Annotated in this window: 107 protein-coding genes and 1 pseudogene (2 of these 108 only partly in view); 51 read left to right on the top strand and 57 right to left on the bottom strand. The window is 49.4% G+C overall.

Annotated elements, in window-relative coordinates:
• The 7 genes in view from Q0380_RS04550 to Q0380_RS04520 are tightly spaced (at most 1 nt apart) and all read right to left on the bottom strand, a layout consistent with a single transcriptional unit that may run on beyond the window.
• Positions 1–2,464, bottom strand: the 5' portion of a protein-coding gene (locus tag Q0380_RS04550) for an NADH-quinone oxidoreductase subunit G (protein ID WP_298960698.1). Its footprint begins 206 nt before the window's first position; the window shows 2,464 of its 2,670 coding nt (coding positions 1–2,464); it begins with the start codon at positions 2,462–2,464; its stop codon lies off the left edge, out of view.
• A gap of 1 nt (position 2,465) precedes the next feature.
• Positions 2,466–3,173 (bottom strand): hypothetical protein, encoded by a 708-nt coding sequence (locus Q0380_RS04545; protein WP_298960695.1) that lies wholly within the window; start codon positions 3,171–3,173, stop codon positions 2,466–2,468.
• A complete protein-coding gene (locus Q0380_RS04540) occupies positions 3,170–3,400 on the bottom strand; it encodes an NADH-ubiquinone oxidoreductase subunit E family protein (RefSeq protein WP_177386790.1) in 231 nt (76 codons plus the stop codon). Before Q0380_RS04540 ends, Q0380_RS04545 begins: the two co-directional genes overlap by 4 nt.
• On the bottom strand, positions 3,397–4,623 hold the full coding sequence (gene nuoD / locus Q0380_RS04535) for an NADH dehydrogenase (quinone) subunit D (protein WP_298960692.1): 1,227 nt from the start codon (positions 4,621–4,623) through the stop codon (positions 3,397–3,399). Before nuoD ends, Q0380_RS04540 begins: the two co-directional genes overlap by 4 nt.
• Positions 4,623–5,411 carry an NADH-quinone oxidoreductase subunit C gene (locus Q0380_RS04530; RefSeq protein ID WP_298960689.1) on the bottom strand — a complete coding sequence of 263 codons (789 nt, stop codon included), beginning with the start codon at positions 5,409–5,411 and terminating at the stop codon, positions 4,623–4,625. The genes nuoD and Q0380_RS04530 overlap by 1 nt, the downstream gene beginning before the upstream one ends.
• Complete coding sequence (locus Q0380_RS04525; protein ID WP_298960686.1) at positions 5,411–5,920, bottom strand: NADH-quinone oxidoreductase subunit B family protein; 510 nt, start codon at positions 5,918–5,920, stop codon at positions 5,411–5,413. Before Q0380_RS04525 ends, Q0380_RS04530 begins: the two co-directional genes overlap by 1 nt.
• Positions 5,902–6,291 (bottom strand): NAD(P)H-quinone oxidoreductase subunit 3, encoded by a 390-nt coding sequence (locus Q0380_RS04520; protein ID WP_298960683.1) that lies wholly within the window; start codon positions 6,289–6,291, stop codon positions 5,902–5,904. Before Q0380_RS04520 ends, Q0380_RS04525 begins: the two co-directional genes overlap by 19 nt.
• Positions 6,292–6,464: 173 nt before the next feature.
• Between Q0380_RS04520 and Q0380_RS04515 the strand changes: the two genes are divergently transcribed.
• The 10 genes from Q0380_RS04515 to Q0380_RS04470 all read left to right on the top strand — a co-directional run bounded on the left by Q0380_RS04515 (position 6,465) and on the right by Q0380_RS04470 (position 14,094).
• Entirely contained in the window at positions 6,465–8,027 is a 1,563-nt protein-coding gene (locus tag Q0380_RS04515) for an inorganic phosphate transporter (protein ID WP_005869776.1), read from the top strand.
• A 220-nt stretch (positions 8,028–8,247) separates the two neighbouring features.
• Positions 8,248–9,006, top strand: a complete 759-nt coding sequence (locus Q0380_RS04510) for an AzlC family ABC transporter permease (RefSeq protein WP_298960680.1) — start codon at positions 8,248–8,250, stop codon at positions 9,004–9,006.
• Positions 9,006–9,353 carry an AzlD domain-containing protein gene (locus Q0380_RS04505; RefSeq protein WP_298960678.1) on the top strand — a complete coding sequence of 116 codons (348 nt, stop codon included), beginning with the start codon at positions 9,006–9,008 and terminating at the stop codon, positions 9,351–9,353. The genes Q0380_RS04510 and Q0380_RS04505 overlap by 1 nt, the downstream gene beginning before the upstream one ends.
• Positions 9,354–9,422: 69 nt before the next feature.
• Positions 9,423–10,775 (top strand): coproporphyrinogen III oxidase family protein, encoded by a 1,353-nt coding sequence (locus Q0380_RS04500; protein WP_298960675.1) that lies wholly within the window; start codon positions 9,423–9,425, stop codon positions 10,773–10,775.
• 115 nt (positions 10,776–10,890) lie between these two features.
• The gene (locus tag Q0380_RS04495) at positions 10,891–11,244 is read left to right on the top strand and encodes a hypothetical protein (RefSeq protein ID WP_298960672.1); all 354 of its coding nucleotides are present in this window, start codon (positions 10,891–10,893) and stop codon (positions 11,242–11,244) included.
• A 91-nt stretch (positions 11,245–11,335) separates the two neighbouring features.
• Positions 11,336–11,611 carry an immunity 53 family protein gene (locus tag Q0380_RS04490; protein WP_298788668.1) on the top strand — a complete coding sequence of 92 codons (276 nt, stop codon included), beginning with the start codon at positions 11,336–11,338 and terminating at the stop codon, positions 11,609–11,611.
• 29 nt (positions 11,612–11,640) lie between these two features.
• Positions 11,641–12,177 carry a hypothetical protein gene (locus tag Q0380_RS04485; protein WP_298960668.1) on the top strand — a complete coding sequence of 179 codons (537 nt, stop codon included), beginning with the start codon at positions 11,641–11,643 and terminating at the stop codon, positions 12,175–12,177.
• A gap of 68 nt (positions 12,178–12,245) precedes the next feature.
• Positions 12,246–12,878 carry a hypothetical protein gene (locus Q0380_RS04480; RefSeq protein ID WP_298960665.1) on the top strand — a complete coding sequence of 211 codons (633 nt, stop codon included), beginning with the start codon at positions 12,246–12,248 and terminating at the stop codon, positions 12,876–12,878.
• 70 nt (positions 12,879–12,948) lie between these two features.
• Positions 12,949–13,734, top strand: coding sequence for an Imm45 family immunity protein (imm45, locus tag Q0380_RS04475; protein ID WP_298960663.1), 786 nt, complete (start codon positions 12,949–12,951; stop codon positions 13,732–13,734).
• Between the two features lie 72 nt (positions 13,735–13,806).
• Positions 13,807–14,094 (top strand): hypothetical protein, encoded by a 288-nt coding sequence (locus Q0380_RS04470; RefSeq protein ID WP_298960660.1) that lies wholly within the window; start codon positions 13,807–13,809, stop codon positions 14,092–14,094.
• Between the two features lie 437 nt (positions 14,095–14,531).
• Here the strand turns inward: Q0380_RS04470 and Q0380_RS04465 are convergent, their stop codons facing one another.
• From Q0380_RS04465 to gltX, 7 genes are all read right to left on the bottom strand, one after another.
• A complete protein-coding gene (locus Q0380_RS04465; RefSeq protein WP_298960657.1) occupies positions 14,532–15,263 on the bottom strand; it encodes a DUF4197 domain-containing protein in 732 nt (243 codons plus the stop codon).
• A 463-nt stretch (positions 15,264–15,726) separates the two neighbouring features.
• A complete protein-coding gene (gdhA, locus tag Q0380_RS04460) occupies positions 15,727–17,085 on the bottom strand; it encodes an NADP-specific glutamate dehydrogenase (RefSeq protein WP_298960654.1) in 1,359 nt (452 codons plus the stop codon).
• Positions 17,082–17,774, bottom strand: coding sequence for an MqnA/MqnD/SBP family protein (locus Q0380_RS04455; RefSeq protein ID WP_298960652.1), 693 nt, complete (start codon positions 17,772–17,774; stop codon positions 17,082–17,084). Before Q0380_RS04455 ends, gdhA begins: the two co-directional genes overlap by 4 nt.
• 79 nt (positions 17,775–17,853) lie before the next feature.
• Positions 17,854–18,225: a hypothetical protein gene (locus tag Q0380_RS04450; protein WP_298960649.1), complete on the bottom strand. Its 372-nt coding sequence runs from the start codon at positions 18,223–18,225 to the stop codon at positions 17,854–17,856.
• The gene (locus Q0380_RS04445) at positions 18,218–19,666 is read right to left on the bottom strand and encodes a nicotinate phosphoribosyltransferase (protein WP_298960646.1); all 1,449 of its coding nucleotides are present in this window, start codon (positions 19,664–19,666) and stop codon (positions 18,218–18,220) included. The genes Q0380_RS04450 and Q0380_RS04445 overlap by 8 nt, the downstream gene beginning before the upstream one ends.
• Before the next feature lie 44 nt (positions 19,667–19,710).
• Complete coding sequence (locus tag Q0380_RS04440) at positions 19,711–20,967, bottom strand: malic enzyme-like NAD(P)-binding protein (protein ID WP_298960643.1); 1,257 nt, start codon at positions 20,965–20,967, stop codon at positions 19,711–19,713.
• Position 20,968: 1 nt separating this feature from the next.
• Positions 20,969–22,348 (bottom strand): glutamate--tRNA ligase, encoded by a 1,380-nt coding sequence (gene gltX / locus Q0380_RS04435; protein WP_298960640.1) that lies wholly within the window; start codon positions 22,346–22,348, stop codon positions 20,969–20,971.
• Between the two features lie 84 nt (positions 22,349–22,432).
• Between gltX and Q0380_RS04430 the strand changes: the two genes are divergently transcribed.
• The 4 genes and pseudogenes from Q0380_RS04430 to Q0380_RS04415 all read left to right on the top strand — a co-directional run bounded on the left by Q0380_RS04430 (position 22,433) and on the right by Q0380_RS04415 (position 25,194).
• The gene (locus Q0380_RS04430) at positions 22,433–23,323 is read left to right on the top strand and encodes a peptidylprolyl isomerase (RefSeq protein WP_298960637.1); all 891 of its coding nucleotides are present in this window, start codon (positions 22,433–22,435) and stop codon (positions 23,321–23,323) included.
• 75 nt (positions 23,324–23,398) lie between these two features.
• A pseudogene (locus tag Q0380_RS04425) lies at positions 23,399–23,491 on the top strand (phospholipase A); the annotation flags it as partial.
• Positions 23,492–23,742: 251 nt separating this feature from the next.
• Positions 23,743–24,582 carry a hypothetical protein gene (locus Q0380_RS04420; RefSeq protein WP_298960634.1) on the top strand — a complete coding sequence of 280 codons (840 nt, stop codon included), beginning with the start codon at positions 23,743–23,745 and terminating at the stop codon, positions 24,580–24,582.
• 282 nt (positions 24,583–24,864) lie between these two features.
• The gene (locus tag Q0380_RS04415; RefSeq protein ID WP_298960631.1) at positions 24,865–25,194 is read left to right on the top strand and encodes a hypothetical protein; all 330 of its coding nucleotides are present in this window, start codon (positions 24,865–24,867) and stop codon (positions 25,192–25,194) included.
• A gap of 117 nt (positions 25,195–25,311) precedes the next feature.
• Here the strand turns inward: Q0380_RS04415 and Q0380_RS04410 are convergent, their stop codons facing one another.
• The 12 genes from Q0380_RS04410 to Q0380_RS04355 form a co-directional block, all read right to left on the bottom strand.
• Positions 25,312–26,826, bottom strand: a complete 1,515-nt coding sequence (locus Q0380_RS04410; RefSeq protein WP_298960628.1) for a disulfide bond formation protein B — start codon at positions 26,824–26,826, stop codon at positions 25,312–25,314.
• A 10-nt stretch (positions 26,827–26,836) separates the two neighbouring features.
• Positions 26,837–27,004, bottom strand: coding sequence for a dihydroneopterin aldolase (locus Q0380_RS04405; protein ID WP_291938471.1), 168 nt, complete (start codon positions 27,002–27,004; stop codon positions 26,837–26,839).
• A gap of 385 nt (positions 27,005–27,389) precedes the next feature.
• Positions 27,390–27,521, bottom strand: a complete 132-nt coding sequence (locus tag Q0380_RS04400) for a hypothetical protein (RefSeq protein WP_298960624.1) — start codon at positions 27,519–27,521, stop codon at positions 27,390–27,392.
• Between the two features lie 153 nt (positions 27,522–27,674).
• A complete protein-coding gene (locus tag Q0380_RS04395) occupies positions 27,675–27,896 on the bottom strand; it encodes a hypothetical protein (protein ID WP_298960622.1) in 222 nt (73 codons plus the stop codon).
• Between the two features lie 68 nt (positions 27,897–27,964).
• A complete protein-coding gene (locus Q0380_RS04390) occupies positions 27,965–28,171 on the bottom strand; it encodes a hypothetical protein (protein WP_298960619.1) in 207 nt (68 codons plus the stop codon).
• Positions 28,172–28,323: 152 nt separating this feature from the next.
• Complete coding sequence (gene carB / locus Q0380_RS04385) at positions 28,324–31,587, bottom strand: carbamoyl-phosphate synthase large subunit (RefSeq protein ID WP_298960616.1); 3,264 nt, start codon at positions 31,585–31,587, stop codon at positions 28,324–28,326.
• Positions 31,587–32,336 (bottom strand): rod shape-determining protein MreC, encoded by a 750-nt coding sequence (gene mreC / locus Q0380_RS04380; protein WP_298960612.1) that lies wholly within the window; start codon positions 32,334–32,336, stop codon positions 31,587–31,589. The genes carB and mreC overlap by 1 nt, the downstream gene beginning before the upstream one ends.
• Positions 32,329–33,363 (bottom strand): rod shape-determining protein, encoded by a 1,035-nt coding sequence (locus tag Q0380_RS04375; RefSeq protein ID WP_005869818.1) that lies wholly within the window; start codon positions 33,361–33,363, stop codon positions 32,329–32,331. The genes mreC and Q0380_RS04375 overlap by 8 nt, the downstream gene beginning before the upstream one ends.
• A 9-nt stretch (positions 33,364–33,372) precedes the next feature.
• Positions 33,373–34,611, bottom strand: coding sequence for an ATP-dependent protease ATP-binding subunit ClpX (clpX, locus tag Q0380_RS04370; RefSeq protein WP_298960609.1), 1,239 nt, complete (start codon positions 34,609–34,611; stop codon positions 33,373–33,375).
• Positions 34,611–35,399, bottom strand: coding sequence for an acyl-ACP--UDP-N-acetylglucosamine O-acyltransferase (gene lpxA, locus Q0380_RS04365; RefSeq protein ID WP_298960606.1), 789 nt, complete (start codon positions 35,397–35,399; stop codon positions 34,611–34,613). The genes clpX and lpxA overlap by 1 nt, the downstream gene beginning before the upstream one ends.
• Complete coding sequence (gene fabZ / locus Q0380_RS04360; protein WP_177386946.1) at positions 35,399–35,848, bottom strand: 3-hydroxyacyl-ACP dehydratase FabZ; 450 nt, start codon at positions 35,846–35,848, stop codon at positions 35,399–35,401. Before fabZ ends, lpxA begins: the two co-directional genes overlap by 1 nt.
• A gap of 33 nt (positions 35,849–35,881) precedes the next feature.
• The gene (locus Q0380_RS04355; RefSeq protein ID WP_298960603.1) at positions 35,882–37,015 is read right to left on the bottom strand and encodes an epoxyqueuosine reductase QueH; all 1,134 of its coding nucleotides are present in this window, start codon (positions 37,013–37,015) and stop codon (positions 35,882–35,884) included.
• A 65-nt stretch (positions 37,016–37,080) separates the two neighbouring features.
• On the opposite strand from Q0380_RS04355, the gene Q0380_RS04350 reads away from it, so the two are divergent.
• The 7 genes from Q0380_RS04350 (at position 37,081) to Q0380_RS04320 (ending at position 44,573) form a co-directional block, all read left to right on the top strand.
• Complete coding sequence (locus Q0380_RS04350; RefSeq protein ID WP_298960600.1) at positions 37,081–40,443, top strand: DUF748 domain-containing protein; 3,363 nt, start codon at positions 37,081–37,083, stop codon at positions 40,441–40,443.
• 50 nt (positions 40,444–40,493) lie between these two features.
• Positions 40,494–41,255 carry a 4-hydroxy-tetrahydrodipicolinate reductase gene (gene dapB, locus Q0380_RS04345; RefSeq protein ID WP_298960598.1) on the top strand — a complete coding sequence of 254 codons (762 nt, stop codon included), beginning with the start codon at positions 40,494–40,496 and terminating at the stop codon, positions 41,253–41,255.
• A gap of 29 nt (positions 41,256–41,284) precedes the next feature.
• Entirely contained in the window at positions 41,285–41,476 is a 192-nt protein-coding gene (locus tag Q0380_RS04340; protein ID WP_298960595.1) for a nucleotidyltransferase domain-containing protein, read from the top strand.
• 52 nt (positions 41,477–41,528) lie between these two features.
• The gene (gene purF / locus Q0380_RS04335) at positions 41,529–42,875 is read left to right on the top strand and encodes an amidophosphoribosyltransferase (protein ID WP_298960590.1); all 1,347 of its coding nucleotides are present in this window, start codon (positions 41,529–41,531) and stop codon (positions 42,873–42,875) included.
• 20 nt (positions 42,876–42,895) lie between these two features.
• Positions 42,896–43,252: a DUF488 family protein gene (locus Q0380_RS04330; RefSeq protein WP_298960587.1), complete on the top strand. Its 357-nt coding sequence runs from the start codon at positions 42,896–42,898 to the stop codon at positions 43,250–43,252.
• Between the two features lie 470 nt (positions 43,253–43,722).
• A complete protein-coding gene (locus Q0380_RS04325) occupies positions 43,723–44,148 on the top strand; it encodes a TOBE domain-containing protein (protein ID WP_298960584.1) in 426 nt (141 codons plus the stop codon).
• A 203-nt stretch (positions 44,149–44,351) separates the two neighbouring features.
• Positions 44,352–44,573 (top strand): hypothetical protein, encoded by a 222-nt coding sequence (locus Q0380_RS04320; protein ID WP_298960581.1) that lies wholly within the window; start codon positions 44,352–44,354, stop codon positions 44,571–44,573.
• Positions 44,574–44,767: 194 nt separating this feature from the next.
• Here the strand turns inward: Q0380_RS04320 and Q0380_RS04315 are convergent, their stop codons facing one another.
• Positions 44,768–45,316 (bottom strand): NAD(P)H-dependent oxidoreductase, encoded by a 549-nt coding sequence (locus tag Q0380_RS04315; RefSeq protein ID WP_298960578.1) that lies wholly within the window; start codon positions 45,314–45,316, stop codon positions 44,768–44,770.
• Between the two features lie 367 nt (positions 45,317–45,683).
• On the opposite strand from Q0380_RS04315, the gene bcp reads away from it, so the two are divergent.
• Positions 45,684–46,211, top strand: a complete 528-nt coding sequence (gene bcp / locus Q0380_RS04310) for a thioredoxin-dependent thiol peroxidase (RefSeq protein WP_298960576.1) — start codon at positions 45,684–45,686, stop codon at positions 46,209–46,211.
• A gap of 258 nt (positions 46,212–46,469) precedes the next feature.
• The gene (locus Q0380_RS04305; protein WP_298960573.1) at positions 46,470–47,042 is read left to right on the top strand and encodes an NAD(P)H-dependent oxidoreductase; all 573 of its coding nucleotides are present in this window, start codon (positions 46,470–46,472) and stop codon (positions 47,040–47,042) included.
• Positions 47,043–47,543: 501 nt separating this feature from the next.
• On the opposite strand, the gene pepT is transcribed toward Q0380_RS04305, so the two are convergent.
• The 5 genes from pepT to Q0380_RS04280 are packed head-to-tail and all read right to left on the bottom strand — an operon-like array spanning position 47,544 to position 53,428.
• Positions 47,544–48,776 carry a peptidase T gene (pepT, locus tag Q0380_RS04300; RefSeq protein ID WP_298960570.1) on the bottom strand — a complete coding sequence of 411 codons (1,233 nt, stop codon included), beginning with the start codon at positions 48,774–48,776 and terminating at the stop codon, positions 47,544–47,546.
• Positions 48,777–48,786: 10 nt separating this feature from the next.
• A complete protein-coding gene (gene dcuC, locus Q0380_RS04295) occupies positions 48,787–50,142 on the bottom strand; it encodes a C4-dicarboxylate transporter DcuC (RefSeq protein WP_298960567.1) in 1,356 nt (451 codons plus the stop codon).
• 11 nt (positions 50,143–50,153) lie between these two features.
• Positions 50,154–50,852, bottom strand: coding sequence for a dipeptidase PepE (pepE, locus tag Q0380_RS04290; RefSeq protein ID WP_298960563.1), 699 nt, complete (start codon positions 50,850–50,852; stop codon positions 50,154–50,156).
• Between the two features lie 10 nt (positions 50,853–50,862).
• Complete coding sequence (locus Q0380_RS04285) at positions 50,863–52,179, bottom strand: amidohydrolase (protein ID WP_298960560.1); 1,317 nt, start codon at positions 52,177–52,179, stop codon at positions 50,863–50,865.
• A gap of 10 nt (positions 52,180–52,189) precedes the next feature.
• Positions 52,190–53,428 (bottom strand): M20 family metallo-hydrolase, encoded by a 1,239-nt coding sequence (locus tag Q0380_RS04280; RefSeq protein ID WP_298960557.1) that lies wholly within the window; start codon positions 53,426–53,428, stop codon positions 52,190–52,192.
• 235 nt (positions 53,429–53,663) lie between these two features.
• Here Q0380_RS04280 and Q0380_RS04275 point away from each other — a divergent pair, with 235 nt between their 5' ends.
• Positions 53,664–54,677, top strand: coding sequence for a hypothetical protein (locus Q0380_RS04275; RefSeq protein WP_298960554.1), 1,014 nt, complete (start codon positions 53,664–53,666; stop codon positions 54,675–54,677).
• Positions 54,678–55,237: 560 nt separating this feature from the next.
• Here Q0380_RS04275 and Q0380_RS04270 read toward each other — a convergent pair.
• The 3 genes from Q0380_RS04270 to Q0380_RS04260 form a co-directional block, all read right to left on the bottom strand.
• Positions 55,238–56,575, bottom strand: coding sequence for an acetyl-CoA carboxylase biotin carboxylase subunit (locus tag Q0380_RS04270; protein WP_291938702.1), 1,338 nt, complete (start codon positions 56,573–56,575; stop codon positions 55,238–55,240).
• The gene (gene accB / locus Q0380_RS04265) at positions 56,572–57,030 is read right to left on the bottom strand and encodes an acetyl-CoA carboxylase biotin carboxyl carrier protein (RefSeq protein WP_298960550.1); all 459 of its coding nucleotides are present in this window, start codon (positions 57,028–57,030) and stop codon (positions 56,572–56,574) included. Before accB ends, Q0380_RS04270 begins: the two co-directional genes overlap by 4 nt.
• 421 nt (positions 57,031–57,451) lie before the next feature.
• A complete protein-coding gene (locus Q0380_RS04260; protein WP_298960817.1) occupies positions 57,452–58,450 on the bottom strand; it encodes a type II asparaginase in 999 nt (332 codons plus the stop codon).
• 174 nt (positions 58,451–58,624) lie between these two features.
• Between Q0380_RS04260 and dcd the strand changes: the two genes are divergently transcribed.
• The 4 genes from dcd to Q0380_RS04240 all read left to right on the top strand — a co-directional run bounded on the left by dcd (position 58,625) and on the right by Q0380_RS04240 (position 63,707).
• Positions 58,625–59,188, top strand: coding sequence for a dCTP deaminase (gene dcd / locus Q0380_RS04255; protein ID WP_298960548.1), 564 nt, complete (start codon positions 58,625–58,627; stop codon positions 59,186–59,188).
• Positions 59,189–59,191: 3 nt separating this feature from the next.
• The gene (gene topA / locus Q0380_RS04250) at positions 59,192–61,423 is read left to right on the top strand and encodes a type I DNA topoisomerase (RefSeq protein WP_298960545.1); all 2,232 of its coding nucleotides are present in this window, start codon (positions 59,192–59,194) and stop codon (positions 61,421–61,423) included.
• Positions 61,420–62,463: a metallophosphoesterase family protein gene (locus tag Q0380_RS04245; RefSeq protein WP_298960542.1), complete on the top strand. Its 1,044-nt coding sequence runs from the start codon at positions 61,420–61,422 to the stop codon at positions 62,461–62,463. The genes topA and Q0380_RS04245 overlap by 4 nt, the downstream gene beginning before the upstream one ends.
• Before the next feature lie 104 nt (positions 62,464–62,567).
• Positions 62,568–63,707, top strand: a complete 1,140-nt coding sequence (locus Q0380_RS04240) for a cation:proton antiporter (RefSeq protein ID WP_298960539.1) — start codon at positions 62,568–62,570, stop codon at positions 63,705–63,707.
• A 118-nt stretch (positions 63,708–63,825) separates the two neighbouring features.
• Here Q0380_RS04240 and Q0380_RS04235 read toward each other — a convergent pair whose 3' ends face one another.
• From Q0380_RS04235 to argH, 9 genes are all read right to left on the bottom strand, one after another.
• Entirely contained in the window at positions 63,826–64,275 is a 450-nt protein-coding gene (locus tag Q0380_RS04235; RefSeq protein WP_298960536.1) for a hypothetical protein, read from the bottom strand.
• A gap of 398 nt (positions 64,276–64,673) precedes the next feature.
• The gene (locus Q0380_RS04230) at positions 64,674–65,528 is read right to left on the bottom strand and encodes a universal stress protein (protein WP_298960533.1); all 855 of its coding nucleotides are present in this window, start codon (positions 65,526–65,528) and stop codon (positions 64,674–64,676) included.
• 22 nt (positions 65,529–65,550) lie between these two features.
• Positions 65,551–67,665 (bottom strand): polyribonucleotide nucleotidyltransferase, encoded by a 2,115-nt coding sequence (locus Q0380_RS04225; protein ID WP_298960530.1) that lies wholly within the window; start codon positions 67,663–67,665, stop codon positions 65,551–65,553.
• Positions 67,649–68,368, bottom strand: coding sequence for a phosphoribosyltransferase family protein (locus tag Q0380_RS04220; RefSeq protein WP_298960527.1), 720 nt, complete (start codon positions 68,366–68,368; stop codon positions 67,649–67,651). The genes Q0380_RS04225 and Q0380_RS04220 overlap by 17 nt, the downstream gene beginning before the upstream one ends.
• Positions 68,368–70,626 carry an LPS-assembly protein LptD gene (locus Q0380_RS04215; protein ID WP_298960524.1) on the bottom strand — a complete coding sequence of 753 codons (2,259 nt, stop codon included), beginning with the start codon at positions 70,624–70,626 and terminating at the stop codon, positions 68,368–68,370. The genes Q0380_RS04220 and Q0380_RS04215 overlap by 1 nt, the downstream gene beginning before the upstream one ends.
• The gene (locus Q0380_RS04210; protein WP_298960521.1) at positions 70,613–71,050 is read right to left on the bottom strand and encodes an RDD family protein; all 438 of its coding nucleotides are present in this window, start codon (positions 71,048–71,050) and stop codon (positions 70,613–70,615) included. Before Q0380_RS04210 ends, Q0380_RS04215 begins: the two co-directional genes overlap by 14 nt.
• Positions 71,047–72,303 carry a phosphoribosylamine--glycine ligase gene (purD, locus tag Q0380_RS04205; RefSeq protein WP_298960517.1) on the bottom strand — a complete coding sequence of 419 codons (1,257 nt, stop codon included), beginning with the start codon at positions 72,301–72,303 and terminating at the stop codon, positions 71,047–71,049. Before purD ends, Q0380_RS04210 begins: the two co-directional genes overlap by 4 nt.
• 243 nt (positions 72,304–72,546) lie before the next feature.
• Positions 72,547–73,179, bottom strand: a complete 633-nt coding sequence (locus tag Q0380_RS04200) for a uroporphyrinogen-III synthase (protein WP_298960512.1) — start codon at positions 73,177–73,179, stop codon at positions 72,547–72,549.
• 401 nt (positions 73,180–73,580) lie between these two features.
• Positions 73,581–74,960, bottom strand: a complete 1,380-nt coding sequence (gene argH / locus Q0380_RS04195; RefSeq protein WP_298960814.1) for an argininosuccinate lyase — start codon at positions 74,958–74,960, stop codon at positions 73,581–73,583.
• A gap of 95 nt (positions 74,961–75,055) precedes the next feature.
• On the opposite strand from argH, the gene Q0380_RS04190 reads away from it, so the two are divergent.
• Together Q0380_RS04190 and Q0380_RS04185 are read left to right on the top strand one after the other, a co-directional pair.
• Positions 75,056–75,673, top strand: coding sequence for a Type 1 glutamine amidotransferase-like domain-containing protein (locus Q0380_RS04190; RefSeq protein ID WP_298960509.1), 618 nt, complete (start codon positions 75,056–75,058; stop codon positions 75,671–75,673).
• A gap of 209 nt (positions 75,674–75,882) precedes the next feature.
• Complete coding sequence (locus Q0380_RS04185) at positions 75,883–76,455, top strand: hypothetical protein (RefSeq protein ID WP_298960505.1); 573 nt, start codon at positions 75,883–75,885, stop codon at positions 76,453–76,455.
• A gap of 73 nt (positions 76,456–76,528) precedes the next feature.
• On the opposite strand, the gene Q0380_RS04180 is transcribed toward Q0380_RS04185, so the two are convergent.
• From Q0380_RS04180 to Q0380_RS04160, 5 genes are all read right to left on the bottom strand, one after another.
• Complete coding sequence (locus Q0380_RS04180) at positions 76,529–77,881, bottom strand: CAP domain-containing protein (RefSeq protein WP_298960503.1); 1,353 nt, start codon at positions 77,879–77,881, stop codon at positions 76,529–76,531.
• A complete protein-coding gene (gene pckA, locus Q0380_RS04175) occupies positions 77,856–79,439 on the bottom strand; it encodes a phosphoenolpyruvate carboxykinase (ATP) (RefSeq protein WP_298960502.1) in 1,584 nt (527 codons plus the stop codon). Before pckA ends, Q0380_RS04180 begins: the two co-directional genes overlap by 26 nt.
• A 132-nt stretch (positions 79,440–79,571) precedes the next feature.
• Positions 79,572–81,395: a biotin/lipoyl-containing protein gene (locus tag Q0380_RS04170; RefSeq protein WP_298960500.1), complete on the bottom strand. Its 1,824-nt coding sequence runs from the start codon at positions 81,393–81,395 to the stop codon at positions 79,572–79,574.
• Between the two features lie 41 nt (positions 81,396–81,436).
• Positions 81,437–82,798, bottom strand: coding sequence for a TRAP transporter large permease subunit (locus Q0380_RS04165; RefSeq protein ID WP_005871492.1), 1,362 nt, complete (start codon positions 82,796–82,798; stop codon positions 81,437–81,439).
• Between the two features lie 93 nt (positions 82,799–82,891).
• Positions 82,892–83,461: a TRAP transporter small permease subunit gene (locus Q0380_RS04160; protein WP_298960497.1), complete on the bottom strand. Its 570-nt coding sequence runs from the start codon at positions 83,459–83,461 to the stop codon at positions 82,892–82,894.
• Positions 83,462–83,557: 96 nt separating this feature from the next.
• On the opposite strand from Q0380_RS04160, the gene Q0380_RS04155 reads away from it, so the two are divergent.
• Entirely contained in the window at positions 83,558–84,169 is a 612-nt protein-coding gene (locus tag Q0380_RS04155) for a hypothetical protein (RefSeq protein ID WP_298960494.1), read from the top strand.
• Between the two features lie 19 nt (positions 84,170–84,188).
• Here Q0380_RS04155 and Q0380_RS04150 read toward each other — a convergent pair whose 3' ends face one another.
• A complete protein-coding gene (locus Q0380_RS04150) occupies positions 84,189–84,581 on the bottom strand; it encodes a type II secretion system protein (RefSeq protein WP_297922065.1) in 393 nt (130 codons plus the stop codon).
• A 63-nt stretch (positions 84,582–84,644) separates the two neighbouring features.
• Complete coding sequence (locus Q0380_RS04145) at positions 84,645–85,418, bottom strand: 3'(2'),5'-bisphosphate nucleotidase CysQ (RefSeq protein ID WP_298960491.1); 774 nt, start codon at positions 85,416–85,418, stop codon at positions 84,645–84,647.
• Positions 85,419–85,567: 149 nt separating this feature from the next.
• On the opposite strand from Q0380_RS04145, the gene Q0380_RS04140 reads away from it, so the two are divergent.
• Positions 85,568–86,254 (top strand): SapC family protein, encoded by a 687-nt coding sequence (locus Q0380_RS04140; protein WP_298960488.1) that lies wholly within the window; start codon positions 85,568–85,570, stop codon positions 86,252–86,254.
• A gap of 610 nt (positions 86,255–86,864) precedes the next feature.
• Here the strand turns inward: Q0380_RS04140 and Q0380_RS04135 are convergent.
• The 4 genes from Q0380_RS04135 to folE form a co-directional block, all read right to left on the bottom strand.
• Positions 86,865–87,653, bottom strand: a complete 789-nt coding sequence (locus tag Q0380_RS04135) for a transporter substrate-binding domain-containing protein (protein WP_297882471.1) — start codon at positions 87,651–87,653, stop codon at positions 86,865–86,867.
• A gap of 406 nt (positions 87,654–88,059) precedes the next feature.
• On the bottom strand, positions 88,060–89,061 hold the full coding sequence (locus tag Q0380_RS04130) for an iron-sulfur cluster assembly scaffold protein (protein WP_298960485.1): 1,002 nt from the start codon (positions 89,059–89,061) through the stop codon (positions 88,060–88,062).
• Between the two features lie 3 nt (positions 89,062–89,064).
• Entirely contained in the window at positions 89,065–90,264 is a 1,200-nt protein-coding gene (locus Q0380_RS04125) for a NifS family cysteine desulfurase (RefSeq protein WP_298960482.1), read from the bottom strand.
• Between the two features lie 111 nt (positions 90,265–90,375).
• Positions 90,376–90,960, bottom strand: coding sequence for a GTP cyclohydrolase I FolE (gene folE, locus Q0380_RS04120; RefSeq protein WP_298960480.1), 585 nt, complete (start codon positions 90,958–90,960; stop codon positions 90,376–90,378).
• A 187-nt stretch (positions 90,961–91,147) separates the two neighbouring features.
• Between folE and Q0380_RS04115 the strand changes: the two genes are divergently transcribed.
• The 16 genes from Q0380_RS04115 to Q0380_RS04040 all read left to right on the top strand — a co-directional run bounded on the left by Q0380_RS04115 (position 91,148) and on the right by Q0380_RS04040 (position 110,011).
• Positions 91,148–93,298: a TonB-dependent receptor gene (locus Q0380_RS04115; protein WP_298960478.1), complete on the top strand. Its 2,151-nt coding sequence runs from the start codon at positions 91,148–91,150 to the stop codon at positions 93,296–93,298.
• 156 nt (positions 93,299–93,454) lie between these two features.
• Positions 93,455–94,768 (top strand): trigger factor, encoded by a 1,314-nt coding sequence (tig, locus tag Q0380_RS04110; protein WP_298960475.1) that lies wholly within the window; start codon positions 93,455–93,457, stop codon positions 94,766–94,768.
• Complete coding sequence (gene clpP, locus Q0380_RS04105; protein WP_295150849.1) at positions 94,769–95,353, top strand: ATP-dependent Clp endopeptidase proteolytic subunit ClpP; 585 nt, start codon at positions 94,769–94,771, stop codon at positions 95,351–95,353. It abuts the gene before it with no gap.
• Positions 95,354–95,872: a peptide deformylase gene (gene def / locus Q0380_RS04100; protein ID WP_298960472.1), complete on the top strand. Its 519-nt coding sequence runs from the start codon at positions 95,354–95,356 to the stop codon at positions 95,870–95,872. It begins immediately after the preceding gene.
• Complete coding sequence (locus tag Q0380_RS04095) at positions 95,869–97,386, top strand: YifB family Mg chelatase-like AAA ATPase (protein WP_298960470.1); 1,518 nt, start codon at positions 95,869–95,871, stop codon at positions 97,384–97,386. Before def ends, Q0380_RS04095 begins: the two co-directional genes overlap by 4 nt.
• Entirely contained in the window at positions 97,383–99,029 is a 1,647-nt protein-coding gene (locus tag Q0380_RS04090) for an NAD(P)H-hydrate dehydratase (protein ID WP_298960468.1), read from the top strand. Before Q0380_RS04095 ends, Q0380_RS04090 begins: the two co-directional genes overlap by 4 nt.
• Positions 99,020–99,598, top strand: coding sequence for a phosphoribosylglycinamide formyltransferase (gene purN, locus Q0380_RS04085; RefSeq protein WP_298960465.1), 579 nt, complete (start codon positions 99,020–99,022; stop codon positions 99,596–99,598). The genes Q0380_RS04090 and purN overlap by 10 nt, the downstream gene beginning before the upstream one ends.
• A 139-nt stretch (positions 99,599–99,737) precedes the next feature.
• The gene (locus tag Q0380_RS04080) at positions 99,738–100,769 is read left to right on the top strand and encodes a DUF3137 domain-containing protein (protein WP_298960464.1); all 1,032 of its coding nucleotides are present in this window, start codon (positions 99,738–99,740) and stop codon (positions 100,767–100,769) included.
• Positions 100,770–101,286: 517 nt separating this feature from the next.
• Entirely contained in the window at positions 101,287–101,889 is a 603-nt protein-coding gene (locus Q0380_RS04075; RefSeq protein WP_298960462.1) for a CDP-alcohol phosphatidyltransferase family protein, read from the top strand.
• A gap of 459 nt (positions 101,890–102,348) precedes the next feature.
• Complete coding sequence (locus tag Q0380_RS04070; RefSeq protein ID WP_298960460.1) at positions 102,349–102,987, top strand: lysophospholipid acyltransferase family protein; 639 nt, start codon at positions 102,349–102,351, stop codon at positions 102,985–102,987.
• The gene (locus tag Q0380_RS04065; RefSeq protein WP_298960459.1) at positions 102,968–103,330 is read left to right on the top strand and encodes a hypothetical protein; all 363 of its coding nucleotides are present in this window, start codon (positions 102,968–102,970) and stop codon (positions 103,328–103,330) included. The genes Q0380_RS04070 and Q0380_RS04065 overlap by 20 nt, the downstream gene beginning before the upstream one ends.
• Complete coding sequence (locus Q0380_RS04060) at positions 103,327–104,256, top strand: phosphatidate cytidylyltransferase (protein ID WP_298960457.1); 930 nt, start codon at positions 103,327–103,329, stop codon at positions 104,254–104,256. Before Q0380_RS04065 ends, Q0380_RS04060 begins: the two co-directional genes overlap by 4 nt.
• 89 nt (positions 104,257–104,345) lie before the next feature.
• Positions 104,346–104,816: a DUF1287 domain-containing protein gene (locus Q0380_RS04055; protein WP_298960455.1), complete on the top strand. Its 471-nt coding sequence runs from the start codon at positions 104,346–104,348 to the stop codon at positions 104,814–104,816.
• 38 nt (positions 104,817–104,854) lie between these two features.
• Complete coding sequence (locus Q0380_RS04050) at positions 104,855–106,879, top strand: bifunctional alpha/beta hydrolase/class I SAM-dependent methyltransferase (protein WP_298960453.1); 2,025 nt, start codon at positions 104,855–104,857, stop codon at positions 106,877–106,879.
• Between the two features lie 966 nt (positions 106,880–107,845).
• A complete protein-coding gene (locus tag Q0380_RS04045; protein WP_298960451.1) occupies positions 107,846–109,369 on the top strand; it encodes a phosphatase PAP2/dual specificity phosphatase family protein in 1,524 nt (507 codons plus the stop codon).
• Positions 109,370–109,660: 291 nt separating this feature from the next.
• Complete coding sequence (locus Q0380_RS04040; RefSeq protein ID WP_298960449.1) at positions 109,661–110,011, top strand: hypothetical protein; 351 nt, start codon at positions 109,661–109,663, stop codon at positions 110,009–110,011.
• Positions 110,012–110,325: 314 nt separating this feature from the next.
• On the opposite strand, the gene Q0380_RS04035 is transcribed toward Q0380_RS04040, so the two are convergent.
• Together Q0380_RS04035 and Q0380_RS04030 are read right to left on the bottom strand one after the other, a co-directional pair.
• Entirely contained in the window at positions 110,326–111,117 is a 792-nt protein-coding gene (locus Q0380_RS04035) for a UDP-N-acetylmuramate dehydrogenase (RefSeq protein WP_298960447.1), read from the bottom strand.
• A 388-nt stretch (positions 111,118–111,505) separates the two neighbouring features.
• Positions 111,506–112,402, bottom strand: coding sequence for a menaquinone biosynthesis family protein (locus tag Q0380_RS04030; protein ID WP_298960444.1), 897 nt, complete (start codon positions 112,400–112,402; stop codon positions 111,506–111,508).
• Positions 112,403–112,693: 291 nt separating this feature from the next.
• On the opposite strand from Q0380_RS04030, the gene recA reads away from it, so the two are divergent.
• The 3 genes in view from recA to Q0380_RS04015 are tightly spaced (at most 1 nt apart) and all read left to right on the top strand, a layout consistent with a single transcriptional unit that may run on beyond the window.
• The gene (gene recA / locus Q0380_RS04025) at positions 112,694–113,737 is read left to right on the top strand and encodes a recombinase RecA (RefSeq protein ID WP_177387156.1); all 1,044 of its coding nucleotides are present in this window, start codon (positions 112,694–112,696) and stop codon (positions 113,735–113,737) included.
• Entirely contained in the window at positions 113,737–114,987 is a 1,251-nt protein-coding gene (gene eno, locus Q0380_RS04020; RefSeq protein WP_298960811.1) for a phosphopyruvate hydratase, read from the top strand. The genes recA and eno overlap by 1 nt, the downstream gene beginning before the upstream one ends.
• Position 114,988: 1 nt before the next feature.
• Positions 114,989–115,343, top strand: partial view of a hypothetical protein gene (locus Q0380_RS04015; protein WP_298960441.1) — the start only. The gene runs 473 nt beyond the window's last position; the window shows 355 of its 828 coding nt (coding positions 1–355); it begins with the start codon at positions 114,989–114,991; its stop codon lies beyond the right edge, outside the window.

Genomic DNA, 115,343 nt, shown 5'->3' with positions numbered 1-115,343 from the left:
CGGCGCCGTCTGCTTTATGCGCGGCACTTGCGCGATCCGTTTTTTTCGCACGACCGGTGCCGCTTTTATCATTAGCGGCACTCGTTTTGCCCGCGCCGCTAGTTTTTTCATCATACCCCGCGCCGTCCGCTTTGTAAATTTTAACGACGTCACCTGCGCTCACGCCCAGAGCTTCGGCGATGCCGGGACTTAGATACAGAGCGCCCGCTTCGCCGAGCCCGCTGCTTGCGCCACTAAATTTATTGAATTGATGCAGCGGATTTGCCTCATAGATTAAAATTTCGCCCTCGCCCACGCTAATCGGCGCTGAAAGCGAAATTTCAAACTCCTCCTCGCTAGCGGCGAGCTCCTCGTTTCGCAGCTCATATCCGCGGTAGTTTGCGCCGCCATTGTCGTAGAAATTTTCTAAATCGTCAAATTTAATCGGCTCAAAATCCGCGCCCAAGCTTGATGTATAGCCAATCGCGTGCTCCGCGCAAACCCCAAGCGCACAGGCGATGTCGTTTAGCTCGTATCCGCCGTAATCAAGCGCCGCATTGGTGGACACCACGCGCTTGTCGTAGTTCGTAAACGTGCCCTCCTGCTGCAACAAGCTAGGCGCGTCCAGATCCGCTTCCAACACGCCGAAGCTAATATCGCCCGCTTCATTGTAGCCTAGCGTCTCGCCCGCGCTCATTTGCGCGCTAAGCTCACAGATGAGCGCGACGCCCAGGCTGTTCGTGCGCGGCGGCACCACTAGCACTTTTAGCGGCGTGTAGCGCTGCACCAAGCCCGCCAGCCGCGCGAGCATAGCGCTATTTGGCGTGCGGATAAAATCCTCGCCGATGATAAGCGAAAAACGCTCCTTTTTAGCCAAAATTTCATCTATTTTTTGCTCGTCCAGACCCAGCGCGCGGGCAAAATTTGAAATTTTACTTTCCACAGGATTCTCAGAATTCTGCGCGGAATTTTTTGCGGAATTTTCGGCACCGCTCGCACTCACAACGTTCCCAGCGCCATTTGCCTCCGCAGAATTTTCAGGATTTCGCGAACCCACGGGTTTCTCGTCTAAATTTTCCTTCGCCGCGGCGCGCGAAATTTCAAATTCCGCCGCGAGTTTCGTATCCAGCCACTCAGGTAGATCGCGCCCGAACTTTTGCAAGATCCAAAGCAGGATCTGTGCCTCCAAGCCCGCAGCGTGCGGCTGATGGATGAAATTTTTGCCAAAACTCTTAATGCCCTCGTCGCAAAACGGATGAAAATAGATCCCGCTTGCCTTATTTATCTTACAGGCGCTGTTTACCGCATAGCCCAGATTTGGCGCGTCGCTACGTAAAAACGTGCCGCAAACAACGATGAAATCGCTGTTTTTAACCGTCTGCGAATCCGCATTATAAAATTTCGCGCCGCTAAGCTTAGAAAATTCGCGCAGGAATTTTTGATACGCAAGCGCTTCGTCGTTAATCAGAGCGAGCTTAAATTTTTGCCGCAAAAGCTCTAAAATCCGCGCCTCTTCGTTGGTAATGAAGCTATTAAATTTGATATTTTTGATCTCGCCATCCTCGATGCCGCGCACGATGCGGTTAAAAACCGCATCGTTTTTGCTCGCCTGCTCGTTTGAAAAATCCCAGCCGAAGCGCGCTCCCGCATGCAGGACGCTAAAATTTATGTCGCTGCTAACGCGATAAATTTTTTCACGCGGCTCGCCTATGCCGCGGCGCTTGACCTCGTAATAAAGCAGTTCGCAGTCGCTGCTGTGCGGATTGGAAGCGGGGATTTGGCGCAACTCCCAGGCGTTTGAAACGTATTTAAACGCGCGCTCTACCAAAGCCCCCGTCGGGCAGACCGCCGCGCTCTCGCCGTAGTTTACGCAATCATCATTTTCATTTACCCGCGCGATTAGGCTTTTTTGAAGTTTGTTCCACACGGCGTAGGCGTCTTTTGGCATCGCGTCCTTTTGCTCCTTACTCGGCGCGTCTCCGCCGCGCGGAACGAGCTTAAACGCATCTACACCCAGGCGGTCTTTCGCGGCGGTGATACAGCGCTCGCAAACGATGCAAAGGCTAGGATCGTAGCTTAAATATCCCCAATCCTGCACCTCGCGCGCCGTATCGCGGATAGCGTAGCTTTGGGCATTTGTGCGCATCAGATGGGCTAAATTTTGAAGTTCGCACTCACCGCTTTGATCGCAAACCCCGCACGCCATCGGATGGTTGATGCAATAAACCTGCGTGATCGCCTCGCGCTCGGCGTCGATCTCGGGGCTGCGGCTGTAAACGACCATGCCGTCCTTGGCCTTGGCGTTGCAGCTATAGACGCGCTTGCCGTCCGCTTCGACCATACAAAGCCTGCATGCGAGCGTCGGCGTACCGCCGCTTAGATAACAAAGCGCTGGGATAAAAACGCCGCAACGACGCGCGACCTGCAAGATATACTCGCCCTCGTCGCACTCGCAAGATTTACCGTCAATCGTGATCTTTGCCATTTTAAACCTTAGAAATTTCTGCGAGTTCGAAATTATAACCGCCAAAGCCCTGCCCGCCCGAGCCCAAAAGCGCAATCGTGCCCTTTAGCTCCTCATCCAAAATAAATTCTTTTTCCAAATTTAGGTGCGGCGTTTTGATGCGGACGCGATCGCCGCCCTTGATCTTTGCGACCATGCTAAAATACCTTCCGCCGATGAGCCGCTCGTCCGCATCGTGTTTGAAAACCACGGCGCCGTCGAAATTCTCAGGTTCTTTAAGCGGGCTTAAATTTAACCGCTCTTGTGCGCCCAAGTCCGCTCGCTCGCCGCGTAAGCTTAAAATTTTAACCCCGAACTTCGCCGCTATGAGAGATAGAAAGGCTTTGATATTTTCGGCGTCGGGATGGGTTTTAATAAGCGCATCGTCGATCAAAAGCGCGTCGCAGCCGCTTTGCAGAAACTCTGCGATCTGCTCGATCTCCTCCTCGCCCACGCTGCTTTCGCCGCTTAAGTACTCTAGATCCAGATCCGCGAAATATGGCTCGTCGCAAAAACTAGCGCAGATTAGCGCCAGCACGAAGCTTTGCGCGCCGATCTCGCATTTTATCAGCTCGCCCGGAAGATGCGCATCTTGCAGCGGTGATACGCTTAAAATTTCAGCGCTCTGAAAACTGGCTGCGAGCGCGGGATTTTGAAGGCTAAGCAGCGACGCGAAATTTAAAATTTTCATCCTCTCCCCTTTTTGGCGACGACCATCCAATCGACTTGGTTATAGCGTATCGAGCTTAAAAGCGTGGAATTTAGCCCCTCCACCAGATCGGCGCTCTTTTGAACCGCGCTGAAATCGCCCATCTCAAACATAAAGATCATCGTTTCGCCGCGAGCGGAATTTTTTAAAATTTCGCCCATGCGGTTTAAAAACTTATCGCCCAGATGTCTCAAATCGTAGCGCTTCATCGATCCACCTCGCCTAAGATAATATTAGTGCTGCCGATGATCGCCGCGGCGTCGGCAAGATACTGCCCCGGTAAAATTTCCTCATAGACCGCGCAATGCCAAAAGCTCGGCGTGCGGATCTTAAGGCGGTACGGGCGGCTTTCGCCCATCGAGCGGATATAAAATCCAAGCTCGCCCTTAGGACTCTCGCTCGCTGCGTAAATTTCGCCCACGGGCGGGCGCAAACCCTGCGTAACCAGCACGAAATGCTGCATCAGCGAGTAGTTTTGCGTCATGATCTGCTCTTTGCTAGGATTTACGTAAGCGGGGTCGATCGCTAAAATTTGCGGATCGCTTAGCGGATAGTGCTTCGCGCACTGGCGCAAAATTTTAAGGCTCTCGCGCATCTCCGCCATATAGCATTTATAACGCGCGTAGCAGTCGCCCTCGCTCGCATATGGCACGTCGAAATCAAGCTCGTCGTAGATGAGATAGGGCTCTTCCTTGCGGATATCCCACGCATGCCCGCTAGCGCGCAAGCTCACTCCGCTACAGCCGCAGCTAAGGGCATCTTCGTGCGAGATCACGCCCACCCCCTCGGTTCGCATTAGCCAAATTCTATTGGTATCGAGTAGATCTTCAAGCTCTTTAATGTCGCTCGGGAATTCGTCGCAAAATTTCAACATCTCTTCTAACCAGCCGTTAGGTAGATCCAAAAACACGCCGCCGATTTTGATATTATTGTGCGTAAGGCGCGCGCCGCAGTATTTCTCTATGAGATCAAGTATGTATTCGCGCGAGCGAAAGCAGTAGAGAAACACCGTCATCGCGCCGATATCAAGCGCGTGCGTACCCAAAAACAGAAGGTGCGAGCTGATACGATTAAGCTCCAGCAAGATCGTGCGGATGATCTGCGCGCGGCGCGGCACTTCGATGCCGCAGAGCTTCTCAACCGCGGCGCAAAAGCCGTAGTTGTTCGAGCCCGATGCGACATAATCGACGCGGTCGGTTACGGGGACGAATTCCGCGTAAATCATATTTTCGGCCATCTTTTCGATGCCTCGGTGCATATAGCCCACGCCCGGGCGGGCGCGCACGATTCGCTCGCCGTCAAGCTCCAGCACTAGCTTTAGCTGGCCGTGCGCGCTTGGATGCTGCGGACCGAAATTTAAGATCATATTCGCGCCCTCGCGCTCGTACTCGATGTTTTCGAAAAACGGTCTTAGCTTGCTTGGATTTTGCATTATTTTCTCTTTGTGATGATCTTGTAAATTCCGCGTTTAGCGCGTTTTACAAAGCGCACACCGCCCTCTTCTTGATATTCTTGTAAAATTTTTTCTTGCGGCCGCGGCTCGCCGTAACCGCTCTCGTGATAGAGCCGCGCGAAGTTAAAGGTATCTTTTTCATCCACGAATGCGGAATTTCGGTTTTCTTCGCCGATGCGTTCGCGTGCGCCAACCCCAAAAATTTTATCCACCTCGTACCACTTGGCAAACTCGTCTCCTTGCAGCGGATAGGACTTCAAAAGCGGGTGTCCGAACCAATCATCAGGCATTATTAGGCGCGCTAAATTTGGATGATTTTCAATCCAAACGCCCATCATATCGTATAGCTCGCGCTCCGCCCAGTTCGCGCTTTTGTAGATGCCCGCAGCGCTTTGCAAAAAGCTCTCATTCGGCACGAAGCACTTTAGTCGCGCGCGGCGCGCCCTTTTGATATCCAAAAGCTGATAAAAAACCTCGATGCCGCCGCGAGCCTCGGTGAAATCAACGCCGCTTAGCTCGCATAAAATTTCATATCCCGCGCCCTTAAGCGCGCACAGCGCCGCTAAATTTTGCGCAGGCTCCACATAAAGCACGAGAGTGTTAAATTCCACGTACGAGTTTAAAATTTTAACGCCTTCAAGCGCGTCCAGATCGTCTTTGAAATCGCTCTCGTTTGCGCTGGATTTCGGCGTTTCCTCGGGAATGAAAAATCTGTCTTTGTAGTAATTTTTTTTACTCTGATCGCCTTTGGGATTAAATTTTCTCATCAGATCAGCCTTTTTACCTTTTGTGCGCGGCGCGGGGTTTGGGTGCGGATCTTTTTTTGCAGCACCATCATCGCAAACTGCAGCGTCTCGGGGCGCGGCGCGCATCCGGGCAGATAGATATCCACAGGCACTATGCGGTCGCAGCCCTGCACCGTAGCGTAGGTATTAAACATCCCCCCGGTATTGGCGCAGCTACCCATACTGATAACCCATTTAGGCTCTGGCATCGCGTCGTATAGGCGGCGCGTAAACTCGGCGTGCTTTTTACTAAGCGTGCCTGCGATTATCATCACATCCGATTGCTTGGCGCTTGCGCGAAATATCGTGCCGAAGCGGTCAAAGTCAAATCTGCCCGCGCCCGCCGCCATCATCTCGATCGCACAGCAAGCAAGCCCATACGTCATCGCCCACAAAGAGTTGCTCCTTCCCCACGCAATTAGCTTATCGACGGTGGTAAGAACTACTGGAAGCCCGTTTTCGCGCGCGTAGTTTATCTTATGCTCTGCCAATTTAGCGCTCCTTTTTTCCAGGCGTAGATGAAACCGACGCCTAATAATACGATGAAAAACGCCATCTCTACAAGCCCGAACACGCCTAAAATTTTAAAATTTACCGCCCACGGAAACATAAAGATAATCTCGACGTCAAAAAGTATGAAAAGCACGGCTATCAAAAAAAAGTGGGAGTTCATTCGGTTGGGCTGTTTGACGGCCTCGGGGCCGCTTTCGTAAATTTCGCCCTTTAGCCGCTCGTCGCACCTATCTGCCAAACGCGAGCCTACCAAAGAGGATAGTTTAACGATGAGCGAAAAGACGCAAAAAGCCAGGATTAGCATTACGAATATTCCGAAATACGGGCTTTGCAGCGGAATTCTAGACATTTTTCGCCTCGGTTTTAAAATTTAATGTGGATTGTAACGAAGTATTGATTTAATAAAGCTTAGCGCGCGCCACTAAATTCGCTTTTAAAATTAAAATTTATATACCTCGCCCGTGCGATTTAGTGGGGATTAAGGCGCGTGTGGTAAAATTTCGCGGATTTTAAGGGAGAGCTATGAAATCTAGCAAGATAAGTCTCATTTTCTACGGCATATTCTGCGGCGTAACAATCTATTTTCTTATCTGGGGATTCGGTTTTATAGGAAGCGGCGATAAAATGCTATTTTTGGTTTCGGTATTTTTGGGCATCTTTATGGCCTTTAATATCGGCGGAAACGACGTGGCAAATTCTTTCGGCACCAGCGTCGGAAGCGGCACCCTTAGCATAGCGCAAGCCCTTTGTATCGCGGCGGTATTTGAAGCAAGCGGCGCGGTAATCGCAGGCGGCGAAGTGACTTCGACGATCCGCAGCGGCATAATCGATCTTAGCAAAATGGATGTGCATCCGAGAGATTTTATCTATGTAATGATGAGCGCGCTTTTTGCGGCTGGCGCGTGGCTACTTTTTGCTAGCAGAAAGGGCTTGCCCGTATCCACTACTCATGCAATCATCGGCGGTATCGTAGGCTCGGGGCTTACGCTAGGCGCCCTGCTTAATACCGCAGAGACTTCCGCATTGTGGCTAGTGCAGTGGGATAAGATCGGCAAAATAGCGATCTCTTGGGTACTCTCGCCGATTTTGGGCGGAGTGATCTCCTTTGGAATTTTCTGGCTCATCAAACATTATATTTTGGATTACAACCGTTACGCTCAAATAAAGATCGACCGCATAAAGCGCGAAAAAAAATCTCTCCGCAAGCTGCATAAAAAGACCTTCGAGACCTTAGACGACATTCAAAAGATCGCCTATGCAGAGGCGCTAAATCACGATATTTACGCGATGCGCGATCCCGATTTTGATCCAAGCGAACTGGATAGCGAGTATTATAAAAAGGTGATCGAGCTTGACGCTAAAAAAGAGAAGCTCAAATCCCACAAGGCCCTAGAGTACGGGATCCCCGCCGTAGCCGGTATCGGAGCCTTCGTGATCTCGGCGATGTTGATATTTAAGGGGCTGCATAATCTAAATTTCGGGCTTACGAATTTTTACAACTACCTCATCATCGGTATGTCGACGCTGATTACCTGGCTTTTGATGTTTATTTTCGCTAAAACCCTGCGCCGCTCAAATTTAAACAAATCCGCGTTTTTGATGTTTAGCTGGCTGCAGGTGCTCACCGCTAGCGGTTTTGCCTTTTCACACGGCAGCAACGACATCGCAAACGCCGTGGGTCCGTTTGCCGCCATCATCGATACGATGGCTACGAATAGTATCAATCCCTCCACTCCCGTGCCGCAGCAGATTATGATAATGTTTGCAGTAGCCCTCATAGCGGGGCTTTGGTTCATCGGCAAAGAGGTAATCGCCACCGTAGGCACCAATCTTACCAAAATCCACCCAGCCTCCGGCTTTAGCGCCGAGCTCGCAAGCGCCGTCGTCGTAATGGCGGCATCGGTGCTGGGGCTTCCGATCTCCTCGACCCACGTGCTAATCGGCGCGATTTTAGGCATCGGCTTGGTAAATCACAGCACGAACTGGTCGCTGATGAAGCCGATCGGGCTGGCGTGGATCATCACCCTGCCCGTCTCGGCGCTACTTTCGGCGTTTGCATTCGTACTTTTGCGCCACGTATTTTAGGCTAAATTTAAAAATCCGCTCCCTGAAATTTTAAAATTTCGCAAAATTCTACGCAGGCCAAATTTTAAAATTTCACGGCGCCGAAGCGAGTAAATTTTGCAACTCCTCTTGCGGCGAATGGCAGCGCAAAACTCGCTAGCAACGGCACAGATTCGCCCGCATGCCCTGTAAAATTTAATAAAATTTTAGCTAAAATCGCGCTTTTAAATTTAGGAAAGCTATGAGTAAATTTGAAATTTTTAGATCCACCCTCGCCGTGATGATGGGCTACGTGCCGCTAGGGCTGGCGTTTGGTATCTACGGCATCAGCCAAGACCTGCCCGTATGGGCGCTCGCGCTAACCTCACTGCTGATATACGCAGGCAGCGTGGAGTTCGTGCTGATTGCCTTCATCGTAACTCACGCCTCGCTCGTAGATACCTTCGTCGTGGCGTTTTTGCTAAATTTTCGCCATTTTTTCTACACGATGTCGCTACTGGACGAGCTGCGCTTCGTACGTCATAAAATTTACGCCGTATATGCCCTTACGGATGAAACCTTTGCGCTGCTAAAAGCGCGTGCGTTTTTGCGCCCCGAGGAGCTTAGCAGCGAACAACCCGTAACGCAGCAAAGATTAAAAGAGCTTGATCTGCTCTATAATCTAACCGCGGTTTTAAATCATTCCTACTGGGTCGCGGGCGTCGTTGTAGGGGCTGTTTTGGGAGCAAGCTTGAAGCTTGATTTTAGCGGAGTAGAGTTTAGCCTGACGGCGCTTTTTGCGATGCTAACCTATGAGGTTTTTAAAGCAAATCCGCAATACAAAGTGCTATTGCTAGGATTTGCCTGCGCGTTTGCGGGGCTTTTTATCTTTCCTACAAAATACTTTTTATTCGGCACTCTGATTTTCGGCACTGCGGTTTTGCTGCTCTTTCGTAAATACTTCGAGCGACCTTCGTACGCGGGACGCAGACTGCGAAAATTCTTAAAAAGGAGCAGGTAGTGGAAATTTTGCCCTATATCTTTCTGGCCTCGCTCGCTACGATTTTGACGCGATTTTTGCCGCTGCTGCTTTTTAAGAAAAAGACCGCGAGTCCAAGCCTATCGTATCTGCAGAAAAACTCGGGCCTTTTGATAATGGTCGTTTTGACGATCTATGCGCTTAAGACGATGCTGTCTAGCTTTTCGGGCGAGCGGGCTTTCAGCGCGGACGCGCTGCAAACGGCGACGCTGCTATTTTGCCTAATTATGGCGTTTGTTGTGCATGCTAAATTTCGCAATTCGCTCGTTACGATAGCGCTTCCTACGCTAATATATATGGCGGCGATACGCTTTTTATTAAATTATTGATAAATTTATAAGTTAGTTTTCGATAAACTTCAAAAATTAGTTTTTAAGTTTAAAAAAGGTTAAAGTTTTATGAATTTTATCAGTCAAATGGTGCATAGCTTCGCTAAAAAATACGCCGCCGACACCATGCAAAAATCCCTATACAACTCCCTTAGAATCGACATCACGCAAGAGAACATCGCTAAAATTCCAAACCCCGATAAAAAATATATGCTCTACATGCACGTGCCCTTCTGCCACACGTTTTGCCCGTACTGCTCCTTTCATAAATACGCCTACGAGCGTGGTGCGTGCAAGGCGTATTTCGGCGCGCTACGCACCGAGATGCAGCGCACGAAGGACGCAGGCTACGACTTTGAGACGCTTTATGTAGGCGGTGGCACGACGCTCATCGACGAGGAGGAGCTAGCGCGCACCCTGGAGCTTGCCAAGTCGCTTTTTAGTATCAAAGAGGTCTCGTGCGAGAGCGATCCCAACCACATCGAGCCTGAGAGCTTGCTGCGATTTCGCGGGCTAATAGATCGCCTAAGCGTAGGGGTGCAGAGCTTTGATGATGATATTTTACGCAAAGCTTCACGCTACGACAAATTCGGCTCGGGCGAAATTTTGCAAGAAAAACTATCCCGAGCGGTCGGAATTTTACCGATTTTAAGCCTAGATCTGATTTTTAACTTTCCGTTTCAAACACGCGAAATTTTACTTCGCGACATCGAAGCGGCAAAGGCGGTGAAGCCCGAGCAGATCACGCTGTATCCGCTGATGAAATCCCCTTTGATGCGCGATCAAATAGCGCGGAGCCTCGGCGTTAGCAACATAGACCGCGAGGAGGAGTTTTACTCCATCATCTGCAAGGAATTTTCTAGCTGGCACCGCAGCAACGCATGGGCTTTCGCTCGCGAGAAATCAAACATCAACGACGAGTATGTAGGCACAAACCACGAATACGTGGGCATCGGAAGCGGCGCGTTTAGTTTCCTAGGCGGCAGGCTGCTCGTAAATGCGTTCAACCTCGAAGAGTACGCAAGCAGGGTGCGCAAAAACGAAAGCACCGTAATCGCCACTTGCGATTTTAGCAGATCCGAGCGCGCGAAATACCTCTTTTTGACCGAGCTTTTTAACGGCGAGATCGATATCGCTAAATTTAACGCCGTAAACGATCTAAATTTGCGTCGCGAACTGGGCAGAGAGCTTAGCCTGCTAAGGCTAGCAGGAGCCGTACGCATCGAGGGCGAGATCATCCGCACGACGGAATTTGGCGCGTATTTGTGCCTTGTTTTGATGAAGGAATTCTACACCGGCATGGACAAGGTGCGCGCGGCGTTTCGCGACGATGCCAAGATTAAGCGTGCAAAACAGCTCATCATCATGGACGAAAGCGAATCCGCGGCAGCTGGCGCAGCAAAAGGCGAGATAGCGTCGTAAATTTTGTGCCAGACCGCTACTAGCGCTTAGACGCACCCGCGACTTAAGCGCAAATACCGTCTGGCATTTAAAAACACAAACGAATTTTTGATTTCAAAATTTAGGAAGCGCCGCAATGAAACGTAGAGGAATTAAACTATTCATTTTATTTCTGTTTTTTGTCCTTGTATTTGAGCTCGTCGGCAATCTTTTTAACTTCGGTCGCTTTCCGTTTCATAAAAGCTGTGAGGCGTTTATGATGATAAACCGCCATATAACCGGTGATTCAAACGATAGGTGCATAATGCAACTTATGGAGCAGGGCAACAAAAGAGATCTTTCGCTATATTACTATAAAACTAAATTTAATCTTGAGGAGCCATTGTCCGAACTGGATGAAAAAGCTATAAAATTTTTAAATAGACCGGGGTGGAAGATAATCGACATAAAGGAAGATGGCTTGGAAAAGAAATTTCTAATAAGCGATTAAATTTAAATAGCAAAGAAGCCCTGCTTCAATTGCAATATCAAAGCCTAATAAATTTAGAATTTTAAAATTTATAAAATTAAAGGAGGAAACAATGAGTAATCTAAAACTCATACAAAACTGGTACGCTTCCAAATGCGACGGAGAATGGGAGCATGAATATGGCCTTACGCTAGAAACGGTCGATAATCCCGGTTGGTGGATTGAAATCGATGGCGAGAGCGGGAAAAAGCCGATCAAAATAAATATCGATAGAGATGACGAGGATTGGTTTTTCATCAATGCCACGGAAAACGAACTCAAAGGAAGTTGCGGAGCCGAAAATTTAGAGGAATTATTGGAGCATGTAGTAAAATGGCTTATGGATTAAAATTTAGCAAGGCAAATAAAGGAGCCTAGATGATCGAAGTCGAGATAAAAAACGAATCTTGCAAAAAGACCGAAGTTACGCTTGCAAATATCGAAATTGTTAAGGACGCCGTAAAGGAATTCGCCTATAAAAGCTTTAAGGGCAGTTATCTGTTTTTTGATATTTACGGCGAGATAGATAGGGATTTTCGCGTGCTTGGAGCAATCGGCGAAGGAGATGAAAACAATATCGGAAAAATAGATCTTAAAAAATATGAAAAAAGCTCCGTAGGCGCTACCGACATATCGCAAGATATAGAGGGCGCGAAATTCTGCACCTTTTTCAAGCTGGATCAAAGTGAAATTTTAAAGCAAATATTATATTATATAGCCTATGAAAGATTTGAAGGCGGCTATTACGCAAAGGGTAAATTTATAGGCAAAAATGGAGACGATCTTGTTTTTATCAGCATCTGCGGCGATCTAAAAAATTGCGCCGAAATAAAGAGCGTCGATTTAGATGAAATAATAAAAAGTATGCCTAAACTCTCGGAATCAAATAATTTTTATATTAGCGAGTTTATATGAGATCAACTAAACGGATCGATGAGGTAAATTTTATATCGCCAACCGATTAAATTTAAAAAGGAGATACTATGAAATTTAAAATTTTAAAACCGAATGAACTATACGGCTGGGTTTTTAACAAAGATGAAGAACTTTATAAGGCTTTAGGATTTGATTGCTGGATGGATTCGTTTATTCGCATATTAGCTCAAATTCCCGGTACCAGAAAAAAAGATATTTTGGATTACATTGAATATGAAATCTTTGATTGGTACGAATGGTTTGAACTACATTGGATTATCCAAAGCGATTATAAGCTAGCGGACGAAGATAATCCTGAAATTTCAGCCTATCCGACATACGCGGGAGAGTATTTCGGAGTAATGGGTCAGCTGTTTTTAGGGGGTATGATAGACTTCGGCATAGAGGGCGAAAATTTAAGAAAGAAATGGGCTGACTTCGATACGAATTTATCCAAGATCGATCTAGGTATGTCGCTTTATGAGAAGTGGGTCTATTTTAGAGATAATTTCTTTTTTGGGTATAAATTTTTAGAGGAGGAGAACATAACTCCCAAAGCAGAGATAACTTGGAAGAATCCCGATACCTGGAGTAGATTTAGCCACTGGATGTGTATGACTAATGCGGGCAAAGAGTATCGTGATAAAATTTTAAAGCCGAGGCTTTATGAAAAGTATAAGGATGTGAGTATAGAGGTGTAATTTAGCGATTACAAATAACGAAAAATTTATTATGAACATGTTTAATCTAGCAAGCAAAAAAGGACTTTAAATGACCATCTTACCAATATCAACCTTCGACAATGATTTACAAAGAGGCGATATTATAAAATTTAACGACGATGAGCTTATGGTCTGTGATGAGCGATGTTTCTGGACAGAAAATCCTTGCCTTTTAAATTTAAAAGATAACAGATACTTTGAACTTCCTAGCGAGATGTTATCAAGCAAAGCGGGGTTTGTCGTGGATAAGGAGCAATTAATTCGTAATTTAGCAAATTTCGGCATCAATGCGAGCCCCCGGGAGGTATTCATATGCTCTGATAATTACCTTAGTAGCGATGAACTAGAAGATTGCGACGAAACAATCCCCGGTTTCAGACTGACAAAACCTAGGGATAAATTCGGACGCAATAGACGCATAAAGAGGAGTCTAATGAAAAAATTTAGCATTCCTCTCTTGAAATTTCGCGGAAAGATCGAGGTCGGAGATATTATCGAGTGTAGAAAATCCAGCTATCCATATGAGAAAAATGTAAGCTTTATCGTAGTAAAAGCAAAAGACGATGATGGAGTAAATTTTATAAAATTGGTCGTAATTAGCGGCTACAAGGCGGGCTTATGGGTTCTGCCGTTTTTATTTAAAACAGATAAAAATATGATAGAGGCAGACTGGCTAATTAAAAATTGGAAATATATTTTTTATAGGTGCTGTGATATAAGGCACACCTATGTAAATTTGCAAAACCGAAAAGAGGTTTTAAATTTTACCGATAAGCAGTTGGAAAATTTCATAAAAATTAAGCAAAAGAGATTTAAATTTAAAAATAAGAAGTGATATAATGCCCCACAAATTGGCGTTGGCGGTATGTATGGGTAGAATACATACAAAGATAAGGAGAATAAATAAATGATAAAAAGCGGAATCATCAAAGCATTAAAATTTATAATTTGCGCTGTAGTAATTTTGTTATTATTTATAATTTATGAAAGCAATTTGTGTGCAAAGTGTGATTATACGTTTTTTGTAGAGGAGAGGCTTATGGGTAGATTATTGATAGCAATCGATACAAATGATATAAATTTAGTAAGATATATTGCTGCTGAAGGTAGAGTTTGCAAGCAAGCCAATGTCCATAATAGAGCGCTTAAAGAATTAAGAAGAATGGAATCAGAAAATAATAGAACTAATGAGTAAACCGGTTTTTGCGGAACAATAAAGAGAGATATGAAAGAAGCGAAATTTACAAGACAGCTTTCTTGTTTTATCCTTACACTCTTATCTAATATCGCCCTATTTCTCGATACTCCGCCGCTTTGTAAAATTTTAGATATAAACGCTGTCTATACGCGAACCTAAACACCGCGTGAAATTTTAAAATTTCAAATCCCTGAAGCTCTGCGAAATTTTAAATTTCGCAGACTAAACTCCGCATAAGATTATCGTATAAAGCCAACATGCCGAGCGCGCGACAAACAAACCTCTAAATTCTGCCGCGCGCCTACTTTGACTCAAGCAGCTGCTCGCGCGAGCGGGCAACTTCGTGCGCAGGCCTTAAGCTACTCAAACCGGCGGCGCAAAGCAACTAAAAGTAGCTATACGGCGAAATTTACGCCAAAGCCTCGCCGCAAGTTTTATTTAAGCACCTTGCCTAAAATCCCGGCACCTTTGCCAACGGCGCTGCCGCGAAGCGCGCTTTCTTTTTCCCTCATCACCGCAAATAGCCCGTCCAGCGTCTTTTGCGTGATGTAATCGTTCAGATCCTCGCCCTGCTTAGGCAGATACTCGCTCGCACCCAGCCCGCGCGCGATGTTTTGCACCGCTTCGTTACCCGCGATCTTGTTTTGCGCGAAGGAATTTAGCCCGTTATACGCTGTCGCGAAGCTGTTTTTGCTCATCATATCGCTTACGATCGGCCTAAAAACCGCCCGCAGCTTCGCACCTGATTTGCTCTGCAGATACTCGCTAAGCGCCGTGTCGCCGCCGCCGATGAGCTTTTTAACGTCGGCATCGCTCATAGATTTCAGATCTTGCAAAAATATCTTGCTCGCACCGCTCACCGCCTTGGTAGCGGCGTCGTTCATGCTCACGACGAGCTCACGTTCCCATTTATCGCCGCCTACCTTTCTCGCAAGCTTCGCAGCCGCCTTCAGCGAAGGAGGAAGCTCGATTTTAGCGGTCTTGCTGTGGATGTAGCCCTTGGCGAGCTCGGCTACGGCGCGGTTCGTAGCGGAAGCGAGCAGCTCTTTGTAGTTTCCGCTCTGAGTCGCACCGAGCACGTCCGCGCCCTGCTTTAGGATATCCGTTACGTCCGCATGCGCGAGCGACAGCGACGCGGCGGCGAGTAAAACCATAAATTTTTTCATATTGCAACCTTTGGATAAAATTTGCGCCATTATGCCAAAATGCGGTAAACGCTCAGCCCGTGCTCAGTTTAAATTTACGCGCTGCGCGGGCGAGCTGAGATAAAATTTTAGGCTAAATTTAAAAGCAGCTTCGAGCTAAATTTTAAACGTCAAATTTCAAAGCTAAATTTAACGGGCGGAATTTACCAGCCAAATTTAAAGATGAAATTTGGCTGGGCGGTCTTTGTCGTGCTTGCGGCTAAATTTTAAAAGCAGCGCTACGACGAGCTAAAATTTTAAAACGCTGCTCGGCGCTATTTAAATTTACGCAGCGCACAAGTTGCGCAGAATGAATTATAGCGATGAGCGGCTATATCCTCAGCGCAAACGATTGAAATTTTATCAAACCCGCCAAAAAGCTTGCCGTAAATTTAAAAATCTTAAATTTAAAAGCGAGCTGCGGCTTTCGGCACGATAAGCAGGCCTAAACCAGCCCTTGATCCAGCATCGCGTCGGCTACGCGGCGAAAGCCCGCGATATTCGAGCCCAGCACGAGATTGCCCTCCGCACCGAATTCCTTCGAGGTCTCGTAGCTGGTGCGAAATATGTGACGCATGATCTCGCGCAGCTTGCCGTCGACCTCCTCGAAGCTCCACGACGCCATCTGCGCGTTTTGCGCCATCTCAAGCCCGCTCGTAGCCACGCCGCCCGCATTCGCCGCTTTCGCAGGACCGAAAAGAAGGTCCTTTTGCGCGAGCATAAAATCGACCGCCTCGAGCGTACTGGGCATATTCGCGCCCTCGCAAACCATGCGGCATCCGTTGGCGTAAAGGGTTTGCGCATCGTCCAGATTGAGCTCGTTCTGCGTAGCGCTCGGAAATGCCGCGTCGCACGGTACGCTCCACACGCCGTTGCGGCCTGCGGGATAGGCGCTTGCGGGGGTAAATTTTGCGCCGGGACGCTCCTTGGTATATTCGCAAAGCCCTACGCGCAGCTGCTCTTTTAGCTTTTTAAGAAGCGCCACGTCTATTCCATCGGCGTCATAGATAAAGCCCGTGGAATCGCTTACGGTGACGGGCTTAGCCTGCATTTGATAGAGCTTTTCGGCGGTGTAGATCGCGACGTTGCCGGCGCCCGAGATCGTGCAAATTTTGCCGTGCAGCGAATCGCCCCTGGTAGCTAGCATCTCGTTTGCAAAATATACCGAGCCGTAGCCCGTAGCCTCGGTGCGCGCAAGACTTCCGCCCCAGCTTAACCCCTTGCCCGTAAGCGCGCCGTCGAATCTGCGGGTGAGCTTTTTATACGCGCCGTACATATAGCCGATCTCGCGACCGCCCACGCCGATGTCGCCTGCGGGTACGTCGGTATTGGAGCTGATTAGGCGGTGAAGTTCTAACATAAAAGCTTGACAAAATCTCATAATCTCGCCGTCGCTCTTGCCCTTAGGATCGAAATTTGCGCCGCCTTTTGCGCCGCCGATATTAAGGCCGGTGAGGGAATTTTTAAAAATTTGTTCAAACCCTAAAAATTTTAAAACGCCTAAATTTACGCTCGGATGAAAGCGCAGACCGCCTTTGTAAGGTCCTAAAGCGGAGTTGAACTCTATGCGGTATCCCGTATGCACGCAGGGCTCGCCGTCGTCGCTCATATAGACGACGCGAAACATCATCGTACGCTCGGGCGCTAAAATGCGCTCTAAAATTTTATTTTTCACGTATCGCTCGTCGCGCTTTAGAAGCGGTATGAGCGAGTATAAAATTTCGGTCGATGCCTGGATAAAGACCTCCTGACCGGGATTGGCGCGCTTTAAATTTAGCAGCAAGCCGTCGATGTAAGACTTCATAGTTCCTCCTTTTGAACCGGATTAAATTTTAATTTTTTGGCTTTGGCGATAAATTTTTTCAGAGCCAGCTCCTCGCGGACGCCGATTTTGTAGCTTATAAATTTTAGATAATTTAAAATTTCACGCTCTTTTATGCCCCGCGAAAAGGCGTAGCTTTGCAGAATATATCTTGGAATTTTAATGCGCGAACGCAAAAATTTCGTTGCCAGGCGCGAATAGGCTTTTTCGTTTTTCACGCAGCACAGCCGCCCGAAAACAAAGGGCAAGCCCGTGCGCTGCTGCCAAATTTCGCCCAAATCGTAAAATTTATCCTTGCCCTGCGAAAGCAGCGCCTTTAGAGCATTATCGCCGATTAGCACCTCGCCGCTAAGATCCAGCACGCGAGCTAGCATATTTGAGCTCATCGACGCGGGATCGAGCCTGGGCGCCGAGTTTTTGCGCACGAGCACGCTTAGCACCTCACGCTTTGCGACGATTCCCAGAGGCAGCCTGCGGTATTTTGCGCGGCGGCTTTCGATGCTGGAGATTACCGCGGCATCTATACGCCTATAATAAAGATCGGCGCAGAGTTTGCTCGGCACCCCTTTTTTAAATTCTATAGATTTTTTAACATAAGACGGCAGCGGAAGGGATTTTAAAAATACGTGAAAAGGGAGCAAATTTAGATAATCGATTTTGCCTAATAACATAACTTTCTCCGAATTTAGCGCAGGAAAAGAGGGCTAAATTCCGGCGCTAAATCGGAATTTAACCAAAAAATTTTAAAGTTTATTTGACCTCGGTGATCGGGATGGATTTGTATTTGCTAAACTCCACTATGCCCTCACCTTTTTTGAAGTGGATGCTCACTCCGTCTTTGTTCTCCATATAGATGCCGTCTGCGGCACGCTCGCGCTTAAGGTTGTAGCTTTTGCCGCTATCATCCTCTAGCACGGCGGTATTAAAATCGTCGTTTGAGCTAAGCGATAGCTTTTTGCCCTTGTCATCGACGAAATAGAAGGTCTTTACGTTCTCTTTAGTTATGGTTTTTTCGCTCTGTGCTTGCTTATTCATAGCGCTATCCGGGGATTGGCGGAGCTGGTTTGAGCCGCATCCTAGCAAAACTAACGCCAAAGCGGCGCACGATAGAACTTTAAACATATTTTTCCTTTAAATTGAGGTTGCACTCGTTGATGAGTGATTTTCGGATATCCCAAAGCTTTTGAGAGAGATCCACTTTGTAGCTCTGCGGATGAACGTTGCGAAGGTGCTCAAGCCAAAATTTGCTCTTTTGCTCCTTGCTAAAACGCGCGATCTCGCTTACCGTGCGGCGCACGCCTACGAATTTGCCCTCCTTGAAAACGGGACGTAATAGCTTATGCGCGCTAAAATTCGTTAAAATTTTGCGCTTGTAGGTGTAAAGCGGATGGAAAATTTCAAGCGGCGCGCTCTCGTCTATGCTCTCTCCATCAAGCGCGATCAGATCGGCAAGCGCCATACCGTTATCTTTGTCGTAGAGTCTAAAGACCTGTTTGTAGCCTGGATTATTGATCTTGCGCGGATCGTTTGAAATTTTGATCTTAGCCACGATCTCGCCATCTTTTTCGATACCGCTTAGCTTATACACGCCGCCGAGACTAGAACTGTCTCCGCCAGTAATAAGCCTCGTGCCGATCCCCCAGCTATCGATTTTGGCGTCGAAAAGCTTGAGTTGATCGATCGCGTATTCGTCTAAATCATTCGACGCGGTGATCTTTGCGTCATCAAAGCCCGCCGCATCGAGCATCTTGCGCGCCTGCTTGGTTAGATACTCCAGATCGCCCGAATCTATGCGAATCCCAAGCGGCTTATGACCGCTCGCGCGCAGCTCCTCAAAAACCTTGATCGCATTTGGCACGCCGCTTGCGAGAGTATCGTAGGTATCGACGAGCAGAAGCGCGCTGTCCGGATAAATTTTAGCGTAAGCGCGAAATGCCTCCAGCTCGCTATCAAAGCTCTGAATCCACGAGTGCGAGTGAGTGCCGATCGCGGGCACGCCGAATTTCTTTGCGGCAAGCACGTTTGACGTGGCGCTGCAGCCGCCTATAATCGCAGCCTTTGCGCCGTAGATACCCGCACTTCGCCCCTGAGCGCGGCGCAAGCCAAACTCCATCACCGAATCACCTTTGGCGCTAAAGTTTATGCGCGAGCTTTTCGTAGCGACTAGAGTTTGGAAATTTATCGTATTTAGGATCGCGGTCTCGATGAGCTGCGCCTCCATAATGTTTGCTTTGACGCGGATTAGCGGCTCGTGCGGAAATACGATCTGCCCCTCATCCATTGCGTAAATTTCGCCTCTAAATTTAAAGCCTCTTAGAAATTCTAAAAATTCGGGCTTAAATAAATTTAGACTTTTTAAATACGCGATGTCGTCATCGCTAAATTTAAGATTTTCGATATAATCCACGACCTCGCTTAGGCCGCAAAATATCGCGTAACCGCCGCCGCTTGGGTTTTTGCGATAAAAAACGTCAAAAACCGCCGTCTGATCGGGCTTTGTAAAAAAATAGCCCTGCATCATGCTAAGCTGATAAAAATCGGTAAGTAAAGCTAAATTTTGCATCTGCGTCTCTCAAATTTAATCTCGCCTCGTGCAGGAGCAAGGAATCATAGCTTTTTGGCTTCTAGGCTCTTTTTATAAGCCGCAGCGTCGAACTCTTTGACGCGAGCGACACCGTCATCTACCGCAGCTTTTGCAACCGCCGTCGAGATCACGGCAAATACGCGCGGATCGAAAGGATTTGGGATAACGTAGTCTTTGCCGAATTTCAAGCTATCTTTGCCCAGCATCTTGCGGATTTCTGCAGGAACTTCTTCGCGAGCAAGATCCGCCATCGCACGAGCGGCAGCAATTTTCATATTTTCCGTAATCTTTTTGGCTCTTACGTCAAGCGCGCCACGGAAGATATACGGAAAGCCCAAAACGTTATTGATCTGATTTGCAAAGTCGCTTCTGCCGGTGCCTACGATCGCGTCGTTTCTTACTTCCTCGACCTCGCTTGGATAAATTTCCGGTACCGGATTTGCAAGCGCAAAAATGATTGGATGCGGCGCCATAGTCTTTACCATCTCTTTGGTTAAAACGCCCGGCTTGCTAAGGCCCAAAAACATATCCGCGCCCTTCATTGCGTCCTCTAGCGTGCGATCTGCGGTGTCTAGGGCAAATTCTTTCTTTTGCTCGGTAAGATCGGTGCGGCCCTTGTGGATCACCCCTTTGGAATCGAGCATTATGATATGTTTGGCGCCTAAATTACGATACATCTTTGCGCACGCTATGCCTGCAGCGCCCGAGCCGCTGACTACGATCTTCATATCCTCGATCTTTTTGCCGCTGATGAGGGCTGCATTGATTAGCCCTGCGCCCGTAATCATCGCAGTTCCGTGCTGATCATCGTGCATGACGGGGATATCGACGGCTTTTTGCAGCTCGCGCTCTATCTCGAAGCACTCGGGAGCTTTGATATCCTCTAAATTTATACCGCCGAACGTAGACGCTATCGCTTTGCAAATTTCAATTATCTTTTTAGGATCTTTTTCGTCGATCTCGATATCGAAAGCGTCGACGCCGCCGAATTTTTTAAACAAAACTGCCTTGCCCTCCATTACGGGCTTTCCGGCGATTGCGCCGATATCTCCGAGACCCAAAACCGCCGTACCGTTAGTGATAACGGCTACGAGATTGGCCTTATTCGTGTATTTAAACGCGGCTTCGTGATCACCTTCGATCACCTTGCAAGGCTCCGCGACGCCCGGCGTGTATGCAAGCGCCAAATCCTCCGCCGTAGCGCACGGGGTTTTTACATTCGTTCCGATTTTACCGCCTATGTGGTACTTCAAAGCCGCTTCAACGTTTACTTTAGCCATTTTATAATCCTTTTTTGATTAAATTTGAAATTCTAGTTTTAACTTCGTCGCTTCCTAAAATTTCACAAATTTCAAAAATCGACGGACTTACGCTTCCTCCCGTGATCGCAACGCGCAGCGGCTGGGCAAGATCCTTTAGCTTGGCGCCGTTTGCGTCCAAAAATTTCATCGTCTCCTCCTCGCACTCCTTTGCGTTTAAATTTGCGCTTAGAGTATCCGCAAATTTTGCGAGTAAGCTTAGCGAACTTTCGGTTACAAATTTCTTATACGCCTTCTCGTCGTAGCAGCTCGGGCGGTTTAGAAGAGCCTTGATGCCCTCTGCCATCTCCACTAGCGTCTTTGCGCGCTGTTTGTACTGCTGCGCGATGAGATGTTTTTTCGCGTGCGAGCGGATATCAACGCCGAATTCCACAAGCTGCGTGGCAAGCTCATCATCGCCCGAGTTTTTAATATAATGCGCATTGAGCCACTCAAGCTTGGTTTGGTTGAAGGTACTACAGCTCTTGCTGATATGGTTAGGATCAAAGTATCGCTTCATCTCCTCCATGCTAAAAATTTCATCATCCCCGTGGCTCCAACCCAGGCGCACTAAAAAATTTAGCAGAGCCTGCGGCAGATAGCCCATGCGCTTATACTCCATCACGTCGGTAGCGCCATGGCGCTTACTTAGCTTGCTGCCGTCGGCGCCGTTGATCATCGCGACATGATAAAATTTCGGGATTTTAAAGCCTAGCGCATTATAAAGCACAATCTGCTTTGGGGTGTTGCTTAGATGATCGTCGCCGCGGATCACATCTGTGACGCCCATCAGCGCGTCGTCTATCACGACCGTAAAGTTATACGTAGGCGTGCCGTCGGAGCGCGCGATGATGAAATCGTCCAAAATATCGGCAGCGTTAAATTTTATCTCGCCCTTGATGCCGTCACTAAATTCTATCGTGCCGCTAAGCGGGGATTTGATACGAATTACGGGCTCGATCCCAGCAGGCGGCGTGCCGGTAAAGTCGCGATAGCGGTTATCGTAGCGAGGGCGCTCTTTGCGAGCTTCCTGCTGCGCGCGCAGCTCGTCCAGCTCATCCTTGCTCATATAGCATTTGTATGCCTTGCCCTCATCTAGCAGCTTTTGGACGTATTGTTTGTAAAGATCGAAGCGCGAGCTTTGATACACGATCTGCCCGTCATAGTCCAGATTGCACCACTTAAAAGCTTCCTCGATCGCCTTAGCAGCCTCCTGCGAATTGCGCTTCAGATCGGTATCCTCGATGCGCAGCAGAAATTTGCCGCCGTTTGCTCTAGCGTAAAGATAACTAAAAAGTGCCGTTCTAAGTCCGCCGATATGTAAATATCCCGTAGGACTCGGCGCAAAACGAGTTACTATCATAAAATTCCTTTGCAAAAATTACCATTTAATGTTATAATCGCGATCTTGTAATTATAAAGCAAAAAGACTAAATAAAGGTTAAAAATGATAAAGAAACTGCTTTTTTCCGCAATGATCTGTGCTATTTGTGCAAATGCCGAAGTAGTAAACGGCGTCATCGCCGTGGTAGATAATGAGCCCATCACCGGCTACGAACTAGCCAAAGTTCAGAAGCTAACGGGCTCTTCGCCGCAAGCCGCGATGGAAATTTTAATCGGGCAAAAGCTGCAACAATCCGAGATTAAACGCCGCGGCATCGCGGTAAATGACGCGGAGATCGATGCGAGGCTCAAAGCGATCGCCGATCAAAATAAGCTTAGCTTAGACCAGCTCAAAACTGCTGTGCAAAAGCAAGGTATAAACTACGATGACTTTAAAGCAAATATCCGCCGCACACTGCTTGAAGAAAAGCTCTATGGCTCGATATTCGCAGACGTACAGCACCGCACGACCCCCGAAAATGTCAAAAAATTCTACAGCCAAAATAGCTCATTATTTACAACCTTCGATAGCATCACGCTCACCCGCTACATCGCAAAATCTCAGGCTCCACTCGATAAGATCCGCGCAAATCCAAAGCTCCGCCCAAGCGACGTGTATGTGATGAAGGGAACCCTCAAGGCCAATCAAATGGACGAGGGACTAAAATACATCGTCACGAATGTCGAGCAGGGTAAATTTTCGCCGATTATCCCTACGCGCAACGGATATGAGATGTTTTACGTAAACGACAAAAAAGGGCTTCGTACGCTTGATTTCGACAGCGTGCAAGAAAAGGCAATCGAAGGCTACGTGACCTCCGAGCGCAAAAAGGCGATCACCGAGTTCAACGACAGACTTCGCTCAAACGCCAATATCCGCATTATCGAGCGTCCGCAGGCAAAATCGCAAGGCGCAAAAACCGCCCCAAAAGTTAAAGTGCAAAAAAGGCAGTAATTTTAAAATCCGATGCCTCCGTGCATTAAATTTTATAGAATTTAACGCCGATAACGCAAGAGCGGTGTTTACGGCTACGTGAAGTACTTCACAGGATACGGCGAGAGCCTCATCGACTATGACCGCCACACCGATAAAGTCGGCATCGGCTTTGCGATTTTAAAGTAAAAAGTCCTCGCACTCAGACGGCGCCGACAAGGTAAAAATCGCTACAAACGGCCAAGAGCGATAAGCCAAATTTGTCCGAACAAACAAGCGCGGCAAATTCAACGAGCGGGCAATACGTATAGCAAAGCGCGAGAGTAAATTTTAAAAATTACAAACGCGGCACGATCTATAAATTTACGTAAGGTCGCCGCCGCAACATAAGCGCAAAACTTAAGGAGATAGATGAAAAATTTATTAAGGTTTTTATCGTTTTGACCTGCGCGACTTCGCTACAAGCGGGTGGCAACTACGCGCCTAGGCAGCAAAACGACGAGCAAATCGCAACCTATGAGATATTTTTTAAATACGACCTACGCAACGGCGAAAAAGACGAAAACGGCAAAATACGCAACAGACTCTACATCATCGAGCTAGACGCGAGCGGCGCGCAGCTAAATCGCTACGTCATCGACGAGGCAGACGAGAAGTATAAGCGCAAGATCCCCGATGATCCCTCTACGAAACTAAAAATCTCGCTCGTCGTCCGCAAAAACGAGCGCTGGGTGCTACTTGAAGTGTACTCAAAAGAGCACCGAAACGCGCCTGCGTTCACGGCCGAGAGATGTCTGTGGAGCGGACTAGAAAAGGAGCTACTGGAGGATTTTGACGCGGGCGAGGCGCTAAAACTGTACCGAAAAACCAAACGCTTCGACGCAAATTTGGGCTTTTTTACCGAAAATAACATAGCCGAATACCGCAAAGACGGCAAACCGTCGTATAAGGAATTCATTAGCGTCCGAACGGGCAAAAAAGAAACGACTTTTGAAAAATACGACGACAGCGGACGCCTAAATAGCCGCACATGCCAGCTAGGCGGCGACCCGCTGCTTTTTGAGTTTTTCTACCCGAGCGGCAAGCTAAAAAGCGTGATAGACCAGCGCCTATCGCTCGGCAAGCCGCTAAACGAAGCGGTTAAAATACAAAAGGAATTTAACGAAAAGGGCGAGCTCATAAAAGAGGTAGTAACCGACGCAAAAGCGGGCGTGGCGACTACGAAATTTTACGGCGAAAACGGCGAAATCATAAAAACCGAAACAAAAAATCTCAGATAAACTAGATGCGGGAAAAGACATGTTTTTAGAGCTAGACCAAATCGCTTGCGAGCTAGACGAGATCTATTTGCCTCTGGAGCAAGAGGGCATAACGGGCATGGCATGAGACTGTCGCTACAATGCGACTCTGGCGCGTGCGTACAGGCGATAGAAAAAGCGCAAGAAACTCTCGGTGTCAAATTTCCGCCTGCGTTTTCGTGACTAGTTTGTAAATTTGACTTCGGCGAATTTGAAGTTTGCAGCGTACGCTTTGGCATCGGCGACAACTACGCGGGCGAACTCGTGCGGCTAAACGGCACCGACGAATACGGCGGCAAATGGTGGCGAGGCGAGGCGCGTCCCGCGAATTTGATAGTTTTTGCCGTGGGCTATCCGTGGATTTTTTTGCTTGATTGCGCGGACGGCGCGATTTACGCGTGGCTACTTGGAGGCAAAGAGCTTTGCGGCAGGCGCGTTGCGAGCGATTTTGAGAGATTTTTTAGAGCGCTTGCTAGTATCGATATCGCGCGACTAAGCAAAAACGCCGTGCCTTGCGCAGAAGAAATCGCCAAATTCGTCCAGGCTGACGACGATAAGGCGCTTGAGTTTTGGCGAGAAACGGCGGAAATTTGATAAATTTAACGCCTAACGCTAGGATTTTTGCGCTACAAATTTAAGCGCGGACACCGAACGGCGACGGAGCGATCCATCGTAAAAATCGCTCCGAAACGCTTAAATTTGAAACTAAATTTAATTTAGTTGATAAAGCCTATTTTTGCCCTCTTGGTAGGACAAAATATACATCGCGCCGTCTTTGAAAAAGATGCTTCTAGCGTTGCTTATCTCGCTCGGATAGGAGAGAGTTTTGACGATCTGCTCGCTCTTTGGATCGATGAGCGCGATGACGTTGTGGTTTTTGCTAAGCGCGTAGAGCAGGCCGTCGTGATAGCTCATCGACGTGATGTAGAGATCGCCTAGGCTCTTGTCCTGTTTGAGCGCGGCTTTTGGGCTAAACTCGCCCGAGAGCGTGCGATCGCTCAGCAAAATTTTAGAGATGACGAGCTTTTTCGCATCCTTGTTGTTCGGCACGGTGGCTAGGTAGCAGTACGTCCCGTCGGTAGCGATGCTTGCGACGTGGTGAAATTTCGCCCTGACCGTATCGATCCTGCTGCGTCCGAGCCCTTTGCCCTGCCCTTCAAATTTATCATTACCGCGCACGAAATCGGCGTATTGAAGCGCTTCGTCCGCGCCGCCGTTTTTCGCAAATCTCAAAAGCGTCTTATTCGAGCCCATGAGCATGTATTTATCGCCCATAAACGGGATCACGCCGATGATCGGATCGATCGTCGCCGAAAAATACGGATCGATCTCAAAATCGCTCGTAACTTTAAAATTTTCGTCCATGAAAAACACTTCCCACTTCGAGCTCGCGACGAATTCGCCGTTTATGAAATCAAGCGAGTTGATAGGCTTGGCGAAGCTTATATCGTTCTTTGAGGCGATGCTTAGATTTTCATCGACCGCCAAAGGAGCGTTGCTCGGGTTGTTGTCAAATTTCACGCCCAGCTTCTCGCTAGCGGGCGCAAAGGCATAATCCGGCGCCTCGACCTCTCTTTTGCCGCGAAATGAGATGTTTTTCCAGTGATTTTTATAGCCGCTATCGTCCCAGATGATATATTTTGGATCAAGCGTGAAGCGCACCGGATCGCCCTGTCCGTAATACGGCGGAAGGCCCGTGCTGACGAAGGCTTGAAAGAGGTTTGAAGCAATTATGAGCGTGCAGACGATGAAAGCCGCGGAGGTGAGCTTGCCGAACCTTCTGATCGTCTCACCCTCCATCTCCTCTTCAAGCGCGCTAAACTTAGGCGCGAAAAAGAATATCGCTCCGAGCATCACTACGACCGCCCAGAACACTATCTCCGCCCAAAAATAGGTATGGATACCGAAAACCGCCAATCCAAAGCCCTGATCTAAATCCCTGTGCGCGTGTATGCCGTAGTGCGCGAAGGACTGCCATAGTCCAAATCCAGCCATCAAAAGCAGCATGGCTAGGTATCTGGCCTTTAGCCCGTATCTGACGATAAAAAGAGCCGTGACGCCGATAAAGATCATACCTTCGCGCTGTCCCCAGCACAGCGTGCACGGGCTGTCCTTGAGCACGTAGCCGAAAAAGAGATTGGCTATCCCCACCGGCAAAAGGATGATCAAAAATCCCGCCAAGCACATCAATGCGTAGAAAAATTTTGCCTTTTTGATTTCGTTCATACCGCGCCCCTTATAGATTTATCGTCGTTAGCAGGGCGCCTGATTTGTGCCCTATGTATAAATACGCCATAAATAGCCACGAGACTACGACTAAACCGAAAGCGAGCTTTTCTTTTTGCGGTTTTGCTATGATAATAATCATAGCTATCAGGACCAACAAAAGCTGCAAAAATTCCATCTTTTCTCCTTGTTTTGATTTGTTTTGGAACGACAATTTTATCCAACCAAAACTTAAATTTAATCATTGTGTTTTATACGGCGCGCAGAGGCGGCGGGCAAGGCGGCGCGACGATAAATAAAGCGACGCCGGTAGTGAAGCAGATAGCGCGGTTCGCAGCGAAATTACGATAGCGGCATTAGCTAAGGGGGGGGCGGCAAGAAAGTTGGATGGCGAGCGGACGAGCGACGCGGCAGTAAAATGCAGCGCGACGACAAGAAGGACGGTGGGGCGGGCGCACAGACGGTACGATAGCGAGAATAAGCGGCGCAGCAGCAAAAGCGCGGCGACGAACGAAGCGGCGCAGCGCTATAAATTTTATCATCCGCTTAAGTTGCACTCGCATTTAGTCGCGCAAATCAAATTTTAAGCTTAAATTTCTTAATGATCCTGCTAGCTTGCTTGCGTTTTTTACGCCCGTATATCTGCCCTCGCAATATTTGCGCGTACTAAGCTTCGCATCGTTTTCGGCGTCCACGTCCGCGCCGTTTGAAAGCAAAATTCTAAAAATATTTTCGTTTTTGCAAAAGCACGCGCGCTATATCGGCGCGAAGCCCTCTGCTCGCCAAATTTACCTCTGCGCCGCAATCTAGCGCTATCGCTGCAGCATCATCCGCGGCGATAGCGAGATTTAAAAGCGTCTCGCCGCTAGCGTCTTTTGATCTGGCGAAGCGATTTCGGCGCTAAATTTGCCCCTTTTTTGAAGCTTTTCATAAACTCGCTTGGGCAGATTTTCGCAGTCCGTATCCCGTAGCTGCACCAAATAAGTGCCGAATTCAAAGCCTTCAAATTTCGGCTCATACGCGTCGTTTCGTGAAATTTGAAGAATTTTATACTCGCTTGGGCGCAGCACCTGCCCGCAGCGCTACCGGTAGGCCTCGTAGCGAAAATATATCGCCCAAATCCCCGTCACGACGCCCGTTATCTCGCACTCTTGCGGCCGTGCGCCTCGTATGAGTAGTCGGCGTCTTTAAATACGAAGCGATCCTGCGCGTTAAATTTGCTCGCGTCCCATTTGACCGTATCTTCGATCTTAAAAGGATCGCCGCGGCACTGCCGGCCGTCGTAGTAAATTTTTAAATCCGCCGATGTCTCCTTTTGCGCAAACGGACCGCACCAAGCTTGCACTCACTCAACCGCCAGCTGTAAGAGCGCAAGTAAAATTTAATCCGCAAAGGCGCTTTTTTATGCGCCAAATTTGCGCAGCCGTAAATTTAAATCTAAAAGTGGATTAAAATTTTAAAATTTCACGGCAAGGCGCTAACGGAAGCCTGCTCGCGCTACTTGCCGCTTAGATACTCCTGTAGCGTTTTAACTTCAAGCGCGGAGTCGTCCTTTATCGAGCAGATCGAGCGCGTAGCGGCGATCGCCGCCTTCATCGTCGTAAAATACGGTAGTCTAAAGCGCAGCACGCTCTGGCGGATCTTCGCGGCGTCGGTAGAGTTTGATTTGCTGTCGCTGGTGTTGATGACGAGCGAAATTTCGCCGTTTTTGAGCTTGTCCTCGATATTTGGGCGACCCTCGCTGATTTTATAGACAAACTCGCACTCCACGCCGTTTTCGCCCAGCAGCTTGTGAGTGCCGCTCGTAGCTGCGATACTAAAGCCCGCGCCCGTAAGTGCGCGTGCAAGCTCTACGGCTCGCAGTTTGTCGTGATCTGCGAGCGACAAAAATACCTTGCCGCCGCTTGGAAGCGCGTTGCTAGCGCCGATTTGAGATTTAGCAAAGCTCTTGGCGAAATTTTCGCCGATACCCATCACCTCGCCGGTGCTTTTCATCTCAGGCCCCAGGATCAGATCCGCGCCCGCAAGCTTGTTGAAAGGAAAGACGCTCTCTTTGACGCAGATATGATTTTTAATACGCGGCTTTAAAATTCCCTTCTCTTCGACCAGCACGCCGAACTCGTCGTAAAATTTCAAAGCCTCGCGCAGACCCCCTTGCCACATTACGCGGGTAGCGACCTTAGCCATCGGAATTCCCGTCGCCTTGCTCACAAACGGCACGGTGCGGCTTGCGCGCGGATTTACCTCGATAATGTAAAGCTCGTTTTCAAAAATCGCGAATTGAATATTCATAAGCCCCACGACGCCGAGATTTAGCGCGATCTCTTTGGTTTGGCGGCTTACCAGATCGATCATCTCCGCGCTTAGGCTAAGTGGCGGCAAGATACTCGCGCTATCGCCGCTGTGGATGCCCGCCTCTTCGATATGCTCCATTATCGCGCCGATATATACGTCGCGCCCGTCGCAGATCGCATCGACGTCAAGCTCTGTCGCGTCAAGCAAAAATTTATCTATCAGCACGGGCGAGTGATTGCTCACGCGCACCGCCTCGCTCATATACTGCCTAAGCTCCGCTTCGCTATGTACGCGCCGCATCGCGCGACCGCCGAGCACGTAGCTAGGGCGCACGAGCACCGGATAGCCGATAGCAGCGGCCTTTTCGATCGCTTCGGCTTCACTTATAGCGGTATCGTTTTTGGGCTGCTTAACGCCGATGCTTGCGATAAACTCGCTAAATTTTTTGCGATCCTCCGCTACGTCTATCGTGCGCGCGCTCGTGCCGATGATCTTGGCTCCCACAGTGCTTAGGCGCTTGGCGAGCTTTAGCGGCGTTTGACCGCCGAAATGCACGATCACGCCGTCTGGGTTCTCGGCCTCGATGACCGCTCTAACGTGCTCGAAATCGATCGGCTCGAAGTACAAAATATCGCTCGTATCGTAGTCGGTGCTGACGGTTTCTGGGTTGCAGTTATACATTATCGTGGTGATGCCCATATCGCGCAGAGCGTAGCTGGCGTGCACGCAGCAGTAGTCAAACTCGATGCCTTGGCCTATGCGGTTCGGACCGCCGCCGATGATGAGGACTTTTTTATTATCTTTTGAAATTTTACGGCTTGCGATGGCGGGCGTTATGTTGGTGCTGGAGTACAGATACGGAGTAAGCGCCGCAAACTCGCCTGCACAGGTATCTACTTCGTTGTATTCAAGGTCGATTCCCTGTCTGGCGCAGGCAAAATGGATGTCGTTTTGCGTAAGGCCCAGACTATCTTTTTTGTTGATTAAATTTGCGATCATCTTATCGCTAAAGCCCCAGCTCTTGGCCTGCCTCAGAAGCGCCGCGTCGTTGATGATCTCCATATCGATGCGCTCTTCAAATTTTACGATCTGCTCGATCTGGCTCAAAAACCAGCGATCGATCTTGCTAAGCTCGTAAATTTGATCCACGCTCATGCCCGCTCTAAAGCCCTGAGCGATATATAAAATTCTATCTTGCTGTGCGTTTCTAAGCCCGAAAATCAGATCTTTTTCGCTCAAATTTAGCTCTATAAGTCCGAAGTAGCTCTTCTCCAGCGAGCACAGCGCCTTTTGAATGCTCTCTTTAAAGCTTCGCCCGATCGCCATCACCTCGCCGATGCTTTTCATCGCAGTGCCCAGATAGGGGTTCGCGCCGGGGAATTTTTCAAACGCAAAGCGAGGAATTTTAGTCACGATATAATCGATCACGGGCTCGAAGCTCGCGGGCGTGCCGGTGATGTCGTTTTTGATCTCGTCCAGGCTAAAGCCCACCGCCAGCATCGTAGCGACCTTGGCGATCGGATAGCCCGTGGCTTTGGACGCGAGAGCCGAGCTACGGCTTACGCGCGGATTCATCTCGATGACAATCATCCGCCCCGTTTGCGGATTTACCGCAAACTGCACGTTACTGCCGCCCGTATCTACGCCGATCTCGCGTAAAATTTTAAAACTTGCGTCGCGCATCGCCTGATACTCTTTATCGGTAAGCGTCAGAGCGGGCGCGACCGTGATACTATCGCCCGTATGCACCCCCATAGGATCAAAATTTTCGATCGAGCAGACGATGATGCAGTTGTCCTTATGGTCTCGAATCACCTCCATTTCGAACTCTTTCCATCCAAGCAGGCTCTCTTCGATCAAAATTTCATTTATCGGGCTCACGTCTAGCCCGTTTTGCGCGACCTCTTTAAACTCGTCGATATTGTACGCTACGCCGCTGCCTGCGCCGCCTAGGGTGTAGCTAGCGCGGATAATGAGCGGAAAGCCGATCTCATTTGCAGCAGCCATCGCCTCTTCGATATTGTAGGCGTATTTAGATTTAGGCAGATCCATTCCGATCTTAATCATCGCCTCTTTAAATTTTACTCTATCCTCGCCCTTTTTGATCGCTTCAGGCTTGGCGCCTAGAAATTTCACCTCCGCTAGCTCGCCGCTTTCGTAAGCCTGCATCGCGACGTTTAGCGCGACCTGTCCGCCCATCGTAGGCAGGATCGCATCGACGCCCTCGCGCTTTATGATACGTAAAATGCTCTCTTTGGTGATCGGCTCGATATAGGTGGCGTCGGCAAAATCGGGATCGGTCATAATGGTAGCGGGGTTAGAGTTTATTAGCACTACGCGGTATCCGAGGCTCTTTAGCGTCTTAGCAGCCTGCGTGCCGCTGTAATCGAACTCGCACGCCTGACCGATTACGATCGGACCGCTGCCGATCAGCAAAATCGTCTTAATATCATCTCTTTTGGGCATCAATTTTCCTTTGTAACGACATACAAAAACGCCGGCATCTCGGAGCTCACGTAGGGCTCTACGACGGCGCTTTTGTATAGCTTCCCGTTTTGAATTTCTTTAACCTTCCCTACCGGCACGCCGGCAAAAAAAATTTCATCCTTGCCGCTGGTAAGCACCTCATCACCTACCTTGGGATCGAGCCATTGCGGGATGTATCTGACTATGAGCTCGTTATTTTCGCCGCCTGCGACGCCAGGAATTTGAGTATCTCCTATGAAAACGGAGAAGTTGCTCTTTTCGTCGCGCTGTAAGATTGCAAGCGGGCGCCCGTCTTTATTTACTAAAATCCCTGCGGTTTTACCCTCGCTGATGAGGCCGTAAATTTTGTTTGGGTTAAAATTTTCAAAATTTACGAAGAATTTGTTGTAGTCATTTAGATTCGCGTAACTCAACGCCTTTACTAGCTGGACTTTGGGCTCATAAATGGAGCTATTTTTATCGATCAAAATTTTATTTAGCTCGCCCGCGAACGTGCTAAGCAACATCGCCGATTTTTTTAGCTCGGCGTTTTCTTCTCGTAGAGCTTTGATCGTCTCTGCCTGGTTAAAATGCTCGTTCACAGCGCTTTTTACCCGATCGCTCACGCCGTAATAAATCTCTAAAATTCCTCCTGCAAATCCGATAAATTTGCCGTGGATATACGAGCCGAACGTAAGCGAAACGGCTACCAGCAAAACCGCGACGAGGAGGAGTTTGAGATTAGTCATTTGCCGCTTGTTTTAGCGATTTGATCTCTTCTAGGGCTTTTCCCGTACCGTTTGCGACGCACAGCAGTGGCTCGTCCGCGACGAAAACCGGAAGCTTTACGGTGTCGCTTAGATATTTATCTAATCCGCGAATGAGCGCACCGCCGCCCGTTAGCACGACGCCGTTTTCGACGATGTCGGCGGCGACTTCGGGTTGAATGCTCTCTAGCACAAATTTTAACGCATCGGCAATCTCTCTGATCGAGTCTTTGATTGCCTCTCTAACGTCCTCACTCGTAAGATCGACCGAGCTTAAAAGCCCGCTGATTTGGTCTTTTCCTTTGACCGTGTATGTAAGATCTTTTTGTTGCTGTACCGCCGTGCCGATCTTGATCTTGATCTCCTCGGCTGCGCGCTCCGAGATAAGCAGGCTATATTTTTCTTTGACGTAATTAACGATACTTGCGTCGATCTTATCGCCCGCGACGCGAACGGATTTGGCACTGATGATACCGCCTAAAGAGATGACGCCGATCTCGGTGGTACCGCCGCCGATATCCACGACCAGCGAACCGCGCGCTTCATTTACGGGAAGTCCCGCACCGATCGCTGCAGCCATCGGCTCTTCGATTAGATAAACCTCGCGCGCGCCCGCTATCATAGCACTTTCGCGCACGGCTTTACGCTCGACCTGAGTTAGCCCGTAAGGAACCGAGATGATGATGCGCGGGCTTACGAAAAAGCGGCGCTTGTGGGTCTTTTCGATGAAATACCTAATCATCTTCTCCGTCATATCAAAATCCGCGATAACGCCGTCCTTCATCGGGCGCACCGCTTCGATATCGCCAGGAGTGCGTCCGAGCATCTCTTTAGCCTCGGCACCCACAGCGATGATCCTTTGCTTGCCGTAGCGCTCGTTTTGTACCGCGACGACGCTCGGCTCGTTGATGATGATGCCTTTATCTTTTAGCAGCACAAGCGTGTTTGCCGTACCTAGATCGATGCCCATATCCCTAGAAAATAATCCTAGAATAGAATCAAGTAACATTTATCCCCTTTATGCAGTTAAATTTTGTTTTACAAGTATCGGCTTAGATACGCCGTCTACAACCTCTTTGGAGATGATGACATCATAGCCCTTAAGCTCGGGCAGATCGAACATAATATCGACCATGATCTCCTCGATTATGCTGCGAAGTCCGCGTGCGCCCGTTTTGCGCTTGATCGCAAGGCTCGCGACCTCTCTTAGCGCGTCGTCGTCAAATTTTAAATTTGCGCCGTCTATCGCAAAGAGCTTTTGATATTGTTTTAAGATCGCGTTTTTCGGCTCGGTTAAAATTCTAACCATAGCCTTTTCGTCGATCTCATTTAGCGTAGCCACTACATGCAAGCGCCCGATGAGCTCGGGGATTATGCCGTAATGCACCAAATCGTCAGCCTCGACCATATTTAGCAAATTTAAGCTCTCTTTCTTGCTGCGCTTGGTTTGGTTAAACCCGAGTACATTCTGCCCGATGCGGCGATTGATGATCTCGTTTAGCCCGTCGAACGCGCCGCCGCAGACAAATAAAATATTGGTCGTATCGATCTGGATGAAGTCCTGATTTGGATGCTTGCGGCCGCCCTTTGGAGGGATATTTACGACGCTTCCTTCGATGATCTTAAGAAGCGCTTGCTGTACCCCTTCACCGCTTACGTCGCGCGTGATGCTGCGGTTTTCGCTCATTCGCGCGATCTTATCGATCTCGTCTACGAATACGATACCGCGCTGCGCCTTCTCTACGTCGCCGTCGGCAGCCTGCAAAAGGCGGGTGAGGATGTTTTCTACGTCCTCGCCGACGTAGCCCGCTTCCGTTAGGCTCGTAGCGTCGCTAATGGCGATCGGCACGTCCAAAAATCGCGCCAAGGTCTGCGCCATAAGCGTCTTACCGCTGCCGGTAGGCCCGATAAGCAAGATATTTGATTTTGAAATTTCGGTATCGTCGCCCTTTGCGTCGGTCTGCCTGAAAATTCTTTTATAGTGGTTGTAAACGCCGACGCTAAAAATTTTCTTAGCGCGCTCTTGGCCGATGACGTAGCGGTTTAGAACCTCCATCAGCGCCTTTGGCTTGATAGCCTCGAAATCAATCTCTTTATTTTGATTTTGTACCGCCTCATTTTGACCTTCGCTGCCGTGGATCGCGGCGTATGCCATATCGATACAATAGCTGCAGATAGCCGCCGTACCGTCGTCGTTAGGATAGATGCGACGCCCGTCTGCGCCCGTCTCACCGCAAAAACTGCACTTATTTGCCATTAAATTTTACCTTTATCTAGCGGAATTCCGCGTTTTGTGTTGATTATAAACTCGCACATCTTGCGCACGTTTTGATCGCTCGTTTCGTTTAATAAAATCTGCGCCTGCTCCTTTAAGCCCGTGCCTTGGTTGAATAAAAATTTATACGCCCGATTTATCGTCTCGACCGTCTCTTTATCGAAGCGGCGGCGGATACCCGTTAAATTTAGCCCGCGGATATAGGCGCGGTTACCCTCGGCTAGGCAAAACGGCACCACGTCCTGACTAAGCGCGCTAGCCCCCGCGATCATGCAGCTCTCGCCGATATGAACGAACTGATGCACCGGCGTAAGCCCGCCGATGACGGCATAATCGCCCATTACGACGTGGCCTGCGAGCGTAGCGTTGTTGGCTAGGATTATGTTGCTGCCCAGCACGCAATCGTGCGCGATGTGGCAATACGCCATCATAAAGAGATTATCGCCGATGCGCGTAAATCCGTCGCCCTTATGCGAGCCAGAGCTGATCGTGCAAAACTCGTGAATCGTAGCATTTTTGCCGATGACTAACCCCGTGCGCTCGCCATCTTCAAAGCTCATATCTTGCGGAATTTCGCCCACGATCGCGTATGAAAAAATTTTAGAGCCCTCGCCGATTTGCGTATCGCCGATGATACGCGCGCCCTGTTTGATCGTGCAACCGTCGCCGATTTTCGCCTGCGCGCTTATGAAAGCATACGGCTCGATCACAACCTCGGCTCCGATCTGCGCGCCGTCCTCGATGATCGCCGTGTGGTGAACTTTAGCCATCATTTATCCATTATCATCGCTTGAAGTTCAGCCTGCGCGGCCAGTGTGGCGCCGTCGTTGATATAGGCTTCGCCCTTTAGCACCCAGATGCGTCCGCGATGTTTGATTACGCTGATGCGATATTCAAGCTTGTCGCCAGGGCGGACCGGGTTTCTAAATTTAGCGTTATCGATACTCATAAAATACACGACTTTGTCGCTTAGATCGACGCCCTCTTTCTCCATGCTCTTAAACGCCAGCACGCCGCCCGCCTGCGCCAAGCCCTCGATTATCATTACGCCCGGATAGATCGGGTGCCCCGGGAAGTGACCCTGAAAGATCTGCTCGTTGTAGGTTACGTTTTTATAGGCCTTGATACTTTCGCCTATGCTGAGCTCTTCGACGCGATCTATCAGCAAAAACGGAAAACGATGAGGTAGGATGGAGAGAATTTCGTTTATGTCTATCATTATCTGCCTTTATTTAAAAATCTTGCAATTTTATCAAATTCTTACTAAAATTTCCCTAACGTCTAAAAATATGCGCGAGAGCCCGTAAATTTGAACTTTGGCGGCTCTTATCTCGTCCGTGACGATGATCGGCGAGAGCGAGCCCGCAGCGCACAGGGCGGCGCGAGTTTTATTTTGGCGCGCGAGACTCGGCGGGTTTTTTAGCATCTCAGATACGCTTTTGAAATTTGATCTTGAAATTTCGTTAAATTTCGCCAGGCTTAAAATTTTAATCTCGCCCTTGTCGCTGCAAAAAATTTCGCACTCGCGCTCTATGCTAAGCTTCACGTTTTCGCGCGTAAAATGCGAGCCAAATAGCACAAACGAGGGCACTACACGCCCGTCAAATTTAATCCATGCACGGAGCAGGCGGTAGTTTAAAAACCGATCGCGCAGCACGCTAAATTTAACCCCTTTTCTTTCGAGCGAGCAAAGCTTTTTGTAAAATTTCAACTTCTCCTCTACCGAAGCGGGCAGGATTTGCCGATCGATAGACGACATTAGTTCGTAAATTTCGGCGCCTTGGGCTAAATTTCGCCTCAAATCCGCCGTCAGACTTCCGTCCGAATTTCGCTCAGCCCTTCGCTGATCATTCCGCTGCGCCGCAAGCGCGTAGATGCAGCCGCAGTAGTTTTGATGATACAGCGCGTCTTTTTTCGCAAGCGCAAACTGCTCGTTCGTGCCGCCGTTTTTACGAAAATCGGGCGCGATAAACTCCAGTCCGCAACGCTCGCAGATACGTTGCAGCGAGACGCAGAGTTGAGAGTACGATTTTTTGGGACTTATAAGAAGAGTCGTAGTGATTTTGCGCTCGCCTAGGCTTAGCGCGAGCTCGGCCGTTTTTTGCATGCGAAAATCAAAGCAAAACTCGCAGCGCGCGCCCTTTTCGGGCTCGTTTTCAAGCCCGCGCGCACCCTGCAGCCAGCCCTGAAAATCATACTCGCCCGGGATAAATTTAATCCCTAAATCCTCGCAAACCCGCTTCGCGTCGTGCATTCTAAGAACATATTCGCCATAGGGATGGATGTTTGGATCGTAAAAATAGCCTATTAGCGGCTCTTGCGTGAGCTCTTTTAAGCGGCGCAAAAAATAATCGCAATCGACCGAGCAGCAGATGTGGACCAGCAAATTTTAACCCTTTGCACGAAATTTTTGGATATAATTTTACGCTATCAAAATTAATGAGCGGAAAAATGAAAAATTTTTTTATAAAACACTGGCGTAAGTTTGCTTTCGGCGTAAGTGGATTTGCGCTGTTTTACGTGCTTGCGGGCTTTTTCGGCGTGCCACTTTTTATCGAAAAGGCGTTGCCTAAAATTTTAGAGGGCAGAGCAAACTTTAGCGTGCAGGATGCCAAATTTAACCCCTTTACCTACGAGCTAAATATTACGCGCCCCGAGCTTAGCACCTTTAAGCCGCTGTTTAGCGCCGATGAGATAAATTTAAAAATCGGTTTTTCGAAGCTTTTTAAAAAGACTCTCGCGGTAGAAATTTTGCATCTTAAATCGCCTAAATTCCACGTTGAGCGCGAGCAAAACGGCACTTTCAATTTCGAGCCGCTACTTTCGGAGCAAAAGAGCGAAAACAAGGATGAAAACTCCAGCTTCAATGTCACGCTGAATAATTTTAAGATCGAGCGCGGCTCTCTGGGCTACGTCGATAACTCCCTGAAAAAGCCGTTTTCGCTCATCTCGACCGAGCTAAATTATGAGATCAACGGACTAAGCTTAAAGGACGAAACGATCGGCGAGCACGATTTAAGCGCCGTTTCGCATACATACGACGCGCTAAGCTTCGATGGCGCCATCGACCTGGCGCCTCTTCGTCTACACGGCAAGGTGGATATCTCGCGGCTGAAAATCGATCCGTTTTGGCTATCATACTTCGATCCTAGCGGCGTGCGGTTTAAGAACGGCTTCCTTTCCGCTACTCTAAATTACCGATTGAGCCTCGATGAAAATATAAAATTTGCGCTTGAAAACTCAAAACTCGAGCTGCAAAGCCTAGAAATTTTGCAAGATCAAAATTTAATTTCGCTAGACTCGCTAAAAATCCCGAGCTTTGAGCTGAATACGGACGTTTCGAATGAAATTTCAGGCGCAGTAGCGATCCCGCAAGTGCTGCTTTCGGACGCAAAATACGATATGAACGAAACTAAAATTTCCACGGGCTTTGAGGGCGCGCAGGTCGCGGATTTTGCGCTGGATTTTAATAAAACGGGCGCGAACTTGCGGCTAAACTCCGCCGTAAAAAGCGTAGATCTAAACCGCTCAAGCTTTGCAAACCCGCTAATTTCGGTCGTTTCAAACGGCACTAAAATCACGGAAAATTTCTTGAAATTTAACGCCGAAGGTAACGATACGGCCCTTCATACGGGTTTTGGCGCCTTTAATATCGCGGATACGCAGATTACGCTAGCGCGCAGCGATAAAATTTCGGTCGCCGCAACCGAGCTGGGCGCGTTTAGCTACGACAAAGAGGGCGCGCAAAACGGCGCAAGTCTGAAGTTTGCTAAAATTTCAAACTCCAAAATCGCAAACAAAAACGGAATTTTTAGCGGATTTGAAAGCTTCGGCGTACAAGGGGTGAAATTTAACGTCGCGGATCTCGATCTGGGCGTGGATAAAATTTTGCTAAACGCGCCGTTTTTTAACTCGGAGGTGGGCGTTAGCGGCGCCAAAAGCATAAACGATCTGGCGATTTTAAGCGCGATCTCTAAAAATCCTGCGAGCTTCAAAAAAACGGCGAGCTCTAACGCCGTAAGCCAAGCGGATGCAAACTCTACAGCAAGCGGCGCAAATTCGGATTCTAAAAAGCCCGCCAAAAGCCCCGCTTTAAAATTTAAGATCAGCGAGGCCTCCATAACGGGCGCAAAGGCTAAGATTGGCGAGAGCTTTATCGTCAAAAACAACGTGCACGAGATCAAGGATTTCAGCGCCACACTAAGCGGGCTAAGCTCGAATTTTACCGAGCCTTTCGGCATCAAAGCAAACCTTATCGCGGGCGAGATCGCGGCTAGCGCGGACGGCAAGGCTAGCATCGCGCCGCTTAACGTGGGCGTGAGCTTCAGCCTAAATGCGCCGAACTTGAGCGTTTTTAACAGATATGCGGCGGAATTTATCGCGGGCTCCATCGCAGGCGAGCTCGCTACGCAAGGGCAGCTGAAGCTTTCAAACACATTCTCGCTCGAAGGCAAGCTATCGGGCAAAGGCTTGGCGCTAAGCTCTGGTAGGGATAAAATTTTCTCGCTTGCATCGCTGAATGTCGCGCAAATCGCGCTAAGCCCAAACTCTCTCACGCTAAACAAGATCGCTCTTGGCTCACCCGCGGCAAATATCTCGCTAAATAAAGACAGGCGTTTAAATTTAACTTCGCTAATAAAGCCCGCCGCGCAGGCAAAACAGGCCGCAAAGCCCGCCGAAGCTGAGCCTAGCAAACCCACAAAAAGCAAGGCAGGCTTTGCGTGGAGCGTAAAAAATATCTCGCTTAGCGGCGGAAGCTTAAGCTTTACCGACGAGAGTCTAGCAACGCCCTTTAAACTACGCATCAGCGATATGAAAGCAAGCATCAGCGAGATCAGCCCGAAGCGAGCGGCGGATATTAAGTTTAGCTCGCTCGTAAGCGGAAGCGGGTTAGCGAACATCACGGCGCGCGCCTATCCGCTGGATTTTAAACGCAAAAGCGACATAAACGTCGTTTTAAAGGAGATTCCGCTTGTGCCCGCATCGCCCTATACCGCCAAATATATCGGCAATGAAATCGCGGGCGGCAAGTTAAATTTAAAACTTGCCTACAAAATCGATGACGGCAAGCTAAATGCAAGCAATGATCTAAATTTAGACCGCTTCGAGCTCGGCAAAGAGGTGCAGAGCAAGGATGCGCTGAGCCTTCCGATCGGTCTAGTGGTATCGATCCTAAAGGACAGCGACGATCAGATCGATCTTAGCCTGCCTCTAAGCGGCACGCTGAGCGATCCGAAATTTAGCTACGGCGCGCTCGTTTGGGGCGCGGTCAAAAAACTGCTATCTGACATCGTGTTAAGTCCGTTTAGATTTATGGGAAAGATCGCGGGCGTAGATACGAAAAAGCTCGAAAGTATCGATTTTGAGGCGGCGAGCAGCGAAATTTTAATCAGCGAAAACTCTAAAATAGATGATTTAGCCAAGGTCGCAAAAGCCAAGCCCGAACTTAAGATCATTCTAAACTCTGCGTATAACGAAAAGCTCGATACTCACGAGTTTAAAAGGCGCTCTCTGCAAAACACTCTCACGCTGATGTCCAATAAACAAGGCCTCTCCTCGGATGAAGCCATAGCGGCGCTTAAGATCAAATACGGCATCAAATCCGGCGGCGATGAGGCGATGGAGGAGCTGATAAGCGCGCAGAAATTTACCCGTTCGCGTCTTGATGAGTTAGCCCTTGCTAGGGCGGCCGCCGTGCAAGCGGCACTCGTGCAGCGCGGCGTAAGCGCCTCTCGCATAGAGATCAAAAAACCAAGCGAAGCCGAGCTCAAACAAAACAGCTTTATCCCGCTAAGCCTCGGCGTAGAGAGGTAGTGTAAGCAAAATTTAGCTATACTAAGCGGACTAAATTTAAAGGAACGGTGATGATAAATATAGGAATTCATGGCGGAAGCGGTAGAATGGGCACGATGATCTACGAATGCCTGAAAAATTTCGATCAGGCGCGAGCAAGCGTGATCTACACGGTCGCGCCGCTTGATTATGCGCCGAGCTGCGCTGTAGTAAGCAGCTACGACGAGCTTTTTAGCGGCTGTGACGTCGTGATAGACTTCACGATCCGAGACGGCGCGATAAGCTTAATGAAATTTGCGCTTTCGCACCCAAAGCCGCTTTGCATCGGCACGACGGCTCTGGGCGAGGAGGGCAAGCGGCTACTGCGCGAATGCGGCGCGAAGATGCCCGTACTGCACGCTACGAATATGAGCCTGGGCGTCGCGGTGCTAAACAAACTCGTGGCGCTTGCCAGCAGGAGCCTGCGCGATTTTGACTGCGAAATTTTAGAGATGCACCACCGCCACAAAAAAGATGCTCCGAGCGGCACGGCGATGAGCCTCGCGGAAAGCGCCGCGAGCGCGCGCGGGTTAAGCTTAAAAGACGTGCGCGTAAGCGGTCGCGACGGGCTCATCGGCGAGCGCGGCAAGGACGAGATCGCCGTGATGTCGCTGCGCGGCGGTGACATAGTCGGGCGCCACACCGTGGGATTTTACGGCGATGGCGAGTTTATCGAACTAAATCATACGGCGACTTCGCGCGCGACCTTTGCCAGAGGCGCGATAAAGGCCGCAGTTTGGCTAGCGCCCCAAAATAGCGGGCTTTACGGTATGGACGACTGCTTAGGAATTTAGACATTTGCGGCTAAATTTAAGAGGAAAAGATGCCTACAAAAGATGAAATTTTAAATTTTTTGCGCGAGCTAAAGCCGGAGCTTGAAAGCTTTGGAATTTACAAAGTCGGGCTATTCGGCAGCTATGCCAAAGGCGGAGCAAATATCGCCGAGACGTTTAAAATTTCAGCCGATCTATTTAATAAGGCGCCGGCAAAATGCCGGACGGCGAGCCGTCAATGATAAAACAAAATATAGATAAATTTCTAAAAAATAAAATTTAAGAGGTTATAAAATGTGCGCAATCGTGGGAGTCATAAATTCCGAAGGTGCGGCTAAGACCGCGTATTACGGGCTTTTTGCCATGCAGCACCGCGGCCAGGAGGCAAGCGGTATCAGCTCGAGCTTCAACCATCATATCAAAACGATCAAAGCCACGGGGCTCGTGACGGAGGTTTTTAGCCCCACAAGTTTTGAAATTTTAAAAGGCAACATTGCGATCGGTCACAACCGCTACGGCACCGCGGGTGCAGACAGCCTAAAGGACGCGCAGCCCGTTGCGGGCAACTACGCTCTGGGAGAGATATCAATCGTTCATAACGGAAATTTGATCAATAAAGACGAAATCCGCCGCAAGCTCGTAAGCGAGGGGGCGATCTTTCAGTCCGGCATGGATACCGAAAATATCCTACACCTCATCGCCCGTAGCAAGCAGGAGCATCTAAAAGACCGCATCATCGAAGCTCTGAATCAGTGCGTGGGCGCGTATTCGCTTCTGATTTTAAGCCGCTCAAAGATGTTTGCCGTGCGCGATCGCTACGGCGTGCGTCCGCTCAGCATCGGCAGGCTAAAAGACGGCGGCTACATCGTCGCGAGCGAGACCTGCGCGTTTGATCTCGTAGGAGCCGAGTTCATCCGCGACGTAAAGCCCGGCGAGATGGTGATCTTCGAAGAGGGCAAGGACGAGTTCAGCTCGGTTCAAATTTTAAAAGCCGCGGAGGCTAGAATTTGCGCGTTTGAATACATCTACTTCGCGCGCCCCGACAGCGTCGTAGAGGGCAAAAACGTATATGAAGTCAGAAAAAAACTGGGCGCGGCGCTCGCGCGAAAATGTAAAGAGCTAAAAGCCGATTTCGTCGTGCCCGTGCCCGATAGCGGCGTACCGGCGGCGCTGGGTTTCGCACAAGAGAGCAAAATCCCCTTTGAGATGGCGATCGTGCGCAACCACTACATAGGTCGCACCTTTATCGAGCCGACGCAAGAGGTGCGAAATTTAAAGGTCAAACTCAAGCTAAATCCGATTGGCGCGGCACTGCACGGCAAGAGCGTCGCGGTGATCGACGACAGCATCGTGCGCGGCACCACGAGCAAAAAGATCGTCGAGCTTCTGCGCCATGCGGGCGCGGCGCGCGTGCATATGTGCATCGCGAGCCCCGAGCTAAAGTATCCCGAGCGCTACGGTATCGACACGCCGAGCGTGCGCGAGCTGATCGCCGCGAATATGAGCACGGATGAAATTTGCAAATTTATAGGTGCCGACAGCCTCACGTTTCTTAGCGTACCGGAGCTCGTAGAGGCGCTTGGAAGCGAGCGCAAGTACTCGCTCGTAAGCTTCGACGGCGATTATTTCATCAAAGATTAGCGAATTTAAAGGAGCAAACTATGACAAAATTTAAGATTAAGCGCGTCTATGAGCGCGCGGAGGAAGAGGATGGTTTTCGCGTACTATGCGACAAACTGTGGCCGCGCGGCGTAAAAAAAGATGCGTTGGAGCTTGATATGTGGGCAAAAGACATAACGCCTAGCACCGAAATACGTAAGCTTTTCGCGCACAAGCCTGAGAATTTCGCCCATTTTAAGGAGCTCTACCTGGCTGAGCTTGAGCAAAATCCCGCCGTGGCGGAGTTTTTAAAAGCGGTCAAAAACGAGCCAGTCGTCACGTTGCTATACGCCGCAAAGGACGAGCACTGCAACCACGCGATGATTCTGCGCGATTTTCTGCAAAGCAAGGTGCGCTGAAATTTTGCGCCCAAAGCGCGCTGCTAGCCGTATTTTAAAGCAAATGTAAAATTACTTCGCTCACCAAAATCTATTCGGAAAACCGATGTGCGAGGCATAGAATTCAGCAAACAAGGCTTAAGCGGAGCGCTCTTAAAGCCTTACCATGCGCGATTTGCGATAAATTTTATCCGGATGTACACTTCGCAGGTGCGCATAAAACAAATGCTAAATTTTGCGTCAGAGCTCTAAAAAACGCAGAATTTTATAAAAAACGAATAAAATTTCAAGGAAAATAACTCGATTTAATATGCAAATTTAGAATTTCATATATTTTTTAACGCTACTTTTCATAATGCAAGCTAGGAATTTAAAAAGTGGGCTTAATATAAATTCGCAACAAATCAAATTAATTTCTTACATGCAGCATTTTTAAATTTCATTTAAGGATTTACCGCTAACATTGCTCGTAATTTTTACAAGGAGAAACAATGGCAATCAGTGCTAGAAATCAGCTTCACGTCGTAATCAGCGACGTAAAAACAGGTGCGGTGAATTCGCTAATCACAGCTAAAACCAGAGGCGGCGACGTGCTAAAAGCAACCGTGACGGTCGACTCCGAAAAAGCCTTAGATCTAAAGGCGGGCAAAGAGGCGGTATTTTTATTCAAAGCCCCAAATGTCATCATTTCAAAGGGAGAAAACGACCTTCGTCTAAGTGCTGCGAACCAGCTAAAAGGCAAAATCACCGCCGTTAAAGAGGGCGCAATCAATGCTGAAATCGATGTGAGAACCGCAGGCGGCGAAAATTTAAGCGCGATCGTCACAAACGGCTCCGTTAAAAATTTGGCGCTAGCAGTCGGCGACGAAGTAACCGCGATCGTCAAAGCTACTCAAATAATCGTCGGCGTAAAATAACCCGGCGTTGTGCGAAGCGATGCGCACGCTTTAAACATCACAAAATCAAAGAGTGAAATTTTATAAATTTCGCTCCTTCTTCAAAAATCTCTTTTGATAAATCAAATTTCGTAGCAGCTCAAATCGCGCTATAAGCGTCTTTTCTCTCATGCGCGCAGCTACACCCCGCGCGACATCCAGCCCCAATCACACCAAGAGCGGTCTTGCCCTATTTGCCGCAGTGCGCGTTTCGCGCAAGCTTTGCATACATGCAACACGCAAGCCCACTCACGCGAGATATTTATGAAATGCAAACTCGCTCTTGCCCCGCTCGCTCGCTTATAGCAATGTGCTTTCATATTTTACGCGCTCGTGACATGCCGCCGCTTTACGCAGTAGCGACCGATCCTCGCGTAGATATCCACACCAAGAGAGAGCCGATCTAGATCATAGCGGCACACACTAACCGCGCCCGCCGATAGATAGCAGCACGGACAGATCGTCAAACCGATCGCCTTGCCCTAAACCCGAGCGTTCTTGAGCTTTTACCGATCGGCTTGTTAAAAGGCGTAGATTCCGCGGATAAAATCACTCTCGTAAAATTTCGGCTCGTAGCCGCAGATAGCGGGCACTTGCTTTGCTAAATTTGATACTCGCCGGGGCCCAACTCGCCTCGCAAAAGCTTACCAAAGCGTGCGGCTGCGGCATCTACGGCATCGTCGCCAAACTCGCCGGGCTCAAATCCGCTGCTGACAAACGGCACAACAAAGTCCATCCCGCAGTAGTTTGCTGCGATCTTAAGCGGCGTTAAAATTTCATCCAGGCTAAAGCCGATAGTACCCTGCTTAGAGTACTCGCTAAGCGGCGTACTAGCACTTAGCGCAAGCTGCAAGACCTTGCCCCTAAGCGCGCCGGAACCCACCAGCTCGTGCGAAAAGACGATGTCGATATAGGCTTTTAGCATAGGCGGCACGTTTAGCCAGTACATCGGGTACAAAAATACGATGCGATCCGCGCCGCGTAGCGCGTCTTGCTCTGTGCGAGCGTCGATGCGCGTAGTATCGGTGCCGTAAAGTCCCTCCAAATGACGCACCTCTACGCCGGCAGCCCCCTTTGCGACCTGCGATAGGGCTTTGTTTACGCGCGAGGCGGCGAAATTAGGATGCGATAAGATAACGAGTGTTTTCATATTATTTCCTTTGTTAAAATCTGCAGAATCATATCGTTAAAAAGCTAAAAGTAGAATAATGAGGTTTGCGAAAACGAAGCGTTATTTTGCTCGCGAGGAATGGGATTCGTGAGGCGCGATAGATACGAGGCGCTCTCGTACCATACTGCCTCAAGGCATGTGCAACAAAATGTTTTTACGCGTGCCGCAAAGTAAGCTCCCACGCTCGCCCTCGTCTAAAACGATCTTACTTACAATCCGTCCAATGCGCGCGCAGCTGCGGCACGGAGCAAAATTTCGTCCAAGCAAGGATAAATTTATGAAAAAAGATTAAAATTTAGCCGCAACTCGGGCTACAAGCCCGAAAATTTCAAAAAAAGGACACGATATGCAGAGAAAAACACAGATCGAAGATGAGTTCAGCGCAGAGGATCGCGAGCGCAAAATCACGCTGCAAGCGGGAGATGCGGCGCCCGAGTTTAGCTTGCAAAACGCCGACGGAGCGAGCGTCTCGCTAAAGGACTTCGCGGGCAAGAGGGTCGCGCTGTATTTTTACCCCAAGGATAACACCCCCGGCTGCACGACCGAAGCGTGCGAATTTAGCGCCGTATACGATGATTTCATCGCCGCAGACTGCGTGATCGTCGGCATCAGCCCCGACAGCGCCAAATCCCACGCGGGCTTCATCGCCAAGCAGAGCCTAAAACACATCCTGCTGAGCGATCCGCAGCACGAGGTAGCCAAGCTATACGGCGCGTGGCAGGTGCGCAAAAACTACGGGCGCGAGTATCTAGGCATCGTGCGCTCGACCTTTCTGATCGGTGCGGACGGCAAAATTTTAAAGGTCTATAAAAGCGTCAAGGCAAAGGATCACGCCGCAAAGGTGCTCGCGGATCTACTGGCTGCGGGAAAGTAAAGCGCTAGGCGGTATTTTGAAGCAGAGCTTGCACGCATTTGGGCGCTAAATTTTAATTATATGAAATTTATGCGCTGAAATTTGCTACGGAATTTCGGCGTCAAATTGAAGCGCCGAAGCTTCGGCATTAAAATTTCGCCTTAAAATTTTGCCTCAGAATTCCGACGCTAATTTGAAAATAAAATTTCAAAGCGGGGCTATATCTGCGATTTTAGCGGCAAATTTTATCGCCTCACACCAAAATTTTAAAGGAAAAATATGAAAAATTTAATCATCCTAGCTCATCCCGACATCGAAAATTCGCTCATAAACAAGCGGTTTTTGAAAGAGGCTGCCGCACAAAATTTCGCCGTGCGCGACCTAGCGCGCGAGTATCCTAACGGCGAGATAGACGGCGAGCGCGAACGCGGGATAATCAAAGCTCACGACGCGCTGGTGCTGCAATTTCCGCTGCATAATTTCTCCTCGCCCGCGATTTTAAAAAGCTGGATCGATGCGACGATGGCGTATGGGTTTGCCTACGGGCGCACGAGCGAGGGCATGCGCAGGCGCGCCGTGGCGCTGGCGGTGAGTGCGGGCATCAAGCGCGCCGACTACGCGCCTAGCGGGCGGTATCATTTCACGATGGAACAGATTTTAGCGCCGTTTGAGCTGGCATTCCGCTACTATTTTCACGCCGACTGGCGCGGATTTTTCGCGTTTTACGGCGCTGAGGAGACGCCGGGCGTAGATTACGAAAGTAGTGCTGAACAGATAGAAAAAGGCGCGGCGGAGTACGCGGAATTTTTAAGAAATTTAGGCACAAAGGGCGGCGCGGGTAAAAAATTTTAAGTTAAAAGTAAACTCGATTTTGGGGCTAAATTTTAAATTTAGGCTTTTTTGGGGCACACATTGTGCCTTTAGAATAAAGAAAGCTGCGATGAAATTTTAAACGAAGCGGTTAAATTTAGCCCGTTCCGCTTGCCGCAGGAATAAAATTTTGCCAAAGAATACAGCCTACTTCGCGGCTCATCTAAATCGTCGAAATATAAAATTTACCGCAGCCTGAAGCGACAAGCTGCAAAAATGCGCGGTCGCGCCGTCTGAAAAGAGCATTAAAGGCGCAATAATGGATGAGCCGTAAAGCAGACGCGGCAAAATTTTACAACGCGCCTTTGAGCTCGCCAAACCGCGCGCTCAGCAGAGCAAATCAAAATTTCATAGCCGCGCGGAATCCCGCTTAGCAAGATAAAATTTCACCTTGCCGGCGAAATTCCGCCGAGCAGAGTAAAATTTCGCGGCGGAATGAACGAGCTAAATTAAAATCTGCGCGCGGAGTAGAAAGCGCCCTAACTAAGCTTGCGCCGCCGCTAGCGTTATAATCCGCTTAACCACTTCGCTCGCCGCTTTTAAAGAGCCTACGGGCAGGTATTCGTAGATCGAGTGGAAATTATGCCCGCCGGTGAAGAGGTTCGGGCACGGCAGCCCCTTTGCCGAGATGACGGCGCCGTCGTAGCCGCCTCGCATAGGCTTGATCTTAGGCTCGATGTTTAGGCTTTTAAAAGCCTGCTTTGCAAACCGAATTGCCGGCACGTCGTCGTTTTTCAAAAAGTTATAGACGTTTTTATAGCGGTCGTTTAGCGAAATTTCGATCCGATCGCCCCAGATCGCGCGAAGCCCGTCCGCAGTTTTTTGCAAAAATTCCATGCGCTGCTCGTATATTTTCTCGTCAAATTCCCTCACATCGATCTTTAGTACGGTCTTTGCGCTGTTGCCGCTAAGCTCCTTGACCCAAAAATAGCCCTCCTTGCCCTCTGTGTATTCGGGTGCCTCGCCCGCGGGCAGCAGCGAGATAAACTTATGCGCCAAAAGCAAGGAATTTACGAGCTTGCCCTTGGCGTTCATCGGATGAGCGGACTGTCCTTTGAGAGTAATGGCGCAATCGCCCGCGTTCCAATTCTCGTAGATAAACTCGCCGATGCCGCAGCAATCAAGGCAGTAGCCGAAGTCCGCGCCTATCTCGCTTACATCTAGCGCCTTTGCGCCCCGCAAGCCCTGCTCCTCGTCCGGCACGAAGCAGGCGATTATCTCGCCGTGTTTGATCTGCGGATTTTGGACGAAAAATTCCAGCGCATTTACGATTGCGGCGATCGCCGCCTTATCGTCGGCGCCTAGCAAGCTGGTGCCGTCCGTTACGATGATCTCATCTGCTTTGTAACCCTGCAGCTCCTCATTTTCGCTCTCTTTAAGATAGATCCCAAGCTCTTTATTTAGGCAGATATCGCCGCCTTCGTATCTTACGATCTGCGCCTTAGTGTCGCTGCTCTGCTCGGCGCTGGTATCGAGGTGAGCAAAAAACGCTATACTCGCAGCGGGCGCGTCTAAATTTGAGGGAATTTTAGCGATCAAAATCGACTTCTCGCTGAGGCTGATATTTTTTATGCCAAGAGCTTCGAGCTCGCTTTTTATGAAGCCTGCGAGCTCGAGCTCCTTGGGGTTTGAGGGCATTATGCCAGCAGCACCCGCGACCCTATTCGTGGTAGTGTTGATCTTGGTGTAGTTTAAAAACCTCTGCACGATATCCACAAATACCCTTTTACAAAATGACAAATGCGATGACGCAGACGGAAAGAAACATCCCTAGAGCCGTTCTTTTAGCGATCTGAATAGGGCTTACCATCGCAAGTCCCGCGCAAACGATGCAAGCGCCTGCAATCGGCGATGCGCTCCTGCCTAGCGCGCCGCTTATCGCAACCGCCATACCGAGCTTATCTTGTTCAAAGCCTAACGCGTCGGCGTGCACGGTCACGGCGGTATTAAACGCCATTGCCGCCGCATCTCCCGAGCCCGTTACGACGCCCATAAAAAACGGAACGAAAGTGCCGCCGAATTTTACGTAGCCCTGCTCGCCCTTCAGCCACTCGATTACGAAATCGATCGCCCCGCACGCGCTAAGACCCGCGACGAAGACGCCTGCTGCGATGATGATACCCATGATATCGGCATACGCGCTACCCATGCCTTTGAAAAATTCTTTCGTGATCTTTTGAGGGTTGGTCATAGTAATGACAATGGTGACGATAGCGCCCAGTAGCATCGCCTCCGCAACGCCCATCTTAGTCCATTTAAGAAAGGAGATCGTGTTGAGCTTGGACGTACCGCCGATGATTAAGATCACCAAAGGCACTAGCGGCATAAGCGCGTGCAAGACGTTTAGCTTCTGAGGCTGCGCGTCTAAATTTGAACCGGCGGCGGATGCGGCGGGGCTTGCACCGTCTGCACCTGCGGAATTTTCTCTTTGCGCTAGATAATTCACTCCCTTGGTGTAGTCTTTGCAAACTATCGCCGTTATGCTAATTACGATCAAAACTACGATCAAAGCGGTAATCGCGCTAGAAAACTGCACGGCGATGACGTCCTGAACGGTGTAGGAGGGGTTGTGCGCCTTTACCATATCGGCTACAAATACGTTGTGCGCCGAGCCAGGGCTCAAAACGCCGCCGAAAGTACCCGCAAACACCGCTGCACCCGCCATCTCGGGCTTAACGCCCGCAGCCATCATCACGGGAATCAGCGTAGCGCCAACCGCAGCCGAGCAGCCCGCAGCGGAGGGGATCGCGATATTGATAAAATACGTAAGCGCTACGACGAGCGGGATCAGTAAAAATCCGATATTGCCGAGGGGCCTGGTGAGTAAATTTACGAGCGCGCGGTCGCAGCCGGTAAATTTCATCACGAAGGCAAAACCCATACTGGCGCATATCGCCTTAATAAGACCTGCTTTAGTCATATACGAAGTAAAGGCATTTAGCCCGTCCAGCGGCTTTAGACAAAGCACGCACAGCACCAAACCCACGCCGATAAGCACGGTTTTAGTATCCTTTTTCATGATTAGCAAAGCGACGACTGCGACGATACCCGCAAGCGCCAAAAATAGCCTAAACGTCTGCACGATAACTCCTTTTAAATTTTAAATTTACTTCCCACGGCGATGCGCGAGATCTCTTTTTTATACTCGAATTTCAGCACGTCCGCATGCCCCATCGCCTCGCACTCGTTTCCGTTTATCAAAAACGCGCTGCCCTCGGGCATAGCATAAACGCTGTCGTTTTGATTGACGATCAAAAACTCCTCCAGCCGCTCCTCCCTACTCTCGCCGTTGTGGTTTGAAATTTTACCGCTTATAAAGTGCGGATTGATCTGATACGGAAAGATCCCCAAAGCTACCGGCGAGGGTGGAAAGACGATCGGCATGTCGTTGGTAGTCATCATCGTCTTGCCCGCGACGTTTGCGCCGGCAGACCAGCCGAAATACGGCGTGCCGCTATCCACGGCGTCTTTGATCGCGCCTAAGAGATCAAATTTATAAAGCTCATTTAGCAGCACGAAGGTATTGCCGCCGCCGATGCAGATCGATTTGGCATTTTTAACGGCGGCTTTCATATCGGCAAATCGGTGGATCGATCTGATATTATTACTCTCCAAGCAGTCCGCGACCTTCTGCTCGTATTGATCGTTCGTGCGCCTAACACCTGCAAACGGAATGAATAAAATTTCATCCTCCCAAAGACCCCCTAAAAATTCCTTGATCCACCCCTTGCAGTGGTTCAGATAGCCGCTGTCTTTGTAACTGGAAGCGCTTAGAAGTAGTGCTCTTTTCATGCCGCTTCCCTTAAGCTTTGCCGTTTAGCTTATACGCGCAGCGAAGATACACGTCCACTCCCGCAAGCAACGAGTCCTCGTCGAAGTCGAATTTGGCGTTGTGATGTCCCGCCGCAAGCGTCGTGCCTATCATCAGATATCCGCTTTTGCCACCCGCATCTTGGACCGAGCGCATAAAATGCGCGAAGTCCTCGCATGCGCCAAAGCTTAGCTCCCTTACGATTTTATCATCGTCGATAAACGGCGACGCCTTCGCCGCATCCTCGTAAAGCTGCGTGGTGGCCTCGTCGCTATCGCCGCCTGCGGTGCCGCCCGTAACCTGCACGTCGTAGCTGACGCCATAAATTTTAGAAACGCCCTCCACTATGTCCATGCATTTGGCCTTCATAAACTCATTCAGTTCCGTGCTCTCGCCGCGCGTCTCGCACGCGAGATAACCGTTGGGCGCGATGACGTTGCGTCCTTCGCCCGCGCGCAGCACTCCGACGTTGATACGCGTGACGCCATCTGCGTGTCTAGTGATGCCGTGCATATCAAGCGCCATTTCGGCTGCGGCGAGCAGGGCATTGGCTCCGTTTTGCGGTGCGCCCGCGGCGTGAGCGGACTTACCCTTTAAATTTACGTCAAATTTAGTGGTCGCGAGTAGCTTTTTGGTGCCGCAGATGATGCCTCTCATGGTAGTCGCCTGAAAGCCGATATGACCGCCCAGCAAGTAATCCACGCCCTTGGTAACGCCCGCAGCTTCCATACCCACGGCGCCCCTGGTGCCCTCCTCGGCGGTTTGAAAGATAAATCTAAATTTGCCGCTGAAATCATCTAAGTTTTGCGCGATCAGCTTCGCTAAAGCAAGTCCCATCGTGATATGCCCGTCGTGCCCGCACGCGTGCGTGATGCCGCTGATGTCGGAGCGAAAGCCCTCCTTAAAAGGGCGGTGATCCGTGTCCATGCTCTCGGTCACGTCCACGCCGTCTATGTCAAATCTAAAAGCGACCGTCTTGCCCGCGCGTCCCGTGTCTATTTCGGCTACGAGACCCGTTAGTCCATCCTCCATCGCATCAAGAAATTTTATCTGATCTGCGTTTAGCAGCTCTTTGGCGCGCTGCTTTGCCTTCTCGCAGGCATCCTTGCTACCTACGCCCTGCCTCGCCTCAGCCTTTACAACCTCGCGACCGAGCTTTATCTCATAGCCCAAGCGCTGCATACGATCTGCGATAACCGCGGTCGTAAAAAAGGTAAACCAACCCGTCTCGGGATGCGAGTGGAAAAACCTGCGATCCCCGATCATCTCGCCTTTGAGCGCCTCTACTTTTTGTGCGATAGCATCCATTTTCTCTCCTTTATTCTTTGGCTAAATTTAACATCGCCGCAGCTAAAACCTTCGTAGCGGCAAACGCGTCGTGCCAGTTTATACTTTCATTTACGTTGTGACTGATGCCGTCCTTGCACGGCACGAAAAGCATCCCCACGCGATCCGCAAGCTCCGTCATATTCATCGCGTCGTGTCCCGCGCCGCTAGGAAGCCTCAGGCTTGGAATTTTAAGCTCGCCGGCACAGCTTTCAAGCAGATCTATCATCTCCTCGCTTAGCTTTACGGGGCGATCCTTGATGAGATTTTTTAGTTCAAATTTGCACCCTCGGCGAGCGCAAATTTCATCTATCGCGGCGCAAATTTTATCGTCCGCCACCCTAAGTGCATCCTCGTCTATATCGCGTATATCAAGACCTAGCGTGCATGAGCCAGGGATCACGTTTAGCACGCCGGGTAGCGCATTTGCATAGCCCGTCGTCGCAACGGTGGTTTTGCCCGCCTTAGCAATCCTCTCCGCGCTTAAAATGATCTCGCTAGCGCAAGCTAGGGCGTCGCAACGCATATCCATCGGCGTAGCGCCGCTGTGATCGGCTCTGCCCTCGATCCGCAGCTCGTATCGCACGGGCGCGGCGATACCCGTGACGATGCCTACCGGGATCCCTCGCCGCTGCAATACCGGCCCCTGCTCGATATGAAGCTCGATATAGCTATGAAAGCTGGATTTGCGCAGGACGCAGCTTTTTAAATTTGCGGGATTTAGCCCGAAACCCTGCATCGCGTCAAACAGCGAAATTCCGTCCCCATCCTTTAGCTCGTCTAGCCGCTTTTGCGAGAGCTTGCCGCTAATTATCTTGCTGCCTACGGTCGCCATTTTAAAGCGGCTCGACTCCTCGCAAACAAAGACGATGAGTTCCAGCGGTCGCGCAAGCCTCTCTCCGCTATCTCGCACCGCGCGGATCGCCTCTAAAGCCGCCATGACGCCTAACGTGCCGTCGTAAAAGCCGCCCTGCGGCACGCTATCGATATGCGAGCCAGCACTTACGGGCGGTAGATCGGGATTGTTGACGCCGCTAAATTTAGCGAAAATATTGCCCGCGTCGTCGATTTTGATCTTGAAATTTTCTTTTTGAAGTAGCGATATGAGGAAGTTGCGCGCCTCTTTATCCTCGCGCGAAAATGCAAGCCGCGTAAGCCCGCCGCCCGCCAAAGCCCCAAAGCGGCTTATCTGCTCAAACTCGCTTTTAAAGCGCTGTATGTTTATCTCCATAAATTCCCCTTTTCTTAAAAAATTTATGAATACGGCATTTTAATATTAAATTTATATAACAAAGCTGAAATTTGCCTATCGCGGCGGCAAATAGGACGCTAAAACGGCGTGAGCAGAGCTGTTTTAAAATAGCGTTTAAATTTCATTTTGCCTTTTAGGCTTTAAAATCGCGACGCGCCTGCTTAACTTCAGACTAAACGGATATAATTATCGCAAAATTTAACGAGGAGCGAAAATGAAACAGGACTCGCTAGAGGAGCTTTATGAAGAGCTAAATGGGCTTAAAAGTATGGCAGATAAAGAGGAATGCCTCAATAGCGCAATAAGAGACGCCGTAAGAGCGAAAAATTTTGCATTTGCCACTCAAATTTGTGATTTTATAGTGAATGATGAAATTGGAAAATTCGGTGCGTTTTTAAGAATGAAGGCGCTAATGTGGCTCACAGACTATATCGCAAAAAATTTGGAAAAGAAGGAATATTCGAATTTTATCTGCTTCGTGGACTGCCTATGGAAATTTAGATGGATAGCTCCAGACGCCGCTAAAAGCTCTATGATAGAAAAAGAGCTTATAGACGAGATGAACGAGACGATGCTGTTTTACTACGAGAGCATAGAAGGGCTCTCGTTATCACGCTATTACAAGGCTTTGACGAATCAAAACATTGACATGGGCGAGTCTAAAGAGGCGAAAGCGAACTACAAGATGTGGAAAAAGCTAGCCAAAGACGATATGGACGGCTGCGAGGCGTGCGAAGCATCGAGCGAGATCGCGTATTTAAATTTTGTGGGCGAGTATGAGGCGGCACTGGAGTTAGCTACGCCGATAATTTCGGGCGAGCTAGGTTGTATCAAAGTGCCATACACAACCTACGCGCCGATCTTATTTAGTATGGTAGCGCTGGGTAGGATAGAGGAAGCGACGGCTTTGCTGCCAAAGGCCGCTGCAATGATCGAGTCAGATCCTCGCTTCATAAATCAGATCGCACCGCTAATCGAGATCGCCGTTAGGCTGGGAGAGCACGAAACAGCGCTAAGCTTGGTGCGTAAGCATTCGCACGCTATACTAGATAGCAACGACGATCTGAATTATTTAAAATTGCTTATCCCCATTGTCGCATTTGGAGATGAAAATACTTATAAAATGGCTTTAGAAATAGCAGGTAAATTTGATGCTAGAAATCAAAACTTCTACTACGCCGATTATCTAAATAAATTTTACGAGGAATTTTCAGGGCTTGAAATTTGACGGTTTGGGAATCTGGAATGCTCTGCTCGTCAAATAGGACACCATTTCTCAAGCGCGTGCGACCAGATAGTCTAAAATCTGCGGCTCGATACTACTTTGCGCTCGCAACGGCGAGCGCGGTCAAGTTTACGCCGAACGGGTGCAGCGGCTCGTGCGGTAAATTTTATACCGCTTACTCGCGCACGGCGGTAGCCAGTCGCCGAAATAGGTGATAGAGCGCATGCATGGCATTAAATTTTAACTAGATCGGTGCAGACGAAAACAAGTATTTGCGGTAGCCAAGACACGTATTCTAAATTTCAACCGCCGCAGAACGTAAAATTTAAACCGAGCCCAGCATTTATCTCGCCGTAAAACACGCACGACGATGTATCTTGCGCGCCTTACCATCTAGATTTAGCGGTAAATTTAATAGCAAAATTTGAAGCGTGGCGCGACGAAATTTTAAAACAAAATTTCAAGTAGATTTTTAAATATAAAATTTCAAGAGGAATCTTAAATTTAGAATTTCAAATAAATTTTAAAATTCCAAGAGAATTTCATCCCTTGGAATTTTAAATTCAGTGCTTGGCTAGGTAATTTGTGTCGTAGTTATTATCCACGAAATCGGGGTTGTTCATCATCCTAAGATGAAAATCGCGCGTCGATTTTATGCCACCGATGATGAGCTCATCTAGCGCGACTTTCATCTTCGCAATCGCGCGCGCGCGGTCCTTGTCGTAAACGATAAGCTTGCCGATCATGCTGTCGTAGTAAGGCGGCACCGAGTAGCCCTCATAGACGTGGCTGTCCATACGGACGTTTCTGCCGCCCGGAGCGACGTATTTTGTGATTTTGCCCGGGTTTGGCATAAAGCTTTTAGAGTCCTCGGCGGTGATGCGGCACTCAAGCGCGTGTCCGCTAAATTTTATCTCGCTTTGAGGCAGCAGCTTCTCGCCCTGCGCGATGCGGATCATCCACTCGATCAGATCGAGCCCGCTTCGCATCTCACTTACGGTGTGTTCGACCTGCAAGCGGGTATTCATCTCGATGAAATAGAATTTCTTGTCCTTGCTATCGTATAAAAACTCAAACGTTCCTGCACTTGCGTATCCGATCGCTTTAGCGGCGCGAACCGCCGTTTCGTGCAGACTCTTTCGTGTCGGCTCATCCAAAATCACGGCTGGACTTTCTTCGATCAACTTTTGGTGGCGGCGCTGCATTGAGCAGTCGCGCTCGCCGATATGCACGACGTGTCCGTGCTCGTCGCCCAAGACCTGAACCTCGATGTGGCGGGGATTTGTGATATATTTTTCCATATACATCGTGCCGTCGCCGAATGCGCTCATCGCTTCGCTCTCTGCCGACCAAAATAGCTTTTCGATATCCTCTTCGCGCTCGACCACGCGCATTCCGCGCCCGCCGCCGCCGGCTGCGGCTTTAATGATGACCGGATAGCCGATTTCGGCGGCTAGCTTGCGTGCCTCTTCGACACTTGCAATCGCGCCGTCGCTGCCAGGCACTACGGGGATGCCCGCGCGCATCATCACTTGCTTAGCCTTGCTCTTATCACTCATCAAGGTCATCGCCTCGACGCTTGGACCGATAAATTTAATGCCGTGTTTGGCGCAAATTTCGACGAAATTTTGACTTTCGCTCAAAAAGCCGTATCCCGGAAATATCGCGTCGGCTTCCGTTAGCTCGCAAGCTGTGATGATCGCGGGGATATTTAGATAGCTATCGCTGCTGCGCGGTCCGCCGATACAAACCGACGCGTCGGCGTATTTGACGTAAAGCGCGTCCTGATCGGCGGTGGAGTGCACGACGATGGCTTGCTTGCCCATCTCCTGGATCGTGCGAAGCGCGCGCAGAGCGATCTCGCCACGATTTGCGATTAGAATTTTTTTAAGCTCCCTCATAGCTTCTCGACCTCAAACAGCGCCATAGCGTACTCGACGGGCTGTCCATCTTCGACGAGAGCTTTTTTGATGCGACAGTCGAATTCCGCCTCGATCTCGTTCATAATCTTCATCGCTTCTATTATGCCGATCGTATCGCCCTTATGCACGACCTGGCCCACGCCTACGAACTCTGCCGCACCGGGGCTCGGCGCCTTATAAAAAGTGCCTACCATCGGGCTGTCGATCGTATCCATCGAGCCTTTTGTGGCGGGCTTGTCGCCCACGAGCACGCTTACTGAAGGCGCAGCAAGCTGCGGAGCGGGTGCCGGTGCGGCGAGCTGAGGCGTACTCCCACCGCATGGGCCATATTTTTTTATCTCGATTTCAAAATCTTTATCTTTAATTTTTAGCTCATTAATGCCCTGCTTCTCGCCGAAAAAGTCCATTAACTCTTTGATTTCTGCTTTTGTCATAAATTTCTCCTGAAAAAATTTGCGAAATTTTAGCTAAATTTTTATAATTGTTTCTTTAAATGGATTTTTGCGGGACTTTTAAGAAGTGCAAAGCGAAATTTACGACAGAATTTGCGGACTGATTTTAAGGATTTACGAGGCGCGATTTGCCTCGTTCATTTTAAGCTCGAACTTCGCAAGCGAAACACGAAATTTTGCAGCAAGAGCGCAGGATGATTTTAAATCCTTTAAAAATTTAACGCTTAATTTTACGACCGAAATTCTATGCCCAAGCTCAGAGCGCAAAAATGCCGTGCTTTGCTTTAAAATTCCACTTTTGGGCTCGTATAAAAATCCTGCGCCTTGCTTTTCTTTAAAATTTCGCGCTGAAATTTTGTTTTATAACCCCGCGCCGAGATTCTATACGCGCGGGGTTTCTGCGTTAATGTGTCGCAAAAAAGCTCTGAATTTTCGCTTTATCGCTCGTTTTGCTAAGGGCTAACATCAGCAGCACGCGCGCCTTTTGCGGATTTAAATTATCTGCGGTTAGAAAGCCAAGTTTTGCGTCGTCCACCTCCGAGCTAACGCTAGTTGAGCCGCTGCCCGTGCGGCTTGAGCGCACGACAATCACGCCCGCTTCGCTAGCTTTTGCGAGCGCGGCCTGTAGATCTGGATATAAATTTCCATTGCCTACGCCCGCTACGATAATGCCCTTAGCGCCCTTTTGCACCGCTGCATCGACCAAATCGCCGCTATCTTGCGCGTGTCCATAGATGATATCGACGCGCGGCAAGGCCTTGATATCCTTGATATTAAATTCGCTTGCAACGGTGTGTTTGCGAAGCGGTGCCATATAGAAATTTACGACGCCATAATTTACGGTGCCGATTTTGCCGGAATTCGGGGAAGCGAAAGTAGCAACATTGGTGGTATTTGTTTTTGTAACCTCGCGCGCGGCGTGGATCTCGTCGTTCATTACTACAAGAGCGCCCTTTTCGCGAGCGTTTTTATCTGCCGCGACGGCAACGGCGTTGTATAGATTAAGCGGTCCATCAGCACTCATCGAGTCTGCGTTTCGCATCGCGCCCACCAACACGATCGGTTTTTTAGATTTTACTACCAAGCTTAAAAAATACGCCGTCTCCTCCATCGTATCGGTTCCATGCACGATGACGACGCCGTCTACGTCGTTTTTAGTAAGCAGCTCGCTTACGCGGTTTGCGAGCTTGAGCCAAATTTCATCATTCATCTCCTGCGAGCCGATATTTGAAATTTGCTCACTTTTAATCGTAGCTAAATCCCCCAGCTGCGGCACTGCCGATAAGATATCTTCTACGCCCTTTGAGCCTGCGGTATAGTTGCCCTCCGTGGCACTTGCGCTGCTTCCCGCGATAGTGCCGCCGGTAGCTAAAATATAAATATTTGGCTTCGCAGCAGCCAAAGATGACGCGATAAAAAACGTAATAAACGCAAATTTCTTGAGTAGTCCCATAGTTGCTCCTTAAAAAGTGATAAAATTTTTATAATTTAAGCAAAATTCTAGCATAAAATTTTTATTATATTTTATTTTGCTGCTATAATGCGCGAAAAATTTTGATTATTTTAAGGAAATTTTATGGGACTGAAAAGCGATAAATGGATCAGACAGATGTCGCAGCAGCACGATATGATAGCGCCTTTTTGCGAGGAAAATATCGGCCGCGGCGTCGTTAGCTACGGACTTTCTAGCTACGGATACGACATACGCGTAGCGCGCGAATTTAAAATTTTTACAAACGTCGGCGGAACGGTCGTCGATCCTAAAAATTTCGACGCAAAAAACGTCGTGGATTTTGAGGGCGACGTCTGCATCGTGCCGCCGAATTCCTTCGCGCTAGCGCGCACTATCGAATACTTCAAAATGCCGTGCGACGTGCTTGCGATCTGTCTGGGCAAAAGCACCTATGCGCGCTGCGGCATCATCGTAAACGTAACGCCCTTTGAGCCTGGCTTTGAGGGGCACATCACGATTGAAATTTCCAACACCACGCCGCTGCCTGCAAAAATTTACGCGAACGAAGGCATAGCGCAGGTTTTGTTTCTGCAAGGAGACGAGCCGTGCGAGGTAAGCTACTGCGATAAAAAGGGCAAATACCAAAGCCAAAAGGGCATCACGCTGCCTAGAATTCTAAAGGATTAAGCAATGAAAAATTTAATCATCGTAGAATCCCCCGCAAAAGCCAAAACTATCAAAAATTTCTTAGGCGCCGATTACGACGTAATCGCGTCTAAAGGCCATATCCGCGACCTTCCTAAAAAACGCTTCGGCATCAAAATCAAAGATAAAAGCTTCGAGCCCGAATACGAAATCAGCGCCGATCACGATCAGATCGTAAAGCAGATAAAGACGCTCGCCAAAAAGGCGGATCAAATTTACCTCGCGACGGATGAGGACCGCGAGGGCGAGGCGATCGCCTATCATATCGCCGCTTCGATCGGCAAGCAGGCGCAGGAGCTGCCGCGCATCGTATTTCACGAGATCACCAAAAGCGCAATCTCAAACGCGCTAAGCTCGCCGCGCAAGCTCAATATCGCAAGCGTAAACGCGCAACAAGCGCGCCGCCTGCTCGATCGCATTGTGGGCTACAAGCTAAGTCCGCTTTTAAATTTAAAGATCCAGCGCGGCTTAAGCGCGGGTCGCGTCCAAAGCGCTGCACTCAAGATCGTCGTCGATCGCGAACGCGAAATTTTAAATTTTAAGCCGGTAGAATTCCACAGCATCGACGCGGTTTTTAAAAAGGATTTGGAAGCAGAGCTCGTGGAATTTCGCGGTAAAAAGATGGAAAAGCTCTCGGTCAAAAACGCGGCGCAGGCTAGCGAGATCGTCTCTGAGCTGCAAAAAGACAGATTTAGCGTAGATGGTATCGAGAGCAAATCGCGCAAGACGAACCCCTATCCGCCGTTTATGACCTCGACGCTGCAGCAGGCGGCGAGCACGGCTCTGGGCTTTAATCCACGCAAGACGATGAGCCTCGCGCAGAGCCTTTACGAAGGCGTCAATACCAAAAACGGCGGCGCGATCACCTATATGCGAACCGACTCGCTAAATATCGCCAAAGAAGCGATCGCGGCGGCTCGCGAGCTAATCGGCGAGCGCTTCGGCGAAAAGTATCTGCCCAAAAGCGCGAATTTATACGCCACCAAAAGTAAAGGCGCACAGGAGGCGCACGAAGCGATAAGGCCTACCGATCTAAAGCTTACCCCCGAGCTCGCGCAAAAAATCCTACCTCGCGACGAATACCGCCTTTACGCGCTCATCTACAACCGCTTCGTAGCCTCGCAGATGAGCCCTAGCGTCTCGCAGATCCAAACGATCATCGTGCGCGGCGAAGCGGGCGCATTTAAGATCAGCGGGCGCAAGGTGGAATTTGACGGATTTTACAAGGCTTACGGCGATCTGGATAAGGATAAAATTTTACCGAGCCTTAGCGCGGGCGACGCGATGAGCCTGCAAAGCCTAAGCTCGCAGCAGCACTTCACCGAGCCGCCGGCGCGCTATTCGGAAGCAAGCCTCATCAAAAAGCTTGAAAGCCTCGGCATCGGCAGGCCCTCGACCTATGCGCCTACCATCTCGCTGCTTACGGCGCGCAACTACGTAAATATTGAGCAAAAGCACCTGGTGCCGAGCGAGATCGCCTTTAAAATCACCGAGATGCTGGAGCAAAATTTTAAAAATATCGTAGATAGCGAGTTTACCTCCAAAATGGAAGAGAAGCTCGACGACATCGCCGAAAACAAAGCGGACTGGCAGCAAATTTTGGCAGATTTTTACTACCCTTTTATGGACGAGATCGCCAAAGGAAAAACCTCGATCGCAAGCCAAAAGCTAGCCGAAAAGATCGGCGAAACCTGCCCGAACTGCGGCGGCGAGCTACTTAAGAGGCAGGGCAGATTCGGCGAGTTCATCGCTTGCTCGAACTATCCGAAATGCAAATACTCGCGCAATGCGGACGCCGGCACCGAGGGGGCGAGCGAGGAGAAGGCGGCGCCCGAAGTGCTAGATGAGAAATGCCCGCAGTGCGGTAAAAATTTGATCAAGCGCAAGGGCAGATACGGCGAGTTTATCGCTTGCGAGGGTTATCCGAAGTGCAAATACTCACGCAAAATCGAGGGCGCGGCGAAAGAGAAAAAGCCACTCGTCTCCACGGGCGTCAAGTGCCCGAGCTGCGGCACGGGCGAGATCGTCGAGCGCTTCTCAAGACGCGGTAAATTCTACGGCTGCACGAACTACCCTAAATGCGGCTTTGTGAGCAACTACGCGCCGATTGCGCGCGCGTGCCCGCAGTGCGGCAACTCATACATGCTCCGCAAAGAGCTGAAAAAAGGCAACTTCGCCGAGTGCCCGCAGTGCAAGCTTAAAGAAGAGATCGATTGATAATAGGCGTCATCTCGGACTCTCATCGCGAAACGAAAGTCGCTGCCAGCGCCATAGAGTGGCTGCTCGCGCGCGGAGCGGATCTGCTCGTGCACGCAGAGGGCATCGTTGCGAGCGAGACGCTGCGGCTTTTGCGACAAAGCGGCAAGTCCTACTTTGCGGTTTTAGGGAACAACGACGAAGCGCTTACCGAGTTTAAAAATGAGTTCGACCTACGGGGTGAGCCCTTTTGTACGGAGTTTGCAGGGCTGCGACTAAAAATAATGCACCATCCGTTTTATCTCTTTGACGAGGAGCCCGTGGCGCAAAACGAAGCAGACGGATTAAATTTAGACGCGGATTTAGGCGCGGGTGCGGATCGCGCGGCAAATTTTCGCAAGGATTTCGGCGCAGACCTAGTCAAAAATTCTAGCTTTAGCGTCGAAGTAAGTTGCGGCACGAATTTAGGCTCAAACTGCAGAGCAGATCGCAGAGAAATTTTAATCTCAAATTCTAAAGCGGCGGCTTGCTTGGCAAATTTAAACTCAAATTTTAATGCTACGGACGATGATGAAATTTTAAACGGCACATGCCGTGCAGATGAAAATTTTGATACGGCAGGCATGGACACGGGCCCCGCTTCAAGCCCGAACGCAAATTTAAACTCAAATGCAAGCGCGAATTTGGCCGCCAATATGGGCTCGGATGCGAACTCTAAAGCAGGCTCCGGTGCGGATCGCGCAGCAAATTTAACGGCGCCGAACATGAACTCAAATTTGACCGCAACTTCGGGCCCTAACGCAAGCGGCGAAAGTAAAAATCGAGGTCCGTGTGGGCGAGGCGCAGGCAAAATTCCAACTATCAAAATTTACGGCCACACCCATTTTTTCGCCGCGGCGGTGGATAAAAACGGCACGCTCGTGTTAAATCCGGGCGAGATTTGCGGGCGCAAAAAGCGGCTTTTCGGTTTGCCTGTGTTGTGGTGCAAGAGCGGAAATTGCGCGCATCTCGTCTCCATTCGCAGCGCAAAGAACTATAAAGCGACCGAAAGGAAGTCTTAAAATGATACGAAAAGCCCCTAGGCAGCCAGAGAAAATGCTAGAAAGATGCGAAAAAATTCTAAAACAGCGCGGGAAAAATCTAAAAGGGTGCGAGGCTAAAGCGTATGAATGAAATTTACGTCCTAATCGCGCTATCGTTTTTGATCTTTGCTTCGCCCTTTTTGGCTAGCTTAGCTAGAATTCCGCTCTCGCCTATGGAGATCATGCTTGGCATAATAGCCGCAAATTTAGGGCTTTTGCCGCCAAGCGCGACCTTCGATCTAGCCGCGCAGATCGGCTTTTGCTACCTTATGTTTTTGGCGGGCTGCGAGGTGGATTTCCGCGCGCTGCTTGCGATGCCGCGCAAAATTTTGCGGCTGATCCTAATCTTTTTGGCGCTGCTTTATATCCTGAGCGCGCTTGCGGTTTGGATGTTTGAACTGCCGCAGACGCTTATCATCGCCGCACCTCTGATGAGCGTCGGGCTGCTTTCGGCGCTGTATAAGGAATACGGCAAGGATCAAGCGTGGCTAAATCTCGCGATGCCCGCGGGCGTGATCGGCGAGCTCATCAGCATCGCCGCCCTCACGGTGGGCGGCATCTACCTTAAAAACGGCTTCGGCGTCGAGATGGCGCTTCACATCGGCGCGCTTTTGGGCTTTTCGGTCGCCGCTCTAGCGGTTTTTAAAGGACTTGAAATTCTATTTTGGTGGTTCCCCGCGCTAAAAACGGTGATCATGCCCAAATACGACAAAAACGAAAAGGACGTGCGATTTGCGATGGCGCTGTTTTGCCTCATCTGCGCGGGGGTGATGCTTTTGGGGCTTGAGGTCGTAATCGGCGCCTTCATCGCAGGCACCTTTCTGCCGACCTTTTTTTCGCACAAGGACGACCTCATCGAGAAGCTATCGTCGTTCGGCTTCGGCTTTTTGGTGCCGATATTTTTCATACACACTGGAGCCGTGATCAAGCTAGAAGCGCTCCTTATGCCTGGAGTGATGAGCTTTGCCGCGAGTCTAGCGGCGCTGATGTTTGGCATCAGGCTGCTTGCGAGCGCTACGTTTTTAAGCACCCTGGGCCGCAAAGGCGCGGTGCTTTTCGCGCTATCGCTTTCTATGCCGCTAACCCTCGTCATCGCCACAGCGACGCTTTTTTACTCCACCGCCGCGATCTCGCAAGAGATATACTTCGCGATGATCATCGCCTCGCTCATAGAGGCGCTCGCGTCGATGATTTTGATAAATTTTATTTACAAGAAATTTTAGGGCGGGAATTTTAAAATTTTGAAATTATAGGATTTTGGAATTTTAAAGTCCTATGAAATTCTAGAATTCTATGAAATTTGATTTGGTGCGGGACTAAAATGAAGTTAAATTTAAAGCTCTATTTTGCGCCGCAATCGGTTAAGTCTTGAAGTTCTATGGTGTAGTTTTCTTTTTGCCATGTTCCGGCATAGCCATAAGCTTTCAAAATTTTGAATAGTAAAGCTACAATATCCTTTTCGGAAAGAGCATTTGTGCTTTTTGGATTTAGTTCCAAAAGTTGCCAAATTTGATGAAGCTTTTTACCTTCATCAAATATATAATCCAATGCGACCTCAATAATTTCACCTTTATGATATAAAATCCAAATGCCTTTAGCAAGGCTTGCATGATCATATTCTGGATCAGGAAAACTATATACTGGCATTAGCCAACAATCCGCATTTCGATCAATAGTCCAACCAAGCTCGTTAATAAAAGTCTCATAGTATGGATTATATTTGTAGTAAATTTCGCTCAATCCATACTTCTCATCATCCTCTTTTGTGATGATTGCATTTTCAAAAGCCATCTGCGCTCCTTGGAATTTAAAATTTAGCGTGCAAGCGGAAATCTTAAGTGCAAATTTATGCGAAATCCACGACGCAGCCGAAACGACAAGCATGGAAATTTCAAACTCGCCGCGCTTAAAGATAGACCGGCGAGATTGCCGCGACCGCTAACTCCGCTCGCCGCGGATATATTTGCTTTCGCTAGCCGCGGCAAAGCAAATGCGGCTCGTAAGCAAAGCTAGCGGTAAAATTAATCGCAACCCATCCGCAAGAAGCATAACTGCACGATTTGCGGACGGGCTAATAAAGCCAAAGCGAGTCGATTAAAATTTAAGCTTTAGCTTGCGGCGCTTAAAAGCCGATTTAAGCTTAGACGCGGTGCGGGCGGCGTGCCGCGACGCGGCACACAAGCCTCAAGCTACATTAAGACCGGAATTTTGGTCTTTTGCAGGAAGTATTTCGACGCGCCGCCTAAGAAAATCTCCTTTATGCCGCTGTCTGAGTGCAAGCCCGCGACGATTAGGTCGAAATCGCCCGCGTCGGCGTACTCTAGCAGCACCTGTCCCGGGATCTTGCCGTCTGCGTTTAGCGTCTCGAAAGCATCGATATTAACGTCGTGCAGAGCCAAATAATCGCTTATTCGGCGCTTCGTTTCGGGGATGCCCTCTTGGAGGTAGTGGTTTGCGGTGATGACGGTGACGGACTTGGCGCGCTGCAAAAGCTCCAGCCAATTATCAAGCGCCCTTGCAGACGCCGCAGTGCCGGTAAGCGAGACTAAAATTTTATCCGCCCTAAACTCCTTCAGCTTGCGCGGTATGACAATGCAAGGCTTGCCGCTTTTAGTGACCGCCGCCTCGAACGTGCCCGTAATAGAGCCGGTAGGCGGCACCGAAACCAGCACCAAATCACAATATTTGGAGTATTTCTCGACCAGCTCGGAGCGGATGCCCACCATATGCCTCAAAGCGGCGCTATTTGGGACGTGATCGTCGTCGCTTTGATCTAGGCCCAGCTTGGCGCATTCGGCGTCGAAGATCGCTTTGATCTCCTCGCGCTCAGCCCTCATCTCGTCTCCTGCGGATTTTAAAAATTCATCCATCAACACGCCGCCTTTTAGCGTCATGCGGACGTTGTAGATCATCTTAGGATCGAGCTGGCACGCCATTATATTGATGTGCGTACCGAAAAATTTATTCACGAGCAGCGCTCCGTGTATGCGCTCTGCCAGCTCCTCGCCGCCGCCGATAGGGAAAAATATCTTTTTAAGCTGCATCTTTACGCTCCTAATTAAAATTTTAAGCTAATTCCAGTGAAATTTTAGTGCCTTTCTGATCGGTCACGCGCACTCGCACTACATCGCCCGCCTTGTAAGGCGTTGTGATAAATTTAGCGCGCAGCAATCCGTCCACGCCGTCTCGCAGCGAGATAAAGGTACCGAAATCCAGCACGCTTTGCACCACGCCGTCAAACTCCTCGCCGATCTGAAATTTTACATCTTTGCGTTCACCGCGTGGCTTGCGAAAATCGCGAGAATTTGAAACTATTGATAAAATTTTCTCTTTCGCGCCCGATACGGCGCTAGCTTTGGCGCCTTGGATCTTGACCTCGCCCTTTTCGCGATCCAGATCGATATTTACGCCGAAGCTTTCGGTGATCTCTTTGATGACCTTGCCGCCCTGGCCGATGATGTCGGGGATTTTGCTTGCCTCGACGCTAAAAATTTCAAGCTTCGGAAGCACATCTTCATTTATGACGATCGCTGCGTCCGCCTGCTCCATAAGACCCAAAATATGCGCACGAGCCTGCTTTGCCTGCGCTAGAGCCTCCTTTAAAACCTCCAGGCTGATGCCGCCGAGCTTGATATCCATCTGAAGCGCAGTGATGCCCTCGTAGGTGCCCGCGACCTTAAAATCCATATCGCCGTCGTGATCCTCAAGCCCCATTATGTCGGTTAGCACGGCATGCTTGTCGCCCTCAAAAATCAAACCCATCGCTACGCCCGCAACGAGCTTTAGCGTAGGTACGCCCGCTGCTCGGAGAGAAAGTGCGCCGCCGCAGACCGAAGCCATCGAGCTTGAGCCGTTGCTCTCTAAAATTTCGCTCACTACACGGATAGACTGCGGCGAGTTTAGATCGATGCTCGGATATAGCGCTCTTTTGGCTAAATTTCCATGCCCCAACTCGCGTCTGCCTGGGCTTTTGAGCGGGCTTGCTTCGCCGACGCAAAAGCCCGGGAAGTTGTAGTTAAACATAAATCTATCGCTGATCGGCTCAAGTTGCGTTAGGCTGTCGCTTAGCTGCGCGTCGCTATCGCCGCCCAGCGTAGTGACGACCAGAGCCTGCGTCTGCCCGCGCGTAAATAGGCAGCTTCCATGCGCGCACGGCAGGATATTGGTCTCGATACTGATCGGGCGCACCTCATCAAGCGCGCGTCCGTCGGCTCTGCAATGATCCTCGATGATCTGCGTGCGGATGATGCCGCGCTTATACTTGCCGATGACGCTGGAGATCACCTCTTTGCTCCACTCGTTTTGCGCCGCAGCCTCGGTGGTTAAAATTTGATCCACGATTTTGTTTAGTTCGGTAGCGCGTTCGCTCTTTGCCATCTGATTGATTGCAGCTTTGACGGCGTCTTTGTAGTTCGCGTCGATAAAATCCGCGATATCCTCATCCTCTATCTCGGGCTTATATTCCAGGCTCGCATCGGGCTTTTTAAGCGGCAAAAAAGCCTCTTCGTAGGCGTTTGAGCCCGCGCTTATCGCCTTTGCGGCAAAATCGATCGCATCCACCATTAGATCTTCGCTAAATTCATTCATCTGCTGCGCGTCACCTTTAATCTGCGGCAGAGAGCGCATCTCGATCATCAAAAGCTCATCGCCGACGCCGGCTACGTAAAGATCAAGTGCGCTGGCTTTAAGCGCGGAGTTGCTCGGATTTAGGATGAAATTTCCATTTTGATATCCTATGCGGACGCCGCAAACGGGCGCTTTAATCTGGATGTCGCTAAGATATAGCGCCGCAGACGCCGCATTAAGAGCGACGACTTGCAGATCGACCTCAGGATCTGCCGATAGCACGTAAACTACGATCTGCGTCGGATACGCATAGCCCTTTGGAAAGAGCGGGCGCAGCGAGCGGTCTATGATGCGGCTCGTTAGCGTCTCAAAATCGCCCGGCTTGGTCTCGCGCTTGATGTAGCCTCCGGGGATTCTGCCTGCCGCGTACATCTTCTCGATATACTGCACGGTAAGGGGTAAAAAGTCCTCCTGCACCTGCGTCTCTTCGCGCGCTACGGTAGCCAGCACGACGGTATTTTTCACACGTAAAAGCGCCGCGCCCGCGGCTTGTTTCGCAACTTTGTTGATATCGAAAATTTCGGTATTGCCATTTACTTCAATTTTGCACTGCATTAATTTTCTCCTTGTTTTTGTTAGTCTCGTGAAACGGTAGATAAAGCTGGCATTTGTTTAAAATTTGCATTATCTCCTCCGCGCTTGAGAGCGTTTTTTCTTTGTAATAAAAATCCACGTTCACAAAATCTCTGATCTTGTGAACAGCATAAATTCCATCTACTAGCATGGCGATCTCGTCTGCATTATCGCTGCCGATAACGGGCGTGGCATAAAAGATCGCTTTGGCGTTTAAGCTTACGAGCGTCTTTATGCAAGTAAGCGCGGTCAGCCCGCTCTCACACCCTTCATCTACCAAGATAACGTTTTTCTTCTCCAAATTTCCCAAAAGCTCGCCCTTGCGAAATTTATACATGTTTTTTAAAATTTTCTCCTCATAAAGTCTGTTCGCCTGCCCGTAAACGTAATCCAGGCTGATGCCGAAGCTTCGCACGAGCTCATCCACCATCACGATCTCTTGGGTTTCGCTTACGCATGCGATCGCGCATTCAGGATTATTTGGCGCCAAAACGGGTTCTGTGAATAAAAACTCATAAGCAAGCCCTAATTTTAGAGCAAGATGGTTTGCGATAGGAAGCGACTCCAGAGACTGAGCGATTATTAGAAAATTTTCGTTTTTGATCACGGTAGCGGGTAAAATTTCTGCGAGTTTCATCGCGGCGTCGATTTGGCTTTCAAACATCAGCTCAGCTCTAGGCGTCATTATTTTTCGCTTCCATATTCGCTATCTACTGAAAAATCATACCCTACTCCGCCGAACGGATAGAAATTTACGAGAAAGTAAATTCCGCGCTCCTTGCTTGCTTTGCTGTAGCCCGTCGTACTGGTATTTTTAGGCTCGATATCCTCTTGATACACAAAAGAGTAATTCCAACACTTGCGCGTATGAGAAAGTCCCACGCGCCACATTTTAGAATAAGATCGCTCTAAGTCGTAATCCCAACGCCCAAAAATTTTATTATTCCTAGGCAAATTTACCGAGGCGTTTACGATGCCGTAGTTATCTTTCGTATAACGTTTAGGCTCCATGCTTAGCTTTTCATATTCGTAAGCGTGACTAAGTCCAAAGCTAAAGTCGTCGTTGGAGTAGTTGGCGTAGGTATAGACCTTATCAAAGCTTTTATATTTATGTGAGTAGGTAAAGCGGTTTCCGATATTTAGCCCATTTGCAAAATACGCATCGATGCGGTGTTCTAAATCGTCAAACTCATGATCGTCGAAGTCATATCGCTGCTTGACGCTATGGCGTAAGAATTTACGTCCGTCTTCATTATAAAAAAACTGCGTCATACTTAAAGCTGCATTTTCGTGGGTGTATTCGTCCTTTAGCTCGCTTAAGAAGTTATCCTCCCAATAAAGCGAGTCTTGCAAGTTACCCAGCCGCGAGCGATCTACTGCGCCGCGAGCAAGGTCGTATTTATACTGATGATACTTTAAAATTCTATCCTCTATATCGCCTTGCTGCCAGCTTGGAATTCTAAAATCCGCCCTCCAGCTCATAGTGTGATACAAGCTATCGTAAGCCCTGGCTACGTCGGTGTAGAGTGAAAGCTCGGTGTATTGATTAGCGTAGAAAGTGCTTTTATCCTCGCCAAGATCGCCGTTTGCGTAGTAAAATTTATCGTGCCAATCGATATTGGTCATATACACTCGCTCGGTAAAGGCGAAATTTAAATAATCCGCCAGTAGCGGCGTACTTATACTAATCGGTACGTCAAACTCATATTGGCGAGCAGTCGCGCCCTCCCATCTGGTGTAATTACGCGCTTTTGCATCAAGCGAATAGATCAAATTTGGCAGTCCCAAATCATTGCTAAATTTATGATATTGCAGCGTCGGAAGCTCTTGGACGGTATCTTCGTTGCGGAAGGTATTATCGGCGTTTAGCTTACTCGTATCGATGTAGTAGCGTCCGTAAGCGCCAAAATAGTGCTCGTCTGAGGTCAAATAATAATTCAGCCGTGAAGTTACGAGCGAATTATCCGCATCGTTGCCAAGACCTCCTTTTTCCTTCAGATCGTAGTATTCAAGGTCGTTTAGCTGGGTAAAATCGATCCATAAATTTTCGCGCAGATCACCATCTAGCAGATAGGTCGCAAGCTTGCTGCGATCGTATTGCACTTCAAAGCCGTGGTGACGCTCGTTTTTGTATTCGAGGCGTTTTTGCGCTCGCGAAAAGTTATCGAAAACTCCGCCTCTAATCTCGCCGTAAGAGTACGGCGATTCCGTAAATCGAAATGTCCCGTATACGCCAAAGCCCCTGCGCGTGCGCACCTGCGGATCGAGCTGAAAATCCCAGCTATCGTAAGGCGCAAAATAGATCGGTTGCTTGTAGTAAATCCCTTCCTTGCTGATGTAGCCGGCCTCGGGAGGCAGCAAGCCCGTGCGACGTGTACGGTCGGTCGGGAAGCCGAAATACGGCAGATAGAGCACCGGCACATCACCCACGTAAAATCTTGGATTGAAAAGATGGAGGAATTTGCTCTCTTTATTTAGCATGCCGCTGCTAAATTTAATGCGCCAATCGGGATCGGTGACATTGCAGCTAGATACGCTAGAGCCCTCCACGCGGTAATATTCGCTATCGCTGCAGCTAGCGTCGTTTTGCATCCAAAGCTCGGAGTCCTTGTCCATCATAAAATTTACGTTGGCTTCCTGCTTATCGTTTTTCAGATCGATTTTGACGTGCTGCGCGCGCGTAGTTTCGCTGCTGCCGCGCATCGCATTGACGTTACCAAAAAGCTCAATGATGCCGTTTTGCTCGTCGTATGTAGCGCGATCGGCGGTGATAAAGTAGTCCTGCGAATACACCGTTACGTTGCCGCTCGCCTCCGTCAAAAAGCCCTTTTTATCGACATTATCGGCTATGAGCTCGACATCTTGGACCTTTGCGCTCGCACTACTTGCTAAAAGAGCGCTAAAACTGAGCGCTAGAATTTTAAATTTTTTACTCTTTTTCAATCTCTACCACCAATGTTTTCGCCGCCATATCGTGCAGGCTCTGACGCGAGTTCGTAAAAAGCGCCACCAAAAATCCCATATAAAAGATCATCTCGCTTATCAACCTAACCGCCGCGCGGATCGCTGCCGTAGCGATATCCATAGAGCCGCCGCCAGCGCGGACGCAATAAATTTTAACCGCAAGCTTGCCTAGCGTCGCGCCGTATAGATAGACAAAAATCGCCTGATATAAAAATTTTATTATCGCGTAATGCAAAATGAATTTTGACGCGATCTTTTGTACCTCAAGATTGCTTCCGCTCTGCGCCGCTGCAACAAGCTCTGGCTCGTCGATAGCAAATAGCACGACCACAAAAAGCGTTACGTTCACCGCTTCGTCGATACTAAACGCAATTACGCGCTTGCTAAGCGGAGCGACGATCAAATTTTATCTCTTAAGGCTTGGTACGCGATATCGCGCCTATACTGCGCGCCGCTAAATTTTATATTTTCGCACAGCGCGTAAGCCGCGTCGCGCGCCTGCTTTAGGCTCTGCGCGACGCCCACGCTTACCAAAACGCGCCCGCCGCTAGCGCAAATTTGCCCCTCCCGCTCGCTCACGCCTGCGTAACAGATATGCGCGCCCGCAGGAATTTCGCCCGTTTTGATCGGCTCAGGCTGCGAAGAGCTGTAAGGGTAACGCTCACTAGCCATCACGACGCCCACCGCAAATCGCTCTTTTAAGCTTATGCTGCTTAGCTTGCCTACGGCGGCGTTGTATAAAATTTCGCTCAAATTTCCGTCAATTAGCGGCATCAAAACCTCGCACTCCGGATCGCCGAAGCGGACGTTGTACTCCAGCACGTAAGGCTCGCCGCCCACGATCATAAGCCCTACGAACAGCACGCCGCAAAAGGGCGCGCCCTGCTGCTTCATCCCTTTTAGCGTGGGTGCTACGATCTCGCTCTGCACTCTTTTTATCAGCGCGGTATCCGCTAGCGGGCTTGGCGCATAAGCTCCCATGCCGCCGGTGTTCGGGCCCAGATCGCCGTCAAACAATTTTTTGTGATCCTGCGCCACGGGCAGGCTTACGAAATTCTCCCCGTCGCAGATCGCAAAAAAGCTCAGCTCGAAGCCCTCTAAAAACTCCTCCACGACGACGCGCTTGCCGGCTTCGCCGAAGCTTTCGCCGCTTAACATATCCGCGGCGGCTTTTTTAGCTTCATCTTTGGAATTTGCGATGATGACGCCTTTGCCCGCGCACAGACCGTCCGCTTTGACTACGACGCGGCCGTCTAGGGTATCAATAAATTTTGAAATTTCGGATAGATCGTCGCTGCTTAGAAATTTTGCGGTTTTGATATGATTTCGCGCTAAAAAGTCCTTCATATAGGCTTTAGAGCCCTCAAGCTTCGCCGCAGCAGCGCTAGGACCGAATATCGCGAGACCTTGCGCTTTGAAAATATCCACGATACCTTTTGTAAGCGGCTCTTCGGCGCCCACGATAGTAAGAGTTACGTCGTTGTTTTTGGCAAAAAGCGCGAGTTCATTAAAATCTTTTAAATCTAAATTTTTACCGAGCGCCTTTGTAGCGCCGTTTCCCGGAGCAAAATACAGATTTAAAACGTTTTTATCCTCGCGAAGTCTTAGCCCGATCGCGTATTCTCTACCGCCGCCGCCGATTATTAGGATATTCAATGAAGCCTCCGTAACGTAAAAAACCCAAGTGAGCGTTGCGTAAAAAGAATCGGCTCAAACAAAGCCAATCTTGCAACTAGGAAAAATCTCTAGGTCGCAACCCGTAACTTTAAAAAAAGCTCGAGCCGAGCCGCGTCACACGGACCTCTCACGTCGTCGCTTATACAAATATGTTGAACCCTCATATAAAACGCTCTCGCTTCACCCAGGCTTGGGCAAAATTATAGTCTAAATTTGCTTAAACTATGGCAAAAGCGCCAGATCGACGCAGGATTTTATCGACATTCTTTCGCAGATTATCGGCTCGCAAAACTCGCTCAAAACGCTCGCCGTCGTCCTGCCGATACAGATCGCCCTGTAGCCCTCGTCCCAGCCGAAATTTGCGGTAAAGCCGCGAACGTTTTTGGGCGAGGTGAAAATCAGCGTGCTGCCTTGCGGCGGCTTTGCGGCGGCGGGAAGGCTAAGGATGGAATTTTCGTAGGCGATCATGCTTTGCAGCCGCACGCCGGCGCTAGATAGAATTTGCTCCAGCTTCGATACCGTCTCGCGCGCGCGCAGATACAGTGCGTCTCTGCCTTGCAAGAGCGGCGCGATCTCTGCGGCAAACTCATTTCCGTGCCCGTGTAGCGCCACAAAAATATCGCGAAATCCAAACTCGCGCGCAGCCGCAGCGCACGGCTCGCCGATAGCGTAAACGGGCGTATCTAAATCAGGCGAAATTTCATTAAATTTTATCGCCGCCACCGCATTTTTGGAGGTAAAAATTAGCGCGCCGATCTGCGCAGGCAGGCTAAATTTGAGAAATTTTATCTCACAGACCGCAAGCTGCCTCACCTGCGGATGATCAAATCTCGTATTGGACACCAGATATATCAAAACGCCCTCCATGTTTAAATTTGCTTCGATTAAATTCCGCTCTCGAAAAAATCCGATCCGCCGTCATTAATCTTTGAGTTTAAATTAATTCCGCTCCGCGCCGCCCTTGGCGCCGATTAAAACCCGCCCGCAAAGTCTGCTCGCGCTTTCTAGCTGCACTTGGGTAACCTAGCGGTGCCTCTTTTAAATTGTATTTCGCAGTCTGCGGCGGCACTTAATAACGCCGCCGCAAAGCTCAATCTGTGCGCGATAGACGTATTATATAGCTCGCCAGCCCCGCACAGCCCGTGTATGTGCCCACACAGATCGCCGAGCTCGCCGAATTTTAAAATTTAAAGCTGCGGCTACGAAATTTCAAAGCTACGAGCGCTAAATTTTAAAATTTCGCCGCTCTTAGTCCCTTAAATTTGGCCTTTCAGCCACCCGTTTAAAATTTCAATCTGCGCCGCCACGCTCTCATTTGCCGTGCCTCCTTGCGACTTGCGCGCCTGCTTAGAAGCGTTTAGATCAAGAAATTTAACCGCGCCGGCGTCCAAGCTCTCATCCACGCTGGCAAGCTGCTGTGCGTTTAGCTCGCTCAAATCCAGGCCCAAATTTTCCGCATACGCTACGGCCTTGCCCGTGATGAAGTGCGCCTGCCTAAACGGTACGTTTTTCTCCCGCACGAGATAGTCGGCTAGATCGGTTGCCGTGAGGTGTCCGCGCCTGGTCATCGCGAGCATATTTTGCTCGTTAAATTTAGCCGTTTTTAGCATATGTTTTAAAATTTCAAGGCTCGCAAGCGCGGTGGCGACGCTGTCAAAAACGCCCTCCTTATCCTCCTGCATGTCCTTGTTGTAGGCTAGCGGCAAGCCCTTCATCACCGTTAGCAGCGCGACGAGATTGCCGTTTACGCGCCCCGTTTTGCCGCGGATGAGTTCGGCGACGTCGGGGTTTTTCTTCTGCGGCATGATCGAGCTGCCCGTGCTGTACGCGTCGCTGATCGTGACGAATCCGAACTCCTGCGAGCTCCACAAGATTAGCTCCTCGCACAGGCGCGATGCATGCGTCATCAACACGCTTACGTTAAACAAAATCTCCAGCGCGAAATCGCGGTCGCTGACGCTATCCATCGCATTTGGCGTCACTCCCGCAAACCCTAGCTGCTGCGCGACGAGCTCGCGATTTATCGGGTGCGGCGTGCCCGCAAGCGCGGCGGAGCCCAGCGGACAGAGGTTATTTCGCTCGCGCGAGCTGGCAAAGCGCTCGCAGTCGCGGCGAAACATAAATGCGTAAGCGAGCAGATGATAGGCAAGGCTCACGGGCTGGGCGTGCTGGAGGTGCGTGTAGCCGGGCATCAGCGTGTCTGCGTGCTCGCTTGCGATATCTCGCAGAGCCTCTACTAGCTCGCGGATTTTCTCGGCAACCTGAGCGCCGCTTTTAAGCACGTAGAGGCGAAAATCAAGCGCGACCTGATCGTTTCTGCTGCGCGCCGTGTGCAGCCTACCGCCAAGATCGCTTCCGATGAGCTCGCTTAGGCGCTTTTCGACCGCCATGTGGATGTCCTCGTCGGCGGTTTTAAACTCAAATTTACCGCTTTTTATCTCTTCAAATACGGCGTCAAGCCCGGCGACGATCTTTTCGCTCTCGTCAGGCTTTAAAATCCCGCAGGCGCCGAGCATCCGAGCGTGCGCCTTGCTGCCTGCGATATCCTCCTGCCAAAGCGCCCTATCAAAGCCGATCGAGGCGTTAAACTCCTCCAAAAGCGCCGAACTCGCCTCGCTAAAGCGCCCCTCCCACATTTTTTTCACGCTCGCTCCTTCGTTTAAATTTTCGGTGATTTTATAAAATTTAAGCTAAAATAGCGCAAAATTTCGGCCTTTTGAGAGGAAAAACGATGATAGAGATGTTTTTATGCTCCTATTTTGCGGGCGCGGCGACGCTTTTTGAGGACTATGCGAGGCAAAATATCCGCGCTAAGGAGGTGCTTTTTATCCCGACCGCCGCAAACGTAGAGGAGTACCGAGACTACGTGGACGAGGCGAAAGATGCTTTTGCCAAAATGGGCTTTACGGTTCAAATTTTAGACGTTTCCAAAGCAAGCGAGGCCGAAGCGAAGGCAAAAATCGGCGCAGCGCAGGTGCTTTACGTAAGCGGCGGCAACACCTTTTATCTTTTGCGCGAGCTTAAAAAGAAGGATCTGGTAACCCTCATCGCAGATCGCGTCCGAAGCGGCGAGCTCATCTATGTGGGCGAGTCGGCGGGCGCGATGATCGCAGCTCCCAGCGTGGAGTACGCGAGCATGATGGACGATGCGGGCGACTACGGAGCGGCGGCGCAAACGGGGCTTGATCTGGTGAAATTTTACCCCGTGCCGCACTACGGCGAGGAGCCTTTCGTGCAAAGTGCGACCGAAATTTTAAAAGCTTACGGCGGCAAGTTAAATTTGGCGCCGATAAATAATGCCGAGGCGATCGCGGTGCACGGCGATAAATTTGAAATTTTAGGGCGGTAAATTTAAACGCACAGCGTTCTAAAAGCGCGTTAAATTTAGAAAAACGGCATCTAAAATTTTACGCGCCAAAGCCTGCGTAAAATTTTAAAATTTAAAAACAGCGTCTGAAAACGAGCCGAAAATGCGGCGACGGCAGGCTAAATTTAACCGCTGCAAGCGCTAAATTTAAAAGCAAAAGCGAGCAAATTTTATAAGCTTAAGGAGCGTTTATGGAGTATTTCAAACCGTTTTTCGTAAAGATCGCAGGGCGCGCCAGAGAGGGCGATCATACGAGCGCGCACGAGCAGATCATCGCGCCGCTGCTGCAAAACGCGCTCGCCGCCTACGTCTATAACGGGCGCAAAGATAGTATCGTAGGGGCTTTTGGTAGCGTGGAGCACCCGCTAAGCTTGAGCGAGTTTAGTTTTCTCGTGCGCGAGCGGGGTAAATTTCGCCTCGATCTAGCGCGCGAATGCGTAAACGGCGCCGAGATTTTTTGGAACGCTTGCAGTTTTAGGCGCGGCTCGGTCGTTGTTTTGCTTGAGGGCGAGTTTGATCTGGCGCCTATTTTGCGCCGCTGCGCCGAGATAAGTATAGACGAAACGCCAAACATGGGCAATACCCCATCGGCAACCAAGCTTGCCAAGCGCGCAATGAGCGAGGGGCGGATCGCCGTGCTTTTTAGCGCATCAAATGGGATAGAGTGGATGGATATCTACGCTCCCGAGGCGGTGCAGGATAAAATTTTAAAACTTGCGGATGAAAAAACGGGGATGAAATTTAAAAGCCGAGCTCTGCATTAAATCTCACGCTAAACAGGCATTATGTGCCCCTGTGCGCGCAGGCAAAAACAGAGGTCGCGAAAATAGGTCTCGCCTATCGCTCTCTTCTTCTTGCCAAAAGATAAAACAAAACGATCGCTGCCAAAACCACTGCGATTGCGGCGTAAATTTTACCCATGCCGCCGTAGCTTTTGGAGCTATCGCTTAAATACAGATTTATTATCGCGCCGTTGTCTGTCGAAATTTCAAGCTTCGCGCCCTTTGCGCCGTTTAACTTTACTCGCAGCATATTTGCTGCGGGGCTTGAAATCTCGGGCTTATCCATAAAAGAGTAGCTGGTTTTGTAGCTTTTCATCAAATCGTTGCAGTCTTTGGGGGCTACGAATATATCGTAAAACGCGCCGTTTTTCACGCTTAGATTTTCTCCGCCTTGCACGACGAAGTATCTAAATTTAGGTACTTGCGTGATAAACTCCCACCGTAGCGTCTTTTGCTTGCCGCCCTGCTCGTAATTAAACTCTGCGCCGTATTTGGCGTCGAATTTAAAAACATCTCTGCTGAAAAGCACGAACTGCCTATCGCTTAAAATGGCGTTAGGATCGGAGTTTTTGTCTAAAATTTTAACGTTTTGAAGCTCCCTGCCGCCTTCGTAAATTTTAAAACTCTTCATCGCTACGGGCGGCCCCTCGGCATTGAATTCCACACTTACGGGATTTGCGGTGATTTTGCACTCAGGCATGGGATCTGGAATTTCATTACTGAAAAACGCAAGCGCGGGCTCGTCGTTCGGGTAGTAGACGTAAGGGCGCGAGTTCAGCGCGGTGGCGCTTTTGAACTTATCCTCCCTCATCCGTAGCGTTTCGTTTTTGCACATCCCCAGTAGAAATTTGCCGCTTCCTTCGTCGTTTAAATTCCGCGAGCAAAAGGCGTTGAGGCGCGAATTCCCCATCTCAAAAACGTAGCTACTTTTTTTGCCGTGCTCAAAATAGCCGATGCCGATCTCATCCGAAGCAAAATCCAAAAATGCAAATCTATGGTAAATCGCGCTTAAAAGCCCGTCGATCGCACTTTTTAGATCGCTTGAATTATAGGATAAATTTTCCCTCACGACGGCACTATAGCCTGCGTAAAAAGCACGCTTTGACGGATTTTCACCCGTAGAATTCGGTCTGCCCGGAGTCTCGTCGTGCGACATCGCCTCGTTTGCGACGACATATTTTGCGTGATTAAGCGCGGAGATATTTAAAATTTCATTCTGCGCAAAGTAGTTTAGCCCCGATTTTGCGCGCACATTGTTAATGTAGCTTAGCGGATCGTCGTAAAAGGAAAAGCCGCTCATCGCAACGAGCGGCTGTTTTAAATTTGAGGGGGTGTTTTCGCATGCGGCAAAAAGCGCGCAGATCGCCCCAAGACCCAGGAGCCTAAGCCGTAGGGCCCGCTTTGGCAAACTCGACCCCCTCTTTTACGTCCTCGTAGCGTTTGAAATTCTCTTCAAACATCTTTGCAAGCTTATCGCGCGTGATCTTATATTCCGCCGGGTGCGTCCATGTATTGATCGGATTTAGCAGCTTCGTCTCGACGCCCGCGAGCTCTTTTGGGATCGCGAGGTTAAATTTCTCGAAATTTTCAAATTCGCACTTTTTGATACTGCCGTCCAGTATCGCGTTTATGCACGCGCGCGTGGCTTTGATACTCATTCGCTTGCCCACGCCGTATGCGCCGCCGCTCCAGCCTGTGTTTACGAGATAGACGCTGACACCATGTTTGTCGATCTTTTCGCCCAGCAGCTTAGCATAAACGGTCGGATGCAGCGGCATAAACGGCTCGCCAAAGCACGCGCTAAATGTCGCCACGGGCTCGGTGATACCGCGCTCGGTGCCTGCGACTTTGGCCGTGTAGCCGCTTAGGAAATAATACATCGCCTGCTCTTTGGTTAGCTTTGCGACCGGCGGCAAAACGCCGAATGCGTCGGCGGTTAGGAAGATGATGTTTTTGGGATGGCCGCCCGCGGAGCTCGGCTCGTAATTTTTGATATGATAGATCGGATAGCTGACGCGGGTGTTTTCGGTCTTGCTGCCGTCTTTGTAGTCCACGACGCCCGCCTCGTCCGCGACCACGTTTTCAAGCAGAGCGTCGCGTTTGATCGCGGCGTAAATTTCAGGTTCGCTGCTCGGGTCTAAATTTATGCACTTCGCGTAGCAGCCGCCCTCGAAGTTAAATATCCCCTCATCGTCCCAGCCGTGCTCATCATCGCCTATCAGCTTGCGATTAGGATCTGTAGAGAGCGTCGTTTTACCCGTGCCGCTTAGACCGAAAAATAGCGCCGTGTCGCCCTGCTTGCCCACATTTGCCGAGCAGTGCATCGACATCTTGCCCGCAAGCGGCAGCCAGTAGTTCATCATCGAAAAAATTCCCTTTTTCATCTCGCCGCCGTACCACGTGCCTCCGATAACAGCGACGTTTTCCTCGACGTTAAAGATAACGAAAACGTCGGAGTGCAGCCCGTCGCTCGCGCAATCTTCGTTTTTGCATTTGCACGCGTTATAGACGACGAAATCGGGGCTAAATTTAGCTAGCTCGGCCTCGTTTGGGCGGATGAACATATTTTTTACGAAATGCGCCTGCCACGCGACTTCGGTTACGAAACGAACCGATTTTTTGCTCTTTTCGCTCGCGCCGCAAAATGCGTCTTGGATAAATATTTCCTTGCCGCTTAGCTGGGCTTTTGCCTTAGCTAAAAGCTTATCGAAAAGCTCTTTTGAGATAGGCTGATTTACCTTACCCCAGGCGATGTATTTTTGGCTCGGGTCTTGTTTTACGAAGTACTTATCTTTTGGGCTGCGACCCGTAAAGATGCCAGTATCGACCATAAAGGTGCCGTTGCTTGATACGCGCCCCTCGCCTCTTGCCTTTTCAAGCTCAAAAAGCTCGTCGTAGCTTAGGTTGTGGTTGATTTTTTTGATATCTTTAAGACCTAGTTTATCCAGATCGTTCGGAGTTGTCATTTTGCGTCCTTTTTAAATTAAATTTTGATAAAAGATTGCGCTATTATAGCTTAAAATTTAGGTAAGCTCGCTTAAGCGCCGAGGATGATCGCCATGAAATTTAGGCGGGAGCGCCCGCCTAAATTTTAGAGCTTATCTTAAAATCGCGAGCACCTGATCGGCATCGACCGTATCGCCTTGAGCGACTAAAATTTTATCGATTACGCCATCACGCGGGCTTTCGATATTTATCTCCATCTTCATCGCTTCAAGAACGATGACATTCTGCCCCGCCTTAACAGCGTCGCCTTCCTTTATTAAAATTTTAAATACGTTGCTAGGAAGCGTCGCTTTTACTTCGTTGCCGTCCGCGCCGCTTGCCTTGCTTTCAGGAGCGGTTTGCACTTGCGGCTTTGCGGGCGCTGAGGTATCGAAGCTAACGTCGTATCGATCGCCGTTTACGAGCACGTTTTGCCCGGCGAATTCTACGCTGTAAATTTTGCCGTTAATTTTAACGTCAAATTTGCCGTTTTTAGAAATACTGCTTTGATGGCTTGCGGCGGGTGCTACGTCCTCTTTTTTGCGACTCATCACCCTGCCCTCGCCTTTTAAAAACGCGATGCCCTTTTCTTTGCACGCAAGCGCGATAAATATGTTCTCCTCGCTAGGCTCGATGCCCTGCTCGCGTAGAATCTTCTGCGCATACGCGACGCTCTTGCTCTCGTCGGCATCGGCAATATCTACGGCATGCTTGGTCGTAGGCTCTAAGCCTAGCTGCTCTGCCGCCATCTTAATCACGCCCTCGTCGGGTTTAACGGGCGTTTTGCCGAAATAACCTAGCACCATCTTGCCGTAGCCCTCGGCGATCTTTTTCCACGGGCCGAACATTACGTTGTTAAACGCCTGCTGGAAATAAAACTGACTAACCGGCGTTACGCTCGTGCCAAAACCGCCCTTTTCGACGACCTCGCGCATAGCCTTGATGACAGCTGGGAATTTGTCTAAAATTTTATTATCACGCATCATCTGGGTGTTTGCGGTAAGCGCGCCTCCGGGCATTGGGCTAAACGGAATGAGTGGGCTTACCTGCGTAGCCTCGGGCGGCATGAAGTAATCCTTCAAGCACTCGCCCAAAACCTCTTCGTATTTTAAAATTTTCTCTGCATCCAAGCCCAGGTCGAAATTCTGCCCCTTCGTCGCGTGCAGCAGCGTAAGGATGTCCGGCTGGCTCGTGCCACCGCTTACAGGATGCGCGGCAAGATCGATGCCGTCTACGCCCGCAACGAGCGCAGCCTGGTAGCATGCGACGCTAACGCCCGCCGTCTCGTGAGTGTGCAGACGGATATGCACTCCGTCGCCTAAAATTTTACGCGCGCGCTTGATCGTCTCATAGACCTTCTGCGGGCTGCTCGTGCCGCTTGCGTCCTTGAAGCAGACGCTGTCGAACGGGATCTGCGCGTCTAAAATTTGACGCAGAATTCTCTCATAAAACGCCGCATCGTGCGCGCCGCTACATCCAGGCGGCAGATCCATCATCGTAACCACGACTTCGTGTTTAAGACCGTGGCGATGTATGCACTCGCCGCTAAATTTTAAATTTTCCACGTCGTTTAGCGCGTCGAAATTTCTAATCGTAGTCGTGCCGTGCTTGGCAAAAAGCTTGGCGTGCAGATCGATGATCTCGCGGCTACCGGTATCGAGCGTGACGGTATTGACGCCGCGGCTAAGGGTCTGCAGGTTCGCCCCCTCGCCCACGATGCTTCTAAATTTATCCATCATCTCAAAGGCGTCTTCGTTTAGGTAAAAATACAGGCTCTGAAACCGCGCGCCGCCGCCGAACTCGAAGTGCGTGATGCCCGCGTCTTTGGCCGCGCTAACGGCAGGCAAAAAGTCCGCCATCGCCACGCGCGCGCCAAAAACCGACTGAAACCCGTCGCGGAAGGTCGTATCCATAACGTCGATAAGCTTTTTAGCCATTTTTAGCTCCTAGATTAAATTTAGCGTGAATTTTAATATTTCTAGCCTAAAAAAGCTTTTAAACCAAAAACCCCCGGAAAGATTGCGAGTGTTAATAGCACTAGAATTTGCAATAAGATAAAAGGTAGCACGCCCTTATAAATGTCCGTGGTATGGATTTGCGGCGGCGTCACGCCTTTTAAAAAAAATATCGAAAATCCAAACGGCGGTGTCATAAACGACGTTTGCAAATTTACAGCGATTAAGATCGCAAACCACACGGGATTGATATGCAAAGACTCTACTATCGGCAAAAGTATCGGCAAAATGATATATGAAATTTCGACATAATCGAGAAAAAATCCAAGCACTATGATAACTACCATCGTAAGCGCGATAAATCCCCATGCTTGACCGGGCAGATTTTCCATAAAATTTTTTACGACCTCATCTCCGCCCGTGTAAGAAAAAATCATCGAAAATGCCGTGGCGCCCATCAAAATCATAAAAACCATGCCCGAAATTTTAGCGGTATTTTTTAGCGCGTCATAGATCAGCCTAAACGAAAACGTGCGGTATAAAACAGCTAGCGCTATCGCACCCAAGCAGCCTACCGACGAGCTCTCCGTAGGCGTAGCGATGCCCGCAAAAATAGATCCTAAGACGAGCAAAATCAGCACGAGCACCGGCACGACGTTTTTAAGCGCGATAAAAATTTGCTTTGATTTGCTAAGCCCCTCTAGCGGCGGAACAGGCGGCGCATAATCTTTGCAAATATATGAAATAATCGCAATATAAATCACGTAAAAACCCACTAGCACGAGCCCAGGAATAACTGCTGCAGAGAAAAGATCACCTACCGAAACCGAAAGTATATCGCCTAAAATAATTAACACGATCGAGGGCGGGATAATCTGCCCAAGCGTGCCCGCAGCAGCGATAGTGCCAGTAGCCAGTGGCTTATCATAGCCGTATTTCATCATCACGGGCAAACTGATAACGCCCATAGCGATGACAGTCGCGCCCACGATGCCCGTCGTAGCCGCAAGTAACGCACCTACCAAAACGGTGCTGATCGCCACGCCGCCTCGTACGCCGCCGAATAAAAATGCCATTGACTCTAATAAACGCTCCGCAAGGCGAGTCTTTTGCAAAATCATACCCATCAAAATAAAAAGCGGCACCGAAATTAGCAGCTGATTTTCCATAATCGAGTAAATTCTATTAGGCATCAGTGAAAAAAACTGCCTACTCATATCCTCGAAAGCTTCGGTTAAAATTTCAAAGCCCTGCGCGTAATCCCACGCCTCACTAAGTCCGTAGATAAAGCCAAAAATAACCGCTACAGCACCAAATGTAAACGCAACGGGAAAACCCAGTAAAAGCATAAAAAGCGCTGCCGCAAACATCACTATGCCTATCATAGCTCGCCACCTTTTATCTCGCCTTGGTAAAATTCTGACCAAGCGCGAAAAGTGTGAAATTTATAGAATTTTAAATTTAAGCTCATTTTGCCCTCACACACTTTGTGCGCCCGAAGAATTCCCACTAAGAAATTCCGAGCCCTTGTTTTCCCTAACATCAAGCAGGGCGTTAATATTTTTAATCAAAAATCCAAATGCGTAGATAAATAAAAACGCGTAGCTAAGCGTGATTGCGGACTTGATGATCCAAAGATGCTGCATACCGCCGGGATTGGCACTGGCCTCATGGCTCGTATAAGCCTCGCTCACATAATCGATCGAAAAAAACGCCACGAGCGCCACGAAAGGCAAAATGAAGAATATCGTACCTAAGATATTTATGAGCGCTTTTGCAGTGGGGCTAAATTTTTCGTAAAAAATATCCACGCGAACGTGGGCATTTTCTTTAAGCGCGTAGATCACACCGAATAAAAACATCGCCGAATATAGCCACCACGTAAGTTCTTGCATAGCGACGGAATTTGCGGCTGGAAAAAGATAACGCGCCACAACATTGTAAAAAACGACTATAACTAAAAGCGCCAAAAATACGATACTCAATACGCCTAAGATATTTGCGAACGCATCAAAAGCTCTTTCTAATTTGCGTAAAAAATTCCTCAAAATTTTACCCTTTACTTGATATTTTTGCTATAAAAGCTAGGATTTTAGCAAAAATATCTGCAATTTATTATAAAATTATGCGCGGAAAGGATTTTTATGGTTTTAAAATTTCAAAACAGATACTCTAAAAAATTTCTCGCTTTTTGCGCTATCTGGGCGCTTTTTTGGCTAGCATTTTCATATTTTTTCTTGCAAAAATTCCTTTTTATCTATCCGGAAAGCTTTAGCATTCACGTGAGATTCGCACTTTGCGCCATAGCGCTAGGAGCGGCGATTTTAGCTGTTTGCGGCAAGGGTGTTTACGGCGCTATCTGCGGATATGCGGTGTGGTTCTACGGTGCGGCGCTGGGCTTCGTATCGTCATTAAATTTAGCTAAAATTCACACGGTACTGCGAGGGAGCGGAGATATGAGCGGGATGAGCGGCTGTGGTGGAGCGGTGAGATTTTTAAATTTTGATATAAGCGCAGTGCCGATTTTTAAGCCATTTAACAGCTGCGCATTCGACGTACCAGCAGTGCCGACTGATACAATGCTAGAGGGGCTGCAAGCTAAGCTAACGGCACTTTATAGCGGAGGTTGGTATCTGTTTCCAGCAAGCAAAAGCGTGGATCTGGCGCAATTTTGGAGCTTTATCTTTATATTTTTCGCAATGATTTGGATGATTGGAATTTTACTTGGATTTTTGAATAAAAAGGCGCAGAGATAGTCCCTGCGCCAAAGAAGCTCTATTGAATAATCAATAAAGCGTCGGATGAGTAGACAGCATTTATATTCTTTAACCCCGGCATCTCCCACACGTGAGCACATAGACCATCTGTACTCTTTTTAAGAGTAACCTTATTTTTGCTATCAACAGTGTATGTAGCACAAACCTTATTTTTTGCGGTTATAGGATTTTTAACATTTGTCATGTTGTTAAAACCTGTCGTGCTATTATCATACTCGCCTTGCGAAGTATAATAAGCCATTAGATCAGTCAGTGATGTAGATACATTCTGTGCTGCTCTAACGACCTCTGCATCGTCGCGCGTAGCTGCTAGTTTTGGGATGGCAATTGCCGCCAAAACACCTAAAATCACGATCACGAAAATTAATTCGATCATAGTAAAGCCCTTCATGTTTTTATCCTTTGATAAAAAATTTTTGGACTTATATTATAAGACGTTTACTATAAATTTAGCTTAAAAATTCTTCGCAAACTCCAACATTTTAGGCAATAATTTTACCGCACTCGCGCCGACCGCCAAATAGTGGTTATTTATCAGGCTTTTTCCGTTATAAAGCGGCGCCTTCATCGTCTTTAGATCCACTACCGCTCCGCCGCTTTGATGCAGCAAAAAATCTCCCGCGGCGATGTCCCAAAGCGAGCAGTCGCTAAATCTCGCATACGCGCTCGCGCCCCCCTCGGCTAAGATGCAAAATTTTATCGCAGAGCCTTTGCATATTAGTTGCATTCCAAATTTCTGCGCAAATTGCACGTATTTTGCGGATCTACTATAGTGCCCTTGCATGAAGATTCGCGGCGCACTAGTGGGGCGAGCGAGCAGTACGCCGTTTTTATAAACTCCGCCGCCGTTTGAGCTATATATGTCGCCGCTTACGGGCACGCCAATTACCGCTAAAATCGGGCGCCCATGCTCGATCAGCGCGATGCAGACGCAAAACTCGCCGTTGCGCGCGATAAACTCCTTCGTGCCGTCCAGCGGATCTATGAGCCAAAATCTCTCCTCGCTCATGCGCCGCTTGCTATCCAGCACGCGCTCTTCCGAGCAGATCGCGATGCCGCTAGGCTCCAGGGTGCTCATTATTACATCATTTGCCGCGAGATCCGCATTCGTAAGCGGTGATCTGTCCGCTTTGACAAAGATATCAAATTTATCGTAGTTTTGCATTATTGCGGCGTTTGCCTTTTTTGCGGCATCCTCGGCAAGCGCCAAAAGCTCATCCAAACCCACTTTCGCTCCTTAAATTTAACGGTGATTCTATCAAATTTAAAATTCCAAACGTCTAAATTTATGCAAGCAAAAACAGCCGAAATTCCAAAACCCTTTAGAATTTTAATATTCTTTTTTATATAATTGCTAAAATTTTTTAAAGGACCAACATGACCCCAGTCGTATTAGATAGCGTTAAACACGCGGATTTACAGTATCACGCGGATGCATTCCCTACCGCGCCTTTCGTGCCGGTGATCGCACCGGAGATCCCGTTTTGCGCGGACAACCTCGTTATCGTATTTACCATCGAAAAAGAGCCCAAAATGGTGGCGCTGCTAGGGCGCACCAAAAACGTTCTAATCGATAAGGATTATAAAGGAACGGTACCCTCCTCGGTGCAGAATTATCCGTTTTTCCTAGCCCAGATCGGCGAGCAGACCGCGATCTGCTTCGATAAGGACGCGCAGCAGATCAAAGGCGACGGCGAGGCACTTTTTAAAGACGGTAAGCCGACGCCGTTTTTACAAAATCTAAAAGAGGTGATGAAAAATTACGCCGATTTGGATATGCGCACGCGCGTTGCCGCGGCGGAATTTCAAAAGGCGGGGATTTTAGAAGCCAAGGAGCTCGGCATCAACTCTAGCGGCAAGGAATCGTCTCTGCTGAACGGCTTTTCGGTCGTAAATCGCGAGAAGCTTTTGAAGTTAAGCGATAAAAAGCTTGCGGATTTCGCGCGCCGCGGATATCTAGAGCTAGCGTATTTCCACCTAAAAAGCCTTGCAAATTTTCAGCGCCTAGGCGATAAGATCATGCAGCTCGACCCGCCGAGCACGCCGAAAGAAGTGAAAAAATAGACATTTTGCTTCTTGAATAGCTCGAAATTCTTAAAAATTTTATGATTTGACGTCGCGGAATTTAATTCCTAAAAGCGCCATTGCGCGAAATTGTCGCAAGTATTTTACGGCGTGAGTTATTTTTATAAATACCAATTAAGCTTATCTAGTAGCATAAGCTTTAGAGCTTAAATGACTTTATTCGCAGCTAAGACTAAACATACTGCGAGCTTGATCGTATAATTTTGCCATAAAATTTTATGGCAAAATTTATCACCCTGCCCACGCAGGATTTTATACATAAAATTTCAAGCCCAAATTTTTGCATAAAATTCTATTAAATTCTTAATTTCTTTAAAGTAGATAAATTTATAAAATTTAAAATATGCATCACAAAAAATATTTTATACATCAAAAAAATGAAATTTTGCAAGTTTACCTAAAAATTTTATGAATAGTAGAATTTAAATAAACCCCTATAAAAATTACATGCCTCAAAACACAGGCAAGCAAAATCAAGACCGAATTCTAAAAGCAAATTAAGCCCGCAACGTATTTTTTAACTCCGTCATTACAATGAATCGAATTTTACGCGGGAATCAAACGCACGAATTAAATTCTGCACGAAATTTTATTCAACCAAGAATTCCTTCTTATCGATCGTGCCATGATAAAAAATCCCGAGCGTATCATCAAAGGTCTTATCCAAAAATCCATCTTTTTTTAGTCCTGCTAAAGATGTATTGATTAGCTCTAGCAGCGCATTATTGCCCTTCTGCACGGCGATTGCGTTGTAAGTTTGCTTACCTAGACCATCCAAAGCAACCTGCGTTTTATTATCGATGATTGCGTATGCGTGCAGGATTAGGTTATCATCGACATGCACGGCATTTTTCGCCCTTTTGAAAGCGCGGTAGCATTTAGCCGAGCTGGCGCAGAAATTCAAATTCTTTCTGAAGCCTGCTTTTCGTAAGAAATTGTGAATAGGAGAGTGTTTGATGACGAAAATCCTCTTTTTGCGGAGTTGATCGAAGCTCGTGATATTTTCGTCTTTTTTGGCTAGCACACCTACCTGCACCTTAAAATAAGGCTCCGAAAAATCTACTTTTTTCGCTCGCGTGGGCGTAGGAGTAAAGGTCGCAATCACCATATCCGCTTCATTGCGCTGTAAAGCGCTAATGCGTCTTGAAGCCGTGATCGGGATAAATTTTACCTTGCCGGGATTATCGCCGAAAATCTCCTTACCGAGCTTTTCGCCAAGAGCAATCTCAAATCCCCTGTATTTGCCGTCTACGAGCGCACTAAACGGCGGCTGATCGTTATATACACCTATGCGAACGAGCCTATCTTTTTTGATCTGATCCAAAGAATTTGCAGATAGAAAACCAAGTAGCAGAGCTGCCAAAACAAATACTTTCATTTGCTCCCCTTTTAGTTGAAATAAGGCGCAATTATAATAAAAAGAAATTATAGCCAGCTAAAATTATGCGATTTATGGCGCATTTTCATCGAAATTTATGAAAAGACGAAATTTGCGAAGAAAATTATATGCCCAATTTACAAACGAAATCTCATAAAAAACTTACACGAGCGAAAAAAGCTTTTAATCAAATTTATAAACAAGATTTTACAGATGAATTTCACGCTAGAAAAACCTTAGCGAAATTTGCGATATTTTTAAAAGCAAGCGCCGAGATTCTATGCAGATTCAGCGCTTAGCTATGGATTTAGCCAATGAGCGGAATTTATTTCCGCTATCTCGGAAAGCTCAAGCTCTTAAAATTTCGTCAAGACCAAGCCAAGATGAAACATAGCGGCCGATAAGTTTAGATCGGCATTACGCGGATGTTTGGGCTAAGGTTTTCTTGCAAGACGTTTTCTATCGCATACAGCGTACCGCTCGCACCGCTGGCGCAGCCGCTACAAGCGCCTAAGTAGCGGATGTAGATATCGGTTTTGCCGTCGTCTGCGGGCCTGATGTCGATGACATCGAGATTGCCGCCGTCCATCTGAAGCATCGGGCGGATATCCTCGTCAAGCACTCCTTCGACCGCTTTAAATTTACCGATCAAATTTAACTGCTCAAAGCTCATCTCCGCTCCCGCTTTCACGTTATTAGCGGCACTCGCATCGGCTTGAGCTTGAAGCCTCTCTCGCTCCATCTCCTCTCTGGTTTGCTTTAAAATATCGACCAGATAGTAGTCCTTCTCCTCGTGTCCGCCCGGGCGCACACAGGATTTACAAAACGCGCCCGCTTTTGTGTATTGCGTGATCTCCTCGACCGTGTGAAGGTCGTTTAGGCGGATCACCTCTTTGATCGTGCCGAGGCTCACGCGCGCGCAGTCGCACACGATGATCTCATCCTCGAAATGCGCGGGATCGACCCCCTTATAGTTCGCAGCGGCCTGCTTGATGACATCGTATGCCATTACCGAGCAGTGCATCTTTTGCGGTGGCACGGCGGGCTCATCGGGATTGTCGCGCATAGCGTGCTCTACGTCTAAATTTGTAATCTTCACCGCTTGATCGACGGTCTTTCCGATACAAAGCTCAGCCATCGTATCCGAACTCGCAATCGCCGTGCCGCAGCCGAAGCTTTTAAATTTAGCGTCTAAAATTCTATCGGTTTTAGGATCGATCAACCAATACAGCCGCACCGCATCGCCGCAACTCTCGGCGCCGAAGTCCGCGACCACTAGCTTACCACCTCTAGCCTTCGCTTCCTCCTCGGTGATCTCGCCCATATAGCGAGGATTATTCATGCGGTCTTGCACTTTTTGCGAGTATTGCTCCCAGATCGAGCCGTTTATTAAACTGTTTTTTGCCATTTTTTATCCTTTATTTTTCTCATAACCTTGCGGCGCGTAAGCAAACGTGCTTGAAATGCCGCGCAAACGGGCGATAGCCTTACCAATATGTTCGATCGCATAATCGATCTCCGCCTCCGTCGTAAAGCGCGACAGCGAAAGCCTTAACGCCGTATGCGCCAGCTCCTTATCCGCGCCGATCGCCTCCATTATCGGGTTATTCTCGAGCGCCTCGCTCGCACACGCAGAGCCTGTAGAAGCGGCGATACCAGCTTTATTTAGATCCCACAGCATCGCCTCTCCTTCGACGCCTTGGATCGAGGCGAGGATGGTGTTTGGCACGCGAATGCTACGGTCGCCCACGACGCTGACGTTTGGAATTTGCAAAAGCGCATCCTCCAGCTTATCGCGCAGCCTGCTTACTTGAGTGCGCTCAAAATCCATAAATTTATTCGCTAGCTCCAAAGCTTTGCCGAGCCCCACTATTCCCGCGACATTTAGCGTGCCGCTGCGGCGTCCGCCCATGTGCTCGCCGCCGTGAAGCAGGCTTGTAAGCGGCTTGCTATCTTTGATATAAAGCGCGCCGACGCCCTTTGGAGCGTGAAATTTATGCCCGGAAAGGCTTAAAAAATCCACGTCGGCATCGCGCACGTTTACCTTTATCTTGCCTACGGCCTGCACCGCGTCGGCGTGATATAGCGCACCGCGTTCGTGTGCGATACGCGCGATCTGTTTAACGGGGAAGATCGTGCCGGTTTCGTTATTTGCCCACATCACGCTAACAAGCGCGGTCTTGTCGTTAATTTTTTCGGCAAGCTCGTCAAGATCGATCTGCCCGTTTTTATCGACGCCGAGGCGGGTGATCTTTACGCCGCAAATTTTTTCTAAAAAAGCACAGGTCGCGCTGATTGCGGGGTGCTCGACGGAGCTTATAACGATATTGTCCTTCTCGCCGGTTAGAATTTTATCGTAGTAAATTCCTTTTAAAACCCAGTTATTGCTCTCGGTCGCACAGCTTGTGATGACGATGTCGTCCGCATCCGCAGCGCCAAGCCCCGCATAGAGCCTATCCATTGCGGCTCTTAGCGCGGGGTGAGTCTCGCTGCCGAAGCTGTGAAGGGAATTTGGATTGCCGTATTTATCACAAAAAAACGGCTTCATCTCCTCAAAAACTTCGGGATCGACCATCGTAGTGGCGTTATTATCTAAATAAACGCGCTGCATAAAATTCCTTTCTAAAATTTGTCTGAAATTTAATCAGACAATTTCGCTCTTTTATCAATTTCGCACGATAATATAACATAATTGCTAAATTTTTCTTTAACGCTTGTCGTTTTAAAAACCAAAAGTTTTCGGAGAATTTATTAGATCAAAAAATTCCTTGCGCGTGTCGTTTCGGCTGATAAAAAGCCCTCGCAGTGCCGACGTAGTCGTGGTCGAGTTGATCTTTTGCACGCCGCGCATCTCCATACACATGTGCCGCGCCTGCAGCACCACGCCCACACCGAGCGGATGGATCACCTCCTGGATAGCGCTTGCGATCTGCTCGGTAAGCTGCTCTTGGATCTGCAGCCTGCGCGCGAAAATATTTACCATACGCGGAATTTTGCTAAGCCCCACGACCTTTTTATTCGGGATATACGCGACGTGCGCGCGCCCTATAATCGGCAGCAGATGGTGCTCGCAGAGACTATAAAATTCTATATCTTTTATCAAAACCATCTCATTGTTGCTGCTCTCAAACAGCGCGTCGTTTAAAATTTCTTTTGGATCCAGCTCGTAGCCGCTAGTTAGAAACTCATAAGCTTTAGCTACGCGCTCGGGCGTTTTTACGAGCCCGCCTCGCTTCGGATCCTCGCCTAAAATTTCAAGCATCTGCGACACGCAGTTTTCAAATTTAGCTCGGCTTTTTTCGTCCATTTTTAGCAATTCCTTAAAGATCGATGCGCGATATTACTCAAAAACCCCTTTTATAACGCTGATAAATTTTAAAATTTCGCGCGAAATTTTATCAATCTCATTATGTTAATGATAATATATTTAAATTTAAGAAATTTTTGTTTAAAATCCGCCGTTTCGATAAGCTTTATCTACAAGGAGTTCGGTAATGAAATTTAAGATGAGTTTTGGTGCGGCTTTGGCGCTTTTTTCCTTTGCTTGCGCCGAACAAAACGCCGCGGCAAGCTCCGCCTCGGGCGAAAACCTAGGTGATATCGAGGTCGTAGAATGGGCGAATAACGACGACGGCTACCGCGCCGTACGCAGCGAGATCGGCAAGACGACCAAGAGAATTTTAGAAATTCCGCAAACCGTAAATGTCGTAACGCAGCAGCATCTAAAGGACAAAAAGCCAGAGACCCTAGCCGAATCGCTGCAAAACGTAAGCGGCATAAGCTATGCAAATACGACGGGAAATATTTTTGATGCGATCATTAAGCGCGGCTTCGGCGAGGGTCGCGACGGCTCGATTATGCGCAACGGCGTGCCGGGCGCCGTGATGCACAACTACAATAAAACTATTCAATCCGTCGAGGTTCTAAAAGGACCCGCGAGCATGCTCTACGGCGCGCAGCAACCGGGCGGCGTCATAAACATGGTAACCAAAAAGCCGCAGTATGAGTTTATAAATGAGCTTTGGGGCGGGCTGGGCAATCGCAACTATTGGGACGCGGGATTTGATACTACAGGACCGATCGCAGATAGCGGCTTTGCGTATAGATTTATATTCGATTACTACGCGAAGGATTATTGGCGAAGCTTCGGCGGTATAAAAAACACGCTCTTTGCGCCGTCGCTTGCGTATCAAGGAGACGATTATTCGATAAGCTTAGGCTACACCCATAGCCGCTCTACCGATCCGGTGGATCGCGGCGCGTTTTTGGTGCCTAGTACGGGTAAAATTTACGGCAGCGGCAAAGTCCGCTTCGACGAGCCGGTAAATAAACTACAAAGCAAGCTCGATACGGTTGATTTCGGCTTTGAGAAGGAATTTAACGAGGATTGGATATTAAAAGGCGCCTACGCTTTCTCGCGCAGCAAGCACGAATACGGCTACGTCCGTCCGAACAATCCATTTACGCCCCAAGGCCTTACCGGCACGACGCGATCGTATAACTACTACGATAATTTCATACACCGCACGCACGCAGCAAGCATCACGCTAAACGGCAAATTTGAAACGGGTCCGCTTAAGCACGACGTCCTTTTCGGCACGGATTACAAAAACTACTACAGATACCGCCCGGGCGCGCTAAAAGGCTCCGCAGGACGCATCAATATGCTTACCGGACAGGCCGCTTCGGGCGCCGTCCTAACGAACGATAGAGAGCCAAAAATACAATATCAAAAGCTAAGAACGATCGGTCTTTACACGCAAGATAATATAAATTTAACCGACGAGCTGATACTTTCTTTGGGCGTGCGTAGGGAATTTTACGATCAAGTAGCCAAACAAAGCTGGCAAGGACCGAACAACACCGATCAGAAAAAGGCCGCTACGACCTATCAGGGCGGGCTTTTGTACCTGTTAAGCCCGCAGTGGTCGGTATATACTAACTACGCGCAAAGCTTCACGCCGCAGATGTCCATAGGCGAGGCGATAGGCGGCGATCTAAAGCCGGAGGAAGGCAAATCCGTGGAGCTCGGCACTAAATTTCAAAACGATCGCGTCACTGCGGGCGCGGCGGTGTTTAATATCGATAAAAGAAACATCCTACGAACGGTAAATAATATAAGCGAGACGATCGGCAAGGCTCGCTCGCGAGGATTTGAGCTCGATATAAACGGGCGCGTAACGCAGGGGCTTAGCATGTCGGCGAGCTACGCATACACCAAAACGAGGGTACGCGAGGACGACGGCGCTTTTGCGGTGCTAATCGGCAAACCGCTGGAAGCGACGCCGAAGCACCAAGCAAGCCTATTTGCCAACTACGATTTTGCGCATCTAGGCGCAAAGGGGCTTAGGCTTGGCGGCGGCGCGCGATACTTCGGCTCGTGGTACACCTACTATATGCGCACGAACCTACCGAGCGTGCCCTCAGGAACGGCATTTAAGCTGCCTCACGCCGTAGTTTATGACGCCTTCGTGAGTTACGATACTAAAATTTCGGGCTATGATACGAATTTTTCGTTCAACGTCAAAAATTTGACCGACAAAAAATACTATACCTCATCCTCAACCGGCACGACTACGAGCGTGATACCTATTCAGATGGGCTACGCGCGGCAGTTTATGTTTAACGTATCGGTAAAATTTTAGCCTCAGCCCGCTTTAAATTTCAAGGCGGGCTCTTAAAAATTTTAAAATTTAAAAGCTGCGAGCCGCTTAGGCTCGGCAAATTTTAGGAATTTATACTTTAAATAAGAAATTTTTTGATATATTACGAGCTATTTTTAAATTTTCTAAAGGAATTTTATGGAAGTAAAAGCAAAAATGAAAGACGCCGCAAATGCGGTAGCTGCGAGCAAGATCGAAGCAAAGCAGATCACAGCAAAAGTAGAAGAGCTAGCCAAAAAGGCCTCCAAGCAGCTAAGAATCGACGGATTTAGACAGGGCAAAGTGCCTACCGCGGTGGTTTTGAAGCGATACGGCAAGCAGCTTGAGGGCGACGCAAAGCAGGAGCTTCTTAAAGATATGATCGATCAGTCTCTTAAAATTTTAAAGAAAAAGCAGGAGGAAATTTTATCTGAGCCGATTTTTTCTAAATTTGACGAAAAAGAAGGCGACATCGATGTCGAGATCGAAATTTCTTTCAGGCCCGAGGTTAGCGTCGAGGGGTACGAGGAGCTAATTCCTAAGTTTAGCAGCCCGCGCGTTACTCAAAAAGAGATTGACGAAAAAGTAGCGGAATTTTTGCAGATGATCGCTCCGCTTTCTAAGACCAACAAAAAAATTCTAGCCAAAGACGATTTTGCGAAATTCGACTTCGAAGGCTTCGTGGACGGCAAGCCATTCGACGGCGGCAAGGCCGAGGATTACGTCCTTCAGATCGGCTCAAATCAATTTATCCCGGGCTTTGAGGACGGTATGATCGGACTTAGAGTGGGTGAGGAACGCGACGTAGCGGTTAAATTTCCGCAAGATTACGGCGCGAAAAGCTTAGCCGGCAAGGACGCGATCTTTAAAGTCAAGCTTCACGAAATTCAGGCTAAAAAACCTGCCAAAGAGCTCGGCGAGGAGGAGTTAAAGCAAGCGCTTCCGGGCGAGAAAGAGCCGAGCAAGGAGAAATTTGAAGCGCGCATCAAAGAGCGCATCAAAAACGATAAGCTTCAAAAGCTTATAAACGAGGATCTAAAGCCTAAATTTGCCGACGCGCTCGCCGAGAAATTTAACTTCGCGCTTCCAAAAGCGATCATCGAGCAGGAGATTAATTTGCAGTTTAACAACGCCTGGAGCGGCTTTTCAAAAGAGCAGATCGAGGAATTTAAAAACAACAAAGACGCCCTGGATAAAAAGCGCGAAGAGTTTAGAAAGGCTGCCGAAAACAGCGTCAAACTGACATTCCTAATCGACGAGCTAGCCAAAAAACGCAATATCGATGTGAGCGATCAGGAGCTCGTCCAAGCGGTCTATATGGAGGCCTACACCTACGGCGCCGATCCGAAGGAGCATCTAAATAGATACCGCAACAACGGCATGCTACCAGCCGTCAAAATGGCACTTATCGAGGAGAAGCTATTTAACGATATTTTCTCAAAGCAGGGCAAAAAAGAAGAGAAGGGCGAATAGATGGTGATTCCTTACGTTATCGAACAAACTAGTCGCGGAGAGCGCAGCTACGACATCTACTCGAGGCTGCTAAAAGATCGTATCGTAATGCTTAGCGGCGAGATCGACGACGCAGTGGCAAGCTCGATCGTCGCGCAGCTTCTGTTTTTGGAGGCGGAGGATCCGGATAAGGATATCTATCTATACATCAATTCCCCGGGCGGCGTAGTTACGAGCGGATTTAGCATTTATGACACGATGAATTACATCAAACCCGACGTAAGCACGATCTGTATCGGGCAAGCAGCGTCGATGGGGGCGTTTTTGCTAAGCTGCGGAGCCAAAGGCAAACGCTACGCGCTTCCAAACTCGCGTATAATGATCCACCAGCCACTCGGCGGCGCGCAGGGTCAGGCTACCGACATCGAGATCCAAGCCAAAGAAATTTTACGAATGAAAGAAATTTTAAATAACATCCTTTCGCAAAATTCCGGCAAAGATCTCGCACAGGTCGAAAAGGACACCGATCGCGACTTTTTCATGAGCGCCGAGGATGCCGTGCAATACGGCTTGATCGATCAAGTACTTCAAAAGAGCTTTAAATAGATGATCCTGGACGTCCTTACCTATCCGAATAAAAAGCTTTATCAAAGATCGACCGAGGTCGTTAAATTCGACGCGGCGCTGGGAAAGCTTTTGGACGATATGTATGAGACGATGATCGCAAAAAACGGCATAGGCCTTGCCGCCATCCAGGTAGGCAAGCCCGTGCGCGCTTTGATTATAAATTTAGCTAATGAGGAAAAAATCCAAGACAAAAAGGACCTCATCGAGATCATCAATCCGCAAATTTTAAAAAAGGAAGGCGAGGTCGTTTACCAGGAGGGCTGCCTGTCGGTACCGGGCTTTTACGAGGACGTCACACGCGCCGAGTTTATCACGGTGCAGTTTCAAGACCGCGCCGGCAATACCCGCCAAATGGACGCTAGCGAGCTACTAGCCGTCTGTATCCAGCACGAGATGGATCACCTCGACGGACATCTTTTTATCGAGCGCATCGGATACAATAAACGTAAAAAATTTGATAAAGAATTCAAAAAAAGCCTAAAAGAAAAATCGAAATGAAATCCCTAAAATGCGCTGCCTTCACGGATGCTCTGATCCCCGTAGAGGTCGAGTCGACATTCGTGCGGGGGCTGCCGGGATTTAATATCGTTGGTCTTGCGGGAGCTACGATAAAAGAGAGCGAAAGTCGCGTAAAAGCGGCGCTTGTGAGCCTAAATTTTAAATTTCCCGCGTCCAAAATCATCATAAATCTCTCCCCCTCCGACACGCCCAAAAACGGCTCGCACTTCGATCTTGCGATCGCGCTTCTCATCGCGCTGCAAAAAGAGCGCATCGACGGCGATTTCTTCGTCTTCGGCGAGCTCGGTTTAGACGGCAGCCTAAAGAGCACGGCGAGCCTCTTTTCGATTCTGCTTTTTTTAAGCACGAAGGTGAGACGCGCTAAAATTTTGGTACCGCAAAGTATTGCGCTAAAGGCCTGCACGATCCCAAACTACGACGTTTATGCCGTGGGTAGCCTAAGCGACGCGGTCAGATTTTTTTTAGACGAGGAATTCGCCGCAAGCAGACTCATGCGAGAAACCCATCCGCTTTTTAAAAACGTAGTGGAGATTGACGGGCAAGCTTACGTCCCCAACCGCGATTTTTCGCTCGATTTTAAAGACGTCAAAGGACAGAAGCGCGCCAAGCGCGCAAGCCTGATCGCTGCGTGCGGCATGCACAATATCCTCTTTGAGGGCAGTCCCGGCTGCGGCAAAAGCATGTGCGCCAAGCGGATAGCCAGAATTCTGCCGCCGCAGAGCCTGGGCGAAGTGCTACTCTCGTGCGCCTACGAGTCGCTAAATAACAAAGACGTCGATTTTAGCGCGCTGCGCCCCTTCCGCTCACCGCACCACACCAGCACGCGCAGCTCAATTTTCGGCGGCGGCAGTAGCGGCGCAAAGATCGGCGAGGTCGCGCTTGCAAACGGCGGCGAGCTGTTTTTCGACGAGCTGCCGCACTTCGGCAAGCAAATTTTAGAAAGCCTGCGCGAGCCGCTGGAGGATAATAGAATTTTGATTTCGCGCGTAAATTCCAAGGTCGAATACCAGACGAAATTTATCTTCGTCGCGGCGCAAAACCCCTGCCCGTGCGGAAATCTATTCTCCAAAAACCTCACCTGCACCTGCTCGCTAAATGACATCAGGCGCTACAAAAACACGATCTCTGCGCCCCTGCTCGATCGCATCGACATATACGTCGCGATGGACGAGACCGGCGCGGACGACAGAAGCGACGTTTGCAGCGAGGAGATGGCAGATGCGGTGCTGCAGGCGTTTCGCGCGCAAAAGGCTCGCGGACAGAGCGAGCTAAACGCAAAGCTGCGCGACGAGGAAACTGAAAAATTTTGTATCTGCGAAAGCGCTGCGCGGGAGGTTTTGCAAACGGCGATCACCCGCTACGACCTTTCGCAGCGCGGTGTGAATAAGACGCTAAAGCTCGCGCGCACCATCGCCGATCTAGCAGGCGCCGAAATCATCGTCAAGGCGCATATTTTGGAGGCTCTTAGCTTTCGCATAAGGAGCGAAATTTGAAAAAAATTTTCTTTAGCACCGAGGAGCTCGACGCGCGAGCGAGTGCAAAATTTGGACTGAGTGAGCAAATTTTAATGGAAAACGCCGCAGGCAGGATCGAGCGCGAGATCAGAAAGCGGCTCAAAAAGGGTTCGCGCATTTTGGCGCTTTGCGGCGGCGGAAACAACGGTGCGGACGCGATGGCGGCACTGCGAAAGCTAAGCGGCGATTTTAGCTGCACCGCGCTTTGCGTGCTTCAAAACAGAAGCGCGGAGAGTAAATTCCAAACTGATGCGGCGCGGGCTGCGGGCGTTAGGCTTATCGATATCGCAAGCGCAAAAGACGATTGCAAGCATGTAGGCAGCGCGTCTAGCAAGGATGCTTGCGCGCATGAAAGCGTAGGCGGCTCCTCTTTAAAAGGCACTGGCGCGAGCGAGCCGCGGGAAGAGCGCGAAAGCCTAAGCGGCACGGACATTTCTTGTGACGGCGATAAATTAAGCGCGAAATTTACGAGCGCCAAATTTGAGATCGCGGCGCGCGGCGACGAATGCAGCAATCTAGGCAGCGAATGCGGCGAGCCGAGCGTCCTGCACGATGAGATTACAAACGCAGATTGCATAATCGACGGGATTTTCGGCAGCGGTTTAAACAAAGCCTTAAGCTCTGAAATTTGTGAAATTTTATCTCTCGCAAACGGCACGAAATCCCTAAAAATCGCAGTCGATATCCCAAGCGGCATTGATAAGAGCGGGCGCATTTTAGGCGGTGCATTTTGCGCGGATCTGACGATCGCGATGGGAGCGCTGAAGCTCGCGCTATTTTCGGATGCGGCAAAGGATTGCGCAGGGCGGATCAAGGTCGCAAATCTTGGAATTTCGCGCTCAAATTTTGAAAAGGAGAGCGAATATTTTCTGCTTCAAAAAAGCGATCTGAAGCTGCCGCTGCGCACGAAACAAAACACCAACAAGGGCGACTTCGGGCACACCTACGTCGTAAGCGGACAGATGAGCGGAGCGGCACAGATGGCGGCCCTAGCGGCTCACGCGATCGGCAGCGGGCTCGTTAGCGTCGTTAGTGAGGGGCCATTAAATTTAAGCCCGATTTTGATGCAAAAAAGCTCATTTGATGCCGCGCGGGTCGTAGTCTGCGGCTGCGGGCTGGGGGAGCGGAAGATCGATCTTGCCGCGCTGCGGGGCAAAAGCTGCGTCATCGACGCCGATCTGTGCTACGAGAGCGAAATTTTAAGCCTGCTAAACGCCAATTCAAATTTAATCATAACGCCCCATCCGAAGGAGTTCTGCTCGCTTTTAAAGATCGCGGGCATCGCAGATCTTAGCGTGAGCGAGCTGCAAGAGCGGCGCTTCGAGCTTGCGCGGGCATGGAGCGAGAAATTTAGCGGCGTACTCGTGTTAAAGGGCGCAAACACGCTCATCGCGCAAGCTGGCGTCATTTATGTCTGCGACAAGGGAAGCGCCGCGCTCGCAAAAGGCGGCAGCGGCGACGTACTCGCAGGGCTCATCGGCGGGCTGCTCGCGCAAGACTACTCGCCTCTGCAAGCCTCAATCTGCGGCGTCCTAGCCCACGCACTCGCCGCGCGAGCCTTCGCCAAAAACTCCTACGCACTAAATCCGCTCGATCTCATCGAGGAGGTAAAATGGTTGTGAAAAAGCTCGCCGTGCTTTTTAGCGGTAGCGGCTCAAATTTGGAGGCGATCCTGCAGAAGCTACACGGCAAGGTTTTTGGCGAAACTAAGATCGAGGTCGTGCTAACGCTAAGCAACAAAGCGGACGCGGGAGGCATAGCAAAGGCCGCGAAATTCGGGCTTCAAAGCGTGATCCTAAATTACAAAGACTTCGCTAGCCGTGAGGAATTCGACGCCGCCCTCGTGCGCAAGATCGAAAAAAGCGGCGCGGAACTTACGGTGCTTGCGGGCTTTATGCGCATTCTCACGCCCGTTTTTACGGGGCAGATTCGCGCGATAAATTTGCACCCATCGCTGCTGCCGCTCTTTAAGGGCGCGCACGCGATAGAGCAGAGCTTTGAGAGCGATATGAAGGTGGGCGGCGTGAGCGTGCACTGGGTTAGCGAGGAGCTTGACGGCGGTGCGATCATCGCTCAGCGCGCGTTTGAAAAGAGCGCAGGAATGAGCTTTGAGGCTTACGAGGCCAAAATCCACGAGATCGAACATGAGCTATTACCGCAGGTGATCGTAGAAATTTTGTGCCAAAGCTAAATTTAGCGCAGAGATTCGCGCTAAATTTAAAGAGCGAAGTTCCGCGGAATTTTTTAAATTTAAAGCTTAGTCCTTTAAATTTAGGAGCGGTTCGAGGCTAAGCTTTAAAATTTGCTTCGATAAATTTAGAAAGAGAAAGATGACCGCAAACGAACTGGAAAAACTAAGACTTAGCATCCTGGATGAGGCGGAGCAGCACAAAGGCATGGCGTTTTCGATAATAGTACTAGCGGTGCTAGCCTCGGCGCTGTGGCTATTTTTCAATTTTAGAGATCAAAACGCAGCAATGGTTCTCTGCTGGATCATAGTGGCATTTAGCTGCGGCAGCATCTCTTATAGAGTAGTGAATAAAGATACAAATATAATGCGAGTATTTATCTTTTGCATCTTGCTGAGGATACTTGCCAAAGGCGTAGAAATATGCAAGAATGATGCCTTGCGCTTCGTCATCGCACTCGTAACCATCTGTCTTTCTTTGTTTAATATCGCGGGTGCCGCGCTGGAGCGGATCAAATACAACAGATCCAAAAAATCCGTCCTCGCCTTTAAACACCAATATATCGCGCCCTATATCGCAAGCCTAGGCTACCGCTATGAAATTTCAGGCTCGTTTAGGCCGGCGTATTTGCGCGCAAGCGGTCTATTTGTGGACGGCATAAGCTATTTTGATTGCGAAGATAAAATTTCCGGCGTTTATGACGGAGTATTTTTCAGCTTTGCGGATGTTTGCGTGACTCATACTGACGAACGACGTAGCAGCAGGGGGATCTTTTTCTACGCGGAATTTAAAAAGCGCGTAAACTCGGTGGCGGTGATCCTGCCCCTGCTTAGCGAAAGGCCAACACTTGGCGGACTTAAGAAGATCGCGATGGACGATAGCGAGTTTAGCTCCGCGTTTAGCGTATATAGCGCCGATGCCGTGTCTGCAATGTACGCCCTCACGCCCGCCTTTATGCTTCGCTTTAGAAGCGGTGCCGGCGGACCGATCAGATTAAGCTTTTCGGGTAGAAACGTCTATATTTTCATCCGCACGGGATACGATAGTTTCGAGCCTAGCGTGGATCGCAGCGTACTTAGTTTCGATCCCGCCGCGTCTATCAAGCACGAGCTTTTATTCTTTCTATCCATAGTAAAAAGTCTAAAATTAAACGAAAATATCTGGCGAGATTAAATTTTAAATTTGACCTTAAATCCGCAAATACAGAGGCTTTGCACCGCCGCGGAATTTTAAAATTTAAAAGTACTCTTCCCGGCTCGGCGCCGCTATGATTTAGAATTTTCGCGACAAGGTCTGTTACATTTGCGGCGGAGAGCGAAGTTTGAAATCTATCGCGATGAAATCCCATGCGGTTTATAAATTTTTGCGGCCCGCATAGAGGAATTGAGCAAAGATGGATACTGATATGGCGATGATTGCGCCGTACGCTTTCCATAATGGAGATTACCACGCTGCCTATCATCGTGCCGCAAACACTACTTTTACCGTCGCGAGCCCGCACCAAAAAAATTGAGTGCCATCGCGGCAACGATAGAAAAGATACTTTACTCATATTTTCATGTTTATTTCGCTATCCTAACGCTTTTAAAAATCGACGATTAAAAAGCTCATACAAAAAGCCGGCTACACATTTAATCTGCCTCCAAGCATTTTTAAGCGACAATACGAAAATCAAATTTTCGGAGTCCTTATGACGATTTACGAGTTAAAGCCCAAATTTCAAAATTTACTTCGTCCGTTAGTAAGACGGCTTTACGGCGCGGGCATCAGCGCAAATCAAGTCACGATCACAGCCTGCGTCATTTCCGTTCTGCTGGGCGGACTTCTGATAAAATTCGCCGAAGTTTCGACGCTATTTTTTCTGCTGCCCGCTTGGATGTTTTTGCGTATGGCGCTAAATGCCATCGACGGCATGCTGGCTCGCGAGTTTAATCAAAAAAGCCCGCTGGGCGGCTACCTAAACGAAGCTACGGACGTCATCTCGGACGCCGCGCTGTATCTGCCGTTTGCCTTCGTAGCGCCGTTTGACTGGGGCGTTATCACGCTCGTTATCTTTCTATCTTTTATGAGTGAGTTTTTAGGCGTTCTAGGGCAGGTGCACGGTTGTGGTAGGCGATATGACGGGCCTATGGGCAAGAGCGACCGCGCGTTTATATTTGGGCTTATCGGTACGGTATATGCGCTATCTGGGCGACTGCCAGAGTGGTTTAGCTGGGTACTTTACGCCGCGATATTTTTGCTTGCGCTTACTTGCGCAAACCGCGTGAGGATGGGACTAAAAAGCGGGGAATAAGGAGCCTCGGACGAGGATAAATTTAATAGCTATCTCCAAAATCTACGCAAGGTAAATTTGTCTAAATTTGATATAATTGCAAAAGTTTTAAGCTCGCCTCGGCGCGGGCACGTAATCGTTATAAATTTGGACTTGTTTAAATTTACGAGATTTTTTGAGACGAGGATAAAATATCAAGGCGAATTTGTCCGCTTAATTTAGACGTTTTAAAAGACGCGGCCCGCAAAATGCGCTTAGTTAATTTCGAGCGTTTTATCAAAGTCGGCGAAATCAAAGGCAAGTAGCAAAAGCGGCAAATTGTAGGCATTACTTAAAACCGTATCAGCTTTAATCGCCTCAAATTTATGTCTAGCTCGTTTTCAGCGAGATGGGCAAGAAGCTCATTTGCCGCACGCAATCGTAAAATTGAGGGCGTCACAAAAAATGAATTTGAAAAACAAAAGAGTAAAAGGATACAAGATGAAAAATTTTTTAGCGGCCGCGCTTGATTTTATCCTTTGCCGTATTACTATATTTATCACGGGCGTACGGCCGCCGCAGGAGCTTTTAAACATCGGCGACGGTACTAAAATTTACTACGCAAACCACGCTAGCCACGGCGATTTTTTGCTGATTTTCGTATCGCTGCCTTACCGCGCGAGAAAGCGCGTGCGCCCCGTCGCGGCTGCGGAGTACTGGGAGAGCGGGCCTGTGCGTAGGTTTCTTGCTAAAAACGTGTTTAACATGGTTCTAATCAGCCGCCATAAAGATCCGCTAGAAGCGTTAACGCAAATGAGCGAAGCGCTGCAGACACACTCTCTCATCATCTTTCCGGAAGGCACGCGCAAGATGGACGACGATCTAGCGCTACAGCCGTTTAAAAGCGGGATATTTCGCCTGGCGCAGCAGTGTCCTGACGTCCCGCTCGTGCCCGTATGGATCAAAAACGCGCGCAACGTCCTGCCCAAGGGCTTTATGATACCGATCCCGCTGCTTTGCGAGCTGATAGTAGGCGAGGAGATAACCTACGGCGGCGAGGGCAAGAGCGAGTTTTTGCAAAAGGCGCAGGATGCGCTTCTAGCGATGAGCGATACGCAAAATGATAGAACGAAAGCCTAGAGAGGCGGTTTTGGCGAGAGCGGTAAATTTGAGTCCTATAAATTCGCCACGCAAGACGGGAAAATTTGCGACCGATTTTTACGACAAATTTGACGGCGAGCTTTCTAAAACGGCGGCTAAAAGCGTCAAATTTAAAAACAAAGCCCAAGTCAAAACGCTTGCCTCGCCGCAAATCAAATTTGACCCAAGCGCGAGCCCAAAGCTCGAGCTTTTTTCGCTAGCAAATTTAATCAAGCAAGCGACCCGAAGGGCAAACCAAATGCGCGTAAATTTGACTCGTTCGGCGGCATGCGAAACAGACGTCAAATTTAGCTTTAAATTTAACCAAAAGGCACTAAAATGAACCCGCAAAATCATATCTTAAATCTATTTTTAGGACTCATCGCGGTGCTAGTCGTCTCTAGCGCCATTGCCTTTATGCTAAAGGCGAAATTCGGCGCCGAGAACAAAACTATTGCAAATTTGACCTCGCGCATAAACGCCTGGTGGGCGATGATTTTGGTGATTTTTGCGTTTACGTATATGGGCAAAAACGCCGTGATATTTTTGTTTTTGCTCGTATCTTTTGCCGCATTGCGCGAGTTTTTGTCGCTCATCTACATCCGCAGAGGCGATCACATCGCGCTCGTGGCGTGCTTTTACGTGATTTTGCCCGCGCAGTATATATTTATATATGCTGATTGGTACGCGATGGCGATGATATTTATCCCGGTTTACGGATTTTTATTTTTGCCGATTTTGGCCGCTATTTGCGGAGATGCGGCCTATTTTTTAGAGCGCTCGACAAAGATCCAGTGGGCACTGATGATCTGCGTGTTTTGTATCTCGCACATCCCTGCGCTTCTTTTACTAGACCTTGAGAGTGGTAGCAGCATGGAGCTTATGCTGTTTTTGATCATAGTCGTGCAGGCTAGCGACGTGCTGCAGTACGTCTGGGGTAAGCTTTTTGGCAAGCGCAAGATCGCGCCTAGCATCAGTCCGTCTAAGACGGTGGTCGGCTTTGCGGGAGGGGTTCTTAGCGCTAGCGCGCTGGCCGCGTGCCTGCATCATCTCACGCCTTTTGGCGCGGTAGGGGCGTTTTTCATCGGGCTTGCCGTTTGTATGATGGGCTTTTTAGGAGGGCTTGTTATGTCTGCGATCAAGCGCGATCTAGGCGTCAAAGACTGGGGCTACATGATCAGCGGGCATGGCGGGATGCTTGACCGTATGGACTCGCTGTGCTTTGCGGCGCCGATATTTTTTCACATAGTTAGATATTTTTACGCGTGAGGTTTTGATGAAAATTTGGAGCAAAATTTTACTTTTAGCGCTCGCGGCAAATTTTGCCTTTGCATTTTCGGCCGAAAAGCTCGTGCAGGATGCTAGAGTGCAGGTCGGACGGACTGTTTTATGATCCTTCGTACGAGAGGCTAGCCTATCCGATGGGCGACGTGGATATGATGAAGGGCGTTTGCACCGACGTCGTGGTAATGGCGCTGCGCGGACAGGATATCGATCTGCAGCGGCTCATCCACGAGGATATGAGCGCAAATTTTAGCGCCTATCCAAAAAACTGGGGCGCGAAAAAGACCGACAAAAATATCGATCATCGCCGCGTGCCAAACATCGCGACCTATTTAAAACGCAAAGGCTACGAGGCGAAGGGTGAGTTTAAAGCCGGTGATATCGTGACGTGGCGGCTGGATAACGGCAGGCCGTATATCGGCATAGTTTCGGATAAATTTGCCGCTAGCAAAACCCCGCTCGTGATCCACAACATCGGGCTTGGCGCGCAGGAGGAGGACGTGCTAAAGGGTTACGAGATAACGGGGCATTTTAGGATAAAATAAGCGTAAAAACCAATAAATTTAAGTAAGAAAGGCAAAAAATGGAGTTTAAAGAGAGCTATTTTATAACAAGCGATGGGGCGAGGATATTTTACAGATACCGCCTGGCCGCGGACGTGGCGTGCGAAAATCCGGGCGCAAATGAAGTAAATTTGAGCGAGGACGGAAAATTTGACGGGTCAAATTTAAGCGCCGGGGCCGCAAGCGAAACGTCAAATTTGACTAGCGAGCAAATAGGCGGCGCGGATGGAAGTATGAAGCTAAATTTAAGCGGCGAAGGTAAATCGGGCGAGCAAAATTTACCAAACGGCGGCGAAAACCCTGACTCAAATTTAAACGAAACGGGCAAATGCGCTGCGTCAAATTTGAGCGAAAACGCCGAGCAAAATCTCAAATTTAAAGTCGCGCCAAACGCCAAAGCCGTAGCGATATTTCACCGTGGGCACGAGCACTCGGGCAGGACGACGCATGTAGCGGACGGGCTAGCGGATGAGAGTTTTAGCTATTTTGCCTGGGATCAGCGCGGACACGGCAGGAGCGAGGGCGAGCGGGGCGACGCGCCAAGTATCGGCCGCCTCATTGCCGACGTGGACGAGTTTGTGGCGCACATCGAGCAGAGATTTGGCTTTGAGACGCAAAATCTAGCCGTGATAGCCCAGAGCGTGGGCGCGGTGCTGGTCTCGGCGTGGTTGCACGACTACGCTCCGCGCGTTCGCTGCGCGGTGCTGGCAAGTCCCGCGTTTAGCGTGAAGCTTTACGTACCATTTGCTAGAGCTGGGCTAAAGGCGCTCTACTCCTCGCGCGGAAATTTTTTCATAAACAGCTACGTCAAGGCGCACTATCTCACGCACGACAAGGAGCGCCAGGCCAGCTACGATGCCGACTCGCTCATTACTCGCGCGATCTCGGTGCGCATACTGCTGGGGCTTTACGAAGCGGCGCAGCGCGTGGTTTCCGACGCCGCCGCGATCACGACACCTACGCTGCTGCTGATCTCGGGCGATGACTGGGTCGTGGAGCACGCCCCGCAGCACGAGTTTTACAACGCTCTTGGCGCCCGCGTAAAAAGGCGCGAGGTTCTAGAGGGATTTTACCACGATACGCTGGGTGAAAGCGAGCGGGAGAGGGCGTTTGAGATCGTGCGCGAGTTCGTCGGCGAGCGCTTTAGAGCGCCTTTTAGCGAGGTGGACTGCACGCACGCGGACGAATACGGCTTTAGCCGCGAGGAGGCCGATAGGCTAGCTACGCCGCTACCGAGACTTAGCCCAAAAAATTTGCGATTTAAATTTCAGCGGATATTTATGCAGGCGGTTTCGCCGTGGGTCGGCGGGCTAAAGATCGGCGAAAATACCGGCTACGATAGCGGCAGTACGCTTGACTATGTCTACCGAAACGAGCCGCAAGGGGCGAATAAATTTTTCAAATTTATCGACAAATTTTACCTAAACGCCATCGGCTGGCGCGGCATCAGAGAGCGCAAGCGAAATATCAAGCTAGCCATCGATCAGGCCGTCGTAAAACTGCAGGAGCGGGGCGAGCCGCTACGACTGCTAGACATCGCCTCGGGACACGGCAGATACATACTAGACGCCGCGCAGGGGCATAAATTTGAGCGCATAACGCTACGCGACTACAGCGACATAAACGTAAAAGCCGGCAGCGAAATGATAAAGGAGCGCGGGCTAGAGGATGTCGCGAGCTTTACGCAGGCAAATGCGTTCGAAGCCGCTAGCTACGAGGGTCTGCAGGACGCATATACGCTAGGCGTCGTGTCGGGGCTGTTTGAGCTCTTTGCGGATAACTCGGTCGTGCGCACCGCTCTGCAAGGTTTTTCAAGTAGCGTAAGAAGCGGCGGCTACCTCATCTACACCAATCAGCCGTGGCATCCGCAGCTTGAGATGATCGCGCGCGCTCTATCTAGTCACAGGCAGGGTGCGGCATGGATCATGCGCCGCCGCAGCCAGGCCGAGATGGATCAGCTCGTGGCAAAGGCGGGATTTAAGAAAGTAAGAGAGTGGATAGATGGGGATGGGATATTTAGCGTGAGTTTGGCCGTTAAAATTTAGTCTTTTGCGGCTTGTCTTTTTCCTTTCTACTTCGTTAGAAACTCGGTCGGCTTCGGTCACGGACGACTAGTCCGCTCTCTGGCCTCCGTCGTTTCCGCCTCGTCTAAAGAAAAAATACTGCGCCTTATCGTTTTACGCTCAAATTTGGGGTCAAATTTGCAAATTTTACCGACCGAGACCCGCATCGTGAAAGCGTAAATTTGAACACGCAGCGCGTTAGCGCCAGATAAACCTGCACGCAGTGCAGCAATATCTCACGTGCAGTGGGTATGGTGGGGGTTTGGGGGCGGAAGGGGCGATGCTTCGTAAGCAGAAACCCCTTCCGCCACCCAAGAAAAAGAGAAAGGCGGATACAAAAGGGAGCTCTTTTGCTTCGGCTTTGCCTCGCCTTGTGCTTAGCTGCACTTCGTTTGCTACTGCTAGGACGCACTCTCTTTGAGAGCTGCTAGCAGAGCGCATTTTAAGCCCCGCCCCCTTTACAATAAAGTAAAAAACAACCTCAAACGGTTATTTTTTACGAAAAGAATCTAACTAAATTTGACTAATTTAAATTTAGTATCTTAAAGATACAGGTCTGGGTGAGTAAAATTTACAAATTTCGGCTTCAAATTTGAGTCGCCGAGACCCGCATCTCAAAAATGTTAAACTAAAAAACGTGCGGCGCGGTAGCGCCAAATTTAAACCTGCACGCAGTGCAGCAACCTCTCACGTCGTAGGGGTTGGGGGATCGTTAAGGGGGAAGGGAGCGACTTCGTAATTCAAGCCCCTCCCCCCTTAACAAGAAAGAGTAAATTTAATGCGCAATACTAAATTTAACCAAACCAAATTTAACATTTTAAAGATTCAGGCCTCGGTGAGTAAATTTTACGCTTTTACGCCTTTTACGTCAAGCGAGCGATCTCGGACGATTAAGTCATGAAGGCGCAAATCCGCTAAAATTTGATAGAATTAGCAAAAAAGGCAAAAGTGAAAACAAAACAGTTTTTATCGCAGCTTGCCGCGCTAGTCGTCGTTGCGGCGATATTTTACGCTAGCTACGGCGCCACGAACGCCCTCGCGAGTGCTCGCGCAAACGTGCCCGAGATCTATTTCGCGTGGGAGCGCGCGCTGCCGTTTTGGGCGTGGAGCATCGTGCCGTATTGGTCGCTAAATTTACTCTACGCGCTTGGATTTTTCCTCTGCCGTGACGCCAGGGAGCTCGCGCGTTACGTCACGCAGCTACTCGCCGCGCAGGTGATCGCAACGCTATTTTTTATCGCTTTTCCTCTGCAAATGTCGTGGGAAAAGCCCGCAGTTTCAGGCCTTAGCGGCTTTTTGTTCTCAAGCCTCGCCGCCTTTGACCTCCCGTTTAATCAAGCTCCGTCGCTGCACATCATACTTTGCGTCGTGGTGGGTGCATTTTACCTTCGCAAGGCGCGCTCGGTTTGGCTTAAGGCGGCGCTTGTCGCGTGGTTTGCGCTCATCGGCCTTAGCGTGCTGACCACGTATCAGCATCATTTTATCGACATTCCTACGGGGCTGGCCGCAGGCTGCCTCGTGCTACTGATTCGTCCGCTAGAGAGCGCGCCGCTTAGATTTGCCATGGCTAGGGAGTCCGCTCGCTACAAATGGGCGGCGCTATATCTAGGGCTTGCGTTTATGACGCTTTTTACGGCGATTTTGGGGGCTAAAATTTGGGGCGCGTGGATGCTGTGGCTATCGTGGGCGAGCCTTAGTTTCGCGCTGGTTGCTTGCGGTTATACCTTTTTGGGCGCGCGGGTTTTTGCTAAAAACGGGCAAGGCCGTCACGCCGCCGCTGCTAAAGCTTTACTTTTTCCCTATCTTTGCGTAGCGCGGTTAAATGCGATTTTTTGGCTGCGCGGACGCCGACTTTCAGACGAGATTTTGCCGGGGCTGTATCTAGGCTCGGTTAAGCAGGCGGGCAAATTTGACGCGGTGCTAGATCTCGCGGCCGAGTTTGAGCGGCCTGGCGGCGCGCAAATTTACGCGAGCGTGCCTATGCTAGATATGATAACGCCGAGTGCGGACGAGCTAAAACGCGGCGCGGACGAGCTTGAGCGGCTCGTAAAAAGGGCTCTTTGCGGCGGCGAAAATTTATCGCAAAAAGCGGCGGAGCTGGGATCAAATTTTAGTGCAGAAGTAAACGGCTACGCGCACGGGCGAGATTTTAAATTTAATGAGCAAGCGGACTCGCGGGTAAATTTGCAAACGTGCGGCTCGGCAAACAAAGACGAGGAGCAAACTCTCGCGGACTCAAACGAACGAGCCGCCGAGCAAAACGGTAAAAAGGTGCTGGTGTGCTGCGCGCTGGGCTACGGCAGGAGCGCGTCGGTGCTGCTTGCTTGGCTGGTGATTTACGAGGGGCTGGGTTTTGACGAGGCGCTAAATTTACTAAAATCTCGCCGCGAAAAGATCGCAGTCGCTAGCTCGCTGCGCGAGAGGATAACGCGGCTAGCCGCAGAAGCCCGCGTAAATTCGAAAGCGGAGTAAAGACCGGCCAAATTCGCAAAAGCAAGTGCGGCAAATTTAAGCGCGAAATAGGCGCAGGCTAAATTTGATCAAGTCCGGTTTGAGGGATCAAATTTAAAAAATTTGCAGGCTAGAAACAAGCGACATTGTAAATTTATCGGCGAAAACGAACGAAAATTTAACCAAACGCCCAAAATGAGGAGATAAAATGACTAATGCGGAGCAAAACGAAAAAGCGGCGCAAGGCGGGGAGCGCGAATACCGCGCCAAAGGACGGACGACAGAGTCTTGGCGCTGATTACGGCTAGGTTTTTGGCGACGCATAGGCTGTTTTTCTTGTTAAATTTACTTCAGCTTGCCGTCTGCCTTACGATTTTTACGCGTTTTGCCGTGATTGCGGGCTTTTTTGCGGCTTTTGCGGGGCTATTTTATCTGCACGTTAGGCTGCATTTTGATACGTTGATTTTTAGAGATTTTGCGGAAAGGAGGCTTGATCGCGGCAAATTTGACGCGGCGCTTGCGGAGCTAAATTTAACTAGCAAGCCGCCTAAAATCCGCGATATGAAAAGTCGCTGCGCGGGAACTTTGCGGCTATATAAATTAACGGCCGCGCTTACTTTTATCGTCGCCGTTGTGGCTTTTGCGTGTTACTATCTGAGCTAAATTTGCTTGCCCGCTTAGACGGTTACGGAATGCCGATTTAGACGGCCTCATCGGTTTGGTGCGCAAAATTCAACAACTGTTTTTCATGGCGAGATAAACGGGATAAAATTGATTGCTTTTGCGGGCCATTTTTGTAGCGACTATTTTAAGCGATGAAACAGCGGTTAGTATCGCCGGCGCACCGTATCGAGCGCTTTTAAATTTGACGATTTCGTCGGTATTTTAAAATTTCAAAGCATAAAAAAATCCAGTGCAAAAAGACGGAATGGATGACCGAGTAAGTTTAGTCGGGGGCAAAATATACGAATTTTCTTTTATAGCACCACGACCTCGGTTTCCAGTTCGATACCGAATTCTTCAAAAACGCGGCTTTGCGCTAAATTTATGAGCGCAATCACATCCTCAAAGCTCGCGCCGCCGAAATTTATGATGAAATTGGCGTGCTGCTCGCTAAATTTCGCGCCGCCGATCGCGTGGCCTTTTAATCCCGCCGCTTCGATCAGCCTGCCCGCGGCGTCATTCGGCGGGTTTTTAAAGCAGCTCCCAAAGCTAGCTCCCTTTGGCTGGTTGGCACGCTTGGCGGCAAAATCCGTGGCGAGCGAGACATCAAAGCCGCGCGAAATTTTAAACTCGGCGCCCAAAATCGGCTCCTCGATCCCGCTTCTTCGGTAGCCGAAGCTTATCCGCTCGCGCTCCACCCAGCCGCGCGTTAGGCGCACGGCAAGCAGGCTATCGCTGATGCTAGCGCCGCTAAGCCCCGCATTCATTTTGATTAACCCGCCGAGCGTGCCCGGGATGTTACGCAAAAACTCAAAGCCGCCGAGACCCTGCTTTTTGGCGAAGTTGTAAATTTTGCCCGACTTTGTAGCAGCCCCGATGCTAAGGACGTCTCCGCTTAGGCTTATGCGGTCGAACTCCTCGCTTAGCATCGCAAGGTGCGGCGGTGCGGGCGAGATAAGCAGATTATTGCCGCCGCCGATGATCGCGCCCCCCGCTATGCTCTCAAACTCCGCAAAATCGGCCTCGTCTTTTAAAATTTGCACCGCAAAGCTCCCGCCGATGCGCACGGAGGTGTATTTGCTAAAATCTATCTGCTTTGTTTTCAAATTTTTGCCTTTTAAATTTCATTTCTAAATTTCGCGCTTGCCGCCCGCCCCGTATCGTTTTAAAATTTAGCGATACCACCGCGAGGTGCGGTGCGAGACGCAAACGCTATTTCAAAATTTAGCGCTGCTGCTGCGATTAATTTAGCTCGATTGCGATACGTTTTCAGCGGCGCACTACGTCACACGCGCAGCTCGCACTCTGCGGCACAAAATACAGCCGTGCAATGTAGCACCGCGTGTAAAATTTCATCGCCGCGTAGCCGTAAATTTGAGGTGGCATATTACGCGGCGACAAATAGCGCTACAGCGCGGTCGATTAACGAACTTGGCGGCAAAATCACGGCAAGTTTGACGTTAAATTTACGCGAAATTTTAACCTCGCCCAGCTTTACATCGGGTTTTGCCCGCCGCAGTCCGCAAAACGGACCTCGTTATATTCGCGCGGGATAAAATTCTCCTGCGCACTAAGCGGCGCAGGGTAAAATCCGCGCTCGTAGCCAAGCTCAAACAGCCTATCCACTGCCCTTATCTGTGCCCCCGAAAGCTCGATCGAGGTCTCGTTGGCATAAAGGCTCAGATATTTTTCGAGCTTTGCGTCGTCCACGCGGATGAGATTTCGCTCCATCAGCATGTGTGACAAAAAGGGCTTATGCGCGGTGGCGATGCGCACGCCTTCGGTTAGCACGCGCTCGCACTCGATGGCGTCGGTTATCGGCAGGCTGCGGCGAACCGCCATGCCTCCTAGCGGCAGCGGCAGATTTTCGCCCGCTAGCTCGCTCCAGATATCCCAGATCTCGCGCTCCACGCAAAGCTCGTCCGAAAAGTCAAGAATGCTTTCATGTATCAGCACGCCCGCGTCCACCTCGCCGCTTAAAACCGCGCCCTCGATCTCTAGGAAATTTTTATAAACTATTCGCGCCTGCGGGTATGCCATGCGAAAAAGCAGGGCATTGGTCGTGTGTTTGCCACTTAGCGCGACCTTGAAATTTCGCTTTAAAACCGCACCCTTTTTCTTAACTAGCTTTGGCCCGTAGCCTTCGCCGAAGCTCACCGCCGTGCGCAAAAGCGCGTATTCGTCGCAGATTAGCGGATATAGCGCAAAGCTAATCGCCGCGGCTTCGTAAGTGCCCTTTAGCGCCTCGTCGTTTAGCGTCTGGATATCAAGCGCCGTGGCGCTAAATTTTAGATTTTTTGAACTAACCCAACCGAAATCAATCGCCTTATACATAAAAATATCGTCGGCGTCGGGCGAGTGAGCGACGTTTATATGCTTAAAAATCTTCAAATTTAATCCTTTTTGCTCCGCTTTAAATTTCGCGCGCGGCCTAATTCCAAAATGTTGCGAAATTATAGTGAAATTTTGCTACAGCCCTCATAAAAGTGCGGAATTTCTAAAGAAAAACGTAAAAAACAGGGCCCGTTTAAAAGGCTAAATTTAAAGCTTTAAGGCTTGCCGCACAGAGCTTTTGCGCTCCTTAAAAATTTCAAATTCCTATGCCGCGCCGAATTTGAGCGAATAATCAAAAATTCATTTCAAATTTGGTAAAATTAGGTGAATTTATTTTTAAGGAAAAACATGGACGAGGGAAAGAAAAAGACGCTGGATGCGGCGCTAAAATCGATCGACAAAGCTTTCGGCAAGGGCACGCTGGTGCGGCTGGGCGATAAGCAGGTCGAGCCGATAGATGCCATCTCTACGGGCTCTGTGGGGCTTGACATCGCGCTTGGCATCGGCGGCGTGCCGAAAGGACGTATTATCGAGATTTACGGACCGGAGAGCTCGGGAAAGACGACGCTTACGCTTCACATCATCGCCGAGTGCCAAAAGGCGGGCGGAATTTGCGCATTCGTGGACGCCGAACACGCGCTGGACGTCAAATACGCTTCAAATTTAGGCGTCGATACCGACAATCTCTACGTCTCTCAGCCCGACTTCGGCGAGCAGGCACTTGATATCGTAGAAACCCTGGCAAAAAGCGGCGCGATCGATCTTATCGTCGTAGATAGCGTCGCTGCGCTCACGCCGAAAAACGAGATCGAGGGCGATATGGGCGATCAGCACGTGGGACTCCAGGCACGACTTATGAGCCAAGCGCTACGCAAACTCGCCGGCGTCGTGCATAAGATGAATACGACGGTGATCTTTATCAATCAAATCCGTATGAAGATCGGCGCGATGGGCTACGGCACGCCAGAGACGACGACCGGCGGCAATGCGCTTAAATTTTACGCTTCGGTGCGCATCGATATACGCAAGATCGCCACTTTGAAACAAAACGAAGAGAGCATTGGCAACCGCGCCAAGGTCAAGGTCGTGAAAAACAAGGTGGCGCCTCCGTTTAAGATCGCGGAATTTGACATAATGTTCGGCAAGGGCATCAGCAAAGTAGGCGAGCTGATCGATTACGGCGTCAAGCTCGATATCGTCGATAAAAGCGGCGCATGGTTCAGCTACGGCGATACGAAGCTAGGTCAAGGGCGCGAAAACGCTAAAATTTATCTAGAGAATAACCCTGCTGTCGCCGAAGAGATCACTGCAAAGATCCGCGAGCAGATGGGCAGCGTAAATTTCAGCGCAGACGCGGACGATGAAGAAAATTTACAAAGTGGAGATGAATGATGATTTATATCGAAGATGTTTATGCGATAGAAGTGCTCGATAGCCGCGGCAACCCGACCGTGAAAGCTACGGTCGCTCTAAGCGACGGCACGGTAGCAAGCGCGATAGTCCCAAGCGGCGCAAGCACGGGCAAACGCGAGGCACTGGAGCTCCGCGACAAAGACGAGAGATACTGCGGCAAGGGCGTGCTAAAGGCTGTTGAAAACGTAAATTCGCAGATCGCAGAGGCCGTGATCGGGCTGGATGCATTCGATCAAAAGGCACTTGATGATGAGATGCGCGAGCTCGACGGCACCGATAACTACTCAAATTTAGGCGCAAACGCCGTGCTTGGCGTATCTATGGCGGTAGCACGTGCGGCGGCAAAGAGCCTTGACGTGCCTTTGTACCGCTACCTGGGCGGCGCAAACGCTACCGTGCTTCCGGTGCCGATGTTTAATATCATCAACGGCGGCGCGCATGCGAACAACAGCGTGGATTTTCAAGAATTTATGATTATGCCGTTTGGATTTGATAAATTTAGCGGCGCGCTGCGAGCGGCGAGCGAAATTTACCACACGCTAAAAGGTCTTCTAAACGCGGCAGGCCATAGCACGGCAGTGGGCGACGAGGGCGGATTTGCGCCGAATTTAAACGATAACGAAGAGCCGATCAAACTAATCATGCAAGCTATCGAAAAAGCGGGCTACAAGGCAGGAGAGCAGATTAAGCTAGCCCTTGACGTCGCAGCTAGCGAGCTGTACGAAAACGGCAAATATAAGCTTGAAGGCAAGGAATTTAGCAGCGAAGAGCTGATAGAGAGATACGCACGTCTTTGCGAGAGGTATCCGATATTTTCAATCGAAGACGGCCTAAGCGAGGACGACTGGGCGGGCTGGGCGAAGCTAACTAGCAAGCTTGGCTCTAAAGTGCAGCTTGTGGGCGACGATCTATTTGTAACGAACGAGAAAATTTTACGCGAAGGTATAGCCAAAGGCGTAGGCAACGCGATTTTGATCAAGCCAAATCAAATCGGCACCGTAAGCCAAACTATGCAGACGATCCGCCTAGCGCAGCGCAAAGGCTACCGCTGCGTGATGAGCCACAGAAGCGGCGAGAGCGAGGATAGCTTTATCGCGGACTTCGCCGTCGCGATGAATACGGGTCAAATCAAAACTGGCGCGACCTCAAGAAGCGAACGCAACGCCAAATACAACCGCCTGCTTGAGATCGAGCGCGAGACAGATGAGTTTTTAGGAAGCCGAATTTAAAATGTTTTTTAAAAAAAAGTCCAAGCGGGGCTTAAAAGGTAGCGCGCAGTGCACCTATGCGGACGGAGCGGATTATACGGACACGCAAGGCAGATATTCAGACGCAGACTTTGACGAGGACGATTTTTTTGACGATGATGAATTTTATAGCGATGAAAATTTTGGCGGAGGCTTTAGCGCAGTAGGGGCTGGCTTCCGGAAAAATCGCAACGGAGCTTCGCGCGGTATAGACGAAACAGGCTCTGCCTCTGAAGCCACAAGTGGCAACTCTAATTTAAGCAGCAAAAGCTCCGCTGCAAGCGGAAACTACGAAGGCAGCGCGCAAGCGGACGCGGGCTTTTACAGCGCGGAATTTA

Source organism: uncultured Campylobacter sp. (genome assembly GCF_937959485.1).
Taxonomy (GTDB): Bacteria; Campylobacterota; Campylobacteria; order Campylobacterales; family Campylobacteraceae; genus Campylobacter_B.
Note: the sequence above shows the minus strand (reverse complement) of the source record. Positions and strands in the feature narration are given on the sequence as shown.

Bases quoted from the DNA above. Each gene is read 5' to 3' on its own strand.
- Q0380_RS04430 (WP_298960637.1), top strand. From the start codon at position 22,433: ATGATAAAGAAACTGCTTTTTTCCGCAATGATCTGTGCTATTTGTGCA.
- accB (WP_298960550.1), bottom strand. From the start codon at position 57,030: ATGACAAAAGCAGAAATCAAAGAGTTAATGGACTTTTTCGGCGAGAAG.
- mreC (WP_298960612.1), bottom strand. From the start codon at position 32,336: ATGACTAATCTCAAACTCCTCCTCGTCGCGGTTTTGCTGGTAGCCGTT.
- recA (WP_177387156.1), top strand. From the start codon at position 112,694: ATGGACGAGGGAAAGAAAAAGACGCTGGATGCGGCGCTAAAATCGATC.
- Q0380_RS04050 (WP_298960453.1), top strand. From the start codon at position 104,855: ATGGAGTTTAAAGAGAGCTATTTTATAACAAGCGATGGGGCGAGGATA.
- fabZ (WP_177386946.1), bottom strand. From the start codon at position 35,848: ATGATAGACATAAACGAAATTCTCTCCATCCTACCTCATCGTTTTCCG.
- Q0380_RS04275 (WP_298960554.1), top strand. From the start codon at position 53,664: ATGAAACAGGACTCGCTAGAGGAGCTTTATGAAGAGCTAAATGGGCTT.
- topA (WP_298960545.1), top strand. From the start codon at position 59,192: ATGAAAAATTTAATCATCGTAGAATCCCCCGCAAAAGCCAAAACTATC.
- purN (WP_298960465.1), top strand. From the start codon at position 99,020: ATGGTTGTGAAAAAGCTCGCCGTGCTTTTTAGCGGTAGCGGCTCAAAT.
- tig (WP_298960475.1), top strand. From the start codon at position 93,455: ATGGAAGTAAAAGCAAAAATGAAAGACGCCGCAAATGCGGTAGCTGCG.
- Q0380_RS04340 (WP_298960595.1), top strand. From the start codon at position 41,285: ATGCCTACAAAAGATGAAATTTTAAATTTTTTGCGCGAGCTAAAGCCG.
- Q0380_RS04285 (WP_298960560.1), bottom strand. From the start codon at position 52,179: ATGGATGCTATCGCACAAAAAGTAGAGGCGCTCAAAGGCGAGATGATC.
- Q0380_RS04495 (WP_298960672.1), top strand. From the start codon at position 10,891: ATGAAACGTAGAGGAATTAAACTATTCATTTTATTTCTGTTTTTTGTC.
- Q0380_RS04060 (WP_298960457.1), top strand. From the start codon at position 103,327: ATGAACCCGCAAAATCATATCTTAAATCTATTTTTAGGACTCATCGCG.
- dcd (WP_298960548.1), top strand. From the start codon at position 58,625: ATGGGACTGAAAAGCGATAAATGGATCAGACAGATGTCGCAGCAGCAC.
- Q0380_RS04165 (WP_005871492.1), bottom strand. From the start codon at position 82,798: ATGATAGGCATAGTGATGTTTGCGGCAGCGCTTTTTATGCTTTTACTG.
- Q0380_RS04170 (WP_298960500.1), bottom strand. From the start codon at position 81,395: ATGGCTAAAAAGCTTATCGACGTTATGGATACGACCTTCCGCGACGGG.
- Q0380_RS04190 (WP_298960509.1), top strand. From the start codon at position 75,056: ATGATAGAGATGTTTTTATGCTCCTATTTTGCGGGCGCGGCGACGCTT.
- Q0380_RS04140 (WP_298960488.1), top strand. From the start codon at position 85,568: ATGACCCCAGTCGTATTAGATAGCGTTAAACACGCGGATTTACAGTAT.
- carB (WP_298960616.1), bottom strand. From the start codon at position 31,587: ATGCCCAAAAGAGATGATATTAAGACGATTTTGCTGATCGGCAGCGGT.
- eno (WP_298960811.1), top strand. From the start codon at position 113,737: ATGATTTATATCGAAGATGTTTATGCGATAGAAGTGCTCGATAGCCGC.
- pckA (WP_298960502.1), bottom strand. From the start codon at position 79,439: ATGACAACTCCGAACGATCTGGATAAACTAGGTCTTAAAGATATCAAA.
- Q0380_RS04270 (WP_291938702.1), bottom strand. From the start codon at position 56,575: ATGAGGGAGCTTAAAAAAATTCTAATCGCAAATCGTGGCGAGATCGCT.
- Q0380_RS04450 (WP_298960649.1), bottom strand. From the start codon at position 18,225: ATGTTTAAAGTTCTATCGTGCGCCGCTTTGGCGTTAGTTTTGCTAGGA.
- Q0380_RS04530 (WP_298960689.1), bottom strand. From the start codon at position 5,411: ATGAGAAAATTTAATCCCAAAGGCGATCAGAGTAAAAAAAATTACTAC.
- gdhA (WP_298960654.1), bottom strand. From the start codon at position 17,085: ATGAAGTCTTACATCGACGGCTTGCTGCTAAATTTAAAGCGCGCCAAT.
- Q0380_RS04065 (WP_298960459.1), top strand. From the start codon at position 102,968: ATGATAGAACGAAAGCCTAGAGAGGCGGTTTTGGCGAGAGCGGTAAAT.
- Q0380_RS04440 (WP_298960643.1), bottom strand. From the start codon at position 20,967: ATGGCTAAAGTAAACGTTGAAGCGGCTTTGAAGTACCACATAGGCGGT.
- def (WP_298960472.1), top strand. From the start codon at position 95,354: ATGATCCTGGACGTCCTTACCTATCCGAATAAAAAGCTTTATCAAAGA.
- argH (WP_298960814.1), bottom strand. From the start codon at position 74,960: ATGTGGGAGGGGCGCTTTAGCGAGGCGAGTTCGGCGCTTTTGGAGGAG.
- pepE (WP_298960563.1), bottom strand. From the start codon at position 50,852: ATGAAAAGAGCACTACTTCTAAGCGCTTCCAGTTACAAAGACAGCGGC.
- Q0380_RS04325 (WP_298960584.1), top strand. From the start codon at position 43,723: ATGGCAATCAGTGCTAGAAATCAGCTTCACGTCGTAATCAGCGACGTA.
- Q0380_RS04225 (WP_298960530.1), bottom strand. From the start codon at position 67,665: ATGCAGTGCAAAATTGAAGTAAATGGCAATACCGAAATTTTCGATATC.
- Q0380_RS04480 (WP_298960665.1), top strand. From the start codon at position 12,246: ATGAAATTTAAAATTTTAAAACCGAATGAACTATACGGCTGGGTTTTT.
- dapB (WP_298960598.1), top strand. From the start codon at position 40,494: ATGATAAATATAGGAATTCATGGCGGAAGCGGTAGAATGGGCACGATG.
- Q0380_RS04470 (WP_298960660.1), top strand. From the start codon at position 13,807: ATGATAAAAAGCGGAATCATCAAAGCATTAAAATTTATAATTTGCGCT.
- Q0380_RS04375 (WP_005869818.1), bottom strand. From the start codon at position 33,363: ATGTTACTTGATTCTATTCTAGGATTATTTTCTAGGGATATGGGCATC.
- Q0380_RS04520 (WP_298960683.1), bottom strand. From the start codon at position 6,291: ATGTCTAGAATTCCGCTGCAAAGCCCGTATTTCGGAATATTCGTAATG.
- Q0380_RS04150 (WP_297922065.1), bottom strand. From the start codon at position 84,581: ATGAAGGGCTTTACTATGATCGAATTAATTTTCGTGATCGTGATTTTA.
- Q0380_RS04445 (WP_298960646.1), bottom strand. From the start codon at position 19,666: ATGCAAAATTTAGCTTTACTTACCGATTTTTATCAGCTTAGCATGATG.
- Q0380_RS04230 (WP_298960533.1), bottom strand. From the start codon at position 65,528: ATGCAGCTTAAAAAGATATTTTTCCCTATCGGCGGCGGCGAGGAGCTG.
- clpP (WP_295150849.1), top strand. From the start codon at position 94,769: ATGGTGATTCCTTACGTTATCGAACAAACTAGTCGCGGAGAGCGCAGC.
- Q0380_RS04240 (WP_298960539.1), top strand. From the start codon at position 62,568: ATGAATGAAATTTACGTCCTAATCGCGCTATCGTTTTTGATCTTTGCT.
- Q0380_RS04455 (WP_298960652.1), bottom strand. From the start codon at position 17,774: ATGTTATTAGGCAAAATCGATTATCTAAATTTGCTCCCTTTTCACGTA.
- Q0380_RS04155 (WP_298960494.1), top strand. From the start codon at position 83,558: ATGGTTTTAAAATTTCAAAACAGATACTCTAAAAAATTTCTCGCTTTT.
- Q0380_RS04135 (WP_297882471.1), bottom strand. From the start codon at position 87,653: ATGAAAGTATTTGTTTTGGCAGCTCTGCTACTTGGTTTTCTATCTGCA.
- Q0380_RS04185 (WP_298960505.1), top strand. From the start codon at position 75,883: ATGGAGTATTTCAAACCGTTTTTCGTAAAGATCGCAGGGCGCGCCAGA.
- Q0380_RS04115 (WP_298960478.1), top strand. From the start codon at position 91,148: ATGAAATTTAAGATGAGTTTTGGTGCGGCTTTGGCGCTTTTTTCCTTT.
- Q0380_RS04070 (WP_298960460.1), top strand. From the start codon at position 102,349: ATGAAAAATTTTTTAGCGGCCGCGCTTGATTTTATCCTTTGCCGTATT.
- Q0380_RS04055 (WP_298960455.1), top strand. From the start codon at position 104,346: ATGCTAGAGTGCAGGTCGGACGGACTGTTTTATGATCCTTCGTACGAG.
- Q0380_RS04485 (WP_298960668.1), top strand. From the start codon at position 11,641: ATGATCGAAGTCGAGATAAAAAACGAATCTTGCAAAAAGACCGAAGTT.
- Q0380_RS04465 (WP_298960657.1), bottom strand. From the start codon at position 15,263: ATGAAAAAATTTATGGTTTTACTCGCCGCCGCGTCGCTGTCGCTCGCG.
- lpxA (WP_298960606.1), bottom strand. From the start codon at position 35,399: ATGGCTAAAGTTCACCACACGGCGATCATCGAGGACGGCGCGCAGATC.
- Q0380_RS04540 (WP_177386790.1), bottom strand. From the start codon at position 3,400: ATGAAGCGCTACGATTTGAGACATCTGGGCGATAAGTTTTTAAACCGC.
- Q0380_RS04490 (WP_298788668.1), top strand. From the start codon at position 11,336: ATGAGTAATCTAAAACTCATACAAAACTGGTACGCTTCCAAATGCGAC.
- Q0380_RS04280 (WP_298960557.1), bottom strand. From the start codon at position 53,428: ATGGAGATAAACATACAGCGCTTTAAAAGCGAGTTTGAGCAGATAAGC.
- purF (WP_298960590.1), top strand. From the start codon at position 41,529: ATGTGCGCAATCGTGGGAGTCATAAATTCCGAAGGTGCGGCTAAGACC.
- Q0380_RS04330 (WP_298960587.1), top strand. From the start codon at position 42,896: ATGACAAAATTTAAGATTAAGCGCGTCTATGAGCGCGCGGAGGAAGAG.
- nuoD (WP_298960692.1), bottom strand. From the start codon at position 4,623: ATGCAAAATCCAAGCAAGCTAAGACCGTTTTTCGAAAACATCGAGTAC.
- Q0380_RS04305 (WP_298960573.1), top strand. From the start codon at position 46,470: ATGAAAAATTTAATCATCCTAGCTCATCCCGACATCGAAAATTCGCTC.
- Q0380_RS04125 (WP_298960482.1), bottom strand. From the start codon at position 90,264: ATGCAGCGCGTTTATTTAGATAATAACGCCACTACGATGGTCGATCCC.
- bcp (WP_298960576.1), top strand. From the start codon at position 45,684: ATGCAGAGAAAAACACAGATCGAAGATGAGTTCAGCGCAGAGGATCGC.
- Q0380_RS04500 (WP_298960675.1), top strand. From the start codon at position 9,423: ATGAATTTTATCAGTCAAATGGTGCATAGCTTCGCTAAAAAATACGCC.
- Q0380_RS04220 (WP_298960527.1), bottom strand. From the start codon at position 68,368: ATGACGCCTAGAGCTGAGCTGATGTTTGAAAGCCAAATCGACGCCGCG.
- Q0380_RS04350 (WP_298960600.1), top strand. From the start codon at position 37,081: ATGAAAAATTTTTTTATAAAACACTGGCGTAAGTTTGCTTTCGGCGTA.
- Q0380_RS04075 (WP_298960462.1), top strand. From the start codon at position 101,287: ATGACGATTTACGAGTTAAAGCCCAAATTTCAAAATTTACTTCGTCCG.
- Q0380_RS04315 (WP_298960578.1), bottom strand. From the start codon at position 45,316: ATGAAAACACTCGTTATCTTATCGCATCCTAATTTCGCCGCCTCGCGC.
- Q0380_RS04080 (WP_298960464.1), top strand. From the start codon at position 99,738: ATGACCGCAAACGAACTGGAAAAACTAAGACTTAGCATCCTGGATGAG.
- folE (WP_298960480.1), bottom strand. From the start codon at position 90,960: ATGGACGAAAAAAGCCGAGCTAAATTTGAAAACTGCGTGTCGCAGATG.
- Q0380_RS04510 (WP_298960680.1), top strand. From the start codon at position 8,248: ATGAGTAAATTTGAAATTTTTAGATCCACCCTCGCCGTGATGATGGGC.
- clpX (WP_298960609.1), bottom strand. From the start codon at position 34,611: ATGGCAAATAAGTGCAGTTTTTGCGGTGAGACGGGCGCAGACGGGCGT.
- Q0380_RS04235 (WP_298960536.1), bottom strand. From the start codon at position 64,275: ATGGCTTTTGAAAATGCAATCATCACAAAAGAGGATGATGAGAAGTAT.
- Q0380_RS04405 (WP_291938471.1), bottom strand. From the start codon at position 27,004: ATGGAATTTTTGCAGCTTTTGTTGGTCCTGATAGCTATGATTATTATC.
- Q0380_RS04515 (WP_005869776.1), top strand. From the start codon at position 6,465: ATGAAATCTAGCAAGATAAGTCTCATTTTCTACGGCATATTCTGCGGC.
- Q0380_RS04095 (WP_298960470.1), top strand. From the start codon at position 95,869: ATGAAATCCCTAAAATGCGCTGCCTTCACGGATGCTCTGATCCCCGTA.
- Q0380_RS04410 (WP_298960628.1), bottom strand. From the start codon at position 26,826: ATGAACGAAATCAAAAAGGCAAAATTTTTCTACGCATTGATGTGCTTG.
- imm45 (WP_298960663.1), top strand. From the start codon at position 12,949: ATGACCATCTTACCAATATCAACCTTCGACAATGATTTACAAAGAGGC.
- Q0380_RS04130 (WP_298960485.1), bottom strand. From the start codon at position 89,061: ATGGCAAAAAACAGTTTAATAAACGGCTCGATCTGGGAGCAATACTCG.
- Q0380_RS04545 (WP_298960695.1), bottom strand. From the start codon at position 3,173: ATGAAAATTTTAAATTTCGCGTCGCTGCTTAGCCTTCAAAATCCCGCG.
- gltX (WP_298960640.1), bottom strand. From the start codon at position 22,348: ATGATAGTAACTCGTTTTGCGCCGAGTCCTACGGGATATTTACATATC.